We start from the raw sequence: 105,639 nt of genomic DNA on the forward strand, positions 1-105,639 counted from the left end.
GAAATGCCCGCCGCTCACCGCCTGCGCGTCCACCGCCCGCAGCGGTTCGTTTTCGCCCCCGTTCATAACGACATGATGCAACCAGTTTCGCTGGCCCGCAATCCGCGCTAGGCGCATCCGCACGCGCCCGTAGCTCAGTTGGATAGAGCACGAGCCTTCTAAGCTTGGGGTCGCAGGTTCGAATCCTGCCGGGCGCGCCATCTCAATATCGTTTAACCTTCGCACCATCGCTGGTCAGACGTCGCCACATGCATCAAATCTCGTAACAATGTCTCGCTAAACGCAACAGAATCTCCTTGCCAATGTCGTCCTATAAACATAACATGTTAAGCGAATGGAGGCATATTCGCATGAGTGGAACGATTGAAGCCGCCAAGCCCGGCGAGATGACCGGTGGGCAGGCGTTGGTTGCACAGTTGATCGTCGAGGGCGCGAAGGACATTTTCGCGATCCCCGGCATCCAGCTCGACTGGGCGGTGGACGCGATCCGCCAGCGCTCGAACGAGCTTCGGCTGATCGTCCCGCGCCACGAACAGGCGACTTCCTATATGGCGGACGGCTATGCCCGCACCACCGGCCGCGAGGCGGTGTGCATGGTCGTGCCGGGGCCGGGGATGCTCAACGCGCTTTCCGGCATCGCCACCGCTTATGCGTGCAACGCGCCGGTGCTGTTCATCGTCGGGCAGATCCCGAGCGACACGATCGGCGCGCACCACGGCATGCTCCACGAAATCCCCGACCAGAGCGGGGTGCTCAAGGCGATGACCAAATGGCACGGCATCGCCAAGACCCCGGCCGACATCCCCGGGCTGGTGCATGAAGCGTTCGTCCAGCTGCGCAGCGGCACCCCGCGCCCGGTCGCGCTCGAAGTGCCGCCCGATGTGCTCCAGTCGGCCGGGGTGGTGACCTTACTGCCGCGCGCCGAGCGGGTGCGGCAGGCACCCGCCGCCGAGGCGATCGCGCGGGCGGCCGAGGCGCTCACCAAGGCGCGGCATCCGGTGATCTGCGCCGGCGGCGGCGCGGTGGCGAGCCAGGCGACCGCCGAGATCCAGGCGCTCGCCGAGCGGCTGCAGGCGCCGGTGGTGATGACCGAGGCGGGCCGCGGCTTGATCGACGATCGCCACCCGCTCGCGCTGATCGGGCTCGGCGGGCGCGCGGTGCTGCCGCACGCCGATGTCGTGCTGGTCGCGGGCAGCCGCTTCCTCGACGGCACCGCCACGCCGACCGACAAGCGCGACGGCGTGACCTATATCTATCTCAATACCGATCCCAACCATATGGGCGCGCCGCGCGCCGCGGGGATCGTGCTCGAGGGCGATGTGCAGGAAGGCGCGCGCGCGCTGCTCGCGGCGATCGGCACGGGCGAGGCGCCGGCGGCGACCGACCGTATCGCCAAGGTCAAGCAATGGTGCGCACAGCAGATCGAGGCGATCCGCCCGCAGCACGATTATGTCCAGGCGCTGCGCGGGACGATGGCCGATGACGATATCCTCGTCAGCGAGCTGACCCAGGTCGGCTATTATTCGAACATCGCCTTCCCGGTTTACGGGCCGCACCGCTTCATCACCCCGGGCTATCAGGGGACGCTGGGCTACGGCTTCAACACCGCGCTCGGCGCGGCGCACGGCAACCCGCACCGCCGCACCGTCTCGCTCAACGGCGACGGGGGGTTCAGCTGGGGGATGCAGGAGTTGGCGACCTTGGCGCGCGACCAGCTCAACCTCTCGGTGGTGGTGTTCGTCGACGGCAAGTTCGGCAACGTCCAGCGCATCCAGCGCCGCGTGTTCGGCGCGGAATTCGGCACCGATGTCGCGAGCCCGGACTTTGCGCTGCTCGGCCAGGCTTACGGCCTGCCGACGGTGGTGACCGACTCCCCCGAGGGTCTCGCCGAGGCGCTGCGCAACGCCAAGCAGCGCGGCGGCCCGGCGCTGATTGCGGTGAAGGTGGGCGAGATGCCGAGCCCGTGGGCGCTGATCCACCCGTTCGTGCCCTCGCCGGTGCCGGTGCCGCCGAACCCGCTCGGCGAGCCCGCCTGATCGCGCACCCCAGCGAACGAAAAGGCCCGATCCGGGATGCCGGATCGGGCCTTTTCTTTGTCTCTTAACTCCCCTCCCTTGTGAAGGGAGGGGAGCCAGAACGTTTCACCCCGCCTGCCCCGCCAGAAACCGCCGCCGCGCGCGCATCAGCATCACGCTGAGCCCCAGCGACACTGCCATGATCACCGGATAGCAAGCGACGATCGCCCAGACGATCCCGAGCCGCCCGCCGATCATCTCCTCCCCGACGAAGGCGAACACCGCCGACCCGATCGTTTGGCCGAGGAAATTCTGCGCGAGATTGAACAAGGCGACGATCTTGCCGATGTGGTTGCCCGGCGTGATCTCGGTGAGGATCGCGAACGCCGCGACCGGCATCGATCCGATCAGCAGATTGGCGAGCGCGAGGCAGATCCACACCCCCGTCGTCCCCTGCGCGAGGAACATCCCGACCACCGGCACGATCTGCAGCACCTGCAGCGCGATCGAAATCTTGAGGATCGCGTCGCGGTCGCCGGCGAGCGCCCGGCGGTCGATCACGAAGCCCGCGCCGAGCGCGCCGATCGCCGAGCAGATCAGCGCGATCGTCCCCGCGGTCGGCCCGACCACCTCGGGCGGCAGGCCATGCTGGCGCTCGATCGCCGGGGCGAGCCACGCGCTCCACCCGGTATTGGCGAGCGACCACAGGATCATCGCGCTGAACAGCAGGACATAGAGCCCGGCATGGCCGCGCATATGGCGCAGCGACTCCTTGAAGCCCGCGTTTTCCGAGGCGTCGGTATCGACATCCACCCGGCGCGGCTCGCGGAACAGGAAGATCGCGAGGCCGAGGCACAGCCCGATCAGCCCCGGCACGACCATCGCGAACTGCCACGGTTCGATGCTGCCGAGGATCGGAATCCCGTGCGTCCCGCCCGATTTGGCGAAGCCGTAGAGCGCGCCGCCGATCACCAGCGCCAGCGCCGATCCGACCAAAGGCGCGGTGGTGTAAACCGCGAGCGGCCAGGCGCGGCGCTGCGGCGGGAAGCTGTCGCGGATCATCGACATCGCGCACGGCTGCAGCGCCGCCTCGCCCACCCCCAGCCCCATGCGGCTGACGAACAACATGCGATAGGAGGCAGCGAAGCCGGAGAGCATCGTCATCCCCGACCAGCCGACCACCGCCGCGCCGAGCACGGTACGGCGGTTGAAGCGATCGGCGGCGAACCCCATCGGGATGATCGCGAGGCTGTAGAGCGTTGCGAAGGCGGCGCCTTCGAGCAACGCGATCTGGACGTCGCTGATCCCGAGCGAGGCGCGGATCGGATCGACCATCGATCGCATCATGTTGCGATCGATGAACGAGAGGACGAACAACAGGGTCAGATAGGAGAGCAGCAGCCACGGCCGGGAGCCACGCGGATAGGCGCTATCGTCGGCAGCGCTCCCGCCCGCGCCCGCGCGCCCGATCGCCATGCCTGCCATCCGCCCACTCCTGCCTCATCGCCCCGTACCGACGCAGCAAGCGCGGCACGATATACGCAACTTCGTCTCGTTATACGATATAGATAACATGTTATCTGTGCAAACGGTATCGGCATTTCCGAGGGGGGTTGAGCGCGCTTCACCTCATCCGTCATTCCCGCGAAGGCGGGAATGACGGTTAAGAGGAAAGCGCTTCCCTCAATCCCGCCCGCGCGCGGGCTCGTCCGGCGCGAACCCGCCGAGCGCGTCGCGGAACGCGGCGAGTTCGGCCATCAGCCGCTCCAGCCGCTCTTCGCCGAATGCCTTGCGGTAATTCTGCACCAGCACGCGGGTATGCTCGGCGGTGCGGTTGACCAGCGCACGCCCGGCGTCGCTGATCGCGATGATCGAGCGGCGCTTGTCCTGCGGATCGACATCGCGCGCGATCAGCCCGCGCTCGCCGAGCTCCTTGAGGATCCGCGTCACGCTCGGCCCGTGGAGCATCGCGCTCGCCGCGAGCGCCGCGATATCAAGCCGCCCCTCGTCGCTCAGCACGCGCAGCACGCGCCATTGCTGCTCGGTGACGTCAGCGGCGCGCAATTTGGGGCGGATGGGCGCCATCGTCGCCTCGCGCGCGGCGAGCAACAGACCGGCGATCGACTGCCGATACGGCGGCAGGCCAGAGATTTCGTCGTCAGACATCGGCGACGTGCATCGCATAAACCGATCCGCGCGGCAAAACGTCAGCCTCCCTGCCCAACCAGTCGGTTGCGCAGCACCCCGATCCCTTCCACCTCGAGTTCGACGACATCGCCGTCGTCGAGGAAGGTCAGGCTTTCATAGCCGCAGCCGTCGCCGACGGTGCCCAGCCCGATCAGGTCGCCGGGATGCAGCGTTTCGTCGCGCGAGATATAGGCGATCGTCGCCGCGATCGAATGCTGCCCGCCGCCCGACGAGGTGCGCACCTTCTCCACCCCGTTGACGCGCGCGATCATCGTCAGCGCCTCTGGGTCGGCGATCTCGTCGGCGGTGACGATGCACGGGCCGATTACATTGCCGGTATCGAAATCCTTGCCCTTGGCCGGGCCGAAGCGGAACTGTGTCTCACGCGACTGGATATCCCGCGCCGAAAAATCGTTGAAGATCGTATAGCCGAACACCGCGTCGAGCGCATTTTCCGGGGTGAGGTCGCGCGCGGGGCCGCCGATCACCACGCCGAGCTCCAGCTCGTAATCCATCAGCTTCGCCGCGCGGGGGCGGATCACCTCCGCCTCGGGGCCGACGACGCTCATCGGATTGCCCTTGTAATAGAGCGGCTGCTCGTACCACACCGGCGGAATCTCGAACGCGCCGGCGGCGCGGAACTTCTCCAGCGTCGCAGCGGGATCGGGGGTGGCGCTGGCGCGAAGCTGCATCGCGGCGGCGATCGCCTGACGCACATGCTTCTCGTAATTGCCGCAATCGCGGATCTGCGTCGGGCGCGGCAGCGGGGCGAGCAAGGTCACCTCGCCAAGCGCGATCGTGTCGCCCGCATCGGCGAGCGCCGCCGCGATCCGCGCCAGCCCGGCGCGACCGGCGGTAATTACCGCGAGCATGTCGCCCAGCATTTCACCGCCGTCGCGCGCGGTCGCGGCGGCGATATCGAACACGCGATCGTCGCCGATCAGCACGCCGGGGCGCACCTGCCCCTCGCGATTGCGGAAAGTCACCAGCTTCATCGGTCCGCTCCTCGGAACTTATTGTCTCTCAACCGTTCGCCCTGAGCTTGTCGAAGGGCGTCCCCGACTCGCCGAGGGCAGGACGCCCTTCGACAAGCTCAGGGCGAACGGATTTTATTTCACGCGTGCTCCTTTACCCGCGTGCGCCACGCAACTGATCGACCAGCCCCGCCACATCGCCCGGCAGGGCATCGCCGCGCCAGCCGACATGCAGGTCGGGCCGCGACACCAGCAAGGCGTGGCGATAGACCGTCGTGCGCTCGTCCGGGTGGATATCGAGCACCTTGAGCGGCATCCCCGCCCGGGCCGCCGCCTGCTCCAGCGGGGTCACGTCGATCGACGGATCGAAGCGCAGCAAGGTGTAATCCGTCCCGAAGTCGTCGTAAGCGGAATTGCCGTTGCGGCGCCAGAAATGCGGGGTGCGGCACCCCGGCACGGTCGATTGCTCGAACCCGGCCATCGAATAGCCCGGCTGCTGCTCGCCGTCGTAGGCGATAATGGGCGAATCCGGGTAAAAGTACCCGAAGTTCAGCCCGCCGCAGCAATATTGCTGGACGTTGAGCGCATAGACCTGCGCGCCCAGCGCCGCCCGCGCGGCTTCGCCCTCGGCGCCGTCATGCTCGACCGCCTCGGGCACCGCGCGACGATGCGCGATCGCGCTCAGCGCGTGGTTCATCGCGAAATGCGACACCTGCTCGGTGATCGGCAGCCGCTCGGCTTCATAAGCGTCGAGCAGATGCGCCCCGCCCCAGCCGTTGACCGTCGCCGCGAGCAGCCACGTCAGGTTCATCGCGTCGGCGATCCCGGCGTTCATCCCGAAGCCGGCATAAGGCACCCACAGATGCGCGCTGTCGCCGCAGATGAAGATACGGCGATCGCGGAACTTGTCCGCCACCAGCCGGCGGCCGATCCAGTCCTCCTTGCTGATCACCTCATAAGTGAAATCGTCCCCGACGCCGAGGATCGTGCGGATCGACGCATCGCGATCGATCGCGTCGAAATCCTCCTCATGCTCGTAGAGGTAATTGTGGATCAGCCAGGTCTCGCGCCCGTCGATCGCCACGGTATTGCCCGAGCGGCGCGGGTTGAGCGACAGGTTCATCCAGCCGGGGCGCCCCTGCATCATCTCGAGCAGCCTGGGCGCGCGGATATAGGTCGATTGCACGCGCTGGACGACCGCATCGCCCGACAGTTTCGCGCCGATGATCGAGCGCACGCGCGACCGTCCGCCGTCGCAGCCGACCAGATACAATGCGGTCAGCGTCTCGGTCGCCCCGCTCGGCAGATCGCGCACGGTGACGGTCACCCCGGCATCGTCCTGCGTCGCCTCGATCAATTCGGTCCGGTTGCGGATCGTGATCAGCGGATGCGCCGCGGCCTGCGCGAAAATCAACGGTTCGAGATAGATCTGGTTGATCCGGTGCGGCGGCTCCGGGGTCGGCCACCAGGTATCGGGCCCGGCGAAGTCGGTCCAGCGCTCCGCACGCGCGGGGATCGCGATGCGGGTGATTTCATGCCCCTGCGTCACGCTGGCGCGATAGACGCAATCGTTGGGATAATCCGCTGGCAGCCCGGAATCGCGCACCACGTCGGCGAAACCGAGCCGGCGGAACGCCTCCATCGTGCGCGCCGCGACATGATTGCACTTCACGCTCGGCGGCTCGCCCGCCTGCCGCGTCTCGACGATCGTCGAGCGCACCCCGCGTCGCGCGAGATCGAGCGCGACGACCAGCCCGACCGGGCCGGCGCCGCTGATGATGACCTGCGTATCGGTCGCCATCACTGCCACGCCACGAATGCGCACGACGATCCGGTGCCGCCCTCGGTGCGGTAGAGCGTCTGATAGTCGATTTCGGTCATCTTGAGCCCGGCGTGGCGCATCGCCGCGGAGGTCGCGATCCAGCTCTTGCACTCGGAGGTGCCGGCCATCAGCTCGTTCTGCGGAATCGCGGAGAGCGTCGCCTCGTCGTCGCTGGCGAGCGCATTGAGGAATTTGCGATCCCATTCGGGGTCGACCACGAAATGCGTCAGCCCGCCCGTGGTAAGCACCGCGACGCGCGCATCGCTGTCCCACGCCTCGATCGCGCGGGCGACCGCCCCGCCAAAGGCATAGCAGCGCGCGGCGGACGGGCTGTTGTCATAATACCAGCAATTCACGTCGACCGGGACGTTGGGCTTCACCAGATCGCGCAGCACGTTCTTGTAGAGGAAGCCGTAAGCGTGCGGGAGCCCGTACATCAGCGACTTTTCGTTCACCACGGTCGGCTTCTCGTGGCACAAAGTCACGTCGAACCCGCTCTCGCGTACCAGATGCCGCGCGATATGCTGGCCGAACGCGCGATCGCCCGGGAAGGCGACCCGTTCGTCGGGGAGATGGCCGTGGTCGGAAAGTTCGATCCCGATCGGCAGCCGCGCATTCTGCTCAGCCGTGCGCGGCAAATTGGGCAGTTCGTCGGTCGCGATAACCGCGAACGAGGGCACGATCTCCGAGAAGAATTCGTGCTGATCGTTGCCGATCATCACCACCACATCGGGATCGACCGCGCGGAACATGTCGTGGAGCCGGTCCATCGCCGCGAACGACGCTTCGAGCGCGGCTCGCCGCGTTTCGAGCGCGAGCCGATCGCCGATATTCTCGCCCGCGCGCTGCGCCGCCAGCTCGGCATAGGGCAGCTTACGCCCATGGAACCACAAGGGCACGCCGTCCTTGCGATCGCGGTCGCCGCGGAGATCCCAGTCCTCCGCCATCGTATGAAGCTGCGGCGTATGCGCGCAGCCGATCCCGAGCACTATCTTGGCCATAAATCCTCTACACGCAGACCTTTACCACCGTCATGCCAGGCTCGACCCGGCATCCAGAGCCACAAACATCATCGCTCGTTGCCCTGGATGCCGGATCAAGTCCGGCATGACGGCAGAGGTGTTACCGGTGGTGATCAGGAACCGACCGAAATACGGTTGGACAGCCGGCCCAGCCCGTCGATCTCCACATCGGTCAGCTTGCCGTCATAGAGATTGAGGTAGGTGCCGATATTGCCGCGCGGATGCTTCTCGGTGCCCTTGGAGGCGGTGCCGGTGTGGAGGCAGTCGCCCACTTCCATCGTGAACCACTTGCTGGCTTCCGAAATCACCCGCTCGACCGGAAAGAAATAGTTCGCGGTGCTGTCGTCGGCATAGCATTCGCCGTCGATATAGCCGCGGACGCGCAACGCGTTCGGGTCGGGAATCTCGTCCTTGGTGGTGAGCCACGGGCCCATCGCCGCAAAGGTATCCGCGCCCTTCGACTTGCTGTGATAGATGAACAGCAAATAGGTGTCCTCGCCGCCCTCGAACTTCGGGCGCCACGCCAGATGGTGCGGCTTGATCACTTCGGGGCGCTGCTTCAGCGCGATCGAATCCTGCGAGAATTTCACGCCGCTGGCGGTGACGTCGTTGGTCAGCGTGTACCCGAAGACGTAATCGAGGGCGTTTTCCGGGGCGACGTTCTTCGCGGTCTTGCCGAACACGATGACGGGTTCGGGCTCGGGGATCGACTGGCCGTGATCCTTGAGCAGTTCGATCGACTTGTTGTGGCCGGTCAGCGCCGAGCGCCCCTTGGTGAAGAACATCGGCGCGGTCATCGGCTTGACCGCATATTGGTTGAGATTGTTGTTGTTGACCGCGCAGCCGAGAATCTTCGACGGGCGCGGGTTGGGCGCCATCCAATCGGCGTTGGCGAGATCGATCACCGGCAGGCGCCCGGCGACCGCCGCCTCGATCGCGGCGGCGGCGCTGTCGAGCCCCGCATTGCCGGCCTCGATCAGATCCTCCATCCACGCGAAATCGAGCGCGACCGCTTTGTCGTCCGCAACCCGCGCGATCACCGTCGGCTTGCCGTTAATCCTGATCGTACCGAGCTTCATGTCACTCTCCTGCTTTGCTGCGAGCGCCCGTTTGGGGGAGCGGTCAGATGGTGTGTTCGGCGTCGGCGGGGATCATCCCCATCGCCACCTGGAATTCGCGTTTGACGGCTTCGGGCTGCCCCACCTGATGCGGGTAGTGCGGCTGGTTGAAGCGGTAGGCGAGCTTCTTCCCCAGCGCCCAGCTCTCCTCGAGCGTCATCGAGGTGGTGAAGATCTCGCGATGCTTGATCGGCAGTTCGACGCATTTGTTGCGCTCGGCGTCGCGGATCAGCCCCTTGGGGTCGCGCCCCTCGGCCACCGCCTTCATATTCTCGTCGAACGAGCGCCGCAGCATGACGATGCCGAGATCGCTCTGCCCGAGATGCTCCTCGGTGCGATCGGCGATGACACCCTGCCCGGCCCAGGCGACGATATCCTGGTTGAGCACATGGCTGGTGATCCAATTGCCCTCGGCATCCTTCACCGGCCCCTTCCAATAGGGCACGCGCTGCTGAACATAGGGCTCCTGCCCGACCGGCACGCGGTGGAACATCCAGGTAATGCTCAGCGTGTTCTCGTCATCCACCGGGATGCGCCATTCGATATGGTCGCCGAGGAAGAAGGCGTTGGGCCACAGAGCGGTCGAGCCGACCGTCCAATGCTGGCTGTCCTTGTCGGTATCCTCGCGGACGCGGCGATAGATGTGCCCGAACTCGAATTCGTCGAACTTCAGCTCGAGATGCTTCGGCCCGTAGCTGCCGTCGCCGGCCAGCCGCGAGCTCCAGTTGCGGTGCATCCATTCGAAATGCACCGGATCGAGGCTGTTCTCCTGGCATTGGAACCAGTTGCACGGCACATCGGCATAGACGACCTGGCGGAAGCCATTGTCCCAGGTGAAGGGTTCCCAATTGGGCACCAGCGGCGCGGGATCGGGGCCCATATAGGCCCATAGCATCCCCGCCTTTTCCTCGACCCGATACGCCTTGGTGCGGATCTTGTCGCGAAAGCGCGCCTTGGGGTTGGCGATATCCTCGAACGGCTGTTCGAGGCATTTGCCGTCGGTAGCGAAGCACCAGCCGTGATAGCTGCAGCGCAGCCCGTCTTCCTCGATGATGCCGAACAGCATGTCGGCGCGGCGATGCGGGCATTGCCGGTCGATCAGCCCGTAGCTGCCATCGCCGGCGCGGAAAGCGACGAGCGATTCGCCCAGCAATTTCACCGGCTTGATCCCAAGCTCGTCGATCTCTGCGGTCGCCGCGAAAGGATGCCAGTAGCGGCGCAGCAATTCGCCCATCGGCGTTCCCGGGCCGACGCGGGTCAATCGCTCATTCTGTGCCGGACTAGCCATTTTCCTCCTCTCCCAGCGGTCGAAAATCCCTGTCGCCGCGCTATCGCCCGGTATCGACATCCGCAACAACGAGGTCTATTTGTTGCGTATGTCGCAACAACTCGAGTCCGAAACCCGCGATCGCGACCCGCGCCGGCAGGCGCCGACCGCCGGGCTGGGCAAGATCGAGGCGGTGGCCACGGCGACCGCGATCATCGATTTCCTCGCCGAGCGCGGCAGCAAGGTCGGGGTGCAGGATGTCGCGACGATGCTCGGCATCACCAAGTCGCGCGCCTCGCGGCATCTCGCCAATCTCGAACAGCTTGGGCTGGTCGGGCGGCAGGGCAGCCGTGGCTATGAGCTCGGCTGGCGGCTGGTGCGCTGGGGGCATATCGCCGCGGCGCGGCTCGATCTGGTCGCGATGCTCGACGATTATCTCGTCGCCTTGGGGCGCGAGGTCGGGCTGACCGTGTTGCTGTGCACCGATGCCGGCGGCGATGCGGTGGTGGTGCGATCGATCCCCGCGCCGCAGGCGATCCATATCGACGTCAAGCCCGGGCTGGTGCTCAGCCTGCCGCATTCGCCCTCGGCGCGGATCGCGTTCGCCTTCCAGTCGCGCGAGCGGCGCGAGAAACTGCTCGGCCATCTGTGCGAGCGCGAACCCGATTTCCGCATCGCCGATCGCGCCGAATTCATGACGCAGATCGCCGATATCCAGCGGCATTACGTCTGCTGGACGCGCGACAAGTTCAACCTCGGCCACGGCGCGGTGGCCGCGCCGGTGTTCGATCAGGACGAGGAATTGCGCGCGGTGGTGACGGTGATGATCCCCAGTTCCGAACTCGGCGAGCGCGGCCCGCCGCGGCCGCTGATCGAGGCGCTGCTGCGCTGTTGCGCCTTGTGCTCGCAGCGGCTCAATTCGCGGTTCCAGTTTCCGACCGGCTAACGTCATCCCAACAGCTCACGTCACCCCAGCGCAAGCTGGGGTCTTGTGCCGCAGGCGCCACCCCTGCGGCCTGAGATCCCAGCTTGCGCTGGGATGACGGAGTGGTGACGGCACGAAGGCCGCAAGCGCGAGCGCCTGCGGCCTGAGACCCCAGGCTGCGCTGGGGGGACAGATTCCCCGCCGGTTTCCCGGCGGGGCCTTTGTCAGAACTTGTAGCCGAGCTGCACACCCACGGTGCGCGGCTGGGCGACCAGCGTCTGGTACGGGGTCACCGTGTCGGCGATCGAGTTGATGTTCGCCCGCTTGTCGAGCAGGTTGCGGACATAGACCCCGGCATTCCACTTGTCCTGATGCGCCAGCGTGATCGCGGCATTGACCAGGGTGAACGCCTGCGGCGCCATCAGGTTAAACTGCGGGCGATAGTCCATATAGGCATATTTGCCGCGATGCTGGGCATCGACGCGCAGTTCGACCGAATTGTCGCCGCTCAGGTTGACGGTATACGCCGCCGAGCCGTTGAGCGTGAAGGTCGGGGTATTGGCGAATTGCGTCCCCGCCACCGGCGAGCCCGAGATCGCCGGCTGGTCCTTCAGCCACTTGGCCTTGAACACCGTGCCGCTCGCGGTCAGCTCCAGCCCGCGCACCGGGCGCGCGGTCAGGTCGAACTCGACCCCCTGCGACCGCGCGCACAGACCCGAGCAATTGAGGATGCCCGAGAAGGTGCCGTTGAAGAAATCGCCCGAGATCTGGGTGTTGTACCAATTGACCCGATAGAGCGCGATATTGAACTGGAGCGCGCGATTGAACCAGTCGGTCTTCGCGCCGGCCTCGAAGTTCCAGGTGTAATCCGGGCCATAGGACGGCGGCAGTTCGGGGATCACGCGAACGATCGTGCCGCCGGCGCGATAGCCCTGCGACGCCGAGGCGTAGAGCATGATGTCGCGCGTCGGCTTATAATCGGCCTCGAACTTGTAGATCGCCTTGCTTTCGGTGCTGCGCACATCGTCCGGCGCCCCCGCGGTGCCGAGCCGCAGGAACGGCACGATCGAGGTGGCAATGTCGTGCCGCTTGTTCTGGAACACGCGGATACCGCCGAGGATCGAGAATTTGTCGGACAGTTTGAGCGTCGCTTCGCCGAAGCCCGCCCATTGCGTCAGCTTGAAATCGCCGGCGCGCTCATACCAGACGGGGTTGGCAAAGATCGGATTCCCGGTGGTGAGATCGACATCGACGAAGCTGTTGTTAATCTTCGTCGTGCGGTTCTGATAAATGCCGCCGACGATGAAGTTGAGCGGCCCGTCGAAATTGGTCGCGAGGCGCAGTTCGGAATTCCACATCGTCAGCTCCTGCGCGGAGCGGAAGGTGATCGCCTTGGGCAAGGTGATCGGCGGGAATGCGCCGATGCTCTGCAGGAAGCCGAAGAACAGCGGCAGCCCCTGCTGGTCGGTAAAGCTCTCGTTGCGGCGACGCTGATAGGATTGCGTGAAGGTCAGCGTCATATTGTCGAACTGATGTTCGAGCGTCAGCCCGGCGAGGATCGACCGGTCATGATAAGGCTCGCGGCTCTGCGTCCTGGACTGCAGATCGCCCGCGCCCGGCAGCGCCACGCCGCCGATCACCGACGGGCGCGACCAGACATAGCCCTGCCCGTTGGATTTCAGATCCTGGACATAGAGCTGGGTCGTTGCGGTGGTGTTCGGCCCGAGCTGATAGGTGCCGTTCCAGCGGAAGCCCCAGGTGTCGGCGCTGTTGAAATTATCCTTGTGGTAGGACGTGTTGTCGATGAACCCCGGGGTGTGGATGCCATAGCCGACGATGCGGAAGGCGACCGAGTCCCCCAGCGGCACGTTGATCATGCCCTTCACCGCATAACCGGCCTGCCCGTGATTGACGAGCGACCCGTCGAGATCGATGCGGCCCTCGGTCACGTTGAGCTTGGCCGGGTTGGACAGCACGCGCACCACACCGGCGAGCGCCGACGAGCCGTAGAGCGTGCTCTGCGGGCCGCGCAGCACTTCGACGCGCTGGACGTCGTACATCAGGAAATCGGTCTGGCGGCCGCCCGAGCTCGCGGCGCTGTCGCCGGTGCCCGCGGTCGGCATGTTGTCGTAATAGAGGCCGACGGTGGATTCGCCCGCGCCGACGAGGCCGCGGATCATCAGCGTGTTCTGCCCCGGGCCGGCGTTGATCACGTTGAGCCCGGCGATGTTGCGGGTCACCTGCTCGATATCGGTGATCTGGCGCTTGACCAGATCGTCGGACGTGATCACGCCGATGCTGGTCGGCGTATCCTGCAGCTTCTGCTCGCGCTTGTTGGCGGTGACGATCACATCGGGGATGCCGCCATTGTCGGCCGAGGCGACGGCCGCCTGATCGGCTTCGGCAGCGGGCGCCGCCAGCGCCTGCATCGGCACCGCGCCGAGAATCGCCGCCATCACCACCGAGGGCGCGGCCATCGCAACATTCACTTTCATCTTACCCACCTTGTCCCCTCCCAAAACCAACCGGATAGCCGCGCAGGACTCACTCGGCACCGATTTAGATAACATGTTATCCTTGCCCCGTTCCGGCGCAACGCGCTTAGTGGATTTGTTGCGAGGAGTGAAACAATGGCACGGAACCTGAAACGGCCTGGATCCGGTAATTCCCTCTGCTCTCCCCTCCCTCTTGAAGGGAGGGGCCCGGGGGTGGGTGGGTATGAGGCGCGCGTAACGGTATCCCCGCAGGCCAACCCACCCCCGACCGCTCGCTTGTTCAAGGGAGGGGAGAAGAAGACGCCAGGCACGCGCGGAACTGGCGCAGCCCGCCCCACAGCAGCAAGGTCGCGATCGGCCCGACGATCGCCGCGGCGATCGCCAGCGACAGATGCAGCGCGCCTTCGTCACGGAGCACATAATCGCCGATCAGCGCCGGCAGCACCGGCCCCAAGGTCACCGCGAGGATGCCCACCGTCAGCCCGAACACCGCGCTCAACTGCGCGCGCATGTTGTTCGGCGCGATCATCTGGATGGCCGAGGGGATCAGCACCGGGACGAACCCGCCGAGGAACTTGATCGGCCACAGCATCGCCGCCATCGCCCAGGCAACCGGCAACAGCGGCATGATCGTCGCGGCGAGCCCCATTCCCGCGGCGGCATAGATCGCCAGCCGGAGGCACGCATCGCCCTGCCCGCGCGCGATCATCCGGCTCGAAAGCCACCCCGCCGAAAGCATCCCGAGCGGCCCGGCGGTCAGCGAGGCGAGCCCGTTGACGTGCCCGGTCTGCGCGACGTTCCAGTGGAAGGTGCGGATGAACAGCTCGGGATACCAGGCGTCCATATAGCTCATGATCGCCAGCATCGCCGATCCGAGGAACAAGGCGATCGACATCGCCGGCCAGCGCGCGAGAAAGCGCCAGATGCGCGCCAGAGAGAAGCCCGCCGCCGCGCTCTTGGTATCGCCGCGGCGCTGCGGCTCGCGCAGCGTCGCCACCCACAAGGCGACCAGCAGCCCCGGCGGGCCGATCACGAGGAACACCGCATGCCACGAGTGGATCGTGCCGAGCAGCGGCACCGTCACCTGCGGGGTCTGCGCCACCGCCGCCACCACCGATCCGCCGAGGATCAGCGCCAGCCCGGCGCCGATATAGATGCCGACCGAATAGAGGCTCATCGCGCGCGGCAGCCGCTCGCGATCGAAACTGTCGTTGAGCAGGGAATAGGCCGAGGGCGACAGCGCCGCCTCCCCCACCCCGACGCCGATCCGCGCCGCGAACAATTGCGGAAAGGTCCGCGTGAATGCGCACAAGGAGGTGGCGAGGCTCCACAAGGCGACGCCGCCGGCGATGATCCGCGTGCGCGGATAGCGATCGGCGAGCCACGCGATCGGCAGCCCCATTGCGGTGTAGAACAGCCCGAACGCGCCCCCGGTGAGCAAGGCGAATTGCGTATCGGTGAGGTGCAGGTCCGCCTTGATCGGCCCGACCATCAGATTGAGGATCTGCCGGTCGAGGAACGAGAAGGTGTAAGCGACCATCAGGACGGCGGCGGTGTACCAGCCGTAGCGATAGTCAGCCCGCGTTTCGGGCATCGCGGTCACGCCGCGCGGTCCGCCGCGACGATCGCGGTGCCGGCCGAGAGCCGGACGAGCGCGTCGGCATCGCCGAAGCGGGTGCCGATCGGATCGCCCCCCGCCGCGACGCGCTCGACCTGCCGGCGATAGAGCCGGCGCAGCATCCCGATCCCCTTGTCGGAGGTGACGAGATGCTCCTCCGAATGCGCGGTGATCGCGCCCTGCCCGACCTGCGCCTCATAATCGCCGGGGAGTTCGCGATGCTCCTCCTCGGTCAGTTCGTGCCACAGCTTGCCGTTGAAATGCGAGCGGATGCGCGCGAGCGCGCCGCGTTCGGTGACGCGGCCGGCGGAATAGATACGGAAGCTGGTGTCGTCGATCGGCAACACCCAGCCGAGCAGCGAGCATGACCCGACACTCTCCGCGCGCGGATTGGCCACCGCGCGCACCGTCGGCAGCACTGCTTCGGTGATGCGGCGGTGCAATTGCCCCTCGCCCAGATCGCGCGCCTGAATGCTCTGGATGCCGCGCTCGGTCTCCTCGAACACCACCTCGGGCATCAGCGCCATCTGCGCGACGAACTGATTGCCGCTGAAGCTGCCGTGGAGGATCGGCACATGGAACGGGTCCATCACATTTTCGAAATGCTGCAGCCAGTTGCACGGCACGATCGCCGGGCCGCCGCTGCCCAGGCTGGTATCGTCGGCCTCGATGAATTCGCCCGGCGCGAGTTCCTCCAGCACATCGTAACGCGGCAGGAGCGGCATCCGCTCGGGCGGCCCCATATAGGCGAAGATCAGCCCATACAGCTCCTGCACCGGATAACCCGGCTGGCGCACCCGCGCCGCGGTGCGCGCGCCGCCCGCCGGCTCGCACGGCTGTTCGAGGCATTTGCCGTCCACGTCGAACAGCCAGCCGTGATAGCAGCAACGGATCCCGCGATCGTCGACCTTGCCGTAATAGAGCGAGGTGCCGCGATGCGCGCAACGCTCGTGGAGCAGCCCCGCGCGGCCCTCGCCGTCACGGAACAGCACCAGCCGCTCGCCGAGCGCGGTGACGATGCGCGGGGTACGCGTCGCATCGCTGCTGAGCGCCACCGGGTGCCAGTAGCGCCGCAGCAGCTCGCCCATCGGCGTGCCGCGCCCGACCAGCGTCAACGACTGGTCGAAGGTCGGCGCGGGGAGCGTGTAGGCGCTCAGCATTTCCATCTCACTCTCCTGTAGGATGCCGCTTTAGTGGCGGTTCTGGTTTCTCTTCATCGTCATTCCCACGAAGGCGGGAATTCATTCTGGCTGGCGGCGCGGTTCTATTCCTTGACCTGCGAGAATGGATTCCCGCCTTCGCGGGAATGACGAATATCTCTCAGGCCGCGACGCCCAGCCGCTGGATCTTGTGCGCGCCAGTCGCGAGCGCGACATTCTTCGTCTCCATATAGAAATCGAAGCTCCAATCGCCGCCGTCGCGCCCGATGCCGCTCGCCTTCACCCCGCCGAACGGGGTGGGCAAATGGCGGACATTCTCGCTGTTGACCCAGATCATCCCCGCCTCGAGCGCATTTGACACGCGCAGCGAGCGGCCGAGATCGTTGGTCCACAAATAGCCGGCGAGGCCATAATCGACCGCATTGGCCTTGGCGATCGCATCGGCCTCGTCATCGAACGGGATCACCGTCAGCACCGGCCCGAAAATCTCCTCCTGCGCGATGCGCATCGAGATATCGGCATTTGTGTAGAGCGTCGGCGAATAGAAATAGCCGTCACCCGGGAGCCGCTCGCCGCCGACCGCGATCGTCGCGCCGTCGGCGGTGGCGATCTCGGCATAGCTGCACACCTTCGACAGATGCCGCGGGTGGATCAAAGGGCCGACCTCGGTCGCCGAATCGAACGGGTCGCCGACCTTGAGCTGGCGCACCCGCTCGGCGAGCTTCGCGACGAACTGGTCATGGATCGAGCGCTGGACGAGCAGCCGCGACGACGAGGTGCAGCGCTGCCCGTTGAGCGAGTAGATCATGAACACCACCGCATCGAGCGCGCGATCGAGATCGGCGTCGTCGAACACGATCACCGGATTCTTGCCGCCCAGCTCGAAATGGACGCGCTTCAGCGTATCGGCGCCCTGCCGCATGATCGCGCTGCCGGTCTTCGATTCGCCGACGAAGGCGATCGCCTTGATATCGCGATGCTCGGTCAGCCGGCGCCCGGTCGTCTCGCCGAGCCCGTTGATCGAGTTGAACACCCCCGCCGGCAGCCCCGCCTCATGCGCGATCTCGACCAGCAGCCGCGCCGAATAGGGCGACCATTCCGCGGGCTTGTGGACCACGGTGCAGCCCGCGGCGAGCGCCGGAGCGATCTTCCACGTCGAGAGCATGAACGGCGTGTTCCACGGCGTGATCACCGCGACCGGGCCGATCGGCGCGCGCAAGGTGACGTTGAGATGCTCCGCCGTCGGCAGCGACCGGCCGTCCGCCGCCGCCGGCGCGCGATCGGCGAAGAAGCGGAAATTCTCCGCCCCGCGCAGCGCCGCCTTGGACATGAAGCGCCACGCCTGCCCGGCATCGAGGCATTCGACCGCGGCGATCTCCTCGGCGCGCGCCTCGATCAGATCGGCGACGCGGTGGAGGATCTGCTTACGCTTGTCGCCCGGGGTCGCCGCCCAGGCCGGAAAGGCGCGCTTCGCCGCCGCCACCGCCGCGTCGAGCTCCGCCTCGCTGGCGTCGCACGCCTCGCCGAGCTGCGCCCCGGTCGACGGGTCGGTCACCGCGAACGACACACCCTCGCCCGCCACCGCGACACCGTCGACGAAATGGCCGAGCGGCTGCCCGGTAAAGGGGGCAATGGCCCCCAAGGCGATCTTCCGACGATCAGGCTGCATGGTCACTCCGCAATTGATTATCGTGTTAAATATATCGCCCGATCGACCGCGTCAAACCCAAAGCGGCGCTTGACGCTTATCATGTTAAATTTTAGACGGCGGGCATGACGACGCATGAGAGGAAGGCATGATCAGCGGGACCGCTTATGGCGTAGCGCTCAATGATCGCGAGCAATTGGCGGGGCTTGGCGAGGCGCTGAACCACGCGCCTTATGGCAAGCCGCCGGTGGCGCCGATTCTCTATGTGAAGCCGCGCAACTGCTTCGCCGCGGCGGGTTCCGCAGTCGCCCTGCCCGACGATATTGCCGAAGTTGCAGTGGGCGCAACTATCGCAATCGAGCGCACGGCGGCAGGTCCACACCTCGCGCGGCTCGCGATCGACCTGTTCGCGCCGCACGCCAGTTTCTACCGCCCCGCGATCGCCGAACGCTGCCGCGACGGCTTCCTCCCGGTCGGCCCGGCGACGGCTGTGCCCGATGCCCTTTCCACGATCGAGATCGTCACCGCGATCAACGGCGCCGAACGCCACCGCTGGAGCTTCGCCCGGCTGGTCCGCAGCCCCGACACGCTCGCACGCGACATCGCCGACTTCATGACGCTCGCCCCCGGCGACATCTTGTTGTGCGGCATCGCGGGCGACGCGCCGGTCGCGCGCGCCGGGGACAGGATCGAGATCACCGCCACCGGCTTCGCGCCGCTTTCCGTCACTTTGGTCGCGGAGCAGGCGCGATGAAGCATGTCCGACTGATCCACGCCGGGCGCGAGCAATGGGGCGTGGTCACCGCCGACGAACAGGCGATCGCGCTGGCCGACGGCACCTCTGTCGGCTGGGGCGACATCACCCTGCTCCCGCCGGTCACGCCGGGGGCAACGATCTTCGCGCTCGGGCTCAATTATGCCGATCATTCGGTCGAGCTCGGCTTCAAGCCGCCGTCGCAGCCGCTCGTCTTCCTCAAGGGGCATAACGGCTTCGTCGCGCACAACGGTGTCTCACCCAAGCCACGCGACGCCGATCAGATGCATCCCGAATGCGAGCTTGTCGCGGTGATCGGGCGGACCGCGAAGCGCGTGTCGGCGGCGGACGCGCTCGATCATGTCGCGGGCTATACGATCGCGTGCGATTATGCGGTGCGCGAGTTCCTGGAAAATTATTACCGCCCCAATCTGCGCGTGAAGAACCGCGACGCGCTCACCCCGCTCGGCCCGTGGGTGGTCGATGCGGCGGATGTCGGCGATCCGCAGGCGCTGGCGCTCACCACCACCGTCAACGGCGCGACCGTTCAATCGGGATCGACCCGCGATATGGTCTTCCCGGTGGCAGAGCTGATCGCGTGGCTGTCGTCGTTCATGACGCTGTCGCCGGGCGACATGATCCTCACCGGCACCCCGCACGGCGTCCATTTCGTCAGCGAGGACGATGCGGTGATCTGCGAGGTCGAGCGTGTCGGCCGGCTCGCGCATCGCGTAGGATTGAAACCATGAGCTTGTATCAGGTCCAGAAATTGCTGTTCGAGCTGAACCGCGATCCCGCGATCCAGCGCGCGTTCGAGGCGGACGGCGGCGCGGTGGCGGATCGCTACGACCTCACCGAGGAAGAGCGCCGCGCCTTGCTCGAGCCCGATATCGGGTTGCTCTACGTGCTCGGGGTCAACGGCCAGATCCTGATGCATTTCGCGGCATTCAAGCAGATCGCCTGGGCCGATTATCTCCAGCGGATGCGCGACGGCGTGCGCATCCACGGCCCGATCCGCGCCGGCGTCTACAAGATGACGACCGGGCTCGATGAAAAGGTAGCCGGCGTATGACCCTCGTTTTCAGCGGCATTTGCAGCCACGGCCCCGGCATCACCGGCCGCGCCGATCTTGCCCCGCCCGAATTGCGCGACCCCTTCTATGCCGCCTATCGCAAGATGGGCGACGCGATCCGCGCGACCGGGGCGGAGGCGCTGATCGTCATCGCCGCCGAGCATTTCGCCAATTTCTTCATGAACAACATGCCCGCCTATGCGATCGGCATGGCGGATCAGTACGAAGGGCCGATCGAGGACCCCGACTGGCTGCGCATCCCGCGCCAGCAGGTACGCGGCGACGCCGATCTGTCGCGCCGGCTGATCGCCGAGGTGCAACAGACGGTCGACGTGGCCTATGCCGAGGAATGGAAGTTCGACCACGGCATCATGGTGCCGCTGCACTTCCTCGATCCGGCGAACGCGCTGACGATCATCCCCGCCAATATCAATTGTCAGGGCCCGCCGCTCACCCCGCTCCACCGCGCCTTCGCCTTCGGCCGCGCGTTGCGCCGCGCCGCCGATGCGGTGCCGCAACGCATCGCTTTGGTCGGCACCGGGGGCATCTCGCACTGGCCGTGCACCCCCGACAGCGGACGGATCAACGAGGCGTGGGACCGCGACTTCCTCGATCGCTGGGCCTCGGCCGACGAGGCGCGGCTGACCGCGTACACCGACGCCGAAACCTATGCCGACGGCGGCCAGGGCGGTTATGAGATCCGCACCTTCATCGCCGCAGCGGCCGCCGCGGGCGGCAAGGGCATTGTCGATTTCTACGCGCCGATCCCGATCTTCAGCACCGGCTGCGTCGTCGGCTGGTCGGAGATCGTGTGATGGCGCACGCCACGGTCGAATGGACCGACAATCTCGACGGCGCATTCGACCGCCACGCTCTGCTGTCGCTGATCGCGGCGGAGATGCGCGAGCGGTCAGGCGGGGTGTTCCCGGTCGGCGGGATTCGCGTCCGCGCAATCCGGCTCACCGACTATGTGATCGCCGATGCCGCCGGCCCCGATGACGCCTTCATCAACATCGACGTGAAGATGGGCGCCGGCCGCGATGCCGCGTTCAAACAGGCGTTCTTCGACCAATTGTTCGCGGCGGTGAAAGCCTTTCTCGGCGATTTGTTCGATCGGCGCCCGCTCGCGCTCTCCCTCTATGTCGAGGAAGCCGAGGGGTGGAAGCACAATACCATCCATCGCCGCCTCGCCGCGCAGAAGTGACGCAAACCATGCCGCTTTCCACCGACCTGATCCAAAGCCTCGCCGACGAGCTGCACATCGCCGAGCGCGACGGCACGCAGATCGCGCAATTCTCGCTGCGCCACCCCGAGATCACGATCGAGGATGCCTATGCCATCCAGCGCGCCTGGACCAGGCGCAAGATCGCCGAGGGGCGCACGCCGATCGGCCACAAGATCGGGCTGACCAGCCGCGCGATGCAGCGCTCGTCGAACATCGACGAGCCCGATTACGGCCTGCTGCTCGACGACATGCTACTCCCCGACGGGCGCGACATTCCGATCGACCGCTTCATCGTCCCGCGGGTCGAGGTCGAGCTGGCGTTCCGCCTCAAGCAGCCGCTCCAGGGGCCGAATTGCACGATGTTCGACGTGCTCGACGCGGTGGATTACATCATCCCCGCGATCGAGATCATCGACGCGCGGATCGAGCAGGTCGATCGCGCCACCGGCACGACGCGCAAGGTGTTCGACACGATCTCCGACAATGCCGCCAATGCCGGGCTGGTGCTCGGCGGGCGGCCGATCCGGCCGGGCGACGTCGATCTGCGCTGGGTTTCGGCGCTGATCTATCGCAACGGCGTGATCGAGGATTCGGGGGTCGCCGCAGCGGTGCTCGGCCACCCGGCGCTCGGCCCGGCGTGGCTCGCCAACAAATTGCATCCCTATGGCGAGACGCTCGAAGCGGGCGAGATCATTCTCGGCGGCAGCTTCACCGCGCCGGTGCCGGCACGCGCGGGCGATACTTTCCACGTCGATTTCGGCCCGCTCGGCGCGATCTCGGTGCGCTTCGCATGAGTGCGTTTCGGGAGTGGATCGATGCCGCCCCCGCGCCGCGGCTCGGACTTTGGCAGGCGCTCGCCTCGCCTTATACCGCCGAGATCTGCGCCACGCTCGGCTTCGACTGGATGCTGTTCGACGGCGAGCACGCGCCGAATACCGCGCGGACTTTGCTCGGCCAGTTGCAGGCGGTGGCGCCCTACCCGGTTCATGCCATCGCGCGGCCGCCGGCGGGCGATGCGGTCAACATCAAGCAATATCTCGATATCGGTTTCGGCACCTTGCTGATCCCGATGGTCGAGAGCGCCGATCAGGCGGCGGCGATCGTCGCTGCCTCGCGCTTCCCGCCGCGCGGCATCCGCGGGGTCGCCAGCTCGACCAGCCGCGCCTCGCGCTTCGGCGCCGAGACGAGCTATCTCGGCACCGCGCACGAGCGTACCGGGATCATCGTCCAGATCGAGAGCGCGGCGGCACTGGCGGCGGTCGACGAGATTGCGGCGGTCGAGGGGGTTGACGGGCTGTTCATCGGCCCGGCCGATCTCGCCGCCTCGCTCGGCCATCTCGGCAACCCGCGGCACGAGACGGTGCAGGCGGCGATCGACCAGGCCTTTGCCGCGATCCACGCCGCGGGCAAACCCGCCGGCATCTTCGCGCTCGACCCGGAGGATGCCGCCGCGCGGGCGGCGCAGGGCTTCGGCTTCATCTCGGTGGGCACCGATATCGGGCTGCTCGCCAATGGCGGCCGGCGCCTGTTGCAGACGTGCCGGGGTTAACCCCTCCGCCGTCATTCCCGCGAAGGCGGGAATCCATTCTGGCTGGCCGCGCGACTCTTTCCGCGACCCGCGCGAATGGATCCCCGCCTTCGCGGGGATGACGAACGGATGTGGCGGGCTCGACGTAGAATAATCGGTTCAAGGAGACAGACATGGCTTTCGCGCTGACGATCGACGGCAAGCCCGCGCCGGCGAGCGAGACCTTCGCGGTGATCGACCCCGCCACCGGCCGCGAATTCGCGCAATGCCCGCTGGCGACGGTCGCGCAGCTCGACCAAGCGGTGGCCGCCGCGCGCGCCGCTTTCCCGGGCTGGGCCGCGCTGCCGATCGAGCAGCGCGCCGCGGCGCTCAATGCGATCGCCGATGCGCTGGCGGCGGAATGCGACGATCTCGCTGCCTTGCTGTCGCAGGAGCAGGGCAAGCCGGTGCGCTCGGCGGCGGGCGAGATTCAGGGCAGCATTCACTGGATCCGCACCACCGCCGGCTTCCGCCCCGAAATCGAGCGGATCGATCAGGCGGACGGCAGCCGCGCCGAAATCCACCGCAAGCCGCTCGGGGTGGTCGGGTCGATCACGCCGTGGAACTTCCCGGTGATGATCGCCATCTGGCACGTCATGCCGGCGCTGCTCGCGGGCAATACCGTGGTGCTCAAGCCCTCGCCGAGCACCCCGCTCGCCACGCTCAGGATGGTCGAGATCGCCAATCGCCACCTCCCCGCCGGGGTGTGGAACGTGGTGACCGGCGATGTCGAGATCGGATCGGGGATCGCCAAACACCCCGGTATCGACAAGGTGGTGTTCACCGGCTCGACCCCCACCGGCCGCGCGATCATGCGTGACGGCGCGGCCAATCTGAAGCGGCTGACGCTCGAACTCGGCGGCAACGATGCCGCGATCGTCCTCCCCGACGCCGATGTCGAGGCGATCGCGCCGCAGATCTTCCAATATGCCTTCGGCAACAGCGGCCAGATCTGCGCCGCGATCAAGCGCGTCTATGTCCACGATACGCTGCACGACGCGCTGGCCGAGCGGCTCGCCGCGCTGGCGGCGGCGGCGAAGGTCGGCCCTGGCAGCGATCCCGAGACGCACTATGGCCCGGTGCAGAACCGCCGCCAGTTCGATTACGTCCGCACGCTCGCCGACGACGCCCGCGCGCAGGGCGGCCGCTTCCTCGCCGGGGGCGAGCCGCTGGCGGGCGACGGCTATTTCTTCCCGCTGTCGATCGTCGTCGACGTGACCGACGGCCACCGCATCGTCGACGAGGAACAGTTCGGCCCGGTGCTGCCGCTGATCCGCTACAGCGATGTCGAGGATGTGCTGGCGCGCGCCAATGCGAGCGAGAACGGGCTCGGCGGATCGGTGTGGTCGGCGGACGTATCGCGCGCGGCGGCGCTGGCGCAGCGGCTCGAATGCGGGACGGCGTGGGTCAACAGCCACTCGAAGATCTCGCCCGACGTGCCGTTCGGCGGCGCCAAGCAATCGGGCATCGGGGTCGAATTCGGGATGCACGGGCTCGACGAATATATGCAGCTGCAGATCGTCCGCCTGCCCGCAGGGGCAGCTTAAGCCGCACCATTCACCGTCATGCCGGACTTGATCCGGCATCCAGAGCCTCAAGCGAGGACCTCTGCCGCCCTGGATGCCGGATCAAGTCCGGCATGACGATAATAGAATTCGGGGGCCGAATGGACCTGACGCTCTTCTATTTCCCCGGCGCCTGCTCGCGCGTCACGATGACCGCGCTGGAGGCGGCCGGCGTCGCTTATCACGACCGGCTGGTGAACATCCGCACCGACGAGCAGAAGTCGGCCGACTACCGCCGCGTCAACCCCAAGGGCAAGGTGCCGGCGCTGGCGGTCGACGGGCGGATCATGACCGAAAATGCCGCGATCCTCGTCTTTCTCGACCGGCTGTTCCCGGCGGCGGGGCTGCTGCCGCACAGCGACGATCCGGTCGCGGAGATCGCGCCGCTCAGCGATCTTCTGTGGTGTTCCTCGACGCTCCACCCGGCGATGCGCCAGATCCGCGCGCCCGACAAATTCACCACCGGCGATCCCGCCGCGGTGAAGGCCGACGGGATGGGCAAATTCGCCGCCGAAGCCACCCGCATCGCCGCGGGGGTGGACGGGCGCTGGTGGTATGGCGAGCGCTGGTCGATCGTCGACATCTATCTGTTCTGGCTGTGCAATGTCGCGGAGAAGGGCGGCTTTCCGCTCCACGATTACCCCGCGATCATCGATCACGCCGCGCGCGTCCGCGCCCTGCCCCCGCTGATCCGCGCGCTCGACCGCGAACGCGCCGGCGCCGACCGCGCGGGGATCGAGGGCATCATCTACTGATCCACCCGTGTCTCGCAATGCGAGACTAGATTATCGTATTGTATCGTAATTCGATCCATCGTATCGGATAACGATACCAAAAACCGAGGACTCATCATGTTTGCCGAATTGCCCGAAGCACCGATCGATCCGATCCTGGGGATGGCGCAGGCCTTCGCCAGCGACCCGAGCCCGAACAAGGTCGATCTCGGCATCGGCATCTACAAGGACGAGCGCGGCGAGGTGATCGTGCTGCCGACCGTCAAGGCCGCCGAGCGCGCCTTGCACGAGGGGCAGATGACCAAGCGCTACCTCTCCTCCGCCGGCAATCCGGAGTATAACGAGCGCACCCGCGGGCTGCTGTTCCGCGAGGGCAGCGACGCGCATTCGCGCGCGCGGACGATCCAGACGGTCGGCGGCACCGGCGCTTTGCGCGTCGCGGCCGATTTCATCCGCAAGTTCGGCACCGGGCGGCGCATCTTCCTCCCCGATCCCACCTGGGCGAACCATCCCGCGATCTTCGGCGTCACCGGGTTCGAGATCGTCAATTATCCCTATTACGACATCGCCACCGGCACCTTGCGGCTCGATGCGATGATGAGCGCGCTCGCCGATCTCAAGCCCGGCGATACCGTGCTGCTCCACGGCTGCTGCCACAATCCGGCGGGGGCCGACCCCACCGCCGCGCAATGGGCCGAGATCGGCGATCTCGTCGCGCGTTCGGGCGCGACCGCGCTGGTCGACCTTGCCTATCTCGGGTTCGCCGAGGGGCTGGAGGAGGATCGCCAGGGCCTCGCGATCCTCGCCGAGCGCCTCCCCGAGATGATCGTCGCCAGTTCTTACTCGAAGAACTTCGCACTCTATCGCGAGCGGACCGGCGCGCTCACGCTCGTCGGCGCCAATGCCTCGGCGGCGGAGCGCGCGATGGGCAATCTGCTCCCGGTAGTGCGCACCAATTATTCGATGCCGCCCGATCACGGCGCAGCGATCGTCGCGCATATCCTCGGCGACGCGACGCTCCGCGCGCAATGGGAGGAAGAACTGGCCGAGATGCGCAATCGCATCCGCGACATGCGCCACGAACTCGTCCGCCTGCTCGCAGGGAACAACCGCCGCGATTATTCCTTCCTCGCCGGGCAGCACGGCATGTTCGCGATGCTCGGCATCTCGCCCGATGCAGTGAAGCGGCTGCGCGAGGACTGGCACGTCCATATCACTGGATCGAGCCGCGCGAACATCGCCGGGCTGACCCCGGAGAATGTGGCGCATGTCGCCGAGGCGATCGCGGCGGTGAGCTGAGTCCCATCGTGCGCCTGATCGAGACCATGCTGCTCCACCCCGGCGCAGGCCGGGGTCCAGCATCGGGCCGGTCGTGACTGGACCCCGGCCTGCGCCGGGGTGGGGGCTGTATCGAACCGGCCCGCTGCTTGCTTCTCCCCGGGCGGGGCTTCATGCTTCACGGGGTCGATAACGAAAGAAAAGATCGGGAACGGATGACGGAAACTGCGGAAGGACAGCCGGCTTCGGTCAAGAGCGTCGAGGTGACGGTCCGTATCCTCGACAGCCTCACCGATTCCTTCGGCCCGGTCCGCGTCACCGATCTGGCGCGCGATCTGGGGATGACCAAGGCGCGCGTCTCGCGCCATTTGCAGACGCTGACCCGGCTCGGGCTGGTCGATCGCGCGCCCCACGGCGGCGGCTATGTCTTCGGGCGCAAGCTGCTCAAATTCGGGCGCGCAGCGATCTATCGCAGCAATATCGTCGAGCTCGCGCGCCCCTTCCTGCGCGTGCTGCGCGACCGCACCGGGCATACCGCGGTGCAGACCTTGCCGACGCGCACCGGGGCGATGGTGGTGACCGCGGTGCCCAATGAATTCGAGCCGGGGGTGGTGATCCAGCCCGGCACATTGCTCGAACTGCCCAAATCGCCGGCCGCCCGTCTCACCGCTTATTTCGAGCGCCAGCCGGTCGATAGCGTCAAACTATGCGCCAATCTCGCGCGGCACGGGGTCGATTTCGAGGCCGATGCGCGCGGCAACGGACTCGGCGGGATCGCCGCCCCGGTATTCGACAGCGACGGCGGCATCGCCGCGACGGTCGGGCTGGTGCTGTCCTCGGCGCTGGTCGATCCGGCGCCGAGCGACGAACTGATCCGCCACGTCCGCGAAGCCGCGGCGCAGATCCAGGCCGAATATGCCGAAGACGCCACCTCCCCGCTGATGCCGGCCCGCGAAAAATGACCGATACCCAGATCCGCTACGTCCGCCCGCCGCTCGCCCGCGCCGATCTGCTGCGCGAGGCAGCATATATCGACGGCGCGTGGGTGACCGCCGATACGACGCTCGAGGTGACCAACCCCGCGACCGGGGTGGCGATCGGCACGGTGCCGATGATGGGCGCCGCCGAGGCGGAACGCGCGGTGGCGGCGGCATCGGCGGCCTTCCCGGCGTGGAAGGCCAAGTCCGCCAAGGAGCGCGCGACGATCCTCAAGCGCTGGTATGCGCTGATGGAACAGCATGGCGACGATCTCGCCACCTTGATGACCGCCGAACAGGGCAAGCCGCTGGCCGAGGCGCGCGGCGAAGTCTCCTATGCCGCGGCATTCCTCGAATGGTTCGCGGAGGAAGCGCGGCGGATCAACGGGCTGACCATTCCGGGCCACGCCGCCGACAAGCGGCTGGTGGTGGTGCAGGAGCCGGTCGGGGTGGTCGCGGCGATCACACCGTGGAACTTCCCCGCCGCGATGATCACCCGCAAGGTCGGCCCGGCGCTCGCCGCAGGGTGCACCGTCGTGCTCAAGCCCGCCGAGCTCACCCCCTATTCGGCGCTCGCGCTGGCGGTGCTGGCCGAGGAAGCCGGGGTGCCCAAAGGGGTGCTCAACATCATCACCGGCGATGCGCCGGCGATCGGCGAGGTGCTCACCACCGACCCGCGCGTCGCCAAATTCACCTTCACCGGCTCGACCCCGGTGGGCAAATTGCTCGCCGCCAAATGCGCCGGGACGGTCAAGCGCGTCAGCCTCGAACTCGGCGGGAATGCCCCGTTCATCGTGTTCGACGATGCCGATCTCGACAAGGCGGTGGCGGGCGTGATCGCCTCGAAGTTCCGCAACACCGGGCAGACCTGCGTCTGCGCCAATCGCATCTATGTCCAGGACGGCATCTACGACGCTTTCGCCGAGCGGCTGGCGGCGGCGGTGAAGAAACTGGTGGTCGGCGACGGGCTTGCCGGCGAGACCCAGCAAGGCCCGCTGATCGACGGCCGCGCGCGCGACAAGGTGATCGCGCATGTCGAGGATGCGGTCGCGCGCGGCGCGCATCTGGTGACCGGCGGGCATTCGCTTCCCGGCGCGGGGAGCTTTTTCGAGCCGACCGTGCTCACCGCGGTGCCGACCGACGCCTTGCTGTGCCGCGAGGAGACCTTCGGCCCGGTCGCCGGGCTGGTGCGCTTCACCACCGAGGCGGAGGTGATCGCGCTCGCCAATGATACCTCCGCGGGGCTCGCCGCCTATCTGTTCACCCGCGATCTTTCGCGGACGTGGCGGGTCGGCGAAGCGCTGCAATATGGCATGGTGGGGATCAATACCGGGCTGATCTCGACCGAGGTCGCGCCGTTCGGCGGGGTCAAGCAATCGGGGATCGGCCGCGAGGGATCGGTCTACGGCATCCGCGATTATGTCGACACCAAGACGCTCTGCTTCGAGATCGAGGCGGGGTGAGCTAACCAGCCTGTCATTCACCGTCATGCCGGACTTGATCCGGCATCCAGAGCCGCAGACGACAGCATTCGTGGCTCTGGATGCCGGGTCGAGCCCGGCATGACGATTGAAATGGGTCGCGAAGACTGGATCGCAGAATCAAGCTTAATCAGCGACGTACCGGATCGTTTACCGTGTCGCGCAACCGATCGTTCAGCACCGCTGCCTAGATCGCCTCCAACCCCGGCACTCGCACGGGTGTGAGAGGGCAAATAATAATCGATGGAAGCGGCGACCATCTTCACTGCCGTTTCGCTGATGATGTTCGCCAATGGCCTCGTGCTCGTCCTGGTCTCGCGCGATCTCCCGGCCGAATTGCGCCCGGCGGCGAACTGGTGGCAAATCGGCACGATGCTGATCGCGATCGGCTGCGCGGTCTTCGCCTTCGGCGCGCCCTTGCCGCGGCCGGTGATGCTGTTCGGCGCGAATGCCACGATGGTGCTCGGGCTGACCGCCTATCAGGCCGCGATCCAATCCTTTTGCGGCAAACGCGCGCGTCCGGTGCAGCTGTTGCCCGCCGCGATCGCGATCTCCTGCGGCTTATGGTTCTCGCTGGTGACGCCCGATTTCCGGATGCGCGTGCTGGCGGTCTCGGCGGTGTGGGACTGGCTGATGCTCGCCAGCATCGTCGAGCTGCGCCGCGGATCGCGCGACACCGCATCGGTCAGCAGCAGGATCCTGATCGGCATTTTCGCGCTGGTGCTGGTCTATACATTGGTCCGGCTGGCCGCCTATCTCAGCATGGGGCTCGGCCCCGATTTCGCGCTCGAAACCGGCTCGGCCTGGCCCAATCTCGTCTCGCCGATCATCATGACCTTGCTGCCGGTCGTCGGCACCACCGCCTTCCTGCTGATGTGCTCGGACCGATTGCGCCGCCAGCTCGAAACCGCCGCCGCGACCGATTATCTCACCGGGCTGCCCAACCGCCGCGCCTTCTCCGAACAGGCCGCGACCTCGTTCGACGCGGCGCGGCGGCGCGCGGACGATCTGGCCGTCGCGGTGCTCGACATCGATCATTTCAAATGGGTCAACGACACCCACGGCCACGATGTCGGCGATCAGGCGCTGGCGCATGTCGCGCATTGCCTGGCCGAGGAGGCGCGCGACACCGGGATGATCGCGCGCACCGGCGGCGAGGAATTCACCGTGCTGCTCGCCGGGCTCGGGCCCGCCGAAGCGATCGCGGCGGTCGAGCGGATGCTCCGCGCGGTCGAGCGCGCGTCGTTCGACCACGGCCTCGCGCCGGTGCCGCTGACGCTCTCCGCCGGCATCGCCGCGCGCGCCGGCGACCAGACGTTCGACGAAATGCTGCGCCGCGCCGACAATGCGCTGTATCGCGCCAAGCACGCGGGGCGAAACCGCCTCGCGGTGTCGCCACTGCCCGATCCGGTATCGGCGCCCGTGATCGCGCCGCGCAGGGAGCAGCGGCGGCGGGTCGGCGCGGTCGGTTAGGCCGGCTTCTCCCCTCCCTTGAACAAGGGAGAGGCCGGGGGTGGGTTGGCCGGCGAAGAAGCGGGCCGGTGCCCCCATACCCACCCACCCCCAGCCCCTCCCTTCACGAGGGACGGGAGCAAGGAGGAGGTGGGTGGTTTAGACCAGCCGGCTCTGCCGCACCGCCGCTTCGATGAAGCTGGTGAACAAGGGGTGCGGATCGAACGGCTTGGATTTCAGCTCGGGGTGGAACTGGACCCCGACGAACCACGGATGATCGGGCCGCTCGACGATCTCGGGCAGCGTCCCGTCGGGCGACATGCCCGAAAAGACCAGCCCGCCCTTTTCGAGCACGTCGCGATAGGCGGTGTTGACTTCCCAGCGGTGGCGGTGCCGCTCGCTGATCGTCGTATCGCCATAGATGGCCGCGACGCGGCTGTTGCCGCCTAGCGTCGCCTCATAGGCGCCGAGCCGCATCGTCCCGCCGAGATCGCCCGACGCCTCGCGCTTCTCGAGCCCGTCGCGCCCCATCCATTCGGTGATCAGCCCGACGACCGGCTCATCGGTCGGGCCGAATTCGGTCGACGAGGCATTGGCGATCCCGCCCAGATCGCGCGCGCCCTCGATGCACGCCATCTGCATCCCGAAGCAGATCCCGAAATAGGGGATCTCGCGCTCGCGGGCGAAGCGCACGCTGGCGATCTTGCCCTCCGCGCCGCGCTCGCCGAACGCGCCGGGGACGAGGATCGCGTGGCACGGCTCGAGATGCGCGGCGATCTCGGCATCGTCGCCCTCGAACAATTCGGCGTCGATCCAGCGGATGTTGACCTTCACCCGATTCGCGATCCCGCCGTGGACCAGCGCCTCGTTGAGCGACTTGTATGCGTCCTGCAGCCCGACATATTTGCCGACCACGCCGACGGTCACCTCGCCCTCGGGGTTGGTCAGGCGATCCACGATCTCCGACCAGCGCGAGAGATCGGGCGCCGAGGACGGGACGATGCCAAAGGCGCGCAGCACCTCCGAATCGAGCCCCTCGGCATGATATTGCAGCGGCACCGCATAGATGCTCTTGGCGTCGAGCGCCGGGATCACCGCGCTTTCGGGGACGTTGCAGAACAAGGCGATCTTGGCGCGCTCGCTCGCCGGCAGCGGATGTTCGCAGCGACACACCAGCACGTCGGGCTGGACGCCCAAGGCGGCGAGTTCGCGCACCGAATGCTGGGTCGGCTTGGTCTTCAATTCGCCCGCTGCGGCGATGAACGGGACGAGCGTGACGTGGATCGAGATCGCATTGCCACGCCCGACCTCGTTCTTGAGCTGGCGGATCGCCTCGATGAACGGCAGCGATTCGATGTCGCCCACCGTGCCGCCGATCTCGCACAGCACGAAATCGAGATCGTCGGTCTCGTCCTTGGCGAAGGCCTTGATCGCATCGGTGACGTGCGGGATCACCTGCACCGTAGCGCCGAGATAGTCGCCGCGCCGCTCGCGCTGGATGATCTGCTGATAGATCCGGCCCGAGGTGACATTATCGCTCTGCCGCGCCGCGACCCCGGTGAACCGCTCATAATGGCCGAGATCGAGGTCGGTTTCCGCCCCGTCGTCGGTCACATAGACTTCGCCGTGCTGATAGGGACTCATCGTCCCCGGATCGACGTTGAGATAGGGATCGAACTTACGGATGCGGACACGATAGCCGCGCGCCTGCAAGAGCGCCGCGAGCGATGCCGCCATGAGACCCTTGCCGAGCGAGGAAACCACGCCGCCGGTGATGAAAATGAACCGCGCCATGGGAGATAACGCCTAGCCTCGAAACAATGAACAGGACAAGCGCCTGCGTGCGCGCAGGCGCGATAAAATCCGGCGAACCGTTAAAAATCAGCGCGCGAGCGGCACGCCGCTATTGTCGGCCGGCGCGGGCTGCCCCTGCGGCTGCGCCGCGGCGGGCGGCGCGCTCGGCGCGGGCGCCTGCTGCTGCGCCGGCGCCGAGCGCTGGAGCGAGGTATCGACCGAGGTGGTGCTGCGCGTCGCCGCCAGTACCGCCAGCGCGATCGACATCAGCACGAAGATCGTCGCCAGGATCGCCGTCGTCCGCGTCAGGAAGTCCGCCGCGCCACGCGCGGACATCAGCCCCGCCGGGCTGCCGCTGGACGTCAGCCCGCCCCCCTCCGACCGTTGCATCAGAATCACCGTCACCAGCGCGGCGGCGATGATGGCATGGACGACAAGGAGAAAGGTGAACATCGAGCTTCCAAAATTGCCTGCGTGGGCGGACCGGCGGCACATAGGGAGCAATCGCGATCAGGGCAATGCCGGGATCGCGCAGGTGCCTCCCCCTCGCCCTTTTAGCTCCCCTCCCGGGTGAAGGGAGGGGCTGGGGGTGGGTGGGTGTGAGGCGGGCGATGCGGCGCAACCCACCCCCGACCCTCCCTTGTTCAAGGGAGGGGAGAAGGCAGGCCAGGCGCATCCCCGCCCTCGCCCGTCACCGAAATCGTGACACCTCTGAAACCAGCCGCGCCCAGCCGCGTTGAGGCGCTATGAACCTGCCGGTCCCGGCCCCCTAAAGATCGGAATGTCGCTGTGCCGAGTTTTTCACAGCCGGAACTGAGTTCGTGGATGAACACGCTGGTCGGCTATGTGCGGTCCGGCGAGCCCGATCTCACGAACCGCCAAATGGCTCTATTGCTTGTGGTTTATCTGAGCCCAGGCCCGCATACCGTGCGTGGGCTGGCCCGGATCCTCAATGTCTCGAAACCGGTTGTCACGCGCGCCTTGAATAGACTGGGCGCGCTCGGCTATCTGCGCCGCCAGCGTGACGATAGCGACAAGCGCAATATATTTGTCGCGCAGACATCCGAAGGGGCAATTTTTCTTGAGGAGTTCGGCCATCTCATCGGCGACGGGGAACGATCGCCCGTCCGCAACGGCGGCACCGCGGAGCTTCGCACTGACGGGCCGCTCGCGCCCGCTCGATCCGCGCACCAACGCGGTACGTCCGGACATCGCTGATGTCCGGCTGGCCGAATATGTCTTCGCGCCGCATTACGCTGCCGCGGTGGAACGCCGCATAGCCGCGGAGACGGTGCTGCGCGCCGCGCGGCCGGTCGATTCCGAAGCCCTCGCGACGCTCGGCGCGGGCGAGCCGTTCGAATTGCTCGACGTGACCGGCGGCGACGCCTGGGGCATCGCCACCGCGCACGGGCTGGTCGGCTATCTCGACGCCGCGCTGCTGGAAAACCCGGCATGAGCAAGAGCGTGTTCATCGACGGCGCGGTCGGCACCACCGGGCTCGAAATCCGCGAGCGGCTCGAAGGGCGCGACGGGCTGTCGCTGATCCTGCTCGACGAGGCGCGCCGCAAGGATCGCGAGGCACGCCGCGAGGCGCTCAACAGCGCCGATTTCGTCATCCTGTGCCTTCCCGACGACGCCGCGCGCGAGGCGGTGGCGCTGATCGACAATCCGCATACCCGCGTGATCGACGCGTCCAGCGCGCATCGCGTCGCCGAGGGCTGGACCTACGGCTTTCCCGAACTCGGCTTCGACGTCGTCAACGCGCGCTTCGTGTCGAATCCCGGCTGCTACCCGACCGGCTTTCTCGCTCTGGTCGCGCCGTTGGTGCGCGCCGGGCTGATCCCGGCGGACTGGCCGCTCACCGTCAACGCCGTCTCGGGCTATTCGGGCGGCGGCAAGGCGTTGATCGAACGGTTCGAGAACGACGAGACGCTGGCGTATCGCGATTACGGCTTCGGCCTCGCGCACAAGCATCTCCCCGAGATGCAGCGCCACGCCGGGCTCGCTTATGCCCCGGTCTTCGCGCCGATGGTGATCCGCGCGCATCGCGGGATGGTGGTCGAGGTGCCGCTGCCGCTCGCCGCCCTGCCGACCCGGCCGGGGCGCGACGCGATCCTCGCCACGCTGACCGCCGCCTTCGCCGGCAGCCCGATCGTCACGGTGCATCACGGCCAGCCCGACGAACTGCTCGTGCGCGAATCCGCCGCGGGCAACGACCGGCTCGACCTTTACGTCTTCGCCGGCGCGGACGGTGCGCAGGCGCGGCTCGTCGCGACGCTCGACAATCTCGGCAAGGGCGCATCGGGCGCGGCGGTCCAGAGCCTCAATCTGATGGCCGGGCTCGATCCGCTCGCCGGCCTCAATCTGTAGGGAGATACAATGCAGCGTAACCCCGTCGCCAAGCTGCTGTTGTTCGGCGCGACCGGCGATCTCGCGCAGCGCATGCTGCTGCCCTCGCTCTACAATCTGCATGCCGACGGGCTGCTTGCGCCGGGGCTGACGATCACCGGCTCGGCGCGCTCCGACCTCGACGACGCGGGGTATCGCAAATTCGCCAGGGAAGCACTCGATCATTACCTTCCCGATGATCGCAAGCAGGCCAAGACGATCGCGAGCTTCCTCGATCGGCTGAGCTACCAGCCCGCCGACCTGTCGGACGAAAAGACCTACCAGCCGCTCGCCGACAAGGTGGGCGACGTTTCGGGCGGCCTCGCGATCTTCCTCTCGACCGCGCCGTCGCTGTTCGAGCCGGCGGTGAAGGGGCTCGCCGCGGTCGGGCTGGCCGGCGATACCGTGCGGATCGGGCTGGAAAAGCCGCTCGGCTACGATCTCGCGTCGAGCCGCGAGATCAACGACACGGTGGCGCGGGTCTTCCCCGAGGACCGGATCTTCCGCATCGATCACTATCTCGGCAAGGAGACGGTGCAGAACATCCTCGCGCTGCGCTTCGGCAATTCCTTCTTTGAGCCGGTGTGGAACGCGCGCGGGATCGACAATGTCCAGATCACCGTCGCCGAGACGGTCGGGCTGGAGGATCGCGCGAGCTATTATGACGGCGCCGGCGCGCTGCGCGACATGGTGGCGAATCATATGCTCCAGCTCGTCGCGCTGATCGCGATGGAGCCGCCCGCCCGCTTCGACACCAGTGCGATCCGCGACGAAAAGGCCAAGGTTTTCCGGTCTTTGCGCCAGATGAAGCCCGAGGAAGTGCCGCACAATACGGTAATCGGCCAATATCTCGGCGGCGCGGTGAACGGCGCGATCGTTAAGGGCTATGACGAGGAACTCGGCCGGGATTCGAACACCGAGACGTTCGTCGCGGTCAAGGCGCATGTCGACAATTGGCGCTGGCAGGGCGTGCCCTTCTATCTGCGCACCGGCAAGCGCATGACCGCGCGCCGCTCGGAAATCGCGATCCAGTTCAAGCCGGTGCCGCATTCGATGTTCGCCGGGCGCGGCGGGCTGCTCCAGCCCAACATGCTGATCATCCGCCTCCAGCCGGAGGAATATATCCAGCTGCTGGTGATGGCGAAGGAGCCGGGGCTCGATCGCGACGGCATCCGGCTGCGCGAAGTGCCGCTCAACCTCAGCCTCGATGCCGAATTCGCCGGCACGCGGCGGCGGATCGCTTACGAACGGCTGCTGCTCGATCTGATCGAGGGCGACCAGACATTGTTCGTCCGCCGCGACGAGGTGGAGGCGCAATGGACGTGGATCGACGCGATCCGCGCCGGCTGGACCGCCAACGACATGAAGCCGAAGCATTATCCGGCCGGCACCTGGGGGCCTTCCGCCGCGATCGCGCTGACCGAGCGCGACGGGGTGACCTGGCAGGACGATTGATCGACCGCCTGCACTCCCACCGTCACCCCGGCCTTGTGCCGGGGTCCACCGGGAGGCAAAGGCTGGACAAGAGGTTCTTGCCGTGAGGCTGGAGGCACAGTGGACCCCGGCACAAGCCTGTCCTCAGCGCCTGCCTTGCAGGCAGTCGAAGGGGCCGGGGTGACGAGAGTTCCAATCTCGACTCCCGCCATTGCGGACGCACGATAAGGATTTGAAATGAGCGACGAAATCGAATGGTGGGAATATGACGACGCGGCCGAGATGGCGGACGCGGTCGCCGGCGATATCGGTTTCATCATCGAAAGCGCGATCGACGCGCGCGGCGCGGCGGTGATCGCGCTTGCCGGGGGCAAGACCCCGGTGCCGGTCTACGAAAAGCTCGCCGCGACCAAGCTCGACTGGAAGCGCGTGACGATCATCCCGACCGACGAGCGGATCGTCCCGCTGGGCGACGCGCTGTCGAACGTGACGATGATCGGCAAGACCTTCCTTCCCAAGGGCGCGCGGGTGATCCCGATCGTCCCCAAGGCGACTGACGATTACAAGGCCGCGGGCCGCTCGGCCGATGCGCTGATGCAGGATCTGCACTGGCCGCTCGATCTGTGCCTGCTCGGAGTGGGCGGCGACGGGCATACCGCGTCGATCTTCCCCGGCCCCGATTATGACGAGGCGTTGAACGGCCCGCGCGAGCGGCGCGCGCTGGGGGTGATGCCCGATCCGCTGCCGCCCGAGGCGCCGGTGGCGCGCGTCACCTTGTCGCGTGAAGGCATCGTCACCGCGCGCGCGCTGATGATCGCAGTGACCGGCGCGGCGAAGAAGAAGGTGATCGAACAGGCGATCGCCAAGGGCGCCGGCTCGCCCTGGCCGATCGGCCGCGTGCTCGCCGACGCCGAACTGCCGGTGGATATCCACTGGGCGCCGTGAGACTCCCGCACCGCCGCCCTCCCCGTCATTCCCGCGAAGGCGGGAATCCATTAACGCAGGTTCAGGATGGAGCCGGAACATCAGCGTGAATAGATTCCCGCCTTCGCGGGAATGACGGACAAGGAAGAGTTCACCCCGCTCGGGGCAAAACGGAAACGCAAGCATGAACCCCGTCGTCGCCGCCGTCACCGATCGCATCATCGAGCGCAGCCGCGAGAGCCGCGCGCGTTATCTGTCGCTGCTCGATCGCGCGCGCGACGGGTGGATCGGCCGTCCGTCGCTGGGCTGCGCCAACCTCGCCCACGCTTATGCCGGGACGCCCGAGGATCGCGCGGCGATGAAGGCCGATGCGGGGATGAACATCGGCATCGTCACTGCGTACAACGACATGCTCTCCGCGCATGCGGTCTATTATCGCTATCCCGAGTTGATCAAGCTGTGGGCGCGCGAGGCGGGCGCGACCGCGCAGGTCGCCGGCGGGGTGCCGGCTATGTGCGACGGCGTGACGCAGGGCTATGCCGGGATGGAATTGTCGCTGTTCAGCCGCGACACGATCGCGCTGGCGACCGCGGTCGCGCTGAGCCACGGCACCTTCGAGGGCGCGCTGCTGCTCGGCATCTGCGACAAGATCGTCCCTGGCCTGTTGATGGGCGCGCTGCGTTTCGGGCATTTGCCGATGCTGCTCGTCCCCGGCGGCCCGATGCCCTCGGGGCTGCCCAACAAGGCCAAGGCCGCGGTGCGTGAACGTTTCGCCACTGGCGAGGCGACCCGCGAGGAATTGCTCGACAGCGAGATCGCCGCCTATCACGGCCACGGCACCTGCACCTTCTACGGCACCGCCAACACCAACCAGATGATGATGGAGGTAATGGGGCTGCACATCCCCGGCGCCGCCTTCGTCAACCCCGGCACCAAATTGCGGCAGGAACTGACCCGCGCCGCGGTCCACCGTGTCGCCGGGCTCGGCTGGCGCGGGGAGGATTACCGCCCGATCGGCCAGTGCGTCGACGAGCGTGCGATCGTCAATGCCGCGGTCGGATTGCTCGCCACCGGCGGGTCGACCAACCATCTGCTCCACGTCCCGGCGATCGCGCGCGCGGCAGGGATCGTGATCGACTGGGAGGATTTCGACCGGCTCTCGGGGGCGGTGCCGCTGATCGCACGCGTCTATCCCAATGGCGCGGCGGACGTGAACGCGTTCGAGGAAGCCGGCGGGATGCCGTTCGTGATCCGCGAGCTGATCGCGGGCGGCTATCTTCACGGCGATATCCTTACCGCGGGCGCGGAGACGCTGACGGGATTGAAGCCGGCGCTCGAGAACGATGCTTTGACCTGGCGTGATCCGGGCGCCAGCGGGGACGAGGCGATCCTCCGCCCCGTCTCCGCCGCCTTCTCGCCCGACGGCGGGATGCGCATCCTTACCGGCAATATCGGCCGCGCGTGCATCAAGGTCTCGGCGGTCGAGCCGGATCGCTGGATCATCGAGGCGCCCGCGCGGGTGTTCAACGACCAGTCCGAGGTGCTCGACGCGTTCAAGCGCGGCGAGCTGGAGCGCGATGTCGTGGTGGTGGTGCGCTATCAGGGGCCGCGCGCCAACGGCATGCCCGAGCTTCATAAGCTCACCCCGCCGCTCGGCGTGCTGCAGAATCGCGGTTTCCGCGTCGCCCTCGTCACCGATGGCCGCATGTCGGGGGCGAGCGGCAAGGTGCCGTGCGCGATCCACGTCTCGCCCGAGGCGCTGGGCGGCGGCGCGATCGGGCTGATCCGCGACGGCGATATCGTGCGGCTCGACGCAGTGGCAGGGACGCTCGAGGCCCTGGTCGACGGTGCCGAGTGGCTGGCGCGGACCCCCGCCCCTGCCCCGGCCGCGGCGGACGGGTTCGGGCGCGAACTGTTCGGGCTGTTCCGCGGGGCGGCGGACGAAGCCGAAAAGGGCGCCAGCGCGATTCTCGCCAGCGCCGGACTGTAATCGGGGGAAGCGGGATGGAAGTTGTCGCGGTCGATATCGGCGGGACGCACGCCCGCTTCGCGATCGCCGAGGTCGAGCATGGCCGCGTGGTCCGGCTGGGCGCGCCGGTGACGCTCAAGACCGCCGAACATGCCTCGCTGCAAACCGCCTGGCAGGCGTTCGCCGCCGGGCTCGGCCGCGCCGTCCCCCGGGCCGCGGCGATCTCGGTCGCATCGCCGATCACCGGCGATCTGATCCGGCTGACCAACAATCCCTGGGTGATCCGCCCGTCGCTCATCCCCGAGCGGCTCGGCGCGGAAACCTATACGATCATCAACGATTTCGGGGCGGTCGGGCATGCCGTGGCACAAATGCCCGCCGACCAGTTCGAGCATCTCTGCGGCCCCGATGTGCCGCTGCCGGCGGAGGGCGTCACCACCGTCTGCGGCCCCGGCACCGGGCTGGGGGTGGCGCAGGTGCTGCGTACCGCGGCGCGCTATCATGTCCTCGCCACCGAGGGCGGGCATGTCGATTACGCCCCGCTCGACGCGATCGAGGATGCGCTGGTGCAGCGGCTGCGCAAGGCCTTCACCCGCGTCTCGACCGAGCGCGTCTGCGCCGGGCCGGGGATCGTCGCGATCTACGAAACGCTCGCCGAGCTCGAGGGCCGCGCGGTGTCGATGCGTGACGATCGGACGATCTGGCAGGAGGCGCTCGAGGGCACCGATCCGCTCGCGCTCGCCGCGCTCGATCGCTTCTGCCTCGCGCTCGGCGCGGTGGCGGGCGATCTCGCGCTGGCCCAGGGCGGCAAGGGTGTGGTGATCGCGGGCGGGCTCGGGCTCAGGATCAAGGACAAATTGCTCCGCTCGGGCTTCGCGCACCGCTTCGTCGCCAAGGGCCGGTTCCAGTCAATGATGGCGGAGATCCCGGTCAAGCTGATCACCCATCCCCAGCCCGGCCTGTTCGGCGCCGCGGCCGCCTTTGCCCAGGAGCATGAATGATGACCGATAACGTCCCCGCGATCGAAGGTCTGATGCGCACCAGCGCGGTCATCCCCGTGCTCGTCATCGACGATGCGGCGACCGCGCGACCGCTCGCCGAGGCGCTCGTCGCCGGCGGGCTCCGGGTGCTGGAGGTGACGTTGCGCACCCCCGCCGCGCTCGATGCGATCCGCGAGATGAAGCAGGTGCCCGGCGCGATCGTCGGCGCCGGCACGGTCGTTTCAACCGAGCAGTTCGAGGCGGTGATGGAAGCGGGCGCCGAATTCATCGTCTCGCCCGGCCTCACCGAGCGGCTCGCGCGCCCGATCATCGACAGCGACGTGCCTTTCCTGCCCGGCGTCGCAACCGCGGGGGATATCATGCGCGGGCTCGATCTGGGGCTTACGCATTTCAAATTCTTCCCGGCGGAGACGAGCGGCGGGCTCAAGGCGCTGAAGGCGCTCGCGGCCCCTTTCCACCAATGCCGCTTCTGCCCGACCGGCGGGATCACCGAAGCCAGCGCGCCCGATTGGCTGGGGTTCGCGCCGGTGCTGTGCGTCGGGGGGAGTTGGGTGACGCCCGCGGGGGCCTCGATGGCCGAGGTGGAGGCAAAGGCACGCGCGGCGGCGGGGTTGCGTTAATCCCGCACCGTTCGCCCTAAGCTTGTCGAAGGGCTGCCCTTCTTCCGAGGAAGAAAAGGACAGGGCTTCGACAAGCTCAGCCCGAACGGAGGTTAGTTACATCTCCCCCCGCGCGTGGCGGATGGCATACCATTTCTTCACATTGGCATTGTGCTGTTCGAGCGTATTGGCGAACACATGCCCGCCGGTGCCGTCGGCGACGAAATAGAGCGCGTCGCTCCGTGCCGGATCGAGCACCGCGTCGATCGAGGCGCGCCCCGGATTGGCGATCGGCCCGACCGGCAGGCCGGCCTCGGCGTAAGTGTTATAGCCGTTCTTGGCACGCAGCTCGGATTGCAGGATGCGGCGGCCGAGCGGTTTGCCCTTGGTGATCGGGTAGATCACCGTCGGATCGGCCTGCAGCGGCATCCCGCGCTTCAGGCGGTTGGCATAGACCGCCGCGACCTTGCGCCGCTCCTCGGGCTTGCCGGTTTCCTTCTCGACGATCGAGGCAAGGATGATCGCCTGTTCCGGGGTCGACACCGCGATCCCCGGTTTGCGGCGTTTCCACGCCGCGGCGAGATAATCGCGCATCGCCTTCTGCATCCGCGCGACGACCGACGCACGCGTATCGCCCTTCTGATAGGCATAGCTGTCAGGCAGGATCGACCCTTCCGCCGGCACCGCGACATCGCCGACCAGCCCGTCGGCCTTCATCAGCGCCTCATGGACAAGGATCGAGGGAAAGCCCTCCGGCACCGCGACGAGCCGCTGGCGGACCCGCCCCTCCTGCAGCAGCGTCAGCACGTCGGACGCGCTGGCGTGCGCCGGCACCGCATATTCGCCCGCCTTGATCGCCTGCCCGTTGCCGAGCAGCCGCGCGAAGCCGCGGAAACGGATCGCCGAACGGATCGCGCCGGCGCGCTGCAATTCGTTCGCCGCGCGCGCCAGCGTCGCGCCCTCGGGCACGATTACCGCGACGGGCTTGGCGGCGGGCCCCGCCCCGAGCCAGTCGTGGGTCAACCAGCCGAGCGTCGCCCCGCCGAGAATGACGAGCAACGTCGCGAGGCAACCGAGCTTTCTCATTCCATTATCATCCCGGCTCTCGTTTCCACCCCGGCGAAGGCCGGGGTCCAGCAACGGGCCGGCCGAGACTGGATCCCGGCTTGCGCCGGGATGGTCATGTTAGACTGCCTTCATCACCAGCGAGGCATTGGTCCCGCCGAAGCCAAACGAATTGTTGAGCACCGCGCGCACCGGCCGCTTCTTGGCGACATGCGGCACGAGATCGACGCCGGCGCAATTCTCGCTCGGATTGTCGAGGTTGAGCGTCGGCGGGACGATCTGGTCGCGCATCGCGAGCAGGCAGAAGATCGATTCGACCGCGCCGGCGCCGCCCAGCAAATGACCGATCGCGGATTTGGTCGAGGACATCGACAGGTCGCCGATCGCATTGCCGAACAGCCGCCGCACCGCGCCGAGCTCGAGCTCGTCGCCGAGCGGGGTCGAGGTGCCGTGGGCGTTGATATAGTCGATATCGCTCAGCGACAGCCCGCTCTTGCGCATCGCCATTTCCATCGAGCGGAACGCGCCCGAGCCTTCGGGATGCGGCGCGGTGACGTGATAGGCGTCGCCGGAGAGACCGTAGCCGATCACCTCGCCATAGATCTTGGCGCCGCGCGCCTTGGCCCGCTCATATTCCTCGAGCACCACCACGCCCGCGCCCTCGCCCATCACGAAGCCGTCGCGATCGCGGTCATAGGGGCGGCTCGCCTTTTCGGGCGTGTCGTTGAAATTGGTCGACAGCGCGCGCGCCTGCGCGAAGCCGGCGATGCCGAGCGGGCAGATCGCGCCCTCGGCGCCGCCCGCGAGCATCACATCGGCATCGTCCATCGCGATCATCCGCGCGGCGTCGCCGATCGAATGCGCGCCGGTCGAGCAGGCGGTGACCACCGCATGATTCGGCCCCATCAGCCCGTATTTGATCGAAACCTGCCCCGAAATGAGGTTGATCAGCCGCCCGTGGACGAAGTGCGGCGAAACGCGCCCCGGCCCCTTTTCGTGGCAGACGATCGATTCGCTGGCGATTCCCGGCAATCCGCCGATCCCCGCGCCGATCGAGCAGCCCGCGCGGAATCGCTCCGCCTCGGTCATTTCGGTGAGCCCGGCGTCTTCGAGCGCCTGCCCGGCGGCATCGATGCCATAGATGATGAACGGATCGACCTGGCGCTGGATTTTGTGATCGACGCGCTTCGACGGATCGAAACCGTAAGCATGATCGGCCGGTTTCACCTCGCAGGCGATGCGGCACTTCTGGTCCGACGCATCGAAACGGGTGATCGGGCCCGCGCCCGACCGGCTGGCGATCAGATTGGCCCAGCTCGTCTCGACGTCCGCACCGAGCGGGGTAACGAGGCCAAGACCGGTGACAACGACGCGACGCATGTGCGAATCTCCGAAAAATACAACAGGCCCAGCCCCTTATGGGGCTGAGCCTGTCGAAGCACTATCCTGCTGCCAATGGCGGCATCCCTTCGACAAGCGCAGGGCGTTCAGGACAGCTTAGCTCTGGGGTTTGATCCCCGTCTCAGCCCTTGTGCTCGTCGATATAGCTGATCGCGTCCTTGACGGTCGTGATCTTCTCGGCGGCGTCGTCAGGGATTTCGACACCGAATTCTTCCTCGAACGCCATCACCAGCTCGACGATGTCGAGACTGTCGGCACCGAGATCGTCGATGAAGCTGGCGTCCTCGGTCACCTTGTCGGCTTCGACGCCCAGATGCTCGACGACGATCTTCTTCACGCGGTCGGCGGTCTCGCTCATTATCTGGCCCTCATATCGTTGGGGGTTATTGGTTGCTGAACGCAGCTAGAACGGCTTGGGGTTCGTGGCAAGCGTGCGTTCATCTTAGCGGGCAAACTTGGGCTTACACCATCGCCATTCCGCCGTTCACATGCAACGTCTGGCCGGTGACATAGCCCGCTTCCTTCGACGCGAGATAGACGACCGCGGCGGCGATGTCTTCCCCGGTGCCGAGATCGCCGGCCGGAATCCTGCCGAGCAGTGCGGTTTTCTGCGCTTCCGGCAGCACGTCGGTCATCGCCGAGCGGATGAAGCCGGGGGCGACGCAATTGACCGTGATGTTGCGGCTGGCCAGCTCCTGCGCCAGCGCCTTGGACATGCCGACCAGCCCCGCCTTGGACGCGGCATAATTGGCCTGCCCCGGATTCCCGGTCTGCCCGACGACCGAGGTGATCGAGATCACCCGGCCGAAGCGTTGCTTCATCATCGGCTTGGCCGCGGCGCGAATCAGGCGGAAGGCGGCTTCGAGGTTGACCTGGATCACCTGCTGCCATTCCTCGTCCTTCATCCGCATCGCGAGATTGTCGCGCGTGACGCCGGCATTGTTGACGAGGATATCGAGTCGCCCGCCCAGCGCTTCCGCCGCCGCAGGGACGAGGGCATCGACCGCCGCCGGATCGGACAGATTGGCCGGCACCGCGACGTGATCGCCGCCGAGGCTGTCGCGAAACGCAGCGAGCTTTTCGGCATTGGAGCCCGAAACCGCCAGCCGCGCGCCCTGCGCCGCGAGCCCGCGCGCGATCGCCGAACCGATCCCGCCCGAAGCGCCGGTCACCAGCGCGGTCATGCCTGTCAGGTCGAACATTTGAATCTCCTGGAAAATCCCGCTGCCTCATCCACCGTCATGCCGGGCTTGACCCGGCATCCAGAGCCACACATGCCGCCGCCCGTCGCCCCGGATGCCGGATCAAGCCCGGCATGACGGTTATTCTTTCTGCCGTCACCTCGGCCTCGAGCCGGGTGACGAGACTTCAAAGCGTCTTCAGCAGCGCTTCGATATCGTCCATCGTCACGACGCTGAGCGGCGCCGCATCCGGCGCGATGCGCTTGACCATCGGGCCGAGCACCTTGCCGCCGAATTCGACGAAATCGCTTACCCCGGCCTCATGCATCGCCAGCACCGATTCGCGCCAGCGCACCATCCCGGTCACCTGCCGCACCAGCCCGGTGCGGATCGCATCGACCGCGCCGACCGGCGCCGCATCGACGTTGCAATAGAGCGGCACGAGCGGCGCGGCGATGCGCGCCTCGGCGAGCGCCTTTTCCATCGCCTCGGCGGCGGGCTGCATCAGCGAGCAGTGGAACGGCGCCGAGACGGGGAGCGGCAGCGCGCGCTTCGCGCCATGATCCTTGGCCAGCGCCACCGCGCGATCGATTGCCTCCTTATGGCCGCTGATCACCACCTGCGAGGGATCGTTATCGTTGGCGACCGCGCAGACGAGCGTCTCGCCGGTCTCCGCGCGCACCGCCTCGATCGCCGCGGCGGCGATCGCCTCGGCCTTTTCGAGATCGGCGCCGAGCAACGCCGCCATCGCGCCGACCCCGACCGGCACCGCCGCCTGCATCGCCTGCCCACGCAGCTTGAGCAGCCGCGCCGTCGTGGCGAGGTCGAACGTCCCCGCTGCGCACAAGGCGCTATATTCGCCGAGCGAATGCCCCGCCACGAAATCGGCCTTGTCGGCCAGCGACACCCCACCCTCGCGCTCGAGCACGCGCAATGTGGCGATGGCATTGGCCATGATCGCGGGCTGGGCGTTTTCGGTGAGCGTGAGCTCCTCGGCCGGCCCCTCGGCCATCAGGCGGAACAGATTTTGCCCGAGCGCCTCGTCGACCTCCTGAAAGACCTCGCGCGCATAGGGGCTCGCGTCGGCGAGCGCCTTGCCCATGCCGACAGACTGGCTCCCCTGCCCCGGAAAGATGAACGCGCGCATGCTGCCTCCTTGATCGAAGCGCGCGGCGTAAGCGCGGGAATGGCGCGGGGTCAACCTCGCGTGCGGACCAGCACGATTTCGGTGCCCGGCGCGAACAGCCGGTGCGCGATCGCCGGCGGCACCAGCGGGGCCAATCCGAGCGCGCGGATCAGGCTGCCGAGCCGGGTCGGCGGCGGCGGGTAGCGCGCGACGATCGTCCCTGCCGGCGCCGCATCGGCCGGCGCGACCGCCAGTCCGCCGGGCGCCGCGGGCGTGGCGCGGATGTTGTGCAATTGCCCGAAGGCGATCGGTATCTCGGCGCGGCGCACGTCCGCCGGTGCGCCCGCGACGATCTCGCCGGGATGCGCGCGGGCGGCGGCGACCAGCGCCTCGGCCTGCCAATGCGGATGCGCATTGCCCGCGCCCATCAGGATCAGGTCGCTGGCGACGATCGCCGCGAGCAGCCCGATGCGCCACCGCGCGGGCAGCCGATCGAGCCACACGGCCAGCACCAGAGTCGCGGCAACCGCGGCGAGCATGAAATAGCGCGGGTTGAGCACCAATTTGGTATAAAGCGCCCCGATCAGGACGAAGCCGCTCGCCGCCATCGCCGCGAGGACGATCAGCCGGCGCCGTGCCCCCTCGCCAAGCCCGCGCGTCGCGCCCAGCGCCAGCGCGATCCCGGCGAGCCAGAACAGGAGCCCGAAATCGTCGTTGACCAGCAACACCAGCAAGGGGTCGATCGGCGGCCACAGCAGGAAATTGCCCTCGGCATTGGCGGCGCGGTCGATATGTTCGTCGTGGTGGAAAGCGATCGCATAGCGACGCAGCGGATCGCCGGTCAGCGCATATTGGAACGCTGCCTCCACGCCGAGCACCAGCATGATGCCGATACCGGCGGCAAACAGCACGCGACGCGGCACCGGGCGCCCGATCAGGAATAACGGCGCGAAGACGGCGAGCGGGAGCAGGCTCGTCTCGCGACACAGGATCGCGATGCCGAAGCACAGTCCGGCGGCGAATCCGCGCCCGATACCGGCCCGCGCGCCGCCGAGCAGCATCGCCCCTGCGATCAGCGCGCTTGCCTCGACCAGATCGATCCCGGCGGTGGTGGCGTTGGCGACGACCACCGGCAGAGTCGCGATCAGCAGCGCGGCGATCCACCCCGCCCGCGCGCCGCCGATGCCGCGCGCATATCGCCCGACCAAAGCGACGAAGATCGCGTAGAACAGCAGCCCCGTCACCGCGAACGCGGCGAAGCTGCGCCCAACGATCCCCAGCACCCCGGCGAAGGCGAGCACCAGCGGGAAACGCGTCGTCCAATGATCCACGCCCGCCGACGGCGGATGCCGCAACCACGCGTCGGCACCCGCATAATAAAGCGAATCGTCCGACGCCTCGAAGCCGACCCAGCCGACCCACACGGCGAGCATCGCCGCGGCGATCAGCAGCGCGGGCCACAGCCGGTTATGTCGCGAACCCGCAGATGTCATCCGCCGCCTCTATCGCTGCGTCGGTGGAGATTCGGTTTACCTTGCCCCTATTCCGTCATTCCCGCGAAGGCGGGAGTCCATTAACCCTGGTGGCGCGGCTTCATTCGATAGGCCAGCCAGAATGGGTTCCCGCCTTCGCGGGAATGACGAGGGAAGGTCGGCCCCTCCCCACCCTTGCCTTTTCGCCATTTTCCTATATGGGACCGCCCTCTCGCGGGCGACGGAGCGATCCTTCGCCCCGTGAGCTGTTTGTGAGACGACAGCCGGAGGGGCATGGCACGGGGCCATGTCAGCGATCGGCCAACGAAGGAAAGCACATGGCTCTTTACGAGCACGTGTTCCTTGCGCGCCAGGATTTGGCACAAGCGCAGGTGGACGCGATGGCGGAAGCCGCCACCAAGATCGTCGAAGCCCATAACGGGAAGATCATCAAGACCGAGACCTGGGGTCTCCGCAGCCTGGCGTATCGCATCGCGAAGAACCGCAAGGCGCATTATGTGATGATCGAAATCGACGCCCCCGGCGACACGATCGCCGAGCTGGAGCGTCAGAACCAGATCAACGAAGACATCATCCGCTACATGACCGTCAAGGTCGACGCGCATGAGGCCGGCCCGTCGGTGATGATGCGCAAGCAGGAGCGTGACCGTGAGCGTCGCGCCGATCGCGCGCGTCGCGATCGTGAGGAGGAGTTCGCGTAATGGCCCGTCCGTTCTTCCGCCGCCGCAAGAGCTGCCCCTTCTCCGCGAAGGACGCCCCCCGGATCGACTATAAGGACGTCCGGCTGCTGCAGGGCTTCGTCTCCGAGCGTGGCAAGATCGTTCCGTCGCGCATCACCAGCGTGTCGGCCAAGAAGCAGCGCGAGCTCGCCCAGGCGATCAAGCGCGCGCGTCACCTGGGCCTGCTGCCCTACGTCGTGAAGTAAGGAGCGGCTCACATGGACGTCATTCTGCTTGAACGTGTCGAGAAGCTCGGCACCATCGGCGATGTGGTGAAGGTGAAGGATGGCTTCGCCCGCAACTACCTGCTGCCGAACAAGAAGGCGCTTCGCGCCAACGAAGCCAACCGCAAGGTGTTCGAGGCCAATCGCGCCCGCATCGAGGCGGACAACGCCAACCGTCGCACCGACGCTGAAAAGGAAGCCAAGGGCTTCGACAACGTCAGCGTGACGATCATCCGCCAGGCGTCGAACACCGGCCAGCTTTACGGCTCGGTCGCGGTGCGCGACATCGTCGAGGCGCTGGTCGCCGATGCGCACAAGGTCGCCAAGAGCCAGGTCGTGCTCGATCGCCCGATCAAGGCGATCGGCGTGTACGAGGTCAAGGTCGCGCTGCACCCGGAAGTGGCCGTTGCCGTCAAGGTCAACGTCGCCCGCTCGCCGGAAGAAGCCGAGCTGCAGGCCTCGGGCGTCGACGTGACGGCGCAGATGTTCGAGGAAGGCCGCGATCAGGGCGGCTTCACCGAGGATTATGATCCCAACGCTGAGCCGGGCGCCACCGCCGAAGCTCAGCCGGAGGCGGAGCAGGCGTAACGCCCGCTTCCCTTTCGGGGATAAGGAATAAGGCCCGCTGGAGCGATCCGGCGGGCCTTTTTCTTGTCCCCGTCACCCCGGCGCCAGACGCCGGTGAAAAATGATGCGCGCCCTCCCCGTTCGGGCTGAGCTTGTCGAAGCCCTGCCCTTTCTTCCGATGAAGAAAGACAACCCTTCGACAAGCTCAGGGCGAACGGAGGTAGGTTTAACCCAAAGCCTCGACCTGCTCGGCCAGCTCCAGCCAGCGCAATTCCGCCGCTTCCTTCTCCTCGCGCGCGGCGCCGATCGCCTTGGTCAGCCGGTCGAACGCCGCGGGATCGCGCGCATAGAGCCCCGGATCGGCGAGCGCCGCCTCGTCGCGCGCGATCGCCGCGTCGAGCGCCTCGATCCGCGCGGGGAGCTGGTCGTAATCGCGCTGGTCCTTGTAGCTGAGCTTGACGCGCGGCTGCGGTGGCGGCGGGGGCGCAGCCCTTGCCGGCGCGGCCTTCTTCGGTTCGGGCCGCCGCCTGCGCTGGCGCTCCCAATCCTCATAGCCGCCGACCACCGCATCGACCTGCCCCGACCCGTCGAGCCCGAGCGTCACCGTCACCGTGCGATCGAGAAAATCGCGATCATGGCTGACGATCAGCACCGTGCCGTCATAATCGGCGATCACTTCCTGCAACAGATCGAGCGTTTCGAGATCGAGATCGTTGGTGGGTTCGTCGAGCACGAGCAGGTTCGACGGCCGCGCGAATTCGCGCGCCAGCAGCACGCGCGAGCGCTCGCCGCCCGACAGCGAGCCGACCTTGGCGTCGGCGATCGACGGATCGAACAGGAATTCCTTGAGATAGCCGTGGACGTGCTTCTTGACCCCGAGCACCTCGATCCAGTCGCCGCCGTCGGCCAGCACCTGCCGCACGCTCTTGTCGGGGGCCATCAGGCTGCGCTGCTGGTCGATCACGATCGCGTCGAGCGTCTTGGCGAGCTTCACCTTGCCGCTATCCGGCTCCAGCTCCCCGGTCAGCAATTTGAGCAGGGTCGACTTGCCCGCGCCGTTGCGCCCGACCAGCCCGATGCGGTCGCCGCGTGTCACGCGGAAGGTGAAGTCGCGGATGATCGGGCGGTCGCCATAGGCCTTGGTGACATGCTCGGCGTCGATCACCACCTTCGAGCGCGCGTCGTCATTGGCCATCGCCAGCGCGGCGGTGCCCTGCGGCCCCATCATCGCGGCACGCTCGGCGCGCATCTCCTTGAGCTTGGTAAGCCGCCCCTGATTGCGCCGCCGCCGCCCGGTGACCCCGCGCTGGAGCCAATGCTCCTCGATCTTGAGCTTGGCGTCGAGCTTCTCGGCGGCGCGCTGTTCCTCGGCCGCGACCTGATCGGTCCACGCCTCGAACCCGCCGAAGCCGATCTCGGCGCGGCGCAGGCTCCCGCGGTCGAGCCACAATGTCTGTCTGGTCAGCCGGGTGAGGAAGGTGCGATCGTGGCTGATCACGACGAACGCGCCGTTGAAGCGCTGGAGCCAGTCCTCCAGCCATTCGATCGCGGCGATATCGAGATGGTTGGTCGGCTCGTCGAGCAGCAGCACGTCGGGCGACTGCGCCAGCGCGCGGACGATCGCGGCACGGCGCCGCTCGCCGCCGCTCGCGGTCCCGGCGTCGCGGGTGAGATCGATGCCGAGCTGCCCGGCGATCGCCTCGGCCTCGAAATGCTGCGGGGCATCGGGGGCGGACAGGACGTAATCGGCGAGCGTCGCGAAACCGGTGAGATCGGGCTCCTGTTCGAGCAGGATCACCTTGGTCCCGGGGACGATCGTGCGCCGCCCCTCGTCGGCGTCGATGCGCCCCGCGATCAGCTTGAGCAGGGTCGTCTTGCCCGCGCCGTTGCGCCCGATCAGCGCCAGCCGGTCGCGCGGCTGGATATAGAGATCGAGGTGGCGAAACAGCCAGCCGGCGCCCTGGACGACGCCAAGGTCTTCATATGCGAGAATGGGGGCAGCCATGAGGGGCGCAGATAGGGATGCGGGGGGGATTTGGGAACCGCCTAACGCCCCTTCTTCCCTTCTCCCCTCCCTGGTGAAGAGGGGAGAAGGGAAGAAGGCATAAGAAAAGGCCGGAAGGCTTGCGCCCCCGGCCTGTTCTTTTCGGTTCGGAACCGGCGACGGCAAAGCCGCCGCCGTGACGTCAGACCGGATCAGCTGCGCCGACCGGCTGTCCGATCCGATGCGAGTCCTCGGCCAGCGTGGCTGGCCGAGGCCGCATTCGGATCAGAAGTCCATCCCGCCCATGCCGCCGCCCGGCATCGCCGGCATCGCCGGCTTGTCTTCCGGCAGCTCGGCCACGGTCGCCTCGGTGGTGATGAGGAGACCCGCCACCGATGCGGCGTTCTGCAGCGCGGTACGCACCACCTTGGTCGGATCGATCACGCCGGCCTGCACCAGATTCTCATAGGCGTCGGTCGCCGCGTTGAAGCCGATCGACTGATCGCCGCCGTCGAGCAGCTTGCCCGCAACCACCGCGCCGTCGTGGCCGGCGTTGTGCGCGATCTGCTTGACCAGCGCGGTCAGCGCCTTGCGGACGATGTCGATGCCGCGGGTCTGGTCGTCGTTGGCGCCCTTGAGCCCGTCGAGCGCCTTCGTGCCGTACAGCAGCGCGGTGCCGCCGCCCGGAACGATGCCTTCCTCGACCGCGGCGCGGGTCGCGTGCAGCGCATCGTCAACGCGATCCTTGCGCTCCTTGACCTCGACCTCGGTCGCACCGCCGACCTTGATCACCGCGACGCCGCCGGCGAGCTTGGCCAGACGCTCCTGGAGCTTCTCGCGGTCGTAATCGCTGGTCGTCACTTCGATCTGCTGGCGGATCGCCTCGACGCGGCCCTTGATCGCGGCCTCGTCACCGGCGCCGTCGACGATCGTCGTGTTGTCCTTGTCGATCGTCACGCGCTTGGCGGTGCCGAGCATGCCGAGCGTGACGTTCTCGAGCTTGATGCCGAGATCTTCGCTGACGACTTCGCCCTTGGTGAGGATCGCGATGTCTTCGAGCATCGCCTTGCGACGATCGCCGAAGCCCGGCGCCTTGACCGCCGCGACCTTCAGGCCGCCGCGCAGCTTGTTGACCACCAGGGTGGCCAGCGCCTCGCCTTCGATGTCCTCGGCGATGATCAGCAGCGGACGACCCGACTGCACAACCGCCTCGAGGATCGGCAGCATCGACTGCAGGTTCGACAGCTTCTTCTCGTGGATCAGGATGTACGGGTCGTTGAGCTCGACCTGCATCTTTTCCGGGTTGGTGATGAAGTACGGCGACAGATAGCCGCGGTCGAACTGCATGCCCTCAACCACGTCGAGTTCGAATTCGAGGCCCTTGGCCTCCTCGACGGTGATGACGCCTTCCTTGCCGACCTTCTCCATCGCTTCCGCGATCTTCTCGCCGACTTCCTTGTCGCCGTTGGCCGAGATGATGCCGACCTGGGCGATCTCGTTCGAGCCCGAAACCGCCTTCGAACGCGCCTTGACGTCGTCGACGACCTTGTGGACCGCGAGGTCGATGCCGCGCTTCAGGTCCATCGGGTTCATGCCGGCCGCGACCGACTTCATGCCCTCGCGGACGATCGCCTGCGCCAGCACGGTGGCGGTGGTGGTGCCGTCACCCGCGATGTCGTTGGTCTTCGAGGCGACCTCGCGGACCATCTGCGCGCCCATGTTCTCGAACTTGTCCTTGAGTTCGATTTCCTTGGCGACGGTGACGCCGTCCTTGGTGATGCGCGGCGCGCCGAACGACTTGTCGATCACAACGTTGCGGCCCTTCGGCCCCAAAGTGACCTTCACCGCGTCGGCGAGGATGTCCACGCCCTTCAGAATGCGCTCGCGCGCGTCGCGCGAGAATTTGACGTCCTTGGCTGCCATGTTGGCTACCTTTCAATCTGACGAATGTTGAAGAAATTCGGGTGGCGGAACGCCGATCAGCCCTCGACGATGCCGAGGATGTCGCTTTCCTTCATGATCAGCAGGTCTTCCCCGTTCACCTTGACTTCGGTGCCGGACCACTTGCCGAACAGAATGCGATCGCCCGCCTTCACGTCGAGCGGGGTGACCTTGCCGTCTTCGCTCTTGGCGCCCGCACCGGCGGCGACGACCTCGCCCTCCTGCGGCTTTTCCTTGGCGGTGTCGGGGATGATGATCCCGCCGGCCGTCTTCTCTTCCGCCTCGACGCGGCGGACGAGAACGCGGTCGTGCAACGGACGAAAGTTCATTGCTGTTCCCTCTCTAAAGGCAATGTGACAATTCGTTGGCACTCGAAGAAGCCGAGTGCCAGCGCCGCGCATATGTGGGTCGGCCCAGTCCCGGTCAATGGCGAGGCGTACAAAAAATTTGTGACGGTTTAGCGCGCGGCCGTCAGCCCGAGCCGGTCGCGCGCGCTCCAGCGCCACATCAGCAGGATCGAAACGACCAGCAATCCGGCCGCCAGCCCCATCCAGATGCCAACCCCGGCAAGCGGGGTGCGGAAGCCCAAAACGATCGCAGTGCCGAAGCCGACCACCCAATAGCCGAACAGCGCGACCAGCATCGGCACGCGCGTATCCTGCAGCCCGCGCAGGTTCGCCGCCGCCACCACCTGGATGCCGTCGACGAGCTGGAACACCGCCGCCACCGCGAGATAGCTCACCGTGAGATGCACCACCGGGGCGTTGAGCGGGTTGCCGAGATCGAGATAGGCGCTGACCAGCAGCCGCGGCGCGACCCACATCGTGAGTGCGCTGATCGCCATCGAGCCGGTGCCGACCGCGAGCGCGATCCGCCCGGCGCGGCGGATCCACTCGCTGTTGCGCGCGCCATAGCCCATGCCGACACGGATCGTCGCCGCCTGCGCGATCCCGAGCGGCACCTGGAAGGTCAGCGAGGCGATGTTGAGCGCGACGGCATGCGCCGCGACCTCCTTGACCCCGAGCACCCCCATCAGCAGCGAGGCGCCGCCGAACAGCGCGCCCTCCGCCATCCAGGTAAGCGAGATCGGCAGGCCGAGCCGGACGATCTCGCGGAAGCGCGACCATTCGCTCCGCCACCAGCGCCCGAACAGGCGATAGCGCCGCAGCCGGCGATCGAAATGCAGGATCAGCCAATAAGCAATCGCCATCAGCGACAGGCTGAGCACGCTCGCCAGCGCCGATCCTTCGAGCCCGAGCCGGGGGAAGCCGGCATTGCCGAACACCAGGCACCAATTGGCGACGATGCTGAACGCCAGCGCCATCCCTGTCACGCCGAACGCCCAGCCCGGGCGGCCGAGCGCGGCGGCGCTGGTGCGCATCACCCCGGCGGCGACCGCCGGGAAGGTGCCGAGCAGGATGATATGCAGGAAATGACCCGAGCGCCGCGCGACCGCCGGATCCTGATCGGCGAGCAGCAGCAGCCGCTCGCCGTTCCACAGGATGATCATCACGACGATCGCCGCGGCGGCGCCGACCCACAAGGCCATGCGGAAGCTGCGCCGCACCTCGCGCACCGCATGTTTGCGCCGGCCGAGCTCGGCCGCGATCAGCGGCGAGGCCGCGGTCGTCAGCCCGATCGTCGAATACATCAGCAGGTTGAACATGAACACGCCGAGCGTCGCCGCCGCCAGCTCGACCGTGCCGAGCCGCGCGACGAAGATCACGTCGACCGCCGCCACCGCCATCTGCAGCAGGTTCGCGCCGACCAGCGGCCCGGCGAGCGTGAGCAGCGCGCGCAATTCCGCTCGCGCCGTCGCGGGAGCAGAGCCGGTGAGCGGCGCAAGGGTTTCGGCGGTCATGACGGTGCGACTTTGCGATTCTCGGGGTGGAACGAACGCCGGGTCGCACGCCAGCACGGCCGCCTCCTCGGGTGGCCGTACGCTCGTCTAACCCTTGCGCATTACACTGGCAAGACCGCCGCTAAGATTAGGACTTAATTGGGAAATATCGAAGCCTATCCCCCCTCTTCTCCCCACCCTCGTTAAGGGAGGGGAGAAAATGGATTACCCCGAGGAAGCCTAACGCCCGTCGGGCCGGCTCGTCACGATCGCGACCCCGCCCTTTTTGATCGAGACGAGATGCTCGACGCCGTCATCGCATTTCGCGCGCCACGTCGGGACGCCATTCTCGTCGCCGACGCGGACCGCGTCGATCACGTCCTGACACGACAGCCCCGCATCGCGGATCGCGCGCATGAACACGCCCCATTGCTGCCCCGGCGGCAGTTTTTCGACGATCGCGCCGGTATCCTGCAGATTGGTGGCCGCAGCGGCGTGGTTATCGGATGCCCCCGAATGGCCCGAACAGGCGCCAAGCAGCGCGACGAGCGGGAAGACGATTATCGCTTTCATCTGTCCTTCTCCGGTGACGTTCCCTGAGCGAATCTAGGAAATCGGGCGCGCAGGCGCAACCGAGCAGCAGGAGGAACGGGGTCAGGAATTCGCGATGCCGCTCGCCGAATTCGAACCAGATGTTGAACAGCGCAAGCTGGATCAGACATGCCGCGACGAGCAATGCCACAGCGCCACGCGGCCGGCGCCACAAGGCAAGCGCCGCCGTACCGATCAACAAGAGGTGCGTCGCCTGCGCCACCGGGAACAAGGATTGCGCAAGCCGCGGCGACGGGGCGGGACGCATATCGCCGAGCCGCGCGACCTCCGCCTGCGCGATCGCCATCGCGCGGAAGAACTTCTGCAGCGTCAGGCGGACGAACCCGGCCGGGTTCTGCTCGATCCAATGCCAGGCCATCGCCGCCAGCGTCCGCGAATAAGCGAGTTCGGGTATCCCGCGCAGCGCGGCGGGTGCGGCGATCCAATTGCCCGTCGCATCGGGGTTGTTGCCGATCCACAGGCTTATCCCGCCGGCCGAGGTCAGCGGGATGAAGGTGTGGAACGCCAGCCAGTTGCGTATCCACCACGGCAGCATCAGCAAGGCCGCGACGATCGCCCCGCCGCTCGCCGCGCGGATCAGCGCCGGCGGGGTCCGCCACATCAGCAGCAGCCCGAGAATCGCGGACAGCGGCGCGAGCGCGGGCTGGGTCAGCGCGAGCAGCCCGCTCGCCACCCCGATCAGCGCGATCGCGCGGCGATCGGCGCGCACCCGCGCGCGCAGCCAGGCATGCGCGAGCGCGAGGACGAGCAGCGCGACCAGCCCTTCCTTCTGCGCTAGCGGCGACGACAGGAGCACGCTCGGCCAGATCATATAGAGCCACGCCGCCGCACGCCCCGCCCCGGCGTGTCCGGTCCGTTGCCCGAGCCGCGCGACCAGCAGCGCCGCGGCCCCGTCGATCAGCAGGTTGAGCGCGCACAAGGCGCCGGTCGCGAGCCCGAAGGCACCGTGCCACCCCGCCAGCACGAGCGGATAGAGCGGCGGATAGAGCGCGCGCACCGTCTCGCCGATAAACGGCTCGTGCACCTGCAGGCCGTGCCCGTGGGACAGGCTATAGGCGAGCAACGGGTAGAATAAGGCGTCGCCGCCCGGAACGCGATCGAGGCACGGGATCGCGACCCCGATCCGCAACCCGGCGGTGACGAGCAAGAGCACCAGCCACGTCCGCCCCGCGGGGCGGCGCGCGAACAACGGGATCGCCAGCGCCGCGGCCGCCAGCCATAATGCCAGCACCAGCAGCGCGGCTGCGTCGATGCCGCCCCAATGCCGTATCAGCCCGGGCACGGAATAGAGCCCGTAGAGGGTGACGACCGCCATCAGCACCGCGATCGCGCGGCCGCCGCCGCCCCCCGCCGCCGTCGCGAACGGCAGCGGCGAGTGGGCGGCAGGCGTCCCGAACGATGCTTTTCCGACGCTGTTCATGCTCGACACCGGTAAAACTTTGTAAGCGATCCCTAAGGTCACAAAGGCCGGTCAGCGCAACAACGTGGCGCTGCGGCGGAATCCCGCCTGTGCGGTTATGACACAGGTTAGGCCCGGAAATGCTGGGGTTTTGATCTGGATCAAGGCCCGGCGGCATCCTCTCGCCTGATCATCCGGGGACAAGGCAAGATCGCCGCGGGAGCTCCAAATGTCCTTCACCGAACACTGGTTTCTCTATTTGTCGATCGGCGCCTGCATCGCCTTCTCGCTCGCGGTGGGCTATGTCTCGATCGAAGATAGCATACGCCGGGGCGATTGATCGCTCCTTCGCGCAGCGGGTTCGACGCAGGGGGTTCGACATTGTGCTGAGCAACACGCACATTGCGGTGAATTCGCCCCCGCCGGCACGCGAGTGTCAGCGCTGTCTCAACTGTGCCGTGCGGAACAAGACGCTGTGCGCCAGCATCAGCGACGAGCGGCTGGCGATCCTCAGCGCGCTCGGCCGGCGCTGGCGGGTGTCGGCGGGTCAGGTCGTCACCTGGGCGGGGGATGCCAACAGCCATTGCGCCAATGTCATCTCGGGCGCGCTGAAGGTTTCCGCCTCCACCGCCGACGGGCGCGAACAGATCGTCGGCCTGTTGTTCGCGGGGGATTTCCTCGGGCAATTGTTCGTCAACGAAGCCTCGCTCACCGTCACCGCGCTGACCGATACCGATCTGTGCGCCTTTCCCCGCGCCGATTTCGAGCGCGCGCTGGCCAGTTATCCGCGAATGGAGCGGCTGCTCCTCGAACGCACGATGGCCTCGCTGCATGAAGCGCAGGAGCGGATGCTGTCGCTGGGCCGCAAGGATGCGCGCGAACGCGTGGCGGATTTCCTGCTCGATCTCGCGCGGCGGACCGGCATGTGCGGCGCGGCGGGCGAGATCCGCGTGCTGATCCCGATCAGCCGCGGCGAGATGGCCGGCTTCCTCGGGCTGACGATCGAGACGATCAGCCGGCAGCTCACCCGGCTCAAGAGCGATCGCGTCATCGATTTCTCGCGCGGCGAGCGCGAATGCGTGATCCTCAATTCGGCGGTGCTCGAAGCGATCGTCAATCCGGCGTGACATCCGCGCGGCGCGCGGCGGCGAGCCAGCTTTCCTTCAATGCGATCGCGCGCCGGCATCCGTCGAAGAAACAGCGCAGCATATAAGCGAGTTGCCCCGCCTGCGCATCGGGCAGCGGGCCGAGGCGATCGCGCAATGCCGTCACCAGATCGTCGCCGTGCGCGGCATCGAGCGCATGCATCTCGCGCAGCCCCGCCAGCGCGGCCGCATCGGGACGTGCCCCCGCCGGCAAGCGCGCGACGACCCGCTCGGCGCGCGCGAAATGGACGGTGGTGATGCCGGTCACCCGCGCGCACAACCGGCGGATCGCGGCGGAGGGCGGAAGCGCGGGCAGACCATCCGCCAGCGCCTCCAGATCGCAGCATAAAGCCCGCTGGATGACATGATCGTCTTCGATCGTATCCGGCGTCGGCTCGACAAGCGCGAGCTGCGATCGATCGGTAGGTGCGGCCATCGCTCCTTTTCCCGGCGGCAGACCGGGGCAGCGTGCCGGCGCCGGTCGCGGGCGCTTTGATCATCGTCAAAGCGCCGCGACGAACGGCACCAAAACCACGCCGGGTTCCGCGAAAGCAGGGACCCCGGGCGGCGAGCGCGCCCGCAGCGCCCGTCAGCTCGGCTGGAACACCCCGCAGGCGATCCGCGCGCCGCTGTTGCCGGAGGGGTCGGTCGCCAGATCGTCGGGATTGGCGTGGATCACCAGCGCCGCGCCGTCGGTATCGAGCAGCCCGGCCATCGTCGCGCCGGGAATGACCGCGGCGACGGTTCCGCGTCCGCCCGAATCGATCACCAGATTGGGCATGTCGCCCTCATGCGGCCCCTGCGGGTTCATCGACCCGTGCTTCTTCATCAGCGGGTTCCAATGCCCGCCCGCCGTCTCGAACCCCGGCGGGTCGCAGCGTCCGGTGGTGTGGATATGCGCGCCATGCGTTCCCGGCGGCAGCGCCTTGGCGTCGACGGTGACGCGCAGCCCGCCCGCCACTTCGGTCGCGGTGGCGCGGCCGACGTCGGCGCCACTCGCCGAATGAAGCGCGGCGACGGCGCGCGCGCCGCCCGCGACCGGGGTGCCGGCCGACACGCCGCCGTCGTCGCGGCACGCCATCAGCGCGAGCGCGCCGGCCCCGATCATCATCACCGTCGTGACACGCATCTTTCTTCTCCCTTTATCCGCTCGGGCGAACCAATCATCGACTCTGTCGCGGGTTCCGCGATGCGCTCAATCCCGTCCACGGGCAATCAATTGCGCGAGCCGGCGGCAATCGCCGCGCTGCTGCGCGATCGCGACGACCAGCACGACGTTGAGCACGGTCAGCTCGATCAGGAAGAACCAGATCGACGACCCCGCGATCATGCTGAGGCCGAGCAGGATCGTGCGCGGATTGGCGCCGAGCACCCCCGGCAACAGCAAGGTGCGCCGCCCCGTCTCGCGCGCCAGCCGCGCGATGCGCTGGCGCTCCGGAGGATCGGGCTCCGCGCTGGCGACCAGCGCATTGACCGGCTCGGTCGCGCCGGTCAGCGCATGCGATACCGTGAGGTAGAAGCGCGCCAGCGCGCCGCCCACGCCGGTCGATTCAACCGCGCGGTTGTGCTGGATCCACGGCACGCCATAGGCCCAATATTGGTAGCTGCGGCGCGAGCTTTCGGCGAACACCGATTGCGCGATGCGCGACACCCCGGCGCCGACCACGATCGGCCACACCCACACGCCGAACATCTGCTGCAGCGCATAACCGAGCAGCAGGTAGAGCACGGTATGCCCGCCATAATCGCACAGCCCGTCGACCACCTCGCCGCGCGGGCTGGCGCGCCCGGTCATCCGCGCGAGATCGCCGTCGGCCCCGTCGACGACATGCCACAGCAGATGCAGCGCAAAGCCGGTCGCGATCGCCCAGGGGGTGCCGACCAGCGCGTAGAGCACGCCCGTCGCGCAGACCATCGCCGCGCCGAAAATCGACACCATATTCGGCGTCACCGGCGTCGCGGCCAGCGCGCGCGCCAGCCCGCGCGCCGCCGGGTGATAAACATTATGGTTGAGAAACCCTTGCAGTTCGCGCGGTTTTCCGGTCACGGTTTGCGGCAATTCGATTGTCGCCAATGAGGGATTCCCTTCGAAACAGCGTATCGCAATAACGTCATTCGCTTGACAGACGTGACGCATCTGTCACCACACTGCAATCGAGTTGTCATCCGTCGGTCACTCCGACAAGCGGGGGTTGAATGTCATCGATTAAGGTCGCCATCATCGGGGTAGGCAACTGCGCAAGCAGCCTGGTGCAGGGCAAGTATCATTACGCCAACAGCAATAAGCCGCACGGCCTGATTCACGAAGACGTGGGTGGCTACAAGGTCGGCGATATCGAATTCGTCGCCGCGTTCGACGTCGATTCGCGTAAGGTCGGGCTTGATCTCGGCGAGGCGATCTTCGCCAAGCCGAATTGCACCAAGGTGTTCCACGCCGAAGTGCCCAAGACCGGCACGATCGTTCGCATGGGCGCCAAGCTGGACGGCGTTGCCGGCCATATGCTCACCGTGGCCAACGACCGCGGCTTCGAGGTGGACGACACGCCCGATTCGGATCGCGCGTCGATCGTCAGCACGCTGAAGGAATCGGGCGCCGAGGTTCTCGTCAACTTCCTGCCGGTCGGCAGCCAGGCGGCGACTGAATTTTACATGGAATGCGCGATCGAGGCGGGCCTCGCCGTGGTCAATTGCATGCCCGTGTTCATCGCCTCGCAGCCGGAATGGGAAGCGCGCTTCGCCAAGGCCGGGCTGCCGATCATCGGCGACGATGTGAAGGCGCAGGTCGGCGCGACGATCGTTCACCGCGTCCTCTCGAACCTGTTCAAGAGCCGCGGCGTGACGATCGATCACACCTATCAGCTCAACACCGGCGGCAACACCGATTTCATGAACATGCTCGACCGCAATCGCCTGTCGAGCAAGAAGGAATCGAAAACCGAAGCGGTGCAGGCGGTGCTCGCCGAGCGGCTGGCGGACGAGAATATCCACGTCGGCCCGTCGGATTATATCCCCTGGCTGCACGACAATAAGCTCTGCTTCCTGCGGCTCGAGGGCAATCTGTTCGGCGACGTACCGATGAACCTCGAACTTCGCCTTTCGGTCGAAGACAGCCCGAATTCGGCCGCGGTGGTGGTGGATGCGATCCGCTGCTGCAAGCTCGCGCTCGATCGCGGCATCGCCGGCGCGCTGACCGGCCCGTCGTCGTTCTTCTGCAAGCATCCGCCGGAACAATATACCGACGATGTCGCCGCGCAGATGACCGACGATTTCATCCACGGCGACGCCGCGCGGCTCGCCGCCGAGTGAAGGCGCTCATCGTCGCAGCCGGCTATGGCAGCCGGCTGCGGACGGTGTCTCCCTCGAAGCCGCTCACCCTCGTCGCCGGCACGCCGCTCATCGCGCGCGTGATCGCTGCGGCGCGGGCGGGCGGCGCGAGCGCGTTCACCGTCGTGACCGGGCATGAGGCGGAGGCGGTCGAGGCGTATCTGGCCGCGCTCGATCCGGCGATCACCTGCGTCCGCACCCCGGATTGGTCGCTCGCCAACGGGCATTCGGTGCTGACCGGCGCGGATGCGCTCGGCCCCGAACGTCATTTGCTGATGATGGCGGATCATCTGTTCGATCCGGCGCTGGTCGCGCGCACGATCGCCGCGCCGCCGGCGGCGCTGACACTGGCGATCGACCGGCGACTCGGCAATCCGCTGGTCGATCTCGACGACGTCACCCGCGTGCGCACGCAGGGCGACGCGATCGTCGCGATCGGCAAGCATCTTCCCGATTACGACGCGTTCGACTGCGGGGTGTTCGCGGTCGACGGGCGCTTCCACGACGCGTTGCGTGCGAGCATCGCGGCGGGCGGCGCGGGGTCGATCTCCGCCGGGGTCGAGGCGCTCGCCGCAACCGGCGGCGCGCGCGTCACCGATATCGGCGACACCTGGTGGCTCGACGTCGACGACCCCAAGGCGCTCGACCAGGCCGAAGCCGCGCTGGCGGCCTGAGCCCTCCGCTCACCTCCCCTCCCTGGTGAAGGGAGGGGAGAAAAGCGCGTCAGGCCGCCTCCAGCGCAGCCTCTGCGCGCTGCTCCGCTTCGGCGTGGAGCTTCCAGAAATCCGCGACGCCCTCGCCCGCGACGCGGCGCTCCAGCGCGTCGAGATGCGCGCCCCAGCCGCCACCGAAGTTCGCGGCGTCCTCGCGCCCGCGCAGCCCGGTATGTTCCAGCACCAGCCGGGTCTTGTCGGCCGCTTCCGCCGCGAGCGTGATCGTCACCTCCCCCGCCTCGCCGTTCGACCAGGTGAAGGCGAGCAGGTGCGGCGGCTCGACGCGCAGGATGCGCTCGCTCCACGTCTTTCCGATCGCCTCGGCATAGCGCGCGGGGGTCGGCACCGCCTCGTCGGACAGATTGTCGTGCGCCATCGTCATCCCGATCGTCCCGCCGGGGCGCAGATCGGTCGGCCCGCCCATGAACCAGCGTGCGCGCAACTCGGGATCGACCAGATATTGCCACACCCGGTCGAGCGGCGCGGCGAGCAAGCGTTCGAAGCGCAATTCATGCGCGGTGATGCGGTCAGCCATGATCGTTCTCCAGTGTCTTTCCCAATGTTTCGAGGATCATCGTCCAGCCTTCGCGGGTGCGATCGGCATAATCGGCCCATTCCGGCGCCATCTCGTGCGTCAGCGTCAGCCGCGTGCCGCCGCGCGGCAGCGGCGCCAGATCGAGCGTGACGCGGGTCCATTGATCGGGCGGCGCGGGATCGGCGCCGAACAGGAACACCAGACGGCGCGGCCGGTCGATCGCCTCGAAACGCAGCCGGTGCGCGGCGTCGCCGGTCGCGCGGCGCTCGACGATTAGCGCCTCCCCGCCGACCCGCGCGTCGATCGCGCAGGCCAGCATCTCGCCCCCGGGCGTCGCGAACAGGAAGCGTCGCGCCTGCGCCGGATCGAGCCAGGCGTCGAACACCCGGGTCGGCGGCGCGGCGAAGTCGCGCGTGATCGTCAGCCGAACCGGCTCGTTCATGCCTGATCCTCCTGCAATAGCGCCTCGAGCGTATCGAGCCGGGCGTTCCAGAAGCGGCGCCATTCGGCGAGCCAAGCCTCTGCCTCGGTAAAGCGATCGGCCTTCAACCGGCAAAGCTGCTGGCGCCCGGCCTTGCGCCGCTCGATCAGCCCGGCGCGTTCGAGCACGCCGATATGTTTGGCGGCGCCGGCGAAGGTCATCGCATGCGGCGCGGCGAGATCGCCGATCGACCGCTCCCCGCCGCGCAGCGCGTCGAGCATCGCGCGCCGGGTGGGATCGGCGAGCGCGGCAAAGGTCAGATCGAGCGAATATTCAACCATAAGGTTTCATTACCCAGCGATACCGATAATGTAAACCCTTTGGTTGAATATTAAGCGGCGAATGCGGTCACTCGTGTGAACTTTGTGAACTTTGGGCGCCTAAACGACGTCATGCCGGGCTCGACCCGGCATCCAGAGCCACAAGCGGCAGCCTGTGAGGCTCTGGATGCGGGATCAAGTCCGGCATGACGAAAGGTGATAAGTGAAGCGCCGTCAGTCGGCGAACAGCAACACCGGGGTTTCGAGCAATTTCTTGAGCGCCTGGACGTAGCTCGCGGCATCCCAGCCGTCGACGACGCGGTGGTCGCAGCTGATCGAGAGGTTCATCAGCTTGGCGCGCACCAGGTCGTCGCCCTGGAACACCGGACGCTCGACGATCTTGTTCGGCCCGATGATCGCCACTTCGGGCCGGTTGATCACCGGGGTGGTCGCGATCCCGCCGAGCGGGCCGAGGCTGGTGACGGTGATCGTCCCGCCGCCCAACTCCTCGGGCTTGAGCTTCGAGGCGCGCGCCGCCTCCGCCAGCCGCGTGATCTCGGCGGCGAGCTGCCAGATATTCTTGTCCTGCGCGTCACGGATCACCGGCACGGTGAGCCCGGCATCGGTCTGCGTCGCCATCCCGAGATGGACCCGGCCCGAGCGCGTCACCACCCCCGCCTCGTCGTCGTAGCGCGCATTGAGCATCGGGAAGTCGGGCAAGGTGCGGCAGATCGCGACGATCAGCAGCGGCAGCATCGTCAGCTTGGGCCGCCCGCCGCGCGACGCGTTGAGATCGGCGCGGACCCGCTCCAGCTCGGTCACGTCGATCTCGTCGACATAGGTGAAATGCGGGATGTTGCGCTTCGATGCGGCCATATTCTCGGCGATGCGGCGGCGCATCCCGATCACCTTGATCTGCTCGTCGGCGCGCGCACGGCTGGCGTGCGGGGCGTGATAGCCCTGCCCCGCGGCATAACGCAGATAGGCGTCGAGATCGGCGTGGCGGACGCGATCGCCCTCGGCCGGCTTCACCTGCGCCAGATCGATGCCGAGATCCTGCGCCCGCGCCCGGACCGCCGGGGATGCGAGAACGTGGCGCGCCGGTTCGGCCGGAACGCTCTCCACGGGCGCGGGACGGGCTTCGACGGGCTCAGCCCGAACGGGGAGAGGTTCGGGTTTGGTCGACAGTTCGGGATGCGAAACGCTCTCGACCGCCACCGCGACCGGCTCGATCACCGCCTCGCCCGGGGTTTCGGCAGCGATCTCGCTGGCAGCTTCTTCCTCGCCCTCGATCTCGATCACCACCAGGGTCGATCCGATCGACACCTGATCGCCGACCTCGCCGGCCAGTTCGATCACCGTCCCCGAAACGGGGCTTTCCATCTCGACCGTCGCCTTGTCGGTCATCATGTCCGCGATCTGCTGGTCTTCCTCGACCCGATCACCGACCTTCACGTGCCACGCCACGATCTCGGCCTCGGAAATGCCTTCGCCGATATCGGGCAAGCGGAAGTTGAAACGCGCCATCGTCGTTTAGTCCTTCAGAATTTTCTTGAGGGCCATGCCGATCCGGACCGGGCCGGGGAAATAGGCCCATTCGAGGCTGTGCGGATAAGGCGTGTCGAAGCCGGTGACGCGCTCGATCGGTGCCTCGAGGTGGTAGAAGCAACGCTCCTGCACCAGCGCCGCGAGTTCCGCGCCATAGCCGGAGGTGCGCGTCGCCTCATGGACGATCATGCAGCGCCCGGTCTTGCGCACCGATTGCTCGATCGTCTCGATATCGAGCGGGACGAGCGTGCGCAGATCGATCACCTCGGCATCGACCCCGGCTTCGGCGACGACGTTGAGGCAGACGTGGACCATCGTGCCATAAGCGAGGATCGTCACCGCCTCGCCCTCGCGCACCACGTTCGCCTTGCCCAGCGGGATGCGATAATAGCCCGACGGCACCTCGCCCGCGGGATGCTTCGACCAATTCTCCGCCGGGCGATCCCAATGGCCGTTGAACGGGCCGTTGTAGATCCGCTTCGGCTCGAAGAAGATCACCGGATCATTGTCCTCGATCGCGGCGATCAGCAGCCCCTTGGCGTCATAGGGGGTCGACGGGATCACCGTCTTGAGCCCCGAGACATGGGTGAAGATCCCTTCGGGCGATTGCGAATGAGTCTGCCCGCCGAAGATCCCGCCGCCGAATGGCGAGCGCACCGTCAGCGGCGCGATGAACTCGCCGTCGGAGCGATAGCGCAGCCGCGCCGCCTCGCTCACCAACTGGTCGAGCGCGGGATAGATATAATCGGCGAACTGGATCTCGGGCACCGGGCGCAGGCCATAGGCCCCCATCCCCACCGCGACGCCGATGATCCCGCATTCGGTGATCGGCGTATCGAACACGCGGGTCTTGCCGAATTTCTTCTGCAAGCCGGCGGTGGCGCGGAACACGCCGCCGAAATAGCCGACGTCCTCGCCCATCACGACGATCGCATCGTCGCGCGCCATCATTATGTCGAGCGCGGAATTGATCGCCTGGATCATGTTCATGCGCTGGGTATCGCCGGCTTCCGCGCCGGCCTCGGTTTCGATGATTTCAGCCACTTCCATTACCCCTTGCGCGCCCACGGACGGCCCGAAGCCTGTTCCTCATCGATCATCATCTGCCGCTGCTCGGCGAGGTGCCACGGCATCTCCTCGAACACCCCGTCGAACAGGCTGTCGAGCGGCTGGTGCAGGCCGTGGCCGAGGATGCCGTTCTTCTCGGCCTCCTTCTGCGCCGCCTTCACTTCCTCCGCGACCTCGCGGTCCATCGCCGCCTGGCGTTCCTCGTCCCACTCGCCGATCGCGATCAGGTGATCCTTGAGCCGGCGGATCGGATCGCCGAGCGGCCACGCATTGGGCTCGCCCGCGGAACGGTACGCGCTGGGGTCGTCGGAGGTGGAATGGCCCTCGGCGCGATAGGTGAAATGCTCGATCAGCGTCGGCCCGGCGTTGGTGCGCGCACGCTCCGCCGCCCAGGCGGTCGCGGCATAGACCGCGAGCGCGTCATTGCCGTCGACGCGCAGCCCGGCGATGCCATAGCCGATCGCGCGCGCCGCAAAGGTCGTCGCCTCCGCCCCGGCGAACCCCGAGAAGCTCGAGATCGCCCATTGGTTGTTGACCACGTTGAAGATCACCGGCGCGCGATAGACGGTGGCGAAGGTCAATGCGGAGTGGAAATCGCCCTCCGCGGTCGATCCCTCGCCGCACCAGGTCGCCGCGATCCGCGTGTCGCCCTTCGAGGCCGAGGCCATCGCCCAGCCGACCGCCTGCGGATATTGCGTCGTGAGATTGCCCGAGATCGAGAAGAACCCCGCCTCGCGCACCGAGTACATGATCGGAAGCTGCTTGCCCTGCAGCCGGTCGGCGCGGTTGGAGTAGATCTGGTTCATCATGTCGACCAGCGACCAATCGCGCGCGATGAGCAGCCCCTGCTGGCGATAGGAGGGGAAGCACATATCGTCATATTGCAGCGCATAGGCCGCGGCGACCGCCACCGCCTCCTCGCCCAAGGACTTCATGTAGAAGCTCGTCTTGCCCTGCCGCTGCGCGCGGAACATCCGTTCGTCGAACGCGCGGACCAGCGCCATGTGGCGCAGCATCCGCCGCAGCCTGTCGGGCGACAGCCGCGGGTTCCACGGGCCAACCGCCTGCCCCGCATCGTCGAGCACGCGAACCATCGAGTACGACAGGTCGGTGAAATCGGCGGGGGCAGCGTGGGTATCGGGGCGCGGCGCGGCGCCGGCCGCGGGGATATCGACCGCGGAAAAGTCCACCTCGTCACCGGGCCGGAAGCGCGGCTCCGGCACGTGAAGCGCCAGGGGTTTCAGATTGCTACGATCGCCGACCATGCTCTCTCCAAGACTCGCGCCGGTCTTGGCGGCGCGCACAGCCCCTTCGCGCGGTTGAAATAATATTTCAAGCGCTCTCGTATGCTGCTTGGCTCTTTCGGGCAGCATGAAGGCTGCGATCGGCCGCTCGCGGTGGTCAGGATAGCACGGGGAAGCGGCGCGCGGCAGGGGCGGTATCGCACCTAAGCGGCTCGCGCTCGTCGCCCCGTTCGACAGGCTCAGCCCCAACGGGGTCAGGTGGCGGCGGTTGAGCGCAGCAATTAGCGCGGGCGGGCGATCGGAGTCGCGGCGAGTAAAGCGTCGAGCTCCCGCATCGTCAGCGGCGCGAGGAATTCGCAGCCGATATCGCCGTCGTTCGCCCAGACGATGCGCGCGTGGCGCTCGGTGCCGTCGGGCAGGCTGATCTTCAGCGTCACCCCCGGGGGGAGCGGAATCGACAGGCGCGCGCGGATTCCATGCGACGAGGCGTCGAGCACCTCGATCGACAAGGCGATACGCGCGGTCGCGCGGCACTCGACCGGGGAGCGCGGTGCGCGGCGTTCGTCATTGGGCTGCGTGCGAAGGGCCATCGATCCTGTCCTTTTGCTGGACCGACATTGCCACGACTCTGGTTAACGCGGCGTAACGATTGCCCTAAACAGAAACGGCCCGGCGGGGGGTCCCGCCGGGCCGGCCGTTGTTGGCAAGACGCCCGAGGCGTCGATCAGTCGCGCTGGCCCATGAAGGACAGCAGGAACTGGAACATGTTGATGAAGTCGAGATAGAGCGACAGCGCGCCCATGATCACCGCCTTGCCGATCATGTCCGTCCCGGCGACATAAGCATACATGCTCTTGATCCGCTGCGTATCATAAGCGGTGAGGCCCGCGAACAGCAGCACGCCGACCGCGCTGATCACCATCGCCATCGCCGGCGACTTGAAGAACAGGTTGAGCAGCGAGGCGACGATGAGACCCACCACGCCCATGATCAGGAACGTGCCCATGCCCGACAAATCGCGCTTCGTCGTATAGCCGTAGAGGCTCAGCGACAGGAAGGCGACCGCGGTGGCGAAGAAGGTGATCGCGATCGAGGTGCCGGTGTAGACGAGAAAGATCGTCGACATCGACACGCCCATCACCGCCGCGAAGGCCCAGAAAATGAGTTGCGCCGCGCCGGTCGAGAGCCGGTTGAGCCCGAAATTGAGCACCATGATGAAGGCGAGCGGCGAGAAGATCACCACATATTTGAGGATGCCCGGCGCCAGGAACACCTGCGCCGCGAGGCTATCGCGCCCGCCGCTGGCGAACAGCAGCGCCACGATCCCGGTGAGCAACACGCCGGATGCCATATAGTTATAGACCGACAGCATGTACGACCGGAGACCCGCGTCATACGCGGCACCGCGCGTATCGGCGGCGCTCGTCCCGAACGGGGCGGCAGTCGGCCGGGGGTCAGACCAGTTAGCCATTGTCAATTCGCTCCTTTGTCCGGCAATGAACGAGGCCGGCACACCGGAAATATTGCCCGTATGGCCGCTTTTTTCAAGCGAGGCGGCCCCGAGCAATCTTTCGTTACAAAACGTTACAGCAAAAGTCTGTCCAGGATGCATCGCCTTTTCGTCGCGCTTCGCCCGCCACCCGCGGTCCGCGCCGTGCTCGCGGCGGCGATGGGCGGCGTCCCCGGCGCGCGCTGGCAGGACGATGCCCAGCTCCACCTCACATTGCGGTTCATCGGCGAGGTCGAGCGGCCGCTGGCCGAGGACATCGCGCTGACGATCGAATCGATCGCCGCACCCGCGCCGAGCGTCGCGCTCGCCGGGGTCGGGCGGTTCGAGAAACGCGGGCGGGCCGATACGTTATGGGCCGGGGTCGCGCCGCATGACGCGCTCGCCGCGCTTCATCGCAAGGTCGATCACGCGCTGGTGCGGCTCGGGCTCGAACCCGAGCGGCGCGCCTATCTGCCGCATGTCACGCTCGCGCGATTGCCGCGGAGCGCGGGCCACGGGCCGGCGCTCGACCGCTGGCTGGCGGATCATGCCGCGCTGACCAGCGCGCATTTTACGATGCCGGAGCTGATCCTCTACGAAAGCCAGCTCGGCAGCGACGGGGCATTCTACGCGCCGGTGGTGCGCCGCGCGCTTGCGACAAATGAGTCTCGGACCTGAACTTCTCCCGCCGTCATGCCGGACTTGATCCGGCATCCAGAGCCACAAAGAGCATCGCTCGCTGCTCTGGATGCCGGGTCAGGCCCGGCATGACGGCGGATTGGAGGCCCGGGCCGGCATGACAATTAACCAGCCGGGGTGAACCGCAGCGTCCGTTTCACCGGATCGGCCTCGTCGAGCCGGACGGTGATGCGATCGCCGGGGTCGCCGCTGTCGCTCAGCACCCGCGCCACTACCGGCAGATCGACCAGCTGGATGCGCGCGCCGCGATCGTCGCGATCGAGGATCAGCGCCGGGAAGCTCTCCCCCTCGCGGCCGTGGAGCAGCACCGCCTCCGCCATGTCGATCACCGCGCGGTCGATCGCACCGGCGATCGCGCCCGAATGCGCCATCACCGCGGGCAGCTTCTCGAACGCCGCCGACACCACATCGGGCACCGCCTGTCCGTTGGCGATCGCCAGCGTCGCGCGGACGACATAGCGGTCGGCGAGCCGGCGCAGCGGCGCGGTGGCATGGGCGTAGGTCGCCGCCACCGCCGCCTGCCACGGCACGACCCCGGGGCGATAGGGCGCATAGCTCGCCCCCTCACCCGCGCGGCGGATTGCGACCATCAGCGCCGCCTCGCGCGGGTTGTGCCCGTCGAGCCTTTTCTGGAGATCGGCGAGCGACATCGCCGCCGGCCAGTCGACCCCGAGCGCCTCGGCAGCGTGGCGCAGCCGCACCACCGCGCGCGCGTCGGGCGCCGGCATCACGCGGAACAGCCCGGTATGATGCGCCAGCAACGACGCCGCCACCGCGAGATTGGTGGCGAGCGACAGCGCCGCGTTGCGATCCTCCGCCTCCTCGCGCGGGGCGAAGCGAAGCTGGAACTTGCCGTCGCCGTTGCGTGCCAGTTCCTGCTCGGGCGGATCGACCCGCGAGGCGCCGCGCTGATCCTCCGCCGCCGCGACGCGGCGCGCGAGCTCGGCGAACCCGGCCGGAAGATCGGCGTCGGTCGCGGTTTCGTAGGCGAGCTTGGCACGGCTGCGGATCAGCGCGCGTTCGGCGCCGTCGAGCGTCGCCTTGCCATCGGGCGCGACACGCACCGCGAAGATCACCGCCGGGCGATCGCCGGTCGGCAACAGGCTCGCCGCGCCCTCGCCGAGCGCCGGGGGATAAAGCGACGCCTTTCCGTCGGGCAGATAGAGCGATTCGCCGCGCCGCCACGCCTCGACATCGAGCAACCCGCCATCGTCGACGAACCATGCGACATCGGCGATCGCATAACGCAGCAACAGATCGTTGCCTGCCGCCTCGATCGCGAACGCCTGGTCGAGATCGGTCGAGCTGGCGGGATCGAGCGTGACGAACGGGATCGCGGTACGATCGACATGCGCGTTCGGCACGCGCTTCGCGGCTTCGTCGGCAGCGGCGAGTATCTCGGGCGCGAAGCCCTGCGGGACGTTATATTGGGTGCGGATCGCGGCGAGCCCCTCGGTCAGCGCGCGGTCGGGATCGAGCAAGGTCTTCATCGCCCCCGGCTATAGGCCAAGCCGCGCGCCCGGTCGATCACGGCTGGTCGATCATGCGAGCGGTGGCTCCGGCGCGCTACCCGTGGCAAGGGAGCAAGCGATGGCCCCTTCCCCGCTCCTCCCGATCGACGCAGCGCAGGCGCGCTTGCTCGCGCTCGCACCGGCGATCCCCGCCGAAACCCTGCCGCTCGCCGCCGCCGCCGGACGCTATCTGCGCGCACCGGCGACCGCGCGCCGGACCCAGCCGGCGGCGGACCTGTCGGCGATGGACGGCTATGCGATCCGCTTCGCCGACCTGCCCGGCCCGTGGCAGGTGATCGGCGAGAGCGCCGCGGGCCGCGACTTTGCGGGCACCGTCGCGCCGGGCGAGGCGGTGCGCATCTTTACCGGGGCGGCGATGCCGGGGGGCGCCGATACCGTATTGGTGCAGGAGGAGGCGCGGCGCGACGGCGCGACGCTGCATCTCGCCGGCGAGGGCCCGACGCGGCGCGCGCGCAATGTCCGTGCGCGAGGGCTCGACTTTCATGAGGGCGACAGTCTCGGCGAAACCGGCGCCGCGCTGACCCCGGCGCGCCTCGCCCTGCTCGCCACCGGCGGCGTCGGCGAGGTGAGCGTGAGCCGCCGGGTGCGCGTCGCGCTCGCCGCGACCGGCGACGAACTGATCGAGCCGGGCAGCGCTGGCGCCGGCCTTCCGGAATCCAACCGGCTGATGCTGCGCGCGATGCTCGCGGACCTGCCGATCGAGATCGTCGATCTCGGCATCCTGCCCGACCGGCTCGACGTGCTGACCCGCGCCTTTGCCGATGTTGCCGCCGATCTGCTCGTCACCACCGGGGGCGCGTCGGTCGGGGATCATGACCTCGTCCGTCCCGCGCTCGAAGCGGCAGGGGCGGTGATCGATTTCTGGCGCATCGCGTTGCGCCCCGGCAAGCCGATGATGGCCGGGCGGCGCGGCGATTGCGCGGTCGTCGGGCTGCCGGGCAATCCGGTTTCGGCGTTCGTGACCGGGTTGCTGTTCGTCCGCCCGCTCGCCGCGCGGATCGCCGGCGCGCGCGATCCGCTGCCGCGCGCGACGCTTGCCACGCTCGGCGAGGCGCTGCCCGCCAACGGTGAGCGCACCGATTATATCCGGGCGGAACAACGCGATGGCCGGGTCTATGCGGCGGCGATCCAGGACAGTTCGATGCTCGCCACGCTGGCGCGCGCGACCTGCCTTATCGTGCGCGCGCCGCATGCGCCGGCGGCGGCGGCGGGCGATATGGCGGAAATCCTCGTCATTGCGTGACGCGATCGCTTGACCGGCGGCGACATGTTCCGTAAAAGTTCCGCGTCTGTTCGCCGCTCGGAGGATCGCAATGCTCACCAGGAAACAGCATGAGCTGATCTGTTTCATCCACGATCGCCTCGCCGAAACCGGCGTGTCGCCGTCGTTCGAGGAAATGAAGGAGGCGCTCGACCTCAAATCGAAGTCGGGGGTCCACCGGCTGATCAGCGCGCTCGAGGAACGCGGCTTTCTGCGCCGTCTGCCCAATCGGGCGCGCGCGCTCGAAGTGGTCAAGATGCCCGAGCGGGTCGAGCCGTCGCGCGCCGCTGCTGCCGCTTCTGCGCCGCCGCGCCGCGCCACGCCCGAACCGGCGAACGATGTGATCGAAATCCCGCTCCACGGCCGGATCGCCGCTGGCCTGCCGATCGAGGCGTTCGAGGGATCGAGCACCTTGCCGGTCCCCGCCGCCTTGCTCGGTTCGGGCGAGCATTTCGCGCTCGAAGTGGCAGGGGATTCGATGGTCGAGGCGGGAATCCTCGACGGCGATTATGCGCTGATCCGCCGCACCGAAAGCGCGCGCGACGGGGAGATCGTCGTCGCGCTGATCGACGATAGCGAGGCGACGCTCAAATATTTCCGCCGCGAAGGCGCGATGGTCCGGCTCGATCCGGCCAACCGCAGCTATGATCCGCAACGCTATGCCCCGGCGCAGGTGCGCGTGCAGGGCAAGCTCGCGGGGCTGTTGCGGCGCTACGACTGAACAAGGTGCCGCCGGCTTTCGGGCCGGTTGCGCTGTCGGGCGGGAAGACCTGCCCCGCCGGTCGGGCTTTGCGGTAAGTCGATATCGTCCGCGGCGATATCCGTCGCCTCCACCCACGGATGCCGGTCGCCGGGCGTGCGCACGGTCGTCACCCGCCCGCTCGCCAGCGTCAGCGCGAGGCCGCCGGTGCGTGCCAGCGCAGGCCGGTCGAGCAGCAGCCAGCGCGGTACGCAGCCGCGCGGCAGGCGGCGGTCGCTGATCACGATATCGGCGTCACGGCATGCCGCGATGAGCCTGCGCCACGGCGGCAGATAGGGGCTGCGGGTGGCGAGGATGCGCCAGCGTCGTCCGCCGCTCTCGCGTACGACCAGGCAGGCATCGCGCGTGCAGCGTGCATCGGGCTGTTCGGACAGGAGCAGCGGATCGTCATCGCTTCCGGCATTTTCCGCCAGCGTGTCGCGGACATAATCCCCCGCGCGGTCGCGCAGCAGCGCGAGGTCGCCGCGCGCGGTGCGGATCGCGACGTGCCGTCCATCGCCGGTAACGAGCAAATCGGGCGCCGGGGTCGCCAGCGCCCATGCCGCGCCGGCGAGCGACGGCGCCAACCCCAGCAGCCGCCAGCGCGTCCGCCACAGCGCCAACCACAGCCCGCCGGCGGCGATCAGCGCATAGGCGCCGCCCGGCATCGCGGGGAGCATCGTCACCGCCCCCGGCGCCGCGGCGGTGGTCCGCGCGATCCATAGCAGCAAAGCCAGCGCCTTGCCGGTCAGCCACCACGCCGGCGCGCCCAGCCCCGCAATATCGAGCAGCAGCGCCAGCGCCTCCAGCGGCATGACGACGAAGGTGGTGAGCGGAATCGCGACGATATTCGCCACCGCACCGTAAATCCCCGCGCGGTGAAAATGGTAGATCGCGATCGGCATCAGCGCCACTTCGATCGCCACCCCGGTGAGGAGCAATGACGCGCCGCCGCGCGCGACGCTCGCGACCCACGCCTCGTCGCGCTTCATGAACCAGCCGCGCACCACCGGATGCTCGTGCAAGGCGACGATCGTCGTCACCGCGGCGAAGGAGAGTTGGAAGCTCGGCCCGACCAGCGATTCGGGCCATAGCAGGAGGACGATCAGCGCGCCTGCCGCGACCAGCCGCAACGTGATCGCCTCGCGCCCCAGCGCCATCGCCGCGAGCACCAGCAGCGCCGCGATGCAGCTACGGATCGTCGGGACCTCGCTGCCGGTAAGCAGGGTATAGCCGATCGCCACCGATGCAGCGGTGGCCGCGGCGAGCAGCGGCACGCGCCCGGTCAGCGCCAGCCTCCGGCTAAGCGCGAGCAGGCGCGAGGCGAGCAGCATCGTGATCGCCACCGCCGCGGTGATATGCAGCCCGCTGACCGACAACAGATGCGCCAGCCCCGATCGGCGCATCGCCTCGGCATCGTCCTCGCCGATCGCGCCGGTATCGCCGGTCGCCAGCGCCGCCGCGATGCCGCCGACGCTGCCGCCGAGCTGCGCGTGGATGTGACGGGTCAGCCGCACGCGCAGCCCCTCCCCCGCCGCCGCGCCCGACAGGATCGTCACCGGGGCGAAGCCGCGCCCGGTCGCCCCCAGCCCGTCGAACCACGCGACCCGCGCGAAATCGTAGGCGCCGGGCACCGCGGGCGGCGCGGGCGACATCAGTCTCGCCCGCAGCGCGATGATCGCGCCAGGCGCGAGGCCGCGCGGCGCATCAGAGGTGGTGAGGTTGACGCGAATGCGCGTGGGCGCGGATACCGGCCTGCGATCGAGCCAGCGCGTCGGCGCCAGCGTCAGCCGGATGAGATCGCGCGCGGGCAGCGGCCGCGCCTGGACCACCCGCGCCTCGAAACGCACGATCATCGCGCGCGGCAGCACCGGGGCGCCGGCGTGCTCGGCATGCACCCACACCGATCCGACCCCGAAAGCGAGCGCGACACCGCCGATCGCAATACTGGGCGCGAGCCGCCCGCCGCGCGAGAACGCCGTCGCGAATGCCGCCGTCCCCGCCGCGGCCAGCATCGTCGCGATCCATAGCCGGGGGTCGGGGAGCGCGAACCACAGGATGACGCCCGTGCCGAGACACACCGGGAGCCACAGCACGATCTGATCGCGCTCGGCCTCCAGCCAGCGCTCGATCGCGCCGTAACGCGGCCGGGGCTGATCGGTTGTTTCCGCGAAGGCGGGAATCGGCTGCCCGAGATCAGGCGACAATGTCGCAACGCCGGCGGGAGGAGCGCTCGACCCGCTCCTCATGTATCCCTGCGAAGGCGGAGACCCGGGGAGAGGGAGCGTAACCTTGCGGAATGCGGGGCTGGGTCCCCGCCTTCGCGGGGACGCGAGGAGGGGCCGCCACGCCGCCGTTCACACGCCGCCCTTCGAAGCCGCGCTGCCCGTTCACCCTCCCTCTCCCCCTTCGATCGCGAAGGTTTGTCGCGCCACCGGGCGCGTGCTAGGGGCGCCCCCGGCCCTCTAGGCCATGTCGTAATTCAGCTTGGGAGCAAGCGCGTTTGAGCGCAACCACCGATCTTGCCGGCGAGAGCGAGCGTGATGCCTCGGTCGTCACCCGTTTCGCCCCTTCCCCCACCGGCTTCCTTCACTTGGGCGGCGCGCGCACCGCGCTGTTCAACCTGCTGTTCGCGCGCCACCATGGCGGCAAGTTCCTGCTGCGGATCGAGGATACCGATCGCGCGCGCTCGACCCAGCCGGCGATCGACGCGATTCTCTCGGGCCTGAAATGGCTCGGGCTCGACTGGGACGGCGACGCCGTGTTCCAGTTCGAGCGCGCCGCGCGGCATGCCGAGGTCGCCGAGGCGATGCTCGCCAGCGGCAACGCCTATCGCTGCTACCTCACCCCCGAGGAACTGGCGCAGATGCGCACCGAGGCGGAAGCCGCGAAGAAGCCGCTGCGCATCCGCTCGCCGTGGCGCGACAAGGTGCCGAACGACCCGGGCGCGCCGCACGTCATCCGGCTCAAGGCTCCGCTCGACGGCGCGGTCACGATCCACGATCGCGTCCAGGGCGAGGTGACGGTGCAGAATGCCGAGCTCGACGATCTCGTGCTGCTCCGCTCGGACGGCACGCCGACCTATATGCTCGCGGTGGTGGTCGACGATCACGACATGGGCGTCACGCATGTCATCCGCGGCGACGACCATCTCAACAACGCCTTCCGCCAGTTGCCGATCTATCGCGCGATGGGCTGGCCCGAGCCGGTTTATGCGCATATCCCGCTGATCCACGGCGCGGACGGCGCCAAGCTGTCCAAGCGGCACGGCGCGGTGGGGATCGAGGCCTATCGCGACGAGTTGGGCATCCTGCCCGAGGCGCTCGACAATTATCTGCTCCGCCTCGGCTGGGGCCACGGCGATGCCGAGATCATCAGCCGCGAACAGGCGATCGAATGGTTCGATCTCGGCGCGGTGGGCAAATCGGCGTCGCGGTTCGATCTCAAGAAGCTCGAACATCTCAACGGCCATTATATCCGCGAGGCGGACGACGCGCGGCTCGCCGGACTGGTCGCGGCGCGACTCGGGCGTTCGGACGATGCCGCGACGCTCAATCTGCTGACCCGCGCGATGCCTGCGCTCAAGCCGCGTGCGGCAAATCTCAACGAGTTGACCGACGGCACCGCTTTCCTCTTCGCCACCCGCCCGCTCGTCATCGACGATGCGGCACGCGGGCTGCTGGAGGGTGAAGCGCCCGCGTTGCTGTCGCAACTGCACAGCGCTCTTGACGCGGTGCACAACTGGGATACGGAGGCGCTCGAAGATGCGGTACGCCGCGTGGCCGAAACGGCGGGCGTCAAGCTCGGTCAGGTCGCACAGCCGCTTCGTGCCGCACTCACCGGGCGCAAGACCTCGCCGGGCATCTTCGACGTGCTGGCCCTTCTGGGCCGCGACGAAAGCCTGGCGCGGATCGCCGACCAGATGCGTTAAGCAGGGGTAAGGAGACCACATGACCGATACCGCCGAGCTTTCCCTTGCCGGGAAGAATTCCGAATATCCTGTCCTGTCCGGTACGGTTGGGCCGGATGTGGTTGATATCCGCAAGCTTTACGGCGCGACCGGCGCCTTCACCTACGATCCGGGTTTCACCTCCACCGCCTCCTGCCGCTCGGCGCTGACCTATATCGACGGCGACGAAGGCGTGCTGCTCCACCGCGGCTATCCGATCGGCGAGCTGGCCGAACAGTCGAGCTTCATGGAAGTCGCCTATCTCCTGCTCAACGGCGAGCTGCCGTCGGCGGACGAGCTGGGCAAGTTCGAGACGACGATCACCCGCCACACGATGCTGCACGAACAGCTCGCGACCTTCTATCGCGGGTTCCGCCGCGACGCGCATCCGATGGCGGTGATGTGCGGCGTGGTCGGCGCGCTGTCGGCTTTCTACCACGATTCGACCGACATCCACGATCCGCAGCAGCGGATGATCGCCTCGCACCGGCTGATCGCCAAGATGCCGACGATCGCGGCGATGGCCTATAAGTACAGCGTCGGGCAGCCGTTCCTCTACCCGGACAACTCGCTGAGCTACACCGGCAACTTCCTGCGCATGACGTTCGGCGTCCCGGCCGAGCAATATGAGGTCCACCCGGCGGTGGAAAAGGCGATGGACCGGATCTTCATCCTCCACGCCGACCACGAGCAGAATGCCTCCACCTCGACCGTCCGGCTCGCCGGTTCGTCGGGCGCCAATCCGTTCGCGTGCATCGCGGCGGGGATCGCTTGCCTGTGGGGCCCGGCGCACGGCGGCGCCAACGAGGCGGCGCTCAACATGCTGCACGAGATCGGCACCCCCGATCGCATCCCCGAATTCATCGCGCGCGCGAAGGACAAGAACGATCCGTTCCGCCTGATGGGCTTCGGCCACCGCGTCTATAAGAATTACGATCCGCGCGCGACCGTGATGCAGAAGACGGTGCGCGAAGTGTTCGATGCGCTCAAGGTCAGCGACCCGGTATTCGAAACCGCGCTGCGGCTCGAGGAAATCGCGCTCAACGACAGCTATTTCGTCGAGAAGAAGCTGTTCCCGAACGTCGATTTCTATTCGGGCGTGATCCTCTCCGCGATCGGCTTCCCGACCTCGATGTTCACCGCGCTGTTCGCGCTCGCCCGCACCGTCGGCTGGGTCGCGCAGTGGAACGAGATGATCACCGATCCCGACCAGAAGATCGGCCGCCCGCGTCAGCTCTACACCGGGCCGACGCAGCGCAGCTATGTGCCGATGAGCAAGCGCTGATCCGAACCATCTGAACCAAAAGCGTCATGCCGGGCTCGACCCAGCATCCAGAGCCTCAAGTGCCGTCGCACCTCGCCCTGGATGCCGGATCAAGTCCGGCATGACGTTTATATGGCATGTTAAACAAGACCCGTTCGCCCTGAGCTTGTCGAAGGGCGTCCTGTCATTCGTGAAGTGGGGTCGCCCTTCGACAGGCTCAGGGCGAACGGTGGATAGCGGTCCGCCTAAACGGAGCCCGTCTCAGCGCGCCGTAACCGTCGCCGGCACCAGCGGCAGCGCGAGCATGAACCGCGCGCCTTCGCCCGGCGCGCTGTCGAGCTCGATCGCCCCGCCCATCGCGCGCGCCAGCCGGCGCGAGATATAGAGGCCGAGCCCGCTTCCGCCCGGCTCACGCGGATCGACGCGGGCGAATTTCTCGAACACCAGCGCCTGATCCTTCGGCGCGATGCCCTTGCCCTGATCGGCGACGATCGCCACCGCGCGCCCGCCGTCGCGCTGGATGCGCAGCCACACCGTCCCGCCGCGCGGCGAATAGCGCAGCGCATTGCCGATCAGATTGACCAGGATCTGCAACACGCGGCGGAATTCCCCGCTCGCCACCAGCGGCGCATCGAGCCCCTGCGTGTCGAGCGTCACACCGGCATCGGCGGCGCGCACCGCGAACAGCCCGGCGGCGCGGCGCATCACATCGGCGAGATCGACCGGTTCGGTCAGGATCGTGAAATCGTCGCGCTCGACCGCCTCGATATCGGCGAGATCGTCGACCAGCCCCATCAGATGCCGCCCGGCGCTGGCGATATCGGCGGCGTAATCGACATAATGCGGGTCGATCGGCCCGTCCTCGGCGGCGTTGATGCTGTCGGCGCTGGCGATGATCCGCGTCAGCGGCGCACGCAATATGCCGTCGAGCCGGGTGTTGAAGGTGGCGGCGACATCCTCGGCCGGCGTCGCTTTCGTCGCCTCCGCCGGGAACACCCCGCCGACGAAGCCAGCGAACACCCCCGCCGCATTGCGCCGCGCGGTCGCGGCGAGCGTCACGCTGCCGCCGCCGTTGCGGATCACCGCCGCCTGACGATCGAAATCGCGCTGCATCGCCAGCGCCTCAAGCAAGGGCATGCCCCCGGCCGCGTCGGGCTGGAGGGTGAACAGATCGGTCAGCGGCTTGCCGATCAGCGACGGCGCGTCGAACCCGCGCCCGTCGCCGATTTCCGACGGCAGACGGGTGAGCCGCAACGTCGCATCGGCCTCCCACAGCCACAAGGCGCCCGGCGGCGGAGCGGCGTGGACGCTGCCGGTCGCGCGCCACGCCGGGCGCTCGCGCATCGGCGAAACCGACAGCGACACGCCGTCCGATCCGGGGTTGGCGCGGACCCAGCATTCGAGATCGGCCTCGGCATCGGCGATCACCACCGTGCGCTGGACGAGGATGCGCAGCCGTCGCGCGAGCCGGACCACCGTGGCGAGCTGCGGGATCGCGAGCAATTCGCCGACCGCCCCCCCGGCGCGTTCGTTGAGCGCGGCGAAATCGGGGTCCGCCGCGATCAGCCGGTCATGCTGGTCGAAGCGCGCGGTGAGGAGGCGGCCGTCGGTCATGCGCGGCGCAACCGTTCGATCGCGCGAATGGCGCGGCGGAAATCGGGGTGGAGCGACAAAGGCGCGAGCGCCTCGCGCGCGGCGAGCACCGGGATCGCCGCGATCGTATCGAGCTGATCGGCGAACGCCTCGATATCGCGCCGCGGATCGGCGTCGGACAGCAGCAAGGCAACGCGCGCCAGCGCCTCGCGCGGGAAGCCGTGCGCGCGCAGCGCGAGCCACAGCCGATCGCCCTCGGCATCGAGCAGCAGCGCACGCGCTTCGCGCAGATCGACCCGCTGGACATAAGCGAGCAGCGCCGCCGCCAGCTCGGCCTTGCCCTCGCCCAGCGCTTCGGCGAGCAGATCGGGCAATTCCTCCGCACGCGCGTCGATCGCCGCCGCCAGCCTGAGCGCGATCGTATCGAGCCGCGCGCCGTCGTCATGCGCATCGATGCTGCGCGACGCCGCCTCGACCAAGGCGCGGTCGGCCGCCGGCCCCTGCGCCTCACGCAACGCCGCCGCCACCCACCAGACGAGGCGGCGATGCAGGTCCGCCGGCAGATCGACCGACCGCCCGCTGCCCGCCTCGCGCCGGCCCTCGGCGATGATGTAATCGCGTGCCGCCGCACCGACGACATTGTCGTCGCCCTGCGCCAGCCGGGCGAGCAGCATCACCGGCGCGCCGGGCTCACGATTCGCCCCCAGCGCCGCGCCGAGCAAGGCCAGCCGAAGCTGGCCGATCACCTCGGCCATCAGATCCTGATCGCGCAACAGCCCGGCATCGAGCAGCCGTCGCATCGTCTCGGCCGGGCGCGGGGTGATCACCCCGCCCGCGCCATCCTCGCCGCGCGCGAGCACGCGGGTGGCGTGGGTCGCCAGTTCGCGCTCGATCCGCTCGAGCAACGCGCCGATCGCCGCGCGCAGCATCGCGCGGGTGCGATCATCGAGCCGATCGTGATCGTTGAGGAAAAAATCGTCGATCGCGGTTTCCAGCCGCCGCCACGCCCGCGAATCTGCCTCGGCCGCGCGCACGAAGATCGGCGCGGCGTCGGGAGCGATCGCACGCAAGGGGCCGTTCGGATCGACCGTCATCACCGTACTTTTAACTTCAATGTCGTTAAGACGCGACTAAGAGTCTTTTTGGCGAATGCCCGTTTCGGGTCATTGCGTGCGGTGAAACCGCTTTTCCCAAACAGACTCTTAAGCCTTACGACGAAGTAACTCGATTGCAGCGCTTAAGGTAGCGAAAGCGTAAACGGTGGCGAGGATCAGCCCGGCCAGCGGCATCCCCAGCATCGTCAGCACCGCCAGCAGCAGGAGACAGGCCGGCGGGGTCGCCCACCATATCGCGCGCGGCACCGCATCGGTCGCGCGTTCGACGAGCGCGCCCACCGCGATCAGCACGAGCGCGACGATCACCCCCGAATCGCTCAGCCCGCGCGAATCGATCGACCGGCCGAGCAACAGCGCGGCGAGCGCGGCGGCGCCCGGGATTCCGCAGGCCAGCACGCTTGCGAGCCGGCTTTCCTCGCGCAGCCAGGCGGTGCGCTCGCCCATTGCGGCGGCGACCGTACCGGCCAGCGCGGCGAACAGCCCGACCGTCTGATATCCGACCGCGACCAGCCCGAGCCCGATCAGCACCGCGACTCCGGCAGCGATCGTCACCGCCACGGTCGATCCGGGGCGCCCGATCAGCGGCGGGAGGACGAAGCCGGCGATCGGCCGCACCACCCAGCGATCGAACCAGCCGGGCCGCGTCGCGAGCGTCGCCATCATCACCGCGCGGCTGCGCTGCTCCAGCGCGGCGCTGCGCCGCTCGATGCCGTGCCCCGCGCCCGCCTCGCCCGCCGCCAGCACGACATGCCGCGCCCCGCCTTGCTCGGCGACGCGGAGCAGCGCCGACTGGACGTCATAATCGCTCGGCAAAGCCGCGACGTCGGCGAGCCGCCGCGCATCGAGCCGCGCGATCCCCGCCCAGGCGAGCCCGCCGCCGACTCGTTCGTAGTCGGGCGACGCGCTGCCGGCATCGAGCACGAGCAACGCATCGCCGCCTTCCGCGGCGAAGGGCGCGAGCGTCGCATCGGTGGTGATCAACCCGTCGGCCAGCGCGACGACCCGCGCGAGCGGATGGAGCCGCGCGCTCGCCTCGCCCGCGCTGCGCACGGTGTCGACGCTCATCCCGCGCCGCCCGATCCGCGCGATCGCGCCGAGCAATTCGGGGGTCAGCCGCGATACAACGATCACCAGTTGCGACGCCCCGGCGGTCGCCAGCAGCCGCGCCTGATATTCGATCACCGTCACGCCGGCGAACGGCAATGTCGCCGCCAGCACTCCCTGGCGGTCTTCGGCATCCTGAACGGCGAACAGCAATCCCGCGAGCATCCGCGCGCTGTTAGCGGTTGATGCGCGCGGGTGGAAGCGCGGCGCTTGCGGCGAAACGAGCAAGGTTCGGGACGCTAATCGCTTTGTCCCGCGCGAATTCGTGTTAAAACCGGCCGATGAACGGGGGGACTTCATCGCTCGGGCTACGCGACGTGGCCAATCTGCCAGCCGAGACCAAGGCACCGGACGGGGATCCCCCGTTGTTTCTCAGTGAGTTCACCGCGGTCGAGGGAGGGCATCACATCATCGCATCGCACGACTTCGCCGCGGATGTCGAACCGCCGTCGCGCTGGCGCACGATCGGGCCGGCGGTGCTCGCCGCGCTCTCGCTGATCTGGGTCGGCACGCTGATCGCGCTGGCGTGGGGCGACCTGCCGACGATGTCGGCGATCGCGATTGCGCAATTCGGCGCGGCGCTGGTCACCGTGCCGGTGCTCGCCGGGATCGTGTGGCTGCTCACCTTGCGCACCAGCGCCGCCGAGGCGCGCCGCTTCGGCCTTACTGCGCGGGCGATGCGCGCCGAGGCCGCCTCGCTCGAACGCACCGTCGCCACGCTGAGCGCGACGATCGAGACGAATCGCGCCCAGCTCGCCGAGCAGACCCAGGCGCTCGCAGCATTGGGCGACAGCGCCACGATGCGACTCGCCGCGATCGGCAACAGCCTGTCGGGCGAAGTGGCGCAGGCCGACACCCATGCCCGCGCGCTTTCGGATACGACGCGCATCGCGCAGACTAATCTCGAGACGCTGATCGCCGGGCTCCCGCGCGCGCGCGACGAGATCAATGCGCTGATCGCGCGGCTCGAAGGCGTCGGCCACACAGCGGGCGAACAGGCGGCGTCGCTCGACGTGCAGGTCTGCGCGCTCGCCGAACGCGGGCGCGAGGCGGAGACGGTCGCCAATGGCGCAGCGCAGAAGCTCGCCGCGCATATCGAGCGGATGGAATCGGTCAGCGACAATGTCGGGACGCGGCTCGAAGCGGTCACCGCCGAAATGTCGAACGTGGTCGACGCAATGCTCGACCGTACCGCGGGGGCGATCGACCAATCGCGCAAGAGCATCACCGCGCAGGGCGAGGCGATGCTGGCGATGGTCGGCACGCATCAGGCCGCGCTCGATACCGCCGCGAAGGAAAGCGCCGATACGCTCGCCGAGCGGATCAACCTGATCGAGCTGGTGATCGATCGCGTCGCCGAGCGGCTCGATGCGCAGCGCGGCGCGGGCGAATCACTGCTTTCGACGCTCGACGACGGGGTGAGCCATGTCGAGCGCCGGCTCGAGGCGCTGCACCGGCAGAGCGCCGATCGCGCCGCGGCGCTCGCTGCGTCGATCAGCGCGCTCGGCGGCTCGACCGATGCGATGACCGAGGCGCTGCGCGCTGGCGAGGAAATGGCGGCCAAGGCGATCGGCACCACCGAAACCCTGCTCGCCGCGCTCGATTCGGCCGCGCGCGAGATGGACGAGACGATGCCCGCAGCGGTCGAGCGGCTCGACACGCGCTTCGCCGCGTCGAAGGCGGTGGTCGTCGCGACCAAGCCCGAGTTGCTCGCGCTCGTCACCGCTGCCGAGAGCACCCACGACGCGATCGAGGCGATCGCGCAGGTGATCGCCGACCAGCGGCGCAACGTCGACACGCTGACCGCGACGCTGCTCGAAACGCTGGCCACCGGCCGCGCCAAGGCGGACGGGATCGGGCAGATGATCGACGAGGCCGCCGAGCGCGCCAACCGCTTGTCCGAAGACGCCGCCCCGCGGCTGCTCGAAGCGCTGCTGCGCGTCCGCGACACCGCGACCCAGGCCGCCGAACATGCCCGCGATACGCTCGCCGGGGTGATCCCCGAGGCGGCGGAGGCGCTGGAGAAATCGGGCGTCGTCGCGTTGCGCAAGGCGGTCGACAAGGGGTTCGAAAAGACGATCGCCGATCTGTCGCAGGCCGCCGAGCGCGCGGTCGCCGCCGCGACCCGCGCCGCAGGCGAACTCGATCAGAAGATCACCAAGATCGATGAACAGGCCGCGCTGGTCGATATCAAGATCGAGCAAGCGCAGAACGAACGCGAGGAGCACGAGCGCGAAAGCTTCGCCAAACGCGCCTCGCTGCTGATCGAGGCGCTCAATTCGGCGGCGATCGACATCACCCGCACCTTCGCCCCCGATGTCGCGGACAGCGCCTGGGCGGCCTATTTGAAGGGCGATCGCGGGGTCTTCACCCGCCGCGCGGTGCGGCTGCTCGATGCGTCCGAACAACGCGATATCGCGCAGCTCTACGACGAGGATCCGGCGTTCCGCGATCAGGTCAACCGCTACATCCACGATTTCGAGGCGATGCTGCGCACGATCCTCGCACAGCGCGACGGCTCGCCGCTGGGGGTGACGTTGCTGTCGTCCGACATGGGCAAGCTCTATGTCGCGATGGCGCAGGCGATCGAGCGGCTGCGGTAACGCGTCGAGCACCTATCCCGTTCGCCCTGAGCTTGTCGAAGCGCTGCCCTTCTTCATGGCAAGAAAAGTGCTTGGCTTCGACGGGCTCAGCCCGAACGGGCGAGGCGCGTCACCCCACAACCGGCCGCATCTGTACCGGATCGTAATAAAATTTCTCGTGGACGATCCGGTCGTCGCGCCACGTCTGCAGCGTCAGTTCGTCGAGGCGGATCGTCGCGCCGTTCGGGGCGACGAATTCGAACGTCCAGCGGATCACCGCCTGATCGCCGTCGACGAAGCGGCTCAACGCGCGCGCCGTCACCTTGGGGAAAGCAGCGAGCATCATCTGTTCGTTGGCGATCAGCGCATCGATTCCGACGCGCGGCGGATTGTCATTCTCCTGCATCTCGGCATCGGTGGCGTAGAAGCGCGGAAAGGCTTCGAGAAACTCGCCGCGCTCGACCATCTCGATCAGCCCGTCGACCTGTTGCGACACGGACATGATTCCTGCTCCAGTCGTTTAAGCTGGACGCACGGCTAAACGATCCGCGCCGCGACCGATCGTGGCGGCAACGACAAATTTTTATCCGATACCGCCACGGAACCGCCGGCGATAGGCCGCGGGGGTCAGCGCGATCGTGCGCTGGAACAGCCGATGAAAGCTCGGCACATCCTGATAGCCGATCCGCGCGGCAATCTCGGCGATCCCAAGATCAGTGGTTTCGAGCAGGCGCTGCGCCTGATCGAGCCGAATCCCCTGAAGCAGCGCCAGCGGCGTGCGCCCGGTCGCTTCCTTCACCCGGCGCAGAAAGGTGCGGCTCGACAGCCTGAAGGCGGCCGCCGCGGCATCGAGGCTGTAGCGATCGGCGATATGTGCCGCGAGCCAGTGCTCCACCTCGCGCGCGAAGGGCGTCGCGGGGCGCCGCATCATCTCCTTGTCGAAGAATGGCGCCTGGCTCGATCGCGCGGTGTCGATCAGGCTGAACCGCGCCACCGCGCGAGCGATCGCCGCGCCGGCATGGTCGGCGACGATCGCTAGTGCGAGATCGGCATAAGCGGTGAAGGCGCCGGCGGTGATGATCTCGCCGTCGCGGACCAACATCGCCTTGGGATCGAGCCGCACCGTGGGATAGCGACGCATGAAGGTCTCGGCCATCGCCCAAGCGGTCGTCGCGCGGCGCCCGGCGAGCAACCCGGCCTCGGCGAGCAGAAAGGCACCGCCGCAGACCGACGCCACGCGATGTTTGCCGGCGGCGCCGCGAATCATCGCGATTTCGGGGCCCAGCCCGGCAACGACGCGATCGATATCGCTCGCCCGCGCGAAATCGAATGCGGGAACGATCAGCAGATCGGCGTGATGCGGCGAGGGCACAGGCTGCACTATCGCGCCACCCGCCACCGTGACGTTCACGCGCCCCGCGCTGACGATCGTGCAGGCAAAGGGCGGCGGCTCCGCAGGGCGGCGGAACGCCCAGATCCGGTTGGCGACGAGGATGATATCGGCAAAACCGAATACCTCGGCCCCCATGCACCCGTCATAGGCGAGGATCGCGATATTCAGCATGAAGCGCGCTTCGCGCACCGCCGGAAGGCGGGTAATCCGTCGTCATCCGGTGACGGGCGGATCAAGGAAATCGATGATTTCAAAAGAGGAATGGTGGAGCCGAGGGGGATCGAACCCCTGACCTTCGCAATGCCATTGCGACGCTCTCCCAGCTGAGCTACGGCCCCATCTTCCGTCCGGGAAGCGCCCCCTAGCGGGGCGCCGCGACGTTGGCAAGCGGCGAAACGCCGCTTGCCAAAAACCAATCAATTTTCTTCGTCGTCGCTCGACGTTTCGACGCCGAGATCGTCGTCGCCGCCGAGATCAACCTCGTCGTCGGCCGAAGGCTCTTCGTCTTCGCCGGTGTCCAGATCGACGTCATCGTCGTCCGCGCCGCCAGCGAGATCGCTGTCGGCAGGCCCGGTGTTGGTCTTGGCTGCCTCGAACGGCAGCGGCTGCTTGGATTTCAGGATCGGCTCCGGCTCCCATGCATAGCCACAGGCGATGCACGTGACGGGGTCGTCCTTTTCGAGGTCATAGAAACGCGTCGCGCATTTCGGGCACGTACGCTTCGTGCCCCATTCCGGCTTGATCATGCCGTGCAGAACCTTTCGGATGGGTGTTTCAACAGGCCAGTCCCTGCGAAGTGGTGGGCGCCTTGCCATAGCGCAACCCTGCTGGCAAGGCCGCGCGGACATGGCCCATACAGCTTCTCCGCAGCCTGTCACGATCAATCCCGCCCCGGCGCTCGTCGGACGCATCCGCGTGCCGGGGGACAAATCGATCAGCCACCGCTCGCTGATGCTCGCCGCGCTGGCGGTGGGCGAAAGCCGCGTCGAAGGGTTGCTGGAGGGCGAGGACGTGCTCGCCACCGCCGCCGCGATGCGCGCGATGGGCGCCGATATCGCGCGCGGCGCTGACGGCATCTGGCGCATCCACGGCGTCGGGGTCGGCGGGCTGCTCCAGCCGCAGGCGGCGCTCGACATGGGCAATTCGGGCACCTCGACCCGCCTGCTGATCGGGTTGGTCGCGAGCCATCCGATCACCGCGACGTTCGTCGGCGACGCCTCGCTCTCGGCGCGGCCGATGCAGCGGGTGATCGCGCCGCTTTCGCAGATGGGAGCGGATTTCACCCCCTCCCCCGGCGGCCGGCTGCCGCTGATGGTGCGCGGGCTCGCCCCGGCGGGGCCGATCACCTACACTTTGCCGGTCGCCTCGGCGCAAGTGAAGTCGGCGGTGCTGCTCGCCGGACTCAACACCCCCGGCATCACCCGCGTGATCGAGCCGGTCGCGACGCGCGATCATAGCGAGCGGATGCTCGCCGGGTTCGGCGCGGTGCTCAGCGTCGAGCAGACGCCCGAGGGACGGCTGATCTCGATCACCGGCGAGGCGGAGCTCAAGCCGCAATCGATCGTCGTTCCCGGCGACCCCTCCTCCGCCGCTTTCTGGCTGGTCGCGGCATCGATCGTGCCGGGCAGCGACGTGGTGGTCGAGAATGTCGGAATGAACCCCACGCGCAACGGGATCGTCACCGCGCTCCGCCTGATGGGCGCCGATATCACCGAGATCGACGCGCGCGACGTCGGCGGCGAGCCGGTCGCGGACCTGCGCGTGCGCCACGCAGCGCTCAAGGGGATCGAGGTGCCGCGCGAGCTCGCGCCGTCGATGATCGACGAATATCCGGCCCTGTTCGTCGCCGCCGCCTTTGCCGAGGGACGCACCGTCGCGCGCGGGGCGGACGAATTGCGCGTCAAGGAATCGGATCGCATCGCGGTGATGAAGGATGCGCTGATCGCCAACGGCGTGTCGCTGATCGAGCATGAGGACGGGCTGTCGATCGACGGCACCGGCGGCGAGGCGATCCCCGGCGGCGCGCGTATCGCCTCGAAACTCGATCATCGTATCGCAATGAGCATGGCGATCGCTGGACTTCACGCGCGCGCACCCGTGATGATCGACGACGCCGCGCCGGTCAGGACGAGCTTCCCGACCTTCTTCGCGCTGCTCGATGCGTTGGGGGGAAGCGTCACGTGGAGTTGATCGATCGCCGGCTGCTGCTCGCCGGCGGGCTTGTCGCGCTGGTGTCGGCACCGGCGTACGCGCGCGGGCTGGCGAGCTATCCCGCGCCGGTACGCGAGGTGATGGTCCCGGTCGAGGGCGGGCGGATCTATGTCCGCGTCAACGGCGATCTCGCGGCGCCGCGCGCGCCGCTGGTGCTGCTCCACGGCGGGCCGGGCGGGACGCATGAGGCGCTGATGGACGCGCTCGCGCTGGCTGACGAGCGCGCGGTGATCCTTTACGACCAGCTCGATTCGGGACGGTCGGACCAGCCCAATGACCCGGCCAATTGGCGCGTCGCGCGGTTCGTCGACGAGATCGAGGCGGTGCGTCGCGCGCTCGGCGTCACGCGCTGGCATGTGCTGGGACATAGCTGGGGCGGCACGCTCGCGCTCGAATATGGCGCGCGGCGCCCGGCCGCGCTCGCCGGGCTGACGCTCGCCAGCCCGCTGATCGCGACCAAAAGCTGGATCGGCGATGCCAATCTGCTGGTCGACGCGCTCCCCGCGCCGATCCGCGCCGAAATCCGCCGCTGCGAGACGCTCAAGGCGCCGCAGCCCGCCGCCTGCACCAATGCGACGGACGCTTTCTACGCGGTCTACAATAGCCGCGAGCCGGCGACCGATCCGGCGCGCGCCTATCATCGCGCGGTCGGCGGGCGCGGCTTCAACGCGCGGCTCTATCAGACGATGTGGGGGTCGAGCGAATTCGTCTCGACCGGCACGTTGCGCAGCTACAACGGCGAGCCGCTGCTCGCCAAACTCGACGGGAAACGGACCTTGTTCATCTGCGGCCAGTATGACGAAGCGCGGCCGGCGACGATCGGCGCTTATGCCGCGCGCGTGCCGGGCGCGGAATTTGCGGTGATCGCGGGCGCGGCGCACCATCTGTTCGGCGATCGGCCGGAGGAAACCGTCGCCACCTTGCGCGGCTGGCTCGCGCGGCAGGACGCCTTGGCATGATCATCGCGGTCGACGGGCCGGCGGCGTCCGGCAAGGGCACGATCGCGCGGGCGCTGGCGCGGCATTACGATCTGCCGCACCTCGATACCGGGCTGCTCTATCGCGCGGTCGCCGCGACGGTGCTGCGCCACGAGCTCAACCCGGCGAAGGAGGCCGATGCGGTCGCGGCGTGCGATTTCGACGATCTGCTGCTCGCCGATCCCGCATTGCGCGACGACGAAATCGGCAAGGTCGCGTCGATCGTCTCGGCGCATCCTTTGGTGCGCGCCGCATTGCTCCAGCGGCAGAAGCGCTTCGCCGCGCAGGAAGACGGCGCGGTGCTCGACGGGCGCGACATCGGGACGGTGATCGCGCCCAACGCGGATGCCAAATTGTTCGTCAAGGCGACCCCGACGATCCGCGCACGCCGGCGCCACGCCGAACTGCACGCGCACGGCTCGTCGCTGACCTTCGATCAGGTGCTGGCCGATATCCGCGCGCGCGATCAGCGCGATTCGACCCGTAACACCGCGCCGCTGGTCGCCGCCGAGGATGCGGCAACGCTCGACACCAGCTTCCTGTCGATCGAGGCGGCGGTGCAGAAGGCGATCGATCTGGTCGAGGCGGCGCGCGCGCGGAAAGCGGCAGCGGGCGGCTGATCTGCCCCCTTCCTCTGGCGCCGTCATTCCCGCGGAGGCGGGAATCCATTGACGCTGCGGTCGCGCTTCTTTCTCGAAAGTCTGAGTGAATGGATTCCCGCCTCCGCGGGAATGACGGGGAGATGATGGTGAGGATGGCTGCCGCCACCGCGCCTGAATCCGCGGCGTTCCGCCGCATTCGCGTCGCTGCTTCTTGTGGATAACCGCAAGTTGCGCTAAGGCGCGGACGTTCGGCGGGCCGGGGTCCGCGGAGGCGCGGCGCGGAGGTTCACCTCTCGCGCCCTTTTCGCATTTGGCGTTCTGGCCTCCCAACCCCCTGTCCGACGGATGCCGCATCGGCATGGGGCCGGCGTGGCAGTGAAGGCCAAGACCAGCGGATTCAACCGCTTGGCCGGAAACGACATCAAGGAATCGAAAGTTTATGGCCTCTACGGCAACTCCCTCTCGGGACGATTTCGCGGCGATGCTCGATGACATGTTCGGCGGCGCCGACAGCTTCGAGGGCCGCGTGGTGCATGGCACGGTCACCGGCATCGAAAACGACATGGCGATCATCGACGTCGGTCTGAAGAGCGAAGGCCGCGTGCCGCTGCGTGAATTCGCCGCCCCCGGCCAGAAGGCCGAGCTCAAGGTCGGCGACGAAGTCGAAGTCTATGTCGACCGCGTCGAGAACATGCATGGCGAAGCGATGCTGTCGCGCGATCGCGCGCGCCGCGAAGCCGCATGGGACAATCTGGAAGCCGAATTCGCCCGCACCGCGCGCGTCGAGGGCGTGATCTTCGGCCGCGTCAAGGGCGGCTTCACGGTCGACCTCAACGGCGCCGTCGCCTTCCTGCCGGGCAGCCAGGTCGATATCCGCCCGGTGCGTGACGTCACCCCGCTGATGGATATCCCGCAGCCGTTCCAGATCCTCAAGATGGACCGCAAGCGCGGCAACATCGTCGTGTCGCGTCGCGCGGTGCTCGAAGAGACCCGCGCCGAGCAGCGTTCGGGCCTCATCCAGTCGCTCCACGAGGGCCAGATCATCGACGGCGTGGTGAAGAACATCACCGATTACGGCGCCTTCGTCGACCTGGGCGGGATCGACGGTCTGCTCCACGTCACCGATCTCAGCTACAAGCGCGTCGCGCACCCGAGCGAGATGATCAACATCGGCGACACCGTGCGCGTCCAGATCATCCGCATCAACAAGGACACGCAGCGCATCAGCCTCGGCATGAAGCAGCTCGAGAGCGATCCGTGGGATGGCGCGGGCGCGAAATATCCGGTCGGCGCCAAGCTGTCGGGCCGTGTCACCAACATCACCGAATATGGTGCATTCGTCGAGCTGGAAGCTGGCATCGAAGGCCTCGTCCACGTCAGCGAAATGTCCTGGACCAAGAAGAACGTCCACCCGGGCAAGATCGTGTCGACCTCGCAGGAAGTCGATGTGGTGGTGCTCGAGGTCGATGAGGACAAGCGCCGCATCAGCCTCGGCCTCAAGCAGGCGCAGGCCAATCCGTGGGAGGCGTTCGCCGCCGCTCACCCGATCGGCTCGACCGTCGAGGGCGAAGTCAAGAACGCGACCGAATTCGGCCTCTTCGTCGGCCTCGACAACGACGTCGACGGCATGGTCCACATGTCCGACATCGCCTGGGGCGTTTCGGGCGAGGACGCGCTGGCGCTGCACCGCAAGGGCGAGATGGTGAAGGCGATCGTGCTCGACATCGATTCGGAGAAGGAGCGCATCTCGCTTGGCATGAAGCAGCTCGAGCGCGGCGGCCCGGTGGCCGGCGCGGTTGCGGCTGGCGATCGCCTGTCGAAGAATGCGGTCATCACCGTCACCGTGCTCGAAGTCCGCGACGCGGGCCTCGAAGTGCAGGCGGGCGACGACGGCGCGACCGGCTTCATCAAGCGCACCGATCTCGGCCGCGACCGCGACGAGCAGCGCCCGGAGCGTTTCCAGGTCGGCCAGAAGATCGACGCGATGGTCACCGGCTTCGATCGCTCGAAGAAGCCGACCTTCTCGGTCAAGGCGATGCAGATTGCCGAGGAAAAGCAGGCAGTTGCGCAGTATGGCTCGTCGGATTCCGGCGCGTCGCTGGGCGACATCCTGGGCGAAGCGCTCAAGGCTCGCGATTCCAAGAAGTAATCGGGGCAGCCCGGGCAGGATCATTTCCTGCCCGGGTCCCAGCTTGACACGAAATTACAGCATACTGTCGTTTCGTTCCTATTCCGATCGGCGGTTTCCCTGTATTATTGCGACCTTAGTAATCGCGCGTTTAACGATAATCGCTTCAGAGGTTGCCCATGATCCGATCCGAACTCGTCCAGCAGCTCGCAGAGACCAATCCCGAGCTTTCGTTGCGTGAGGTCGAGGAGATCGTATCAACCTTCTTCGACGAGATCGTGCGACGGCTGGCCGAGAATGGTCGGGTCGAGCTGCGCGGTTTCGGCGCTTTTTCCACCCGCGCCCGCGATGCTCGCACCGGGCGCAACCCGCGCACCGGGGAGATGGTGGACGTGGACGCGAAGCGCGTTCCCTACTTCAAACCCGGCAAGGAAATGCGCCAGCGGCTCAACGTCGCTTGACGCGGCGGCTCCGGTAGACTTCACGTCGTGCGCGATGCGCGGACGTGGCGGAATCGGTAGACGCTGGAGACTTAAAATCTTCTGCCATTGGCGTGCGGGTTCGAGTCCCGCCGTCCGCACCATCGCATGTCTGGGCGCAAGCGCGTCGCTCGCGCTGCTCGCCGGCTGCGACCGACGCGCCGATGTCGGGCCGGTCGTGGCGAGCGTCATCGGCGCCCCGCCTGAGCTGAGCGATGCGAGCCGCGGCGACTGGCCCGAGAGCGATCGCGCGCTGGCCGATTCGGTGGCGCAGGGTCTGGTGCGCTTCGACGCGACCGGCCAGATCGAGCCCGGTGTCGCCGAGCGCTGGATCGTCACCGACGAGGGCATGACCTATATCTTCCGGCTGCGCGAGGCGGTGTGGTCGGACGGGCGCCCGGTCACCGCGCAGGAAGTGGTGGCGATCCTCAAGCATCAGATCGCGGCAGCGTCGCGCAACCCGCTCAAGCCGTTTCTCACCAGCATCGAATCGATCGTCGAGATGACGCCGCAGGTCATCCAGATCGAACTCTCCCACCCTCGCCCCGATCTGCTCAAATTATTCGCGCAGCCCGAGCTGGCGATCGTCCGGCGGCGCAACCCTGCCGGCACCGGCCCGTTCCGCATCATGCACGCGGGTCGCCGCTCGATGCTGCTGACCCCGGTGTCGGACCCGAATCGCTCGCCCGACGAGATACCCGAAAAGGTGCCCGAAGATGACGTGCGGCTGATCGGCGAGCCCGCGTCGCGCGCGATCATGCGCTATATCGCGCGTGGCTCCGATCTGGTGGCGGGCGGCACGGTGGGCGATTGGCCGCTGATCCAGATCGCCACGGTGCCGCCGGCGGAGGTGAAGCTCGATCCGGCGGCAGGGCTGTTCGGACTGGCGATCACCAATCGCGAGGGCTTCCTCGCCTCGGCAGACAATCGCGCGGCGATCGCCGCCGCGATCGACCGCGCCGGGCTGGTCGAGGCTTTCTCCCCCGAATGGGCGCCGACCGAGCAATTGCTGCCCGACCAGCTCGATTCGGCGACCCCGCCGGCGATCCCCTCCTGGGTCGCGATCGATGTCGGCGACCGCCGGCAGCAGGCGAAGGCGCAGGTCGCCTCGTGGCGCGGCATCCACCCCGAGCCGGTCGTGCTGCGCGTCGCGCTGCCCGGCGGGCCGGGCGGCACCTTGCTCTGGGCGCGGATCGGCGCCGACCTGCAATCGGTCGGCATCCAGCCGGTGCGCGTCGCGCAGGACGCGCGCGATGCCGATCTGCGGCTGATCGACGCGGTCGCGCCCTATGACAGCGCGCGCTGGTATCTCGCGATGGCCTGCGCCCCGTGCGGCGGCGCGGCGAGCGACGCGGTGGAGGCGGCGCGGGTCGCCCCGACGCTCGCGGCGCGCAGCGCGGCGATCGCCACCGCCGACGCCGCGGTGGCGGCGGACGTCTCGTTCATCCCGATCGCGCGCCCGTTCCGCTGGTCGCTGGTATCGCTGCGGCTGCGCCAGTGGCAGCCGAACGCGCGCGCGTGGCACCCGTTGAACAGGCTGCGCGCCGTCCCCAAGTGACGGATATGACCATGCGCACCGCCCGTATCGATCCGGCGATCCTCGATCGCCTGCCCATCGGCCGCGACCCCGCCGCGATCCGCCAGCGGATCGAGGTGATGGAGAAACTGCTCGAAGGATTGTTCGTCATCCCGGGGATCAACCGGCGCGTCGGGCTCGATGCCCTGCTCGGGCTGGTGCCGGTGGCGGGCGATCTGATCGCAGCGGTGCTCGGCGCGTGGATCGTGTGGGAAGCACGCAACCTCGGCATGAGCCGCTTCCAGCTCGCGCGGATGAGCGCGCGGGTCGGGTTCGACGCGTTGCTCGGGGTGATCCCGGTGATCGGCGACGCGGCGGACTTCTTCTATCGCTCGAACACGCTCAACCTGAGGACGATCAAGCGCCACCTCGACAAGCATCATCCGTCGACGGTGACGATCGAGCGCTGAGCTCCGCGACCTTTCCTCTTTCTCCCCTCCCTTGAACAAGGGAGGGGAGAAAGAAACGAAGCTCAATAAAGCAGGAACGCCTGCCGCTCGGCTTCCCACGCCTGCTCGTCCGGAACGGTCAGCGCGTCGAGATCGCCCGCCACCGCCGCCGCCTCGTCGACCCACTCGCGCAGCCCCGGCCCGCCGTTGATCACGTCGATCGCGAGCTTGTCGAAGACATATTCATACGGGAAATCGCGCCACAAAGGATAATCCGGGTAGAGCCGCCGGATCGCCTTAAACCCCAAAGCCTGCAACCGCCACGGGCGGAACGCGGCGTGGTCGTACGCTGCACCCTCGGCGTGGATGAACACCCCCGCGCACAACGCCCCGACATGCTTGTGGAAGGTCGGCTGGAACCAGAAATCGCGCAGCGTGCATCCCGCAAGCCATTGCGGCGCCAGCGCGCGCATCTCCGCGATCACCGCGCGGGCGTCGATATCGGGCGCGCCGAACAGTTCCAGCGGGCGCGTCGTCCCGCGTCCCTCGCTCAGCGTCGTGCCCTCGAGCATCACGGTGCCGGCATAGGCACGCGCCATATTGACGTTGGCGGCGTTGGGGCTGGGGTTGATCCACACCCGCTCGGGCGGCCAGCCATAGCCGGGCGCGGCGCCGGGCTGCCAGCCCTCCATCTCGATCACGCGATAGTCGACGTCGAGGCGGAAGCGATCGATGAACCAGCGCCCCATCTCGCCCAGGGTCATCCCGTGGCGCATCGGCATCGGCCCGGCGCCGACGAAGCTCTCCCAGCCGGGGCGCAGCGTCAGCCCCTCGATCGGCCGCCCGGCGGGATTGGGGCGATCGAGCACCCACACCGATTTGCCGTGCGCCGCGGCGGCCTCCAGCACGTAGAGCAGGGTCGTGACGAAGGTGTAGATGCGGCACCCGACGTCCTGCAGGTCGACCAGCAGCACGTCGAACGTCCCCATCGACTGCCCGGTCGGCCGCCGTACCTCGCCGTAGAGGCTGAACACCGGCATGCCATAGGTCGGATCGGTGAAGTCGGGCGACTCCATCATATTGTCCTGCAGATCGCCGCGCACGCCGTGCTGCGGGCCGAATACTGCGCTGATATTGAGCCCCGCCGCGACCAGCGCGTCGAGACTGTGGGTGAGGTCTGCGTTGACGGAGGCGGGATGCGCGAGCAACGCGACACGCTTCCCCTCCAGCGGTTTCCTGAGGCTCGCATCGGCGAGCAGGCGATCGATCCCGAATTTCATGCGCGATCAGGTGCCGGGAGCCGCGCGACAAAGCAATCCGGGTTGTGGAAATCCGGCGCGCCGGGGGCATGGGCCAGCGCCCAGAACGAACGGACGCCGCCGGTTTCTTCGATCACCGCGGTGAGCGCGATCCGCGGACCCGTCACCCCGGCCTTGAGCCAGGGTCCATCGGGAGGCAGGCGCGGCGCAGGAGGTTCTAGCGGCTGAGCCTGCGGCACGATGGACCCCGGCTCAAGGCCGGGGTGACGGATGATGATATGGTGGCCACTCCGCTCGATCTTCGGGTCCGCTGACAGTGGAAGATCATGCATCCCGGCGCGATAAGCATCGAACGCATAGGCGGCCCACCGGCCCGAGGGCGAGAAGTTGAACTCCAGATACGCCGCCCCCTCGCCCGGCATCACGAACAGCTCGAAGCAGGTCGCCTTCCACAATTCGTCGGCGCGCTCGGGCGCGGCGGGCGCGGGCCAGATCACCGCATCGGCCCCATCGACCGCATAGCGCAGACACGTTTCGCTACCGTTCCGCTCCAGCTCTACGCTTACTCCGCGCACCCGAAGCGGCGGGAAATCGGGGTGCGGGATCAGGGTGAAAGACGCCATATCGACAGCACCCTAGGAAAAGCGCGCGCGAATCGCTATGTGGCGCGCTTCCCTATGGCAACCAAACTCCCCTCCCCGCCCCGCGTGGGCATGGTTTCGCTCGGCTGTCCGAAGAACCTCGTCGACAGCGAGCGCATCCTCACCCAGCTGCGCGCCGACGGCTATCAGATGTCGCCCGATTATGCCGGGGCCGATGTCGTGCTGGTCAACACCTGCGGCTTTCTCGATTCGGCCAAGGAGGAAAGCCTCGAGGCGATCGGCGAGGCGATCGCGGAGAACGGCCGCGTCATCGTCACCGGCTGCATGGGCAAGGAAGCCGAGGTGATCCGCGCGCGCTTCCCCGATGTGCTCGCGATCACCGGCGCGCATGAGTATGAGCAGGTCGTCGAGGCGGTGCACGAGGCCGCGCCGGCGAGTATCTCGCCCTATGTCGATCTGATCCCCGATGCGGGGCTCAAGCTCACCCCGCGCCATTACAGCTATCTCAAGATTTCCGAGGGCTGCAACCACCGCTGCGCCTTTTGCATCATCCCCTCGCTGCGCGGCGATCTGGTCAGCCGGCGTCCCGATGCGATCCTGCGCGAGGCGGAAAAGCTGGTCGCGGCGGGGACCAAGGAATTGCTGGTCATCAGCCAGGATACCTCGGCCTACGGCGTCGATCTGCGCCACAAATCCTGGCCGTGGAAGGGCGGCGAGGTGCGCGCGCATATGACCGACCTGGCGCGCGAGCTCGGCCGGATCGCGCCCTGGGTGCGGTTGCATTACGTCTATCCCTATCCGCACGTCGATCAGGTGATCCCGCTGATGGCGGAGGGGCTGGTGCTGCCCTATCTCGACATTCCGTTCCAGCACGCCAGCCGCGCGGTGCTCAAGGCGATGAAGCGCCCGGCGAACGAGGCCAAGGTGCTCGAACGGATCCGCGGCTGGCGCGAGATCTGCCCCGATATCGCGATTCGCTCGACCTTCGTCGTCGGCTTCCCCGGCGAGACCGAGGACGATTTCCGCTATCTGCTCGACTGGCTCGACGAGGCGCAGCTCGATCGCGTCGGCGCGTTCCGCTTCGAGCCGGTCGAGGGCGCCGCGGCCAATGCGCTGCCCGATCCGGTCCCCGAGGCGGTGAAGGAGGAGCGCTATGCCCGGGTGATGGAGAAAACCGCGGCGATTTCCGCCGCCAAGCTGCAGGCGAAGATCGGGCGCACGCTGGAGGTGATCATCGACGCGGTGGGCGAAGACGGCGGCGCGACCGGCCGTTCGGCCGCCGATGCGCCCGATATCGACGGCGAGGTGCATCTGCGCGACGCTGGCAGCCTGTCGCCGGGCGATATCGTCAAGGTGACGATCGAGGACGCCGACGACCACGATCTGTTCGGCGCGCCGGTGTCTGCGCCCTAACTGGGCGCTTGACCGCTTCGGCGGCGCTGCTAATAGGCCCCCTCGCTTCGGCGATAAACGCCTTGGGGCGGAGTAGCTCAGCTGGTTAGAGCAGCGGAATCATAATCCGCGTGTCGGGGGTTCAAGTCCCTCCTCCGCTACCATTTCCTATCCGAACATATGACGCGACAGCGGCGCCCACGGGCCGCCGCGATACCACCAGGCGGCGAGCCCGGTGATCGTCAGCGGCCGCGCGCGGAAACCCGCGCGCATCGCCGCGAGCAATGCCCGCGCCTCGGCCGCTTCGACCTTGTTCTGGATCGTCACATGCGGGCGCCAGCCGGCCATATCCTGCGGCACGAGCAGCCCGGTGAACCCCTCCGCCAGCCGCGCGCGAATCGCCGCGAGCCCCTCGCTCTCGATTCGCCACGCGACCCCGCGGCCCAACGAATAGGGCTCGCGCAAGGTGGCGGCGGGCGGGGCGACATGACGCGTCTCCGCCGCCAGCCGCTGCCTCACCTCCGCCTCGATTGACGGCGGGAGGTGGTGGAACAAGGTGAGATGCGCCGACACCTGATTGCGCGCGGGCGGATAATGCGCCCGGCGCAGCGCCTCGAACCACGCCTGATCGCCCGCGCCGAACAAGGCGGTGACGACGATCGGCGCGGTCAAATCTCGATCTGCGTGCCCAGTTCGACCACGCGATTGGTCGGCAGGCGGAAGAATTCCATCGCGCTTTCCGCGTTGCGCAGCATCCAGGCGAACAATTTCTCGCGCCAGATCATCATCCCCGGCCGCTCCGAGGGCAGCAGCGTCTGCCGCGACAGGAAGAAGCTGGTGTCGATCATGCGGATGTCGACCCCGCCGCAGCCGTGGAAGGTTTTGAGCGCGGCGGGCACGTCGGGCGCCTCCATGAAGCCGTAGCGCAGGATCACGCGGTGGAAGCCCTGCCCGAGATCGTCGTGCATGAAACGATCGTTCTCGGGGAAATAGGGCATGTCGGTGACCTTGACGGTCAGCAGGATCACCCGCTCGTGGAGCACGCGATTGTGCTTCAGATTGTGGAGCAAGGCGTGGGGCACGCCCTCCGGGGTCGAGGTCATGAACACCGCGGTGCCCGGCACGCGCGTCGCCGAGGTGGCGGCGGAGCCGATGAACACCTTGATCGGCATCGCGCCCTCGCGCATCCGCTGGATCATCAGCTTGCGCCCCGTCGCCCAGGTGGTGAGCATGACGAAGCAGATCGCCGCGACGAGCAGCGGGAACCAGCCGCCGTCGAGCACCTTGGTCAGGTTGGACGAGAAATACAGCCCGTCGATGATGACGAAGGTGCCGACGAACGGCACCACCACCCACAGCGGCCAATGCCATACGCGATAGATCAGCACCCCGATCATGCAGGTGGAGATAAACATCGTGCCGGTCACCGCGATGCCATAGGCCGCGGCGAGGTTCGACGATTCGCGGAAGCCGAAGATCAGCAGCAGCACCATCGTCATCAGCGCCCAATTGACCGAGGCGATATAGATTTGCCCCGCTTCGGACGCGCTGGTGTGGCTGATGCGCAGACGCGGCATCAGCCCGAGCTGGATCGCCTGATGCACCACCGAATAGCAGCCGGTGATCACCGCCTGGCTGGCGATCACCGTCGCGACGGTGGCGAGGATGACGAGCGGCAGGCGCCAGGCCTCATTGGCCATCAGGAAGAAGGGATTCTCCGCCGCGGCAGGGTTGGCGAGCAGCAGCGCGCCCTGCCCGAGATAGTTGAGCATCAGCGCCGGGAAGACGAACCACATCCACGCGAGCGCGATCGGGCGGCGCCCGAAATGCCCCATATCGGCATAAAGCGCCTCCGCCCCGGTCAGCGCGAGCACGACCGAGCCGAGCGCGAGGAAGGCCAGCCGCCCGTCGTCTGCCGCGAACCGCACCGCCCAGCGCGGATCGAGCGCGAGCAGGATATGCGGCTGTTGCAGGATATGGATCAGCCCGAGCACGCCGAGCGTGACGAAATAGACCGCCATGATCGGGCCGAACAATTTGCCCACCCGCGCGGTGCCGACCGACTGGAGGTAGAACAGCCCGACGAGGATCGCGACCGCGATCGGGATGACGAAATGGCTGAACCCCTGCTCGACCGTCGCGAGCCCCTCCACCGCCGACAGCACCGACACCGCCGGGGTGATCATGCAATCGCCGAAGAACAGGGCGCTGGCGAGCACACCGAGCATGACGAGGCTCGGCCCCCATCTCTTGCCCGCGCCGCTGCGGCGCTGGATCAGCGCGAGCAGCGCGAGGCTGCCGCCCTCGCCTTCATTATCCGCGCGCAGGATGACCATCACATATTTGAACGTGACGATCAGCACGAGCGACCAGAAGACGAGGCTGACGACCCCGAAGATGTGGAGCTGGTCGACCGTCAGCGGGTGATGGCCGACGAACACCTCCTTCATCGCGTAGAGCGGGCTGGTGCCGATGTCGCCATAGACGACGCCGATCGCCCCGACAGCCAGCTTCGCCAGGCTGTCGCGTCGATGATCGTGCGCGCTGAGCACGCCCGCGGTTTGAGTTGTGGTCACGAAATAATCGCAGAAACCGGAATCACGGCAGAAAACCCGCAATCGCCTTTGAGGCGCCGCGCCTAGCATGCTGCCCCTACCCCCGCAACAGCGCGACGGCGCGTTGATGTGGGGATCGCCCGCGACTGTTGCAAGCGTGCCGGATCGGGGCAAAGTTCACGAAGTTCACACGAGTGACGGTTGCGGGAACAGCGACAATCTTTGGGCTATCTATCTGAATACAAACGTTTATCTACACCCGTCACCTCGGCCCTGAGCCGGGGTCCGTCAGGAGGCAGGCGCGGCGCAGGAGGCCCCAGCCGCAGAGCGTGCGGCACGATGGACCCCGCCTCAAGGCCGGGGTGACGGTGGACGTAAAATGCGGCCTGCCCGAAACCTCAGCGCGGGGGCGGCGCCGCGCCCTGTTGCTGCGCGAGCTGCATCACCCGCTCCAGCACCGCCAATTGCCGTGCGATTTCCTGCTGATAGTCCGATTTCGGGGCGGACAGCGCCAGCGCGCGGCGCCACAAGGGCACCGCCGCGGCGAAATCGCCGGCGCGGAGAAAGGCCAGACCCATATAGTAAGGCGGCGCCGGATGCTGGGGCGCCAGCCGCATCGCCTGGCGGAATGCCGCCAGCGCCGCGGGGGACATGCGATCACCGTCATGCAGCGCGAAATTGGTGCCGAGCTGGGTCCACAGAATATAGCTGTGCGGAATCGCGCGGATCCCGCCGAGCACCACCTGAGTCGCCGCGGCGGTATCGCCGGTGCGCAGCATCGCATCCGACGCGACGAGATAGGCGCCGTCGGCGGTGAAGCGCCCGCCCATCAGCCGATCGCGCAACGCGATCACCTCGGGCTCGACCGCCACCGCCCGGGTGCTCGGGGTCGCGGGATGCGCCGGAAGCCCTGGCCGCCCCTGCCACGCATAGCCCGCCGCGCCGAGGAACAGCGCCGCCCCCGCGATCGACCAGGCGAGCCGCGGCAGCCGGAACGCGACCAGCGCACCGAAGGCGAGCGCGCCGAGCAGCGCGAGGATCAGATAGCCGGTCATTGCGCGAGCGTCTTCGTCTCGTGCATCTTCCCGGCGATCTCGGGCGGCATATATTTCTCGTCATGCTTGGCGAGCAAATTGGTCGCGACGAACGATCCGTCGGGGCGGAACTCGCCCTCCGCCACCACGCCCGATTTTTCCTTGAACAGATCGGGGGCGATGCCGGTGAAGGTGACCGGGGTGGTGGCGCGGCCGTCGGTGACGACGAAATGGATCGTCACACCGTCCGCCGCGCGCTTGAGCGACCCCGCCTCGACCATCCCGCCGAGCCGCACCGCCTTGCCGAGCGGCAGGGTCTGCGCGGTCACGTCGGAGGGGGCGTAGAAGAAGGCGGCGCGATCCTTGAGCGCGGACAGCGCGAGCAACCCCGCGCCGACGATCGCCGCCACCGCCAGCAACGCCAGCGTCAGCCGTTGATGCTTGGCCTTCATTTTTCCGCCTTGCGCATCGCGCGCCAGCTCCACAGCGCGACCAACGCCGCGCCGCCCAGCGTCACCGCATAAGCCGCGATCACGAAGGGCCAGGGGCTCATTGCGCAGCCCGCCGGCGCATCCGCGCCTCCGCCTTGGCCTGCGCCAGAATCGCGCGCATCCGCATCAGCACGATGCCGGCGAACAACAAAGTGAAGCCCGCGAGCATGATCGGCAGCGGCCAGATCAGCGACGGATCGATCGACGAGCCGGTCAGCCCGATGCTCGGCCCCTGATGCAGCGTGTTCCACCACACCACCGAATAACGGATGATCGGCAGCAGCACGGTGCCCGCGATCCCGAACAATGCCGGGATACGCCCGTCGCCGCCGCGCTCGCGATCGGCGCGCGCCAGCGCGATATAGCCGAGATAGACGAAGAACAGCAGCAGCATCGAGGTGAGCCGCCCGTCCCATTGCCAATAGGTGCCCCAGGTCGGCCGTCCCCAGATCGCACCGGTCACGAGACAGATCAGCGCGAACGCCGCCCCCGGCACCGCGATCGCGCGCGCCGCGACATCGGCAAGCGGGTGGCGCCAGACGAGATAGGCGATGCTGGAGAGCGCGATCCCGCTCCACCCGCCCATCCCGAGCCAGGCGGCGGGGACATGGATGTAGAGGATACGCACCGTCTCGCCCTGCAGATAATCGGGCGGGGTCTGCGTCAGCCCCGCCCAGCAGCCGAGCGCGATCAGCGCGACGCCGAGCCACGTCACCACCGGGGTGAGCGGCCGGGCCAGCTTGAGGAAGCGAGCGGGATTGGCGAAGGCATGAAGCGCGGGCACGATCCTGCGCCAATATGGCAAGATCGCACGGCCGTCACCCCTATAGCATCAGGCGCGAAACAAGACCCGGTCTCGCCGAGCCCAGCCCCGCCTTCCACCCCGGCGCAGGCCGGGGTCCAGCATCGGGCCGATCGTAACTGGACCCCGGCCTTCGCCGGGGTGGTACGCTCTTCCAGACTGGGCTCCCGCCTTCGCGGGAGCACAGTTAGGGCGCGCGGGACTTCACCCGCGCCCGATCAGCCGCTGCGCGATACGGTCCGCCACTTCCGACGAGGGATCGCCGGTCGCGTCGCTTTCGTCCCATACCTGATCGAGTCGCTCGGGGATGCGGGCGATGCGCGCGCGCACTTCGGCCTCGTCGCCGGCGCCGAGATATTCGAGCCCGACATTGATGATCCCGCCCGCGTTGATCACATAATCGGGGGCGTAGACGATGCCGCGCTCGTGGATGCGCCGCCCGTCCTCGCGCGTCGCGAGCTGGTTGTTCGCCCCGCCCGCGACGACCTTCGCCTTCAGCGCCGCGATCGAGGTTTCGGTGAGGATCGCGCCCAACGCATTGGGGCTGACCAGATCGACGTCGAGCGACAGAATGTCGGCGGTCGCCGCGACGCTCGCGCCCAGCTCCGCCGCGAGCGCCTCGGCGCGCGCCGTATCGACGTCCGCCAGCGTCAGCACCGCGCCGTCCTTGGCGAGCAGTCGCGCCAGCCCGCCGCCGACCGAGCCGACGCCCTGCACCGCGACGCGCACGCCCTTCATGTCGACCGCGCCGAGCCCGCGCTTCGCCGCCGCCTTGACCCCGAGATAGACCCCCATTGCGGTATAAGGCCCGGGATCACCGCCCGCCGCCCCGCTCGCCACCGGCAGGCCGGAGACGTAACGCGTCTCGCCCGCGATGACCTTCATCCGCGCCTCGGACATGCCGACATCTTCCGCAGTGACATAGCGCCCGCCGAGCGATTCGACGACGCGGCCGAATGCCTTGAGCTGCGCCTCGGTGATCGTCGCACCCGGCGTATCGGCGAGCACGACGCCCTTGCCGCCGCCCAGCGCCAGCCCGGCCATCGCATTCTTGTAGCTCATCCCGCGCGACAGGCGCAGCGCGTCGGTGATCGCGCCGTCGGTATTCGCATAATGCCAGAAGCGCACGCCGCCCGCCGCCGGCCCGAGCGCGGTGGAGTGAATCGCGATAATCGCGTGAAGCCCCGACGCCGGATCGGTGAACAGGTGGACGCCCTCATGGGCGTCGAAATCCGGGAAGCCCCAGTCCATCGTCTTCATCCCTCCATAACCGCACGCAATGAAAGTGCGTCATGGCGCAATAATATTATCAGGCAGCGAACGCCAGCCAATTCGCGAGGATGAGGGAAAATGGGGCGATCGACGGGACTTGAACCCGCGACCCTCGGTACCACAAACCGATGCTCTAACCAACTGAGCTACGATCGCCGCAATGGATGCGCGCCCCTAGCGGGGGTGCGGGCATCTGGTCAAGCTATCAGAGCGCGTTCGTTTCGTCATTCCCGTTCGGATCGGACGAAAAGCCCCGGTTCCGCTCCCTTCCCTGATGAAGGGAGGGTTGGGGGTGGGTGGTTATGGGGGGCACCGATCCGCTTCCTCGCCGGCCAACCCACCCCCGGCCCCTCCCCTGTTCAAGGGAGGGGAGAAGGAAGCGGATGACGCGCCACGCGGGTCAGAACCGCCCTTCGATCGCCAATTGCATTCCCTGCGGCGTCTGGACGAAGCCGAAGCCCTGCAACCGCGCGACCTGCGTCGGGTCGCTCGTCGCGAGCGTCAGATCGGTACGATAGCGGCCGTCGCGCCAGATGCGAATCGTCGAGCCCTCGCCCGCCGGGCTGGTCAGCGGCAGCAGCAAGGCGGTGCCGTCGCAGCGCGGGGTGCCGCTCATCGTCGTCGGGATGCGTTGCCCGGCGACATCGCCGGTCAGCAGCGCGCGCACCCGCCCCTCGGCGCGCTCGCAGGTGTCGCCGGCATAGCCGACGCTCACATCGTCCAGCTCCAGCGTCGTCACCGGGACGGGCGAAAAGGCGTTGCCGACCGGCAGACTGGCGGTGACATGGCTCAGCCCGATATTGTGCCGCGTCACGTCGATCGCGCCGCTCAACCGCGATCCGGCGGCGCCGTCGGGGGCGGCGAGCACGATCCGCGCATGCCCGATCAGCAACGGCAGCGGCGAGACCCGCGCGGCGAGCTCGCCCAACGCGATCTGGCCGAATCGCGCCTCGACCATCCGGCCCGACCAGATGCTGCCGGTCACCTCGCGCGCGGTCATCCCCGCCTCGGCGACCCCGAACCACGCCAGCGCCAGCCGCAACGGCAGGGTCACGATCAGCGCCACCACCAGGATCGCCGCGAACAATGTGCCGCGCCCGATATTGAGGCGGAATCCGCTCACGGCCGCCGCGCCTTCAACGTGAGTTGCGCGGCGACGGTGCCGTCGCCGTTGGCGGTGATCGTCGCGCCGTCGATCAGCACGCCGTCCGCCTCCAGCCCGGCAAGCCAGCCGAGCAAGGCGCCGGCCTTCGCGCTGCCGATCGAGGTGCGCACGCTGTCGGCGCCGGTATCGACCCCGGCGAGCGTGAAGCCGGCGGCCTCGGCGCGTTCGCGCACCGCATCGGCGAGCGGCGCGCCGAGCGGCTGCGGATGGCCGCGCTGGATCGCGTGGATCGCATTGACCGTCGTCTGCGTCTGGCCGAGCCGTATCACCGCATCGTCATAGCGTTCGCGCGAGCTGGCGAGCCCGTCCTGCACCGGGCGGATCACCGCGACCCAGACGATCGTCACCGCGAGCAGCCCGAGCATGATAAGGATCAGCCAGCGTTCGCGCGGCGCGCGGGCGTCGAACCATGTCTTCCACCGGGTCATCGTATCCGCACCGTCACATCGCCCTTCAGCCGCCCGCCGGCCGATTCGAACGCCCCCGGCGTCACCGCGAACCCCGCGTCGCGCAGCCGCGCCTGGACCGCATTGGCCTCGGCATCGCTCTGCGCGATCAGGGTGATGCGCAAATCGCCGTTGGACTGGAAATCGAGCGCGCTCGCCTCGCTGCCCGGGGTCGCGCGAATCGCGGCGAGCGCCGCCGCGACGGTGCGGGTGAAGCCCTGCCCCGGCCCGCGCAGATGCGCGAGCCGCAGATCGAGCTTGGCGGCAAGATCGCCGTCGGCGGTCACCCCGCGCGCCAGCCCCTGCCGCGCGAGCGAATCGGCCTGCGCGTCGAGCCGGCTGGCGGCGAGCGAATAACGCGTGATCCGCACGAGGTCGGTCGCCAGCAGCGCGAGCAGGAGCAGCGCGGCGAGCAGCCCCAGCCGCCGCACCAGCGGCCAGTTGATCTCGCGCCGCCGGATGCGCGCGAACGGCCCCTGCCGCAGGTTGAGCGCCGGCGCGGCGACCGCGGCGACCAGCGCGCGATCGAGCGCCTCGCGTTCGAGCGTCTCGGTCGCCGCGCCGGCGGTGACCAATTCGGTCAGCTGCGGCTCGTCGGCGAACCCGCTCGACACGCCGCGCACCACCGATTGCCCGCCGAGATCGGCACGGACGAAGCCTTCCTCGGGCACCGGGAGCAGCAGCGGCGCGGGCACCACCACCGCGGGGTCGATCCCCAGTCCGCGCAGCCCGTCGAGCCAGCCGCGCATCCGATCGATCGCGACCACGCCGATCGCGCGCTCGTCGTCATCGGTCTCGCCGACCGCGACGTGGAGCTGATCCTGCGGCGCGGCACAGGCGTCGTTGACCACGATCCGCGCCGCGGTGGCGGCCTGCGCCTGCGTGCGTGCGGGCAAGGCGGCCCAGTGCAACGTCACCGCATCGGCGGGGGCGACCGCGACCACCGGGGCGTCGTCCGCCTCGGGCACGCCCTGGCCACGCGCGGTGACCACATCGCCCTCGATCCGCAGCCAGCGCCACGGATCGCCGACGCGCGGCGGCAAAAAGAGCAGGGTCGCCGTCATGTAAGGGTCCAAACTTGACTAGGACAGCGCCGTGATCGCCCGGAGAAGCCCGCTGGCAAGAAGTGCAGCGCAGACGCGTAGCTGAAGCTACGCGCAAGCAAGCGACGCCGTCCAGCGGGCTTCTCCGGGCGACCGCTCCG

Annotated in this window: 98 protein-coding genes, 5 tRNA genes and 1 pseudogene (1 of these 104 running past the window's edge); 46 read left to right on the top strand and 58 right to left on the bottom strand. The window is 67.7% G+C overall.

Annotated features, from left to right (window positions below; genetic code table 11):
- Nucleotides 1-66 carry the 5' portion of a queuosine precursor transporter gene (locus NED98_RS06255; RefSeq protein ID WP_265268979.1) on the bottom strand. It extends 684 nt beyond the left edge of the window, so the window shows 66 of its 750 coding nt (coding positions 1-66); its start codon is at nt 64-66; the stop codon falls past the left edge of the window.
- Nucleotides 67-123: 57 nt separating this feature from the next.
- On the opposite strand from NED98_RS06255, the gene NED98_RS06260 reads away from it, so the two are divergent.
- Together NED98_RS06260 and NED98_RS06265 are read left to right on the top strand one after the other, a co-directional pair.
- Nucleotides 124-200, top strand: a tRNA-Arg gene (locus NED98_RS06260).
- A gap of 150 nt (nt 201-350) precedes the next feature.
- Nucleotides 351-2,036 carry a thiamine pyrophosphate-binding protein gene (locus NED98_RS06265; protein WP_265312253.1) on the top strand — a complete coding sequence of 562 codons (1,686 nt, stop codon included), beginning with the start codon at nt 351-353 and terminating at the stop codon, nt 2,034-2,036.
- A 105-nt stretch (nt 2,037-2,141) separates the two neighbouring features.
- On the opposite strand, the gene NED98_RS06270 is transcribed toward NED98_RS06265, so the two are convergent.
- The 7 genes from NED98_RS06270 to NED98_RS06300 all read right to left on the bottom strand — a co-directional run bounded on the left by NED98_RS06270 (nt 2,142) and on the right by NED98_RS06300 (nt 10,426).
- The gene (locus NED98_RS06270) at nt 2,142-3,500 is read right to left on the bottom strand and encodes an MFS transporter (protein ID WP_265312254.1); all 1,359 of its coding nucleotides are present in this window, start codon (nt 3,498-3,500) and stop codon (nt 2,142-2,144) included.
- A gap of 198 nt (nt 3,501-3,698) precedes the next feature.
- Nucleotides 3,699-4,181: a MarR family transcriptional regulator gene (locus NED98_RS06275; RefSeq protein WP_179511941.1), complete on the bottom strand. Its 483-nt coding sequence runs from the start codon at nt 4,179-4,181 to the stop codon at nt 3,699-3,701.
- 41 nt (nt 4,182-4,222) lie between these two features.
- Nucleotides 4,223-5,197 (bottom strand): fumarylacetoacetate hydrolase family protein, encoded by a 975-nt coding sequence (locus NED98_RS06280; RefSeq protein WP_265312255.1) that lies wholly within the window; start codon nt 5,195-5,197, stop codon nt 4,223-4,225.
- A gap of 133 nt (nt 5,198-5,330) precedes the next feature.
- Nucleotides 5,331-6,977 (bottom strand): FAD-dependent oxidoreductase, encoded by a 1,647-nt coding sequence (locus NED98_RS06285; RefSeq protein ID WP_265312256.1) that lies wholly within the window; start codon nt 6,975-6,977, stop codon nt 5,331-5,333.
- Nucleotides 6,977-7,999 (bottom strand): DODA-type extradiol aromatic ring-opening family dioxygenase, encoded by a 1,023-nt coding sequence (locus NED98_RS06290; RefSeq protein ID WP_265268975.1) that lies wholly within the window; start codon nt 7,997-7,999, stop codon nt 6,977-6,979. The genes NED98_RS06285 and NED98_RS06290 overlap by 1 nt, the downstream gene beginning before the upstream one ends.
- A gap of 134 nt (nt 8,000-8,133) precedes the next feature.
- Nucleotides 8,134-9,099 carry a fumarylacetoacetate hydrolase family protein gene (locus tag NED98_RS06295; RefSeq protein ID WP_265268974.1) on the bottom strand — a complete coding sequence of 322 codons (966 nt, stop codon included), beginning with the start codon at nt 9,097-9,099 and terminating at the stop codon, nt 8,134-8,136.
- 43 nt (nt 9,100-9,142) lie between these two features.
- Nucleotides 9,143-10,426: an aromatic ring-hydroxylating dioxygenase subunit alpha gene (locus tag NED98_RS06300; RefSeq protein ID WP_265312257.1), complete on the bottom strand. Its 1,284-nt coding sequence runs from the start codon at nt 10,424-10,426 to the stop codon at nt 9,143-9,145.
- Nucleotides 10,427-10,514: 88 nt separating this feature from the next.
- Here NED98_RS06300 and NED98_RS06305 point away from each other — a divergent pair, with 88 nt between their 5' ends.
- The gene (locus tag NED98_RS06305) at nt 10,515-11,351 is read left to right on the top strand and encodes an IclR family transcriptional regulator (protein WP_265269012.1); all 837 of its coding nucleotides are present in this window, start codon (nt 10,515-10,517) and stop codon (nt 11,349-11,351) included.
- Between the two features lie 203 nt (nt 11,352-11,554).
- On the opposite strand, the gene NED98_RS06310 is transcribed toward NED98_RS06305, so the two are convergent.
- The 4 genes from NED98_RS06310 to hpaE form a co-directional block, all read right to left on the bottom strand.
- The gene (locus NED98_RS06310; RefSeq protein ID WP_265312258.1) at nt 11,555-13,825 is read right to left on the bottom strand and encodes a TonB-dependent receptor; all 2,271 of its coding nucleotides are present in this window, start codon (nt 13,823-13,825) and stop codon (nt 11,555-11,557) included.
- Nucleotides 13,826-14,105: 280 nt separating this feature from the next.
- Nucleotides 14,106-15,419, bottom strand: a complete 1,314-nt coding sequence (locus NED98_RS06315) for an MFS transporter (RefSeq protein ID WP_265312314.1) — start codon at nt 15,417-15,419, stop codon at nt 14,106-14,108.
- A gap of 5 nt (nt 15,420-15,424) precedes the next feature.
- Nucleotides 15,425-16,609, bottom strand: a complete 1,185-nt coding sequence (locus NED98_RS06320; protein WP_265312259.1) for an aromatic ring-hydroxylating dioxygenase subunit alpha — start codon at nt 16,607-16,609, stop codon at nt 15,425-15,427.
- Nucleotides 16,610-16,763: 154 nt separating this feature from the next.
- Entirely contained in the window at nt 16,764-18,272 is a 1,509-nt protein-coding gene (gene hpaE, locus NED98_RS06325) for a 5-carboxymethyl-2-hydroxymuconate semialdehyde dehydrogenase (protein WP_265312260.1), read from the bottom strand.
- Between the two features lie 127 nt (nt 18,273-18,399).
- On the opposite strand from hpaE, the gene NED98_RS06330 reads away from it, so the two are divergent.
- The 13 genes from NED98_RS06330 to NED98_RS06390 all read left to right on the top strand — a co-directional run bounded on the left by NED98_RS06330 (nt 18,400) and on the right by NED98_RS06390 (nt 30,377).
- Entirely contained in the window at nt 18,400-19,005 is a 606-nt protein-coding gene (locus tag NED98_RS06330; protein ID WP_265312261.1) for a fumarylacetoacetate hydrolase family protein, read from the top strand.
- Entirely contained in the window at nt 19,002-19,754 is a 753-nt protein-coding gene (locus NED98_RS06335) for a fumarylacetoacetate hydrolase family protein (RefSeq protein ID WP_265312262.1), read from the top strand. The genes NED98_RS06330 and NED98_RS06335 overlap by 4 nt, the downstream gene beginning before the upstream one ends.
- Nucleotides 19,751-20,077, top strand: coding sequence for an aromatic ring-opening dioxygenase subunit LigA (locus tag NED98_RS06340; protein WP_265268967.1), 327 nt, complete (start codon nt 19,751-19,753; stop codon nt 20,075-20,077). The genes NED98_RS06335 and NED98_RS06340 overlap by 4 nt, the downstream gene beginning before the upstream one ends.
- A complete protein-coding gene (locus NED98_RS06345; RefSeq protein WP_179511953.1) occupies nt 20,074-20,892 on the top strand; it encodes a DODA-type extradiol aromatic ring-opening family dioxygenase in 819 nt (272 codons plus the stop codon). Before NED98_RS06340 ends, NED98_RS06345 begins: the two co-directional genes overlap by 4 nt.
- Nucleotides 20,892-21,281 (top strand): 5-carboxymethyl-2-hydroxymuconate isomerase, encoded by a 390-nt coding sequence (locus NED98_RS06350; protein WP_179511954.1) that lies wholly within the window; start codon nt 20,892-20,894, stop codon nt 21,279-21,281. The genes NED98_RS06345 and NED98_RS06350 overlap by 1 nt, the downstream gene beginning before the upstream one ends.
- Before the next feature lie 8 nt (nt 21,282-21,289).
- Complete coding sequence (gene hpaH, locus NED98_RS06355; RefSeq protein ID WP_265312263.1) at nt 21,290-22,096, top strand: 2-oxo-hept-4-ene-1,7-dioate hydratase; 807 nt, start codon at nt 21,290-21,292, stop codon at nt 22,094-22,096.
- A complete protein-coding gene (locus NED98_RS06360) occupies nt 22,093-22,851 on the top strand; it encodes an HpcH/HpaI aldolase family protein (protein WP_265312264.1) in 759 nt (252 codons plus the stop codon). Before hpaH ends, NED98_RS06360 begins: the two co-directional genes overlap by 4 nt.
- A 152-nt stretch (nt 22,852-23,003) precedes the next feature.
- Nucleotides 23,004-24,416 carry an aldehyde dehydrogenase family protein gene (locus tag NED98_RS06365; RefSeq protein WP_265312265.1) on the top strand — a complete coding sequence of 471 codons (1,413 nt, stop codon included), beginning with the start codon at nt 23,004-23,006 and terminating at the stop codon, nt 24,414-24,416.
- 119 nt (nt 24,417-24,535) lie between these two features.
- Nucleotides 24,536-25,189, top strand: a complete 654-nt coding sequence (locus tag NED98_RS06370; protein ID WP_265312266.1) for a glutathione S-transferase family protein — start codon at nt 24,536-24,538, stop codon at nt 25,187-25,189.
- A 96-nt stretch (nt 25,190-25,285) separates the two neighbouring features.
- Nucleotides 25,286-26,467, top strand: coding sequence for an amino acid aminotransferase (locus tag NED98_RS06375; RefSeq protein WP_265312267.1), 1,182 nt, complete (start codon nt 25,286-25,288; stop codon nt 26,465-26,467).
- A 194-nt stretch (nt 26,468-26,661) separates the two neighbouring features.
- Nucleotides 26,662-27,408, top strand: a complete 747-nt coding sequence (locus NED98_RS06380) for an IclR family transcriptional regulator (RefSeq protein ID WP_265312268.1) — start codon at nt 26,662-26,664, stop codon at nt 27,406-27,408.
- Entirely contained in the window at nt 27,405-28,886 is a 1,482-nt protein-coding gene (locus tag NED98_RS06385) for an NAD-dependent succinate-semialdehyde dehydrogenase (protein ID WP_265268959.1), read from the top strand. The genes NED98_RS06380 and NED98_RS06385 overlap by 4 nt, the downstream gene beginning before the upstream one ends.
- A 261-nt stretch (nt 28,887-29,147) precedes the next feature.
- The gene (locus NED98_RS06390; RefSeq protein ID WP_265312269.1) at nt 29,148-30,377 is read left to right on the top strand and encodes a GGDEF domain-containing protein; all 1,230 of its coding nucleotides are present in this window, start codon (nt 29,148-29,150) and stop codon (nt 30,375-30,377) included.
- A 138-nt stretch (nt 30,378-30,515) separates the two neighbouring features.
- On the opposite strand, the gene pyrG is transcribed toward NED98_RS06390, so the two are convergent.
- Together pyrG and secG are read right to left on the bottom strand one after the other, a co-directional pair.
- Nucleotides 30,516-32,150, bottom strand: coding sequence for a CTP synthase (gene pyrG / locus NED98_RS06395; RefSeq protein WP_179511963.1), 1,635 nt, complete (start codon nt 32,148-32,150; stop codon nt 30,516-30,518).
- 87 nt (nt 32,151-32,237) lie between these two features.
- Nucleotides 32,238-32,603, bottom strand: a complete 366-nt coding sequence (gene secG, locus NED98_RS06400; RefSeq protein WP_265312270.1) for a preprotein translocase subunit SecG — start codon at nt 32,601-32,603, stop codon at nt 32,238-32,240.
- A 372-nt stretch (nt 32,604-32,975) separates the two neighbouring features.
- Here secG and NED98_RS06405 point away from each other — a divergent pair.
- The 8 genes and pseudogenes from NED98_RS06405 to eda all read left to right on the top strand — a co-directional run.
- Nucleotides 32,976-33,272, top strand: a pseudogene (locus tag NED98_RS06405) (MarR family transcriptional regulator); the annotation flags it as partial.
- 142 nt (nt 33,273-33,414) lie between these two features.
- A complete protein-coding gene (locus NED98_RS06410) occupies nt 33,415-33,606 on the top strand; it encodes an SH3 domain-containing protein (RefSeq protein WP_265268956.1) in 192 nt (63 codons plus the stop codon).
- Nucleotides 33,603-34,520, top strand: coding sequence for an N-acetyl-gamma-glutamyl-phosphate reductase (gene argC, locus NED98_RS06415; RefSeq protein ID WP_265312271.1), 918 nt, complete (start codon nt 33,603-33,605; stop codon nt 34,518-34,520). Before NED98_RS06410 ends, argC begins: the two co-directional genes overlap by 4 nt.
- Before the next feature lie 9 nt (nt 34,521-34,529).
- Nucleotides 34,530-35,993: a glucose-6-phosphate dehydrogenase gene (gene zwf, locus NED98_RS06420; RefSeq protein ID WP_179511967.1), complete on the top strand. Its 1,464-nt coding sequence runs from the start codon at nt 34,530-34,532 to the stop codon at nt 35,991-35,993.
- A 216-nt stretch (nt 35,994-36,209) separates the two neighbouring features.
- Nucleotides 36,210-36,917, top strand: a complete 708-nt coding sequence (pgl, locus tag NED98_RS06425) for a 6-phosphogluconolactonase (RefSeq protein WP_265312272.1) — start codon at nt 36,210-36,212, stop codon at nt 36,915-36,917.
- A gap of 163 nt (nt 36,918-37,080) precedes the next feature.
- Nucleotides 37,081-38,886, top strand: coding sequence for a phosphogluconate dehydratase (gene edd / locus NED98_RS06430; protein ID WP_265312273.1), 1,806 nt, complete (start codon nt 37,081-37,083; stop codon nt 38,884-38,886).
- 14 nt (nt 38,887-38,900) lie between these two features.
- Nucleotides 38,901-39,866, top strand: a complete 966-nt coding sequence (gene glk / locus NED98_RS06435; protein WP_179511970.1) for a glucokinase — start codon at nt 38,901-38,903, stop codon at nt 39,864-39,866.
- Complete coding sequence (eda, locus tag NED98_RS06440) at nt 39,866-40,486, top strand: bifunctional 4-hydroxy-2-oxoglutarate aldolase/2-dehydro-3-deoxy-phosphogluconate aldolase (protein WP_265268952.1); 621 nt, start codon at nt 39,866-39,868, stop codon at nt 40,484-40,486. Before glk ends, eda begins: the two co-directional genes overlap by 1 nt.
- A 96-nt stretch (nt 40,487-40,582) precedes the next feature.
- On the opposite strand, the gene mltG is transcribed toward eda, so the two are convergent.
- The 6 genes from mltG to NED98_RS06470 all read right to left on the bottom strand — a co-directional run bounded on the left by mltG (nt 40,583) and on the right by NED98_RS06470 (nt 46,731).
- A complete protein-coding gene (gene mltG / locus NED98_RS06445; protein ID WP_179511972.1) occupies nt 40,583-41,551 on the bottom strand; it encodes an endolytic transglycosylase MltG in 969 nt (322 codons plus the stop codon).
- A 99-nt stretch (nt 41,552-41,650) separates the two neighbouring features.
- Nucleotides 41,651-42,910 carry a beta-ketoacyl-ACP synthase II gene (gene fabF, locus NED98_RS06450; RefSeq protein ID WP_265268951.1) on the bottom strand — a complete coding sequence of 420 codons (1,260 nt, stop codon included), beginning with the start codon at nt 42,908-42,910 and terminating at the stop codon, nt 41,651-41,653.
- Between the two features lie 142 nt (nt 42,911-43,052).
- Nucleotides 43,053-43,289 carry an acyl carrier protein gene (locus NED98_RS06455; RefSeq protein ID WP_093663957.1) on the bottom strand — a complete coding sequence of 79 codons (237 nt, stop codon included), beginning with the start codon at nt 43,287-43,289 and terminating at the stop codon, nt 43,053-43,055.
- 103 nt (nt 43,290-43,392) lie between these two features.
- Nucleotides 43,393-44,133, bottom strand: a complete 741-nt coding sequence (gene fabG, locus NED98_RS06460) for a 3-oxoacyl-[acyl-carrier-protein] reductase (RefSeq protein ID WP_179511974.1) — start codon at nt 44,131-44,133, stop codon at nt 43,393-43,395.
- A 166-nt stretch (nt 44,134-44,299) separates the two neighbouring features.
- Complete coding sequence (fabD, locus tag NED98_RS06465; RefSeq protein WP_265312274.1) at nt 44,300-45,259, bottom strand: ACP S-malonyltransferase; 960 nt, start codon at nt 45,257-45,259, stop codon at nt 44,300-44,302.
- A gap of 50 nt (nt 45,260-45,309) precedes the next feature.
- Complete coding sequence (locus NED98_RS06470) at nt 45,310-46,731, bottom strand: glycosyltransferase family 39 protein (protein WP_265312275.1); 1,422 nt, start codon at nt 46,729-46,731, stop codon at nt 45,310-45,312.
- A gap of 317 nt (nt 46,732-47,048) precedes the next feature.
- Here NED98_RS06470 and rpsF point away from each other — a divergent pair, with 317 nt between their 5' ends.
- The 3 genes from rpsF to rplI are packed head-to-tail and all read left to right on the top strand — an operon-like array spanning nt 47,049 to nt 48,262.
- Nucleotides 47,049-47,432, top strand: a complete 384-nt coding sequence (gene rpsF, locus NED98_RS06475; protein WP_179511977.1) for a 30S ribosomal protein S6 — start codon at nt 47,049-47,051, stop codon at nt 47,430-47,432.
- Nucleotides 47,432-47,656 (top strand): 30S ribosomal protein S18, encoded by a 225-nt coding sequence (gene rpsR, locus NED98_RS06480; protein ID WP_007403456.1) that lies wholly within the window; start codon nt 47,432-47,434, stop codon nt 47,654-47,656. The genes rpsF and rpsR overlap by 1 nt, the downstream gene beginning before the upstream one ends.
- A 12-nt stretch (nt 47,657-47,668) precedes the next feature.
- Nucleotides 47,669-48,262, top strand: a complete 594-nt coding sequence (gene rplI, locus NED98_RS06485; protein WP_179511978.1) for a 50S ribosomal protein L9 — start codon at nt 47,669-47,671, stop codon at nt 48,260-48,262.
- Between the two features lie 205 nt (nt 48,263-48,467).
- On the opposite strand, the gene NED98_RS06490 is transcribed toward rplI, so the two are convergent.
- From NED98_RS06490 to NED98_RS06515, 6 genes are all read right to left on the bottom strand, one after another.
- Nucleotides 48,468-50,246 (bottom strand): ABC-F family ATP-binding cassette domain-containing protein, encoded by a 1,779-nt coding sequence (locus NED98_RS06490; RefSeq protein ID WP_179511979.1) that lies wholly within the window; start codon nt 50,244-50,246, stop codon nt 48,468-48,470.
- Between the two features lie 264 nt (nt 50,247-50,510).
- Nucleotides 50,511-52,148 carry a chaperonin GroEL gene (groL, locus tag NED98_RS06495; RefSeq protein ID WP_265312276.1) on the bottom strand — a complete coding sequence of 546 codons (1,638 nt, stop codon included), beginning with the start codon at nt 52,146-52,148 and terminating at the stop codon, nt 50,511-50,513.
- A 56-nt stretch (nt 52,149-52,204) separates the two neighbouring features.
- A complete protein-coding gene (groES, locus tag NED98_RS06500) occupies nt 52,205-52,495 on the bottom strand; it encodes a co-chaperone GroES (protein WP_179511981.1) in 291 nt (96 codons plus the stop codon).
- Nucleotides 52,496-52,623: 128 nt separating this feature from the next.
- Nucleotides 52,624-54,027: an MATE family efflux transporter gene (locus NED98_RS06505; protein WP_265312277.1), complete on the bottom strand. Its 1,404-nt coding sequence runs from the start codon at nt 54,025-54,027 to the stop codon at nt 52,624-52,626.
- Between the two features lie 219 nt (nt 54,028-54,246).
- Nucleotides 54,247-54,579: a hypothetical protein gene (locus tag NED98_RS06510; protein WP_265268948.1), complete on the bottom strand. Its 333-nt coding sequence runs from the start codon at nt 54,577-54,579 to the stop codon at nt 54,247-54,249.
- Complete coding sequence (locus NED98_RS06515) at nt 54,506-56,038, bottom strand: glycosyltransferase (RefSeq protein ID WP_265268947.1); 1,533 nt, start codon at nt 56,036-56,038, stop codon at nt 54,506-54,508. The genes NED98_RS06510 and NED98_RS06515 overlap by 74 nt, the downstream gene beginning before the upstream one ends.
- 437 nt (nt 56,039-56,475) lie before the next feature.
- Here NED98_RS06515 and NED98_RS06520 point away from each other — a divergent pair, with 437 nt between their 5' ends.
- A complete protein-coding gene (locus NED98_RS06520; protein WP_265268946.1) occupies nt 56,476-57,144 on the top strand; it encodes a cyclic nucleotide-binding domain-containing protein in 669 nt (222 codons plus the stop codon).
- Here the strand turns inward: NED98_RS06520 and NED98_RS06525 are convergent.
- The 3 genes from NED98_RS06525 to NED98_RS06535 form a co-directional block, all read right to left on the bottom strand.
- The gene (locus NED98_RS06525) at nt 57,131-57,598 is read right to left on the bottom strand and encodes a hypothetical protein (protein WP_179511986.1); all 468 of its coding nucleotides are present in this window, start codon (nt 57,596-57,598) and stop codon (nt 57,131-57,133) included. The genes NED98_RS06520 and NED98_RS06525 overlap by 14 nt on opposite strands.
- A gap of 153 nt (nt 57,599-57,751) precedes the next feature.
- Entirely contained in the window at nt 57,752-58,291 is a 540-nt protein-coding gene (locus NED98_RS06530) for a superoxide dismutase family protein (protein ID WP_179511987.1), read from the bottom strand.
- A gap of 66 nt (nt 58,292-58,357) precedes the next feature.
- Nucleotides 58,358-59,236, bottom strand: a complete 879-nt coding sequence (locus NED98_RS06535) for a CDP-alcohol phosphatidyltransferase family protein (RefSeq protein ID WP_179511988.1) — start codon at nt 59,234-59,236, stop codon at nt 58,358-58,360.
- A 122-nt stretch (nt 59,237-59,358) separates the two neighbouring features.
- Here NED98_RS06535 and NED98_RS06540 point away from each other — a divergent pair, with 122 nt between their 5' ends.
- Nucleotides 59,359-60,468, top strand: a complete 1,110-nt coding sequence (locus tag NED98_RS06540) for an inositol-3-phosphate synthase (protein WP_179511989.1) — start codon at nt 59,359-59,361, stop codon at nt 60,466-60,468.
- Nucleotides 60,465-61,160: a phosphocholine cytidylyltransferase family protein gene (locus NED98_RS06545; protein ID WP_265268943.1), complete on the top strand. Its 696-nt coding sequence runs from the start codon at nt 60,465-60,467 to the stop codon at nt 61,158-61,160. Before NED98_RS06540 ends, NED98_RS06545 begins: the two co-directional genes overlap by 4 nt.
- 49 nt (nt 61,161-61,209) lie before the next feature.
- On the opposite strand, the gene NED98_RS06550 is transcribed toward NED98_RS06545, so the two are convergent.
- The 8 genes from NED98_RS06550 to NED98_RS06585 form a co-directional block, all read right to left on the bottom strand.
- Nucleotides 61,210-61,734 carry an SRPBCC family protein gene (locus NED98_RS06550; RefSeq protein ID WP_265268942.1) on the bottom strand — a complete coding sequence of 175 codons (525 nt, stop codon included), beginning with the start codon at nt 61,732-61,734 and terminating at the stop codon, nt 61,210-61,212.
- Nucleotides 61,727-62,176 carry an SRPBCC family protein gene (locus tag NED98_RS06555; protein WP_179511991.1) on the bottom strand — a complete coding sequence of 150 codons (450 nt, stop codon included), beginning with the start codon at nt 62,174-62,176 and terminating at the stop codon, nt 61,727-61,729. The genes NED98_RS06550 and NED98_RS06555 overlap by 8 nt, the downstream gene beginning before the upstream one ends.
- On the bottom strand, nt 62,173-62,496 hold the full coding sequence (locus NED98_RS06560) for an ArsR/SmtB family transcription factor (protein WP_179511992.1): 324 nt from the start codon (nt 62,494-62,496) through the stop codon (nt 62,173-62,175). The genes NED98_RS06555 and NED98_RS06560 overlap by 4 nt, the downstream gene beginning before the upstream one ends.
- A 213-nt stretch (nt 62,497-62,709) precedes the next feature.
- A complete protein-coding gene (locus NED98_RS06565) occupies nt 62,710-64,002 on the bottom strand; it encodes a dihydrolipoamide acetyltransferase family protein (RefSeq protein WP_265312278.1) in 1,293 nt (430 codons plus the stop codon).
- Between the two features lie 6 nt (nt 64,003-64,008).
- Nucleotides 64,009-65,013: an alpha-ketoacid dehydrogenase subunit beta gene (locus NED98_RS06570; RefSeq protein WP_265312315.1), complete on the bottom strand. Its 1,005-nt coding sequence runs from the start codon at nt 65,011-65,013 to the stop codon at nt 64,009-64,011.
- A 59-nt stretch (nt 65,014-65,072) separates the two neighbouring features.
- Nucleotides 65,073-66,356, bottom strand: coding sequence for a 3-methyl-2-oxobutanoate dehydrogenase (2-methylpropanoyl-transferring) subunit alpha (locus NED98_RS06575; RefSeq protein WP_179511994.1), 1,284 nt, complete (start codon nt 66,354-66,356; stop codon nt 65,073-65,075).
- Between the two features lie 260 nt (nt 66,357-66,616).
- Entirely contained in the window at nt 66,617-66,925 is a 309-nt protein-coding gene (locus NED98_RS06580) for a PilZ domain-containing protein (RefSeq protein WP_179511995.1), read from the bottom strand.
- A 134-nt stretch (nt 66,926-67,059) separates the two neighbouring features.
- Nucleotides 67,060-67,806: a Bax inhibitor-1/YccA family protein gene (locus NED98_RS06585; RefSeq protein ID WP_179511996.1), complete on the bottom strand. Its 747-nt coding sequence runs from the start codon at nt 67,804-67,806 to the stop codon at nt 67,060-67,062.
- A gap of 135 nt (nt 67,807-67,941) precedes the next feature.
- Here NED98_RS06585 and thpR point away from each other — a divergent pair, with 135 nt between their 5' ends.
- Nucleotides 67,942-68,502 (top strand): RNA 2',3'-cyclic phosphodiesterase, encoded by a 561-nt coding sequence (gene thpR, locus NED98_RS06590; RefSeq protein ID WP_265312279.1) that lies wholly within the window; start codon nt 67,942-67,944, stop codon nt 68,500-68,502.
- Between the two features lie 125 nt (nt 68,503-68,627).
- Here the strand turns inward: thpR and NED98_RS06595 are convergent, their stop codons facing one another.
- The gene (locus tag NED98_RS06595; RefSeq protein WP_265312280.1) at nt 68,628-70,013 is read right to left on the bottom strand and encodes an RNB domain-containing ribonuclease; all 1,386 of its coding nucleotides are present in this window, start codon (nt 70,011-70,013) and stop codon (nt 68,628-68,630) included.
- 100 nt (nt 70,014-70,113) lie between these two features.
- Between NED98_RS06595 and NED98_RS06600 the strand changes: the two genes are divergently transcribed.
- Nucleotides 70,114-71,298 (top strand): molybdopterin molybdotransferase MoeA, encoded by a 1,185-nt coding sequence (locus NED98_RS06600; RefSeq protein WP_179511999.1) that lies wholly within the window; start codon nt 70,114-70,116, stop codon nt 71,296-71,298.
- A 70-nt stretch (nt 71,299-71,368) separates the two neighbouring features.
- Entirely contained in the window at nt 71,369-72,037 is a 669-nt protein-coding gene (gene lexA, locus NED98_RS06605; protein WP_179512000.1) for a transcriptional repressor LexA, read from the top strand.
- Here lexA and NED98_RS06610 read toward each other — a convergent pair.
- Nucleotides 72,028-74,304 carry a ComEC/Rec2 family competence protein gene (locus NED98_RS06610; RefSeq protein ID WP_432423297.1) on the bottom strand — a complete coding sequence of 759 codons (2,277 nt, stop codon included), beginning with the start codon at nt 74,302-74,304 and terminating at the stop codon, nt 72,028-72,030. The two genes, lexA and NED98_RS06610, sit on opposite strands and share 10 nt — an antisense overlap.
- 254 nt (nt 74,305-74,558) lie before the next feature.
- Between NED98_RS06610 and gltX the strand changes: the two genes are divergently transcribed.
- Both gltX and NED98_RS06620 read left to right on the top strand, forming a co-directional pair.
- Nucleotides 74,559-75,986, top strand: a complete 1,428-nt coding sequence (gltX, locus tag NED98_RS06615) for a glutamate--tRNA ligase (protein ID WP_265268936.1) — start codon at nt 74,559-74,561, stop codon at nt 75,984-75,986.
- A 19-nt stretch (nt 75,987-76,005) separates the two neighbouring features.
- Nucleotides 76,006-77,289: a citrate synthase gene (locus tag NED98_RS06620; RefSeq protein ID WP_179512003.1), complete on the top strand. Its 1,284-nt coding sequence runs from the start codon at nt 76,006-76,008 to the stop codon at nt 77,287-77,289.
- A 240-nt stretch (nt 77,290-77,529) separates the two neighbouring features.
- Here the strand turns inward: NED98_RS06620 and NED98_RS06625 are convergent, their stop codons facing one another.
- The 3 genes from NED98_RS06625 to NED98_RS06635 form a co-directional block, all read right to left on the bottom strand.
- Nucleotides 77,530-78,882, bottom strand: coding sequence for a sensor histidine kinase (locus NED98_RS06625; protein ID WP_265312281.1), 1,353 nt, complete (start codon nt 78,880-78,882; stop codon nt 77,530-77,532).
- Nucleotides 78,879-79,955, bottom strand: coding sequence for a DUF2336 domain-containing protein (locus NED98_RS06630; RefSeq protein WP_265268934.1), 1,077 nt, complete (start codon nt 79,953-79,955; stop codon nt 78,879-78,881). The genes NED98_RS06625 and NED98_RS06630 overlap by 4 nt, the downstream gene beginning before the upstream one ends.
- 108 nt (nt 79,956-80,063) lie before the next feature.
- Complete coding sequence (locus NED98_RS06635; protein WP_265312282.1) at nt 80,064-81,245, bottom strand: hypothetical protein; 1,182 nt, start codon at nt 81,243-81,245, stop codon at nt 80,064-80,066.
- A gap of 116 nt (nt 81,246-81,361) precedes the next feature.
- Between NED98_RS06635 and NED98_RS06640 the strand changes: the two genes are divergently transcribed.
- Nucleotides 81,362-83,683: a coiled-coil domain-containing protein gene (locus NED98_RS06640; RefSeq protein ID WP_284699418.1), complete on the top strand. Its 2,322-nt coding sequence runs from the start codon at nt 81,362-81,364 to the stop codon at nt 83,681-83,683.
- Between the two features lie 109 nt (nt 83,684-83,792).
- On the opposite strand, the gene NED98_RS06645 is transcribed toward NED98_RS06640, so the two are convergent.
- The 4 genes from NED98_RS06645 to NED98_RS06660 all read right to left on the bottom strand — a co-directional run bounded on the left by NED98_RS06645 (nt 83,793) and on the right by NED98_RS06660 (nt 85,801).
- On the bottom strand, nt 83,793-84,164 hold the full coding sequence (locus NED98_RS06645) for an ester cyclase (RefSeq protein WP_265312284.1): 372 nt from the start codon (nt 84,162-84,164) through the stop codon (nt 83,793-83,795).
- Nucleotides 84,165-84,245: 81 nt separating this feature from the next.
- Complete coding sequence (locus NED98_RS06650) at nt 84,246-85,226, bottom strand: GlxA family transcriptional regulator (RefSeq protein ID WP_265312285.1); 981 nt, start codon at nt 85,224-85,226, stop codon at nt 84,246-84,248.
- Between the two features lie 91 nt (nt 85,227-85,317).
- A tRNA-Ala gene (locus tag NED98_RS06655) sits at nt 85,318-85,393 on the bottom strand.
- Between the two features lie 78 nt (nt 85,394-85,471).
- A complete protein-coding gene (locus tag NED98_RS06660) occupies nt 85,472-85,801 on the bottom strand; it encodes an FYDLN acid domain-containing protein (protein WP_179512012.1) in 330 nt (109 codons plus the stop codon).
- A 100-nt stretch (nt 85,802-85,901) separates the two neighbouring features.
- Between NED98_RS06660 and aroA the strand changes: the two genes are divergently transcribed.
- From aroA to NED98_RS06700, 8 genes are all read left to right on the top strand, one after another.
- Nucleotides 85,902-87,245, top strand: a complete 1,344-nt coding sequence (gene aroA / locus NED98_RS06665) for a 3-phosphoshikimate 1-carboxyvinyltransferase (RefSeq protein ID WP_265312286.1) — start codon at nt 85,902-85,904, stop codon at nt 87,243-87,245.
- A complete protein-coding gene (locus NED98_RS06670; RefSeq protein ID WP_265312287.1) occupies nt 87,236-88,225 on the top strand; it encodes a proline iminopeptidase-family hydrolase in 990 nt (329 codons plus the stop codon). The genes aroA and NED98_RS06670 overlap by 10 nt, the downstream gene beginning before the upstream one ends.
- Nucleotides 88,222-88,863, top strand: a complete 642-nt coding sequence (gene cmk, locus NED98_RS06675; RefSeq protein ID WP_265312288.1) for a (d)CMP kinase — start codon at nt 88,222-88,224, stop codon at nt 88,861-88,863. Before NED98_RS06670 ends, cmk begins: the two co-directional genes overlap by 4 nt.
- Nucleotides 88,864-89,284: 421 nt before the next feature.
- A complete protein-coding gene (rpsA, locus tag NED98_RS06680; RefSeq protein WP_179512016.1) occupies nt 89,285-90,994 on the top strand; it encodes a 30S ribosomal protein S1 in 1,710 nt (569 codons plus the stop codon).
- 158 nt (nt 90,995-91,152) lie between these two features.
- The gene (locus tag NED98_RS06685) at nt 91,153-91,434 is read left to right on the top strand and encodes an integration host factor subunit beta (protein WP_179512017.1); all 282 of its coding nucleotides are present in this window, start codon (nt 91,153-91,155) and stop codon (nt 91,432-91,434) included.
- Between the two features lie 38 nt (nt 91,435-91,472).
- Nucleotides 91,473-91,556: transfer RNA gene (locus NED98_RS06690), tRNA-Leu, on the top strand.
- A 74-nt stretch (nt 91,557-91,630) separates the two neighbouring features.
- The gene (locus NED98_RS06695) at nt 91,631-93,010 is read left to right on the top strand and encodes an ABC transporter substrate-binding protein (protein ID WP_265268926.1); all 1,380 of its coding nucleotides are present in this window, start codon (nt 91,631-91,633) and stop codon (nt 93,008-93,010) included.
- 11 nt (nt 93,011-93,021) lie between these two features.
- Nucleotides 93,022-93,438, top strand: coding sequence for a DUF4112 domain-containing protein (locus tag NED98_RS06700; RefSeq protein WP_265268925.1), 417 nt, complete (start codon nt 93,022-93,024; stop codon nt 93,436-93,438).
- A gap of 62 nt (nt 93,439-93,500) precedes the next feature.
- Here NED98_RS06700 and NED98_RS06705 read toward each other — a convergent pair whose 3' ends face one another.
- Together NED98_RS06705 and NED98_RS06710 are read right to left on the bottom strand one after the other, a co-directional pair.
- Nucleotides 93,501-94,697 (bottom strand): exo-beta-N-acetylmuramidase NamZ family protein, encoded by a 1,197-nt coding sequence (locus NED98_RS06705; protein ID WP_265312289.1) that lies wholly within the window; start codon nt 94,695-94,697, stop codon nt 93,501-93,503.
- Nucleotides 94,694-95,299, bottom strand: a complete 606-nt coding sequence (locus NED98_RS06710) for a DOMON-like domain-containing protein (RefSeq protein ID WP_265312290.1) — start codon at nt 95,297-95,299, stop codon at nt 94,694-94,696. The genes NED98_RS06705 and NED98_RS06710 overlap by 4 nt, the downstream gene beginning before the upstream one ends.
- A 54-nt stretch (nt 95,300-95,353) precedes the next feature.
- Here NED98_RS06710 and rimO point away from each other — a divergent pair, with 54 nt between their 5' ends.
- Complete coding sequence (gene rimO, locus NED98_RS06715) at nt 95,354-96,691, top strand: 30S ribosomal protein S12 methylthiotransferase RimO (protein ID WP_265312291.1); 1,338 nt, start codon at nt 95,354-95,356, stop codon at nt 96,689-96,691.
- 66 nt (nt 96,692-96,757) lie between these two features.
- Nucleotides 96,758-96,834, top strand: a tRNA-Met gene (locus tag NED98_RS06720).
- A gap of 4 nt (nt 96,835-96,838) precedes the next feature.
- Here the strand turns inward: NED98_RS06720 and NED98_RS06725 are convergent.
- The 10 genes from NED98_RS06725 to gspL form a co-directional block, all read right to left on the bottom strand.
- The gene (locus tag NED98_RS06725; protein WP_265268921.1) at nt 96,839-97,342 is read right to left on the bottom strand and encodes a 2'-5' RNA ligase family protein; all 504 of its coding nucleotides are present in this window, start codon (nt 97,340-97,342) and stop codon (nt 96,839-96,841) included.
- A complete protein-coding gene (locus NED98_RS06730; RefSeq protein WP_265269009.1) occupies nt 97,339-99,222 on the bottom strand; it encodes a potassium transporter Kup in 1,884 nt (627 codons plus the stop codon). Before NED98_RS06730 ends, NED98_RS06725 begins: the two co-directional genes overlap by 4 nt.
- A gap of 401 nt (nt 99,223-99,623) precedes the next feature.
- Nucleotides 99,624-100,280: a tetratricopeptide repeat protein gene (locus tag NED98_RS06735; protein ID WP_265312292.1), complete on the bottom strand. Its 657-nt coding sequence runs from the start codon at nt 100,278-100,280 to the stop codon at nt 99,624-99,626.
- Nucleotides 100,277-100,711 carry a cytochrome c maturation protein CcmE gene (ccmE, locus tag NED98_RS06740; RefSeq protein WP_265268919.1) on the bottom strand — a complete coding sequence of 145 codons (435 nt, stop codon included), beginning with the start codon at nt 100,709-100,711 and terminating at the stop codon, nt 100,277-100,279. Before ccmE ends, NED98_RS06735 begins: the two co-directional genes overlap by 4 nt.
- 97 nt (nt 100,712-100,808) lie before the next feature.
- On the bottom strand, nt 100,809-101,534 hold the full coding sequence (gene ccmC, locus NED98_RS06745) for a heme ABC transporter permease CcmC (protein WP_265268918.1): 726 nt from the start codon (nt 101,532-101,534) through the stop codon (nt 100,809-100,811).
- A gap of 222 nt (nt 101,535-101,756) precedes the next feature.
- Nucleotides 101,757-102,812, bottom strand: a complete 1,056-nt coding sequence (locus NED98_RS06750) for a Glu/Leu/Phe/Val dehydrogenase dimerization domain-containing protein (RefSeq protein WP_432423298.1) — start codon at nt 102,810-102,812, stop codon at nt 101,757-101,759.
- Between the two features lie 91 nt (nt 102,813-102,903).
- Nucleotides 102,904-102,980: transfer RNA gene (locus tag NED98_RS06755), tRNA-His, on the bottom strand.
- 244 nt (nt 102,981-103,224) lie between these two features.
- Complete coding sequence (gspN, locus tag NED98_RS06760) at nt 103,225-103,947, bottom strand: type II secretion system protein N (RefSeq protein WP_265312294.1); 723 nt, start codon at nt 103,945-103,947, stop codon at nt 103,225-103,227.
- Nucleotides 103,944-104,417, bottom strand: coding sequence for a type II secretion system protein M (locus tag NED98_RS06765; protein WP_265268915.1), 474 nt, complete (start codon nt 104,415-104,417; stop codon nt 103,944-103,946). Before NED98_RS06765 ends, gspN begins: the two co-directional genes overlap by 4 nt.
- A complete protein-coding gene (gene gspL / locus NED98_RS06770) occupies nt 104,414-105,499 on the bottom strand; it encodes a type II secretion system protein GspL (RefSeq protein ID WP_265312295.1) in 1,086 nt (361 codons plus the stop codon). Before gspL ends, NED98_RS06765 begins: the two co-directional genes overlap by 4 nt.
- Nucleotides 105,500-105,639 lie beyond the last annotated feature (140 nt).

The organism is Sphingomonas lycopersici (assembly GCF_026130605.1).
In the GTDB taxonomy this organism is placed as follows: domain Bacteria; phylum Pseudomonadota; class Alphaproteobacteria; order Sphingomonadales; family Sphingomonadaceae; genus Sphingomonas; species Sphingomonas lycopersici.

Bases quoted from the DNA above. Each gene is read 5' to 3' on its own strand.
- mltG (WP_179511972.1), bottom strand. From the start codon at position 41,551: ATGAGAAAGCTCGGTTGCCTCGCGACGTTGCTCGTCATTCTCGGCGGG.
- NED98_RS06560 (WP_179511992.1), bottom strand. From the start codon at position 62,496: ATGGTTGAATATTCGCTCGATCTGACCTTTGCCGCGCTCGCCGATCCC.
- NED98_RS06305 (WP_265269012.1), top strand. From the start codon at position 10,515: ATGTCGCAACAACTCGAGTCCGAAACCCGCGATCGCGACCCGCGCCGG.
- groES (WP_179511981.1), bottom strand. From the start codon at position 52,495: ATGAACTTTCGTCCGTTGCACGACCGCGTTCTCGTCCGCCGCGTCGAG.
- edd (WP_265312273.1), top strand. From the start codon at position 37,081: ATGAACCCCGTCGTCGCCGCCGTCACCGATCGCATCATCGAGCGCAGC.
- NED98_RS06345 (WP_179511953.1), top strand. From the start codon at position 20,074: ATGACCCTCGTTTTCAGCGGCATTTGCAGCCACGGCCCCGGCATCACC.
- NED98_RS06610 (WP_432423297.1), bottom strand. From the start codon at position 74,304: ATGAGGAGCGGGTCGAGCGCTCCTCCCGCCGGCGTTGCGACATTGTCG.
- NED98_RS06455 (WP_093663957.1), bottom strand. From the start codon at position 43,289: ATGAGCGAGACCGCCGACCGCGTGAAGAAGATCGTCGTCGAGCATCTG.
- NED98_RS06320 (WP_265312259.1), bottom strand. From the start codon at position 16,609: ATGGAAATGCTGAGCGCCTACACGCTCCCCGCGCCGACCTTCGACCAG.
- aroA (WP_265312286.1), top strand. From the start codon at position 85,902: ATGGCCCATACAGCTTCTCCGCAGCCTGTCACGATCAATCCCGCCCCG.
- NED98_RS06645 (WP_265312284.1), bottom strand. From the start codon at position 84,164: ATGTCCGTGTCGCAACAGGTCGACGGGCTGATCGAGATGGTCGAGCGC.
- NED98_RS06515 (WP_265268947.1), bottom strand. From the start codon at position 56,038: ATGAACAGCGTCGGAAAAGCATCGTTCGGGACGCCTGCCGCCCACTCG.
- thpR (WP_265312279.1), top strand. From the start codon at position 67,942: ATGCATCGCCTTTTCGTCGCGCTTCGCCCGCCACCCGCGGTCCGCGCC.
- NED98_RS06385 (WP_265268959.1), top strand. From the start codon at position 27,405: ATGACCGATACCCAGATCCGCTACGTCCGCCCGCCGCTCGCCCGCGCC.
- NED98_RS06370 (WP_265312266.1), top strand. From the start codon at position 24,536: ATGGACCTGACGCTCTTCTATTTCCCCGGCGCCTGCTCGCGCGTCACG.
- NED98_RS06530 (WP_179511987.1), bottom strand. From the start codon at position 58,291: ATGCGTGTCACGACGGTGATGATGATCGGGGCCGGCGCGCTCGCGCTG.
- ccmE (WP_265268919.1), bottom strand. From the start codon at position 100,711: ATGAAGGCCAAGCATCAACGGCTGACGCTGGCGTTGCTGGCGGTGGCG.
- NED98_RS06700 (WP_265268925.1), top strand. From the start codon at position 93,022: ATGCGCACCGCCCGTATCGATCCGGCGATCCTCGATCGCCTGCCCATC.
- NED98_RS06620 (WP_179512003.1), top strand. From the start codon at position 76,006: ATGACCGATACCGCCGAGCTTTCCCTTGCCGGGAAGAATTCCGAATAT.
- NED98_RS06265 (WP_265312253.1), top strand. From the start codon at position 351: ATGAGTGGAACGATTGAAGCCGCCAAGCCCGGCGAGATGACCGGTGGG.
- glk (WP_179511970.1), top strand. From the start codon at position 38,901: ATGGAAGTTGTCGCGGTCGATATCGGCGGGACGCACGCCCGCTTCGCG.
- NED98_RS06380 (WP_265312268.1), top strand. From the start codon at position 26,662: ATGACGGAAACTGCGGAAGGACAGCCGGCTTCGGTCAAGAGCGTCGAG.
- cmk (WP_265312288.1), top strand. From the start codon at position 88,222: ATGATCATCGCGGTCGACGGGCCGGCGGCGTCCGGCAAGGGCACGATC.
- hpaE (WP_265312260.1), bottom strand. From the start codon at position 18,272: ATGCAGCCTGATCGTCGGAAGATCGCCTTGGGGGCCATTGCCCCCTTT.
- lexA (WP_179512000.1), top strand. From the start codon at position 71,369: ATGCTCACCAGGAAACAGCATGAGCTGATCTGTTTCATCCACGATCGC.
- argC (WP_265312271.1), top strand. From the start codon at position 33,603: ATGAGCAAGAGCGTGTTCATCGACGGCGCGGTCGGCACCACCGGGCTC.
- NED98_RS06290 (WP_265268975.1), bottom strand. From the start codon at position 7,999: ATGGCCAAGATAGTGCTCGGGATCGGCTGCGCGCATACGCCGCAGCTT.
- NED98_RS06765 (WP_265268915.1), bottom strand. From the start codon at position 104,417: ATGACCCGGTGGAAGACATGGTTCGACGCCCGCGCGCCGCGCGAACGC.
- NED98_RS06295 (WP_265268974.1), bottom strand. From the start codon at position 9,099: ATGAAGCTCGGTACGATCAGGATTAACGGCAAGCCGACGGTGATCGCG.
- NED98_RS06635 (WP_265312282.1), bottom strand. From the start codon at position 81,245: ATGCTCGCGGGATTGCTGTTCGCCGTTCAGGATGCCGAAGACCGCCAG.
- rpsR (WP_007403456.1), top strand. From the start codon at position 47,432: ATGGCCCGTCCGTTCTTCCGCCGCCGCAAGAGCTGCCCCTTCTCCGCG.
- NED98_RS06365 (WP_265312265.1), top strand. From the start codon at position 23,004: ATGGCTTTCGCGCTGACGATCGACGGCAAGCCCGCGCCGGCGAGCGAG.
- NED98_RS06330 (WP_265312261.1), top strand. From the start codon at position 18,400: ATGATCAGCGGGACCGCTTATGGCGTAGCGCTCAATGATCGCGAGCAA.
- NED98_RS06685 (WP_179512017.1), top strand. From the start codon at position 91,153: ATGATCCGATCCGAACTCGTCCAGCAGCTCGCAGAGACCAATCCCGAG.
- NED98_RS06270 (WP_265312254.1), bottom strand. From the start codon at position 3,500: ATGGCAGGCATGGCGATCGGGCGCGCGGGCGCGGGCGGGAGCGCTGCC.
- NED98_RS06625 (WP_265312281.1), bottom strand. From the start codon at position 78,882: ATGACCGACGGCCGCCTCCTCACCGCGCGCTTCGACCAGCATGACCGG.
- zwf (WP_179511967.1), top strand. From the start codon at position 34,530: ATGCAGCGTAACCCCGTCGCCAAGCTGCTGTTGTTCGGCGCGACCGGC.
- NED98_RS06280 (WP_265312255.1), bottom strand. From the start codon at position 5,197: ATGAAGCTGGTGACTTTCCGCAATCGCGAGGGGCAGGTGCGCCCCGGC.
- NED98_RS06705 (WP_265312289.1), bottom strand. From the start codon at position 94,697: ATGAAATTCGGGATCGATCGCCTGCTCGCCGATGCGAGCCTCAGGAAA.
- NED98_RS06375 (WP_265312267.1), top strand. From the start codon at position 25,286: ATGTTTGCCGAATTGCCCGAAGCACCGATCGATCCGATCCTGGGGATG.
- NED98_RS06570 (WP_265312315.1), bottom strand. From the start codon at position 65,013: ATGAACATGATCCAGGCGATCAATTCCGCGCTCGACATAATGATGGCG.
- NED98_RS06310 (WP_265312258.1), bottom strand. From the start codon at position 13,825: ATGAAAGTGAATGTTGCGATGGCCGCGCCCTCGGTGGTGATGGCGGCG.
- NED98_RS06750 (WP_432423298.1), bottom strand. From the start codon at position 102,812: ATGAAGACGATGGACTGGGGCTTCCCGGATTTCGACGCCCATGAGGGC.
- pyrG (WP_179511963.1), bottom strand. From the start codon at position 32,150: ATGGCGCGGTTCATTTTCATCACCGGCGGCGTGGTTTCCTCGCTCGGC.
- NED98_RS06285 (WP_265312256.1), bottom strand. From the start codon at position 6,977: ATGGCGACCGATACGCAGGTCATCATCAGCGGCGCCGGCCCGGTCGGG.
- NED98_RS06550 (WP_265268942.1), bottom strand. From the start codon at position 61,734: ATGGCTGACCGCATCACCGCGCATGAATTGCGCTTCGAACGCTTGCTC.
- NED98_RS06335 (WP_265312262.1), top strand. From the start codon at position 19,002: ATGAAGCATGTCCGACTGATCCACGCCGGGCGCGAGCAATGGGGCGTG.
- NED98_RS06600 (WP_179511999.1), top strand. From the start codon at position 70,114: ATGGCCCCTTCCCCGCTCCTCCCGATCGACGCAGCGCAGGCGCGCTTG.
- rpsF (WP_179511977.1), top strand. From the start codon at position 47,049: ATGGCTCTTTACGAGCACGTGTTCCTTGCGCGCCAGGATTTGGCACAA.
- NED98_RS06735 (WP_265312292.1), bottom strand. From the start codon at position 100,280: ATGACCGGCTATCTGATCCTCGCGCTGCTCGGCGCGCTCGCCTTCGGT.
- pgl (WP_265312272.1), top strand. From the start codon at position 36,210: ATGAGCGACGAAATCGAATGGTGGGAATATGACGACGCGGCCGAGATG.
- NED98_RS06575 (WP_179511994.1), bottom strand. From the start codon at position 66,356: ATGGTCGGCGATCGTAGCAATCTGAAACCCCTGGCGCTTCACGTGCCG.
- NED98_RS06300 (WP_265312257.1), bottom strand. From the start codon at position 10,426: ATGGCTAGTCCGGCACAGAATGAGCGATTGACCCGCGTCGGCCCGGGA.
- NED98_RS06275 (WP_179511941.1), bottom strand. From the start codon at position 4,181: ATGTCTGACGACGAAATCTCTGGCCTGCCGCCGTATCGGCAGTCGATC.
- rpsA (WP_179512016.1), top strand. From the start codon at position 89,285: ATGGCCTCTACGGCAACTCCCTCTCGGGACGATTTCGCGGCGATGCTC.
- NED98_RS06650 (WP_265312285.1), bottom strand. From the start codon at position 85,226: ATGCTGAATATCGCGATCCTCGCCTATGACGGGTGCATGGGGGCCGAG.
- NED98_RS06580 (WP_179511995.1), bottom strand. From the start codon at position 66,925: ATGGCCCTTCGCACGCAGCCCAATGACGAACGCCGCGCACCGCGCTCC.
- NED98_RS06505 (WP_265312277.1), bottom strand. From the start codon at position 54,027: ATGACCGCCGAAACCCTTGCGCCGCTCACCGGCTCTGCTCCCGCGACG.
- NED98_RS06585 (WP_179511996.1), bottom strand. From the start codon at position 67,806: ATGGCTAACTGGTCTGACCCCCGGCCGACTGCCGCCCCGTTCGGGACG.
- fabG (WP_179511974.1), bottom strand. From the start codon at position 44,133: ATGTTCGACCTGACAGGCATGACCGCGCTGGTGACCGGCGCTTCGGGC.
- NED98_RS06595 (WP_265312280.1), bottom strand. From the start codon at position 70,013: ATGAAGACCTTGCTCGATCCCGACCGCGCGCTGACCGAGGGGCTCGCC.
- NED98_RS06630 (WP_265268934.1), bottom strand. From the start codon at position 79,955: ATGACGGTCGATCCGAACGGCCCCTTGCGTGCGATCGCTCCCGACGCC.
- groL (WP_265312276.1), bottom strand. From the start codon at position 52,148: ATGGCAGCCAAGGACGTCAAATTCTCGCGCGACGCGCGCGAGCGCATT.
- gspL (WP_265312295.1), bottom strand. From the start codon at position 105,499: ATGACGGCGACCCTGCTCTTTTTGCCGCCGCGCGTCGGCGATCCGTGG.
- NED98_RS06315 (WP_265312314.1), bottom strand. From the start codon at position 15,419: ATGCCCGAAACGCGGGCTGACTATCGCTACGGCTGGTACACCGCCGCC.
- rplI (WP_179511978.1), top strand. From the start codon at position 47,669: ATGGACGTCATTCTGCTTGAACGTGTCGAGAAGCTCGGCACCATCGGC.
- NED98_RS06525 (WP_179511986.1), bottom strand. From the start codon at position 57,598: ATGGCCGCACCTACCGATCGATCGCAGCTCGCGCTTGTCGAGCCGACG.
- NED98_RS06490 (WP_179511979.1), bottom strand. From the start codon at position 50,246: ATGGCTGCCCCCATTCTCGCATATGAAGACCTTGGCGTCGTCCAGGGC.
- NED98_RS06340 (WP_265268967.1), top strand. From the start codon at position 19,751: ATGAGCTTGTATCAGGTCCAGAAATTGCTGTTCGAGCTGAACCGCGAT.
- NED98_RS06660 (WP_179512012.1), bottom strand. From the start codon at position 85,801: ATGATCAAGCCGGAATGGGGCACGAAGCGTACGTGCCCGAAATGCGCG.
- NED98_RS06565 (WP_265312278.1), bottom strand. From the start codon at position 64,002: ATGGCGCGTTTCAACTTCCGCTTGCCCGATATCGGCGAAGGCATTTCC.
- NED98_RS06710 (WP_265312290.1), bottom strand. From the start codon at position 95,299: ATGGCGTCTTTCACCCTGATCCCGCACCCCGATTTCCCGCCGCTTCGG.
- hpaH (WP_265312263.1), top strand. From the start codon at position 21,290: ATGCCGCTTTCCACCGACCTGATCCAAAGCCTCGCCGACGAGCTGCAC.
- NED98_RS06510 (WP_265268948.1), bottom strand. From the start codon at position 54,579: ATGAAAGCGATAATCGTCTTCCCGCTCGTCGCGCTGCTTGGCGCCTGT.
- rimO (WP_265312291.1), top strand. From the start codon at position 95,354: ATGGCAACCAAACTCCCCTCCCCGCCCCGCGTGGGCATGGTTTCGCTC.
- NED98_RS06540 (WP_179511989.1), top strand. From the start codon at position 59,359: ATGTCATCGATTAAGGTCGCCATCATCGGGGTAGGCAACTGCGCAAGC.
- NED98_RS06390 (WP_265312269.1), top strand. From the start codon at position 29,148: ATGGAAGCGGCGACCATCTTCACTGCCGTTTCGCTGATGATGTTCGCC.
- eda (WP_265268952.1), top strand. From the start codon at position 39,866: ATGACCGATAACGTCCCCGCGATCGAAGGTCTGATGCGCACCAGCGCG.
- NED98_RS06350 (WP_179511954.1), top strand. From the start codon at position 20,892: ATGGCGCACGCCACGGTCGAATGGACCGACAATCTCGACGGCGCATTC.
- fabD (WP_265312274.1), bottom strand. From the start codon at position 45,259: ATGCGCGCGTTCATCTTTCCGGGGCAGGGGAGCCAGTCTGTCGGCATG.
- NED98_RS06640 (WP_284699418.1), top strand. From the start codon at position 81,362: ATGAACGGGGGGACTTCATCGCTCGGGCTACGCGACGTGGCCAATCTG.
- NED98_RS06470 (WP_265312275.1), bottom strand. From the start codon at position 46,731: ATGACATCTGCGGGTTCGCGACATAACCGGCTGTGGCCCGCGCTGCTG.
- secG (WP_265312270.1), bottom strand. From the start codon at position 32,603: ATGTTCACCTTTCTCCTTGTCGTCCATGCCATCATCGCCGCCGCGCTG.
- fabF (WP_265268951.1), bottom strand. From the start codon at position 42,910: ATGCGTCGCGTCGTTGTCACCGGTCTTGGCCTCGTTACCCCGCTCGGT.
- NED98_RS06360 (WP_265312264.1), top strand. From the start codon at position 22,093: ATGAGTGCGTTTCGGGAGTGGATCGATGCCGCCCCCGCGCCGCGGCTC.
- NED98_RS06555 (WP_179511991.1), bottom strand. From the start codon at position 62,176: ATGAACGAGCCGGTTCGGCTGACGATCACGCGCGACTTCGCCGCGCCG.